The organism is Streptomyces sp. NPDC001617 (assembly GCF_053596855.1).
Genome location: NZ_JBSFHA010000037.1, coordinates 1 through 92,988, shown reverse-complemented (window position 1 = coordinate 92,988; position 92,988 = coordinate 1). Strand labels below are relative to the sequence as shown.

Genomic DNA, 92,988 nt, shown 5'->3' with positions numbered 1-92,988 from the left:
CCTCGTCGGCGGCCACACTCACGGCCAGGGCGGCGAGGTACTTCTCGAACACGGCGACGTCCAGGGTGCCGCCCTCGGCCGGGTCCGGGACGTCGAGGGCCGGGTGCGGGGCGCCGGTGACGGGCTGGGCGGGGTGGTCGTGGCGCTCGCCGTCCGCGAGGCGGCCGACGATCTGCACGTTGACGGGTACACCGGTGCGGGTGGTGGCGATGATGCCGTACGGGGACCGGTCGAACCCGGCCTCCCGGTAGGTCTGGGCGGTGAGCCGGCCATCTTGGTTGATGACGTCGGCGAGGAGGCGTTCGAGGCGTGCGGGGCGCATGGGTTCCTTCGGGGCTGGTCGGGGCGGGTAGGTTGGGGTTGGCGGCTTCCCACCCACTAGCTCTGGGTGGGAAGCCTGTCCACTAGATACGGACCGTGCCCTGGCCGCTACCGGGGCACTTCTCCCGGTGGGCGACCGCCTGGTGTGGCGGGCACTTCTTGCCCACCGCTACGCCCACCAGGGTTCCGCAGACACGGCATGCGCTTCGTGGAGCCATACCAACCCCCTCTTGTGTTGTCCCGGCGGGCTGGGTGCCTGCCGTTGAGACAACTATACCAAGACGCTTTGGTAATGCCAAGTTGATTGGTCATGCGGGGGTCGGGGGCCCGGAACGGTCCGCACGCAGGATCGCCCCTGACGAAGAATCTGACAGCACGTCATACGCGATAAGCTCACATGCGCTTCATGAGCGGAACGGGCCAGCACGCGTCTGCCATGCTGAACGCATGGATGACCGCTCCGACCTCGACGCAGCTCTTGCGCGCCTCCCGCAGCCGGACCTGCTGCGCGCCCAGCGCGAGGCCGAACAGGCGCCCCCCATGGTGACGGCAGTCCCACAACCGTCCTTCCTGTCAGGAGGGGTGGCCCGCTTCCACTGCCCGCTCGAATGCGGCTGGCGCCACGACGAGAACACGGACCCCGGCCCGGTGGGCACGCTCCTGCTCCCCGCCGACTTCACCGGCGAGAACCTGTCGGACGTCATCACGTCGGCGGCCGAGGTGCGCAGCAACAACTTCAGGCTCCGAGTGGAGCAGGCGATCTCGGACCACTTCCAAGCAGCCCACCCCGACCGCTGACGCACTCCTGCGGGGGCAACGCCGCGCCTGGCTCCGGATAATGGGCGGTACCCAGAGCTGTCGGCGCAGGATCGCCCTGGGGAACGCGCATAACGTGTGTTCTTCGCCTGGCGGGCCGGGGGGAACGTAGAGTCGCGCCATGGCAGTTCACGTGACGATGCTCGTCTCATCGCTCCCCGAGGGCGCCCCGCACGACGACCGCACCATCAGGTACGAGGACACGGCCGACAGCCGGTACACGTACAAGACGAGCGAGGGCGGCGTCCTGGTCGTCCTCAAGGGCCCTCCTTCCGGCTTGGACAACCGGATCGAAGTCATGTATGGCCCTTCGGCGTGGGAGAGCGTGCAAGGCGACACCATCGGATCTACGCCCCGTCCTTAGGATCGCTCCTGACGAAGAATCGAACGTGTCGAACAGGCCGCTGAGCTGGTGTCGGGGGAACCTCCGTGATCCAGGTACTAGATAATTACTGTTATCTGGTATCGACCTAGAAGGAGGCGACAGATGCTCGGCAAGTACCGTCACGTGCCGTCTGGAACCCAGGTCATCGCAGTGGAGTGGACTGGCTCAAACACAGAAGAGGTGGCTCAGGTCCTTGGGAACTCCATGGACACCGTGGAGGCGGGCATGCTTCTGCTGTCCCAGGACGAACGGAAGTACCGCTACACCGCCGAACCGGGAGAGATGGTGGTCGTCGGCTTCGACGAGCCCTTCGTCTGTGATGCCGAAATCTTCCAGCGCAACTACGAACCCCTGAGCGCCCCGTGACTGAGCTCGTTCCCAGAGCGCGCGGCGGCCAGCTCGCCGGGCGCGCCCGCAGTGCCGCCGACGACTGGCCCGCCGAAGCACTCGACTTCGCCACCGAACTCGCCACCCACTACCCGGCCGGCGACCCCTATCCGGGCCTGGTCGGCGCGTGGATCGCACGGCAGAAGACCGTCAACACCCGCCGTACGTACGTCCGCCAGTACCGGGTGTGGGACACCTACGCCCGCGACACCGGCACGCACCCGCTCGACGCCCGTTTCCCCCTCGCCGAAGCGTTCTCCCGCCACCTCGAAACCGCGCCCACCCTGCAACCGGTCAAGGGCGGACGCCGCGGAGAGAAAGCACCCACCGGCCCGCCACGCTCCGACGCCGCCCGCGCCAACCTGCTCTCCGCCTGCTCCTCCTTCTACAAATACGCCGTCCGCGCCCGCGGCGAAGGAGCCGACCCCTTCGACCTCGTCGCCCGCCCCGAACTCGACCAGGACAGCTCTGACACCCAAGGCAGTACCGAAGAAGAGTCCGCACTCCTCCTCGCCGCCGCCTACGAGGACGGGCCCCGCTCCTACGCCCTCCTCCTCGCCATCTACACCGTCGCCCTGCGCCTCGACTCCGCCCTCGGCGCCCAAGTCGAGGACCTCGGCCACGACAAGGGCCACCGCATCCTCAACGTCCGCCTCAAGGGCGGCCGCCGCAAACCAAAGGTCGTCCCCCCAGCCACCGGACACGCCATCGACACCTACCTGGCAGGACGCACCACCGGCCCGCTCTTCCAGACCCGCACCGGCAACCCGCTCGACCCCACCTACGCATGGCGCCTCGTACGCCGCCTCGCCGCGAAGGCCGGCATCCCCAACGCCGCCACCTTCCACCCCCACGTCCTCAAGCACGACGCCGTCACCCACGCCCTGGACGCCCCCGACGCCAAACTCCACCACGTCCAGGACTTCGCCGACCACAAAGACCCGCGCACCACCCGCCGCTACGACCGCAGGAAAGGCCGCCTCGACAACAGCCCCGGCTACCGGATCGCCGCCCGCATCGCCGAACGCCTCCCCGCAGACGACTAGCCCTCGGCGGCCGTGCGCAGGCTGGTGTGGGCGAGGGCGTCCGCGGTCACCGGCGGCTCACGCCCGTCGAGGACGGACCCGGCAACGATCGACTGCACGATCTTGTTGGGGTAGTCCGACGTCAAGCCCTGCCCGCCCTCCCCGATGATCAGGCAGTGGACGCCGTCGGCGGGCTTGCGCCGCTTGGGCAGATACGCCCGCACCGCCGCCGACGCCAGCATGCCCAGGCTGTACGGCTTGCCCACGTTCTCGTGGTCGTCGGGGCCGCGCACCTCGTAGTAGGGGCGGCCGGCGCTCGAGGTCATCGGGTAGAGGTGGCGGATGTCGAGGCGGACGATGCGGCCCGGGCGGATGCCCTCCAGGAGCAGGTAGGCGATGAGCCGGTCGCGGTGGTGGTTGCGGGAGTTGTCCGGGCCCCAGGAGCCGACCGCGGCCACGAACGCGTCCCGTTCCTCAAGGTTGAGGCGCTTGGGGGCGTCGGCGTCCCGGTCCAGTCCGGAGCGCAGCTCGGTCAGGTCGGGGGCGATGCGAATCGCGCCGCGGTCGCGGCAGGCGTCCAGGAATCCGGTCAGGGCGCTGATGCGGCGGTCGTGGGACTTGGCTACGGCGGGGTGGTGTTCGGCGAGCCAGGCCAGGTCGGACGGGTCGTCGAAGGGCCGGTTGCCGAGGGCGTCTTTCAGGTAGCGGTCGTAGGACCAGCGGGCGACGTGTTCGATGCCGAAGGCGTACGGATCCACGTGGGGGCCGGTATGCGGCCAGGTGTGGTCGCACCAGTCGAGCCAGGAGGTGACGTCGCGGCGGTAGGCGATCTGGGTGGCGGGGCGCAGGGTGCCCGACACGATCCAGTCCTCGAGGAGCAGGCGGGGGTCCATGGGGTCTCAGTATGCCCACCCCACGTTATGGATCAAGTTTCCGTATAACCTCAGGGACCCCCACCCACTGGGGGAGGTCGCGCGCGCCGTGCCGTGCACCGTCCCACGTCGGGAACCCTGGCGGCCTGGTGGTGGGGGCTTCCTGAGGTTTCACGGACAGATCATGGTGGTGTCTGAGAGGGGCTCGGCCGGGCCCCTCCGTCAGACTGTGAGATCACGCTATGCCGAGAATGGCGTCTTGTCTGAGCGGCCTTCCCCCGCTTCCCCCTGCCGGGTCATGCGGTCAGCCACTGACCCCACTTGCAGGCGGTGCACAGCCAGGCCGCGCCCTCGCGGTAGTCGTCGCCGTAGCGCGGGTCGTAGACGATGCTCCCGCCGCAGTCGGGACACTTCTCGGGCCGGCCGTGCGGCTCCGGGTCGTCGTCCTCAACGGGCTCGTCGTGCGGCGCGGGGTCGTTCACCTCGTAGGTGGTGTCGACGCGGTAGCCGGCTGCCTCGTACTTCGGCAGCAGCGTGCCGGTGATGTATCCGCGGCCGATGTCGCAGGCCTCGAAGTCGCCTCCCTCGACACGGACGTTCTCGCCGTCGGTCCACAGGTCGATGGTGACCTCGTCGCCGTCGGCGTCACGGATCAGGTTCCACGTCTCCTGGACGTGATCGTCGTCGTGGCTCATGTGCCAGATTCTCCCTGGTAGTTGAAGGGTCTTGATCGGTGAGGAGGTCGGCGCTTAGACTGGCGTCCATCTAATCGGGCATGAGCCCGTGAGGTTGCAGTTGAGGCCACCAACCCCGGTCCGGGGCGGTGGCCTTCGGCGTTCCCGGGGTCAACGCCTCGGCAGCGCGAGGCAGTCGGGGCACCAGCGCTCGCCCGGCTTGTCCAGGCTGAGCGGGACGTTCTGCTTGGCGGGCGGCAGGGTGATGCCGGCCTCGGTGCTGCATGCGATGGCCTGGAACTCCTCCACGACGCGTCCGACCGGCTTGTGCCAGATGAGGGTGTCGTCGCGGCTGTCCTGTCCCGGTACGCGTTCGGCGATGGCCAGCATGGTGTTCTCCTCGGGTCAGTCGTCGAGGCGGTCGCTGCGGATCATCCGCAGGGCGTCCTCGCGTGCGTGGCGGCGTACATGGTCGGGGACGGGCTTGCCGTTCCGGAGGGCGCGCATGGTGTCCACGGTGTCCGCGTGCAGGCGCTCGATGCGTGCGCGGGCGTCCTTCCAGTCGTGGATGGCTCGTTCGGCACCGAGGAGGGTGAAGCCGCCGTTGCTGGCTTCGGCGAGTAGGCGGGTGGCGTCGGGGCGGGTCATCTCGTCGGCGTCGACGGCGCGGCCGTAGAACTCGATGTCGTCGATGAGGGCCATGGGGTGAGTCTCCTACGCGGCGAGGTCGGTGTCGGTCTGGATGAGTTTGCGGGGACGGTAGTCGGCGTCGTCCTTGTCGCGGGCGAGCTCGTAGTAGTACAGGGCCTGCGCGTCGTCGGCCGGCGCGGGCTCGGGGGCCTCGTAGGTGGTGTTCTCCGGCATGGTGAGGACGTAGCCCATGCGGTGCACGGTGTACGAGATCACCCCGGGGAGGGCGAATTCGCGGCGCTCGCCGCGGAGTCGGCACATGGCGATGATGACGATGCCGCCGCCGGTGATGCCCTTCTTGGTGACTTTGAGGCTGGCGGTGCGCAGTTCGTGGATTTCGATGGTTCGGACGGTGGGCTCGGTCTCGCCGGGCTTGAGGTAGGTGATGGTGACGGCGTGCTGGTGGTCGGTGGCGCGGTAGAGGTCGGCGAGGGTCCGGGTCTGCGTCTGGTTCTTGGTGATGCGCATCTGGTGTCCCCTCGCTGCTGTGGTGATGTCTCCACAGTAGAGCATCACCCATTGCTATGCAATGGGATGTGGCGTACTGTTGTGGTCACCGAGGCACCCCGGCCCGGCCCCCCAGCCATGACATAGCAATGGCAGATAGGAGATGATGGCGTGGCCAACGCCCCCACGCGCCCGCCGAACCGAACCACGGCGAGGCGGCGCCCTTCGAGAGGACCCCGCCTCGTGCCGCTCAGCCGAGCCGACCAGCAGCGCCTGACCCTGCTTCAGGAGGCCGCCACGCATCTGCGTGAGCAGGCCGGTATGCCGGAGCATGCCGCCGTCATCGACTTCGTGATGACGCCGGAGGGCGGGAACTTCGTGAAGCGCCTGAACTGGCAGGAGCGCGATGAGGGCGTCCCGAACTTTGCGTTCCAGGTGCCGAAGGCGCTGCGGGACGACATCAAGGCGGAGGCCGCGGTGGCGGGCGCGAACCTGGAGGCGGAGGCCGAGCATGCGCTGAAGCAGTTCCTGGCGGGCGCGTTCACGCCGGCGCAGCCGCAGAAGTACGCGAAGGGCCAGACTCCGGCGAAGGTGAACCTGAACATCCGTGTGTCGCGGGAGCTGCGGCAGGCGGCGGATGCTCTGGGCAGGCAGTTGCTGGAGGACGGGGAGTTGGACTGGGCTCCGCTGGCTTCGCATGTGCTGGCGTCGTATCTGGCGGACCGGGTGGCGGAGGACTTCGTGAACCCGATTCGGAAGCAGCAGTAGTTGGGGGCGGCCGGCTGGTCTGGACGCCGACAACCGGGCCAGCCCGCCCCTGCATGACGTAACAACCTCACAGGAGAAGAGACCTCACGTGGCTGTATCCACGGAGGCCCCCGCCGGCACGATGGCGGAGGGCCCGACCTCGCACACCCCAAACCAGGTCAGCCGACTGACCGCACCGCAACTCCGACTACTGCACCGCGGCCTGGACCCCAAGCGGGTCGGCAAGGACGACAAGGGCCACGCCCACATGGAGGCGTGGGACATCAAGCGGTACCTGCTGCGGGTCTTCGGGTTCGCCGGGTACGACACGGAGAACCGCGAGCTGTCCATGGTCAAGGAGATCGAGATCCCCGGCCAGGGACAGAACGCCAAGTCGCGGTGGACAGTCATCTACCGGGCGCAGGTACGTCTGATCGTGAAGGACGTCCAGGGCCGGGAGATCGGGCACTGGGACGGCGAAGCGGTGGGCGACTCGTACAACCAGCCGAAGATCGGTGATGCTCACGACATGGCGATGAAGACGGCTGCGTCGCAGGCGTTGAAGCGGGCGGCGACGAACCTGGGCGACCAGTTCGGGCTGTCGCTGTACAACGGCGCGTCCACGGATCCGGTGGTGGGCTTCTGCATGGCGCACCCGCCGGCCGAGTGGGAGAAGGCGGCCGAGACGGTGCCGCAGCCGGAGGACCCGCCGGTCCGTCCGGAGCCCGCGGGCAGTCGGGATGCCGGTGAGGAGGAGTCGGTCCCGGCCGCCGGGGACGGCCAGCAGTACGCGGAGGACGTGCACCGGCAGCAGCAGGCGGGTGACCCGAAGCTGGAGATCCTGGACAAGCTGTACTTGCAGGCGATCGAGGGCCGTTTCAACCGGCTGGTCCTGATCCAGGTGCGTGGGAACGCGGACAAGGACGGGGTGTTGGAGTACGAGGTGGATGGTCCGCCGCCGGAGCGCCGCCGGATGCCGTTCCGTGAGTTCTTGGGCGTGCTGGAGGCTGTGGCGCAGCAGCAGAAGGGCGCGGCCTGATGGACACCACCGACTCTGTACGCGGTCTGACCATCAAGCAGCCGTGGGCCTTCGCCATCGTCGAGGGCTTCAAGACCGTTGAGAACCGCTCCCGCCGCACCAACTACCGCGGCACTCTGCTCATCCATGCCGGCCGTGTAGTCGATGACGCCGTCAACATCGTCAAGTACAGCCGAGACTCCGCTATCCGCTTCGATGAGCTTGGTGGCCGTTCGAACTACTGGGACGCCCGCGAGCACATCCCGAGCCGGATCGTGCCGGCTCCGCCCACCTCGCTGGCGCTTTCCGCGGTCATCGCCACCGCGCAGCTGGTCGGCTGCCACGAGGCTGTCGATGGATGCTGCGCTCCCTGGGGCTTCCCTGACCAGTGGCACTGGGAGCTGGCCGACGTGCAGCCCCTCACGCGGGCTGTGGCGCGCGCCGGCGCCCTCGGGCTTTGGAAGCCGGATGCTGAGCTGCTCGCGGCCGTAGCCGCGGCCTGATCTACCCGGCCCGCTCATAGCGCGGGCCGGTTCTCTCTCCGCCCGCCTCTCGCGTGGGCCGTGCACCACCCATCCATCCCCATCCCGGCTGTCGCCGATCGGAGTTCCGTCATGTCTGCTGCTCGATTCCTGGGGGCCCTGCTCCCCGTCCTCCTGCTGTTGTTCCTGGCCGGCGCCGGTGTGTGGTGGGCGATCCGCCGGGAGCCGTCGTCGTCCGGGCCGGAGCCGTCCGGTGATCTGGCGTGGTGGGCGTTGCTGCCTGCGGAGGAGCAGGAGGCGTACGACACGGCGGTCCTGGACCTCGCGGAGCAGGCCGACCTGGACGCCGAGGACAACGCCCGTGAGGCGGCCCGGGTGGCCGTGGAGCAGGCCCTCCAGATCAACACCGTGTTCCACCCGTAGCCCGATCGTCTGGCACACCACCGAGGGAGGTGAGCGTCGTGCCAGTTCTCTTGATAGCCGTGGCCGTGCTCGCCTTCTTGGTGGCGGGTGCGGCCTTGTACCGGCTGCATCGTCTGAGGCGCGCTCTGATCGCGGAGCGCGCCTCTGCGCGTCTGGCGGGTGGCATGCAGGCCCGTGACCTTGAGGCGTTCCGTCGCCGTATCGACGCCCTGCTCGAGGAGCGGGCCGTCATCGCTGAGGCCGAGCAGGTTCTCGACTCGGCTCTTGCTACTCATCACCGCCCGGAAGGGGGACCTTCGTGACCCAGTCGAAGCGTTTGGGCTCGTACACCGCCCGACAGAACCTGATGACGCACCCCCGGTATCGGTATCGGGGGTGTGCTCCGGATGTGGATGACCCGAAGGCGGCGGCGGGGAATCTCGAGGTGCCGGTGACGGCGTGGGAGGCGCCGGATGTGGACGGCGGGGAAGCGCAGCCGGACCGGGTACGCCGGGAGGCTGCCGCGGTCGAGGTGTGTGTGGACTGCCCGGTGATGGTCCAGTGCCTGGCGTACGGGGCGTCGTTGAATCCTGCGGGCCGGCTGGCGGTGCCGCATGGGGTGCTGGGTGGGATGACGGCGTTGGAGCGGCACAAGGCGTTCGTGCGCGAGCGGCAGGTGGAGCCCGCGGTGGTGGAGCCGGCGCCGGATGAGCAGCTGAAGACGGAGCAGAAGCTCGCCGTTCTGCGGGCCCTGGCCGTGCACGAGGCGCCGGAGGAGGTCGCGGCGGCGGCTGGGGTGGATGTGCGGACGGCGCAGTGGCAGCGGTCGCGGCTGCTGACCCAGCTGGGCCTGGCGAAGACCGCCACGCGCGCGCAGCTGCTCGAGGCGGCGGTGGCGCGCGGTCTGCTGTCGCCGGGTGAGGTGGTGGCGGATCCGGGTGGGCCGGTGCGGCCGGTGCAGCTGTCGTTCGACGATGTCCTGGCGCACGCGCCCGTGACGGCCCTGTTCCCGTCGGCGCCCGTGCTGGGGGTGGCGGCATGACGGATCTGGTCGCCGCGACTGCGGCCATCACCAACCTGTACCGCACGATCGGTTCCCACATTGCCGCCGCTCGTCAGGAGCGGGGCATCCGCCAATCCGACCTCGCCACCGCAGTCGGTCTCACCCGCGCGTCCGTCGCCAACATCGAGAACGGCGCCCAGCGAATCCAGACCCACACCCTCATTGCTGCCACTCAAGCACTCGGTATCGATCCGGCCGATCTCATCTCGAAGGCGCTGGAAGGCGGCGATGTCCTGGTGCAGCCCCTTCCCGGCGGTCAGCGCGAGGCAGCCCTGCTCACTCGTCGGCTGGTGGCGGCCCGTGACCACATCGACGCCCTGCTGGCCCATCTGAAGGACGAACAGCCGTGATGGATAACGAGACCGTCCAGGAGGACGGCGTGGCGTACGCGGACGGTGTGCTGTCGGGCCAGCTGATGTCGGCGGCGGTGTTCCTGGCGGGCCTGCTCGCCAACGGGCTGCTGGAGACGGTGGGGCGCCCGGACAAGTTGCCGCAGGACTTGTTCCCCGGGTCGGATCCGGAGGTGACGCAGGCGAGCTTTCAGCTGGGTGTGGCGGTGGGACTGCATGCGGGCCAGAGGTCGGCGTCGCCGCGCCTGTACCGGGATGAGATGGCGCGTGTGCAGGGGGAGTTGGAGGCGATCGGGTTCGAGGCGATGGCCCGGTTGGTGGGGCGGTCGCGTCGTCTGGTGGCTCCGCATCCGGCGGACGGCGAGAGCGCACGCGGGCGTGAAGTGCGGTGTGACAAACCGACCAACGACACGGGGGAAGGGGACCAGGACAGATGAGCAGTGGAAACGGTAGGCTGAGCCTTGCGTTTGAAGTGCAGTCAGTTGCGAGGCTGGACGTCGATCGCACTCCGACAAAGTCGGAAGCCCCCGCTGCCACCGTGGTGGCGGTCCCGGTTTGCGAAGCCGGAACGCGAGGGCTGACGACACCACACCGGTTCGAAGCGAATGAAGGTGCCGACATGGCTCAGAGTACCCGGGGCTACCCCGGATCAGACAGTGGGACCCGAGACACCGGCGTGAAGATCACACCGCCGACGCACTCGGCCCCTGTCACTCCTATCCCCGCCGCCGCGTGACTGCCGAGGTTCTGCGTACGTACCGCTTCCGGTGCGACGCAGGCCAGTGCGCAGTGTCCGAACTTTCCGAGACCGACACAGCACCTGTCGGCTGGACGACGATCGACAGCATCGCCCACCAGTCGCACGCTCCGCTTCCGTCGGCCAAGGCAGGCAGGGCCCGACTGTCCGCGTTGGATGTCAGGTCTCTTCGATCGTATGGACGCTTCTGGCTCCACCTGTGCCCCACCCATGTGGGGGTCCTGGAGGAGCACACGCCGCAGACCGACAATGAGGGCGGCCAGGGCGCGTCCGTCGCCTGTTCCTGCGGGGCACGCCTGGCGTGGTCTACGCCGGACACCAAAGCGCTCTGGGTCCAGCACTACGAGGCTGTCTCCGTCCAGCAGGAGGGCGAGCAGCCGCGCTGCGGCTACACGAAGCAGCATCCCTCGCACACGTTCATGCGCCTGGAAGTCCTCTTCCAGTGCCCCGGCGTTGAGGGCACGGAGTGCCTGTGCGCTTCGGGTTCCCCGGAGATGTACGAGGGGCCGTTGCGGGACTGCCCGATCCACGGCGAGCACGGGGCGGAGGGTGAGCGATGAGCGCTCGCATGCGCGTAGCGCCGAGCCTGAACCCCTTGCAAGCCATCCTCACCAGTGGGCGTCACCGCCGCGAGGCTAAGAAGTGGCCGTGGGCCTGGTGGTGCACGGAGTGCGATGACGCGTACGGCGCGGCCAAGACCGAGCCCGAGGCGCAGCGTGCAGCCGACGAGCATGAACTGAAGGCCCACAGCGGCACTGCCCAGACTTCCCTCGCCAGCAGCGCGCAGGGACAAACCTCACCCAGTAAGGGAGATCAGGTGACCTAGCCAGTTTCGGCGGGAGATTCCTCGACCGCCTGGCCGCTTTCCCGGTTCGGTGCGCCAACACCTTCCGGGCCTCTGCGGCCCTCGTACCACGGATCGGACGCCAATCCGATCTAAGGCCCGCCGGGCGCCAACCCGAGCGAGCGACTTGCTTCGCCAGAAGCCACCACCGCCGAAGCGGGGCCTTTTCACGCCCTCGTGCAGCACACCCGAGAACGGAGTCCATAGTGCCTGACGCGTACCCGGTTTGTCAGCTTGACGCATCCGATTCGCCGCAGTCTCGGGGCAAATCACCCCTCCGCAATGTCGACGAGTCGACACCCAGCACCCTCGTGTACGGGGCCGCGCAGGAGGTCGCACACACCGCCTCCCGCTGGACCGCACCCCGGAAATGGCTCAAGGCCATCACGTGGCTCATCGGGGCCGGCCTCCACCCGCGCGCGAACGCCACCACGCAGCGCGTCGCCGACGACCTCGCCGCCCGCATGGACTACAGCACCGGACACGTCCGCTACGGCCTGACCGCCATGGCCGAACGGCTCGGCCTGTCCCGCTCCCAGACCTGCGAGCACATCAAGTACCTGCGCGAGCTCGGCGCCCTCGCCTGGGCCGAACGCGGCTCCCAGGCCAACGTCCGCCGCACCCAGGGCCAGCCCGGGTATGCGCGCACCGCAACCGTGTACGCCGCTGTCATCCCGGCCTCCTACGACCAGGCGATGGGCCACCGCATCATCGGCACGGGTTACACGGCGCGCATCATCATCGACCAGCGCCGGACCCCCCTGACAGGGCCTGTGGATACTGCCGGTAACTCGCCTGTGGATAACTCCAGTTCTTCGGCCCATCGGACCCCTTCCCTTACCTGGGTAGAGGAAGACGGAAAGCTGAAGATGGTGGGGGGTAGTAACTACACCTCGCAGCAGACTGCGAGCCGAGACCACGCATCCATCCCGCAGCAGAGGTCCAACAGCAACAACGGCAGCAGCAAGAGCGGCAGGCACGCCCTCCAGGTCGCTCAGGACATTCGCATCGCCGCCCAAGTCCGCCCCCTCGTCACCTGGACGCAGCGCGTACCCCTCCGGCCGCTCGCCTACTGCCTGCGCCCCCTCATCGACCGCGGACTCGACGCGTACGGCATCGCCGCCTACCTCAACGGCCTCTGCACCGGCCTGCGCTGGCGGCCCAAGCGGCCGGCCGCATACATCCGGGCCGTCCTCGCCGACCGCCAGCAGGCCGACCACAAGCGCGCCGCAGCCGTCGAACGCTACGAGCTGGAGAACCCGGCAGAGGGCGCCTTCCGCGCCACCACCGCGCAGCAGCAGTCCATCCAGGCCGCCCTCGACGCAGGCCGCGCCCTCCTCCACCAGAAGGCGGTCGCCCACGGATGGGCCGACCTCATCCAGCCCGCCCCGCCTGAGCACACCGACGCCGACGCGGCCGCCGACTTCGCCGCCTTCCTCGGCACCAACACCGCCCTCACCCCGACCCTCTGAAGGAGACCGACATGCCCCAGCCGACACGAGACGAAGTTGCAGCCCGCCTCTGGCAGGTCGCCGAACACAACATCATCGCCGAGTGGATCTGCTGCGACCCGATCGACCCGACGCACCAACTGTGCGTGAAGGGCGACGCGACGCTGAAGATGACGAAGGCGCTACTCGTCGACAGCCCGCAGGCCTGGAAGCCCGCGCCGCTGCTGGACGCGGTGATGGAAGAGTTGCGCCGTCTGGCCGCCGAGGTGCAGCAGCCCGAGACCGAAGAGGAAGGCGAACTCGTCTGCGTGGACGAGTGCGGCAACTGCGACGCCTGCGGCATGGAACCGTTCGGAACTCCTGCTGAAGGCTGGCGGGAAGCCGCCCGCTTCCTACGCCGGACGCCCCGCGACTCGGCAGACTTCCCCGGCGCGATCCGTGGCGCCCGCCTGATCGAGGACGAACTGCGGCGCAGGGCCGAAGACGCGCAGCAGAACGAGACAGCCGACACCAACGAGACCGAGGCGCCCCCGGTGTGCGAGGGCTTCCGGTGGATCGGCCAGTCCTTCGCCTGCTGCGACCGCTGCGGCCAACCCGCATGGGACCACGTCGGCGAGGAGATCCCCGTCGAGGGAGCTGGCCCGTTCGACAACCGGCGGACGGTACGCCCGTGGGAACCCGGCCAGGCCGACCGGATCCGCGCCAAGTGGGGCACGCCCGCTGACGGGGAGGTCAGCCGTGGCTGAGCCTGAACTGTCCGGCGTCGACCTCGCCCGCTCCGCCCTCCTCGCCGCCCGCGCCGCCGCCAAGAACCAGCCCACCCCGCAGCAGAAGAAACGCACCACCAGCCGGCGCACCACCCGGAACGGCGGCCGCGACCCCATCGGGTTGGCCGCCGCCATCACCAGCATGATGGGCGACCGCGGCTGGGAACCCCCCGAAACCGGCGGCAGCATCCTCGACCAATGGCCCACCATCGCCCCCGAACTCGTCGGGAAGGTGACCGCGGAACGCTTCGAGCACGACACCGGTGTCCTCCACCTCCGCCCGGCGTCCCCCGCCTACGCGACTCAGCTGCGGCTGCACCAGGCGCAGACGCTGCGTACCATCCACGAGAAGACCGGCCACCGCACGGTGCGCGCCCTGCGCATCCTCACCCCCGGCACCCCTGCCACCGCGGTCGATGCCGGGCCCGAACCGGCGACCGCGCCCGCCCCGGAGGCCCCCGTACGCACCCGCGACGACGGATGCCCCGGGTATCAGGACGCCCGCGCGGTCGTCCTCGAGCACCGGCCCGAACCCCCGCCCATCAACCCCTACGTCGCCGAAGCCATGGCCCGGCAGGAGGCCGCCCTCCGCGCCAACCGGCAGCCCGAGGACGAGCACCGCGACGCCGCCTGGGCACAGGAGCCCACCAGCCCGGCCGCGGGCAGCGTGGAGGAATCCCTCGCCCGCGCACGCGCCTACGCCCGCCAACACCGCGGCAGCGGGGAACCACGCCGCGCATTCGATGTCGCATGAGAACGGAGAACACCATGCCCAAGCCGTACCGGATTTTGATCACTGGCAGTAGGGATTGGGAAGACCAGGACGCCGTCTACAAGGCCCTCGCCGAAGTCGTCCGCGTCCTCCCCGTCAACCAGGAAGTCATCGTCGTACACGGCGCCTGCCCCACCGGCGCCGACCACATGGCCCACGAATGGGCACGCGGCTTCGGTGCCCTCATCGAGGCGCACCCCGCGAACTGGGTCAAGCACGGGCGCCAGGCGGGACCGCTCCGCAACGCGGCGATGGTGACCGCTGGCGCGGACATCTGCCTTGCCTTCATCCGCAACGGCTCCCGGGGCGCCAGCCACACGGCCAGACTCGCCGAAGCCGCCAACATCCCCACCCGTCACTGGACAGCCTGAGCGGGGGCAACACCGCGCGGAATCTGGCGCACCCTGTACCTGATCACCACGTGCACGATCGGAGCCGCGCATGCCCCAAACCGCCACGGCCACCCAGCCCACCATGTGCCTCAAGCACGCCGACTTCCACACCATGGACAGCGACTGCTGGGCCGTCACCCTCGACTGGTTCTTCAACCACAGCCACCTCCCCGAGCCGGAGGCCCGGGCTGTGTACCAGGGTGAGGTGGAGCGGGCGATGCTCGATGCGTACGTCCTCGAGCACCAGGGAGTTACCCGATGAAGACCACCACGCTGCCGCCGAACCGCCTGCCCGGCGCGCCCGTACCCGCCCGGCCGATCGTCCCCCGGCCACTGTGGGAGGCCGACCTGCTGTTCCGGGAACCGCAATACCCCGACGGGCTGCGGCTGCTCGAGGACGACGAAGACGACGACAGCGCCTCCTGACCGGAGGGCCGCGGAAGTGTGCCACATGTGGCACAAAAACCGAGGGCCCGGCCACCCACGAAGGGGTGCCGGGCCGTGAGCCTCAAAGTGTGCCACATGTGGCACACAATCCAGGGCCGCTCAGTCCACCGGTTCACCGGCCTCGGTCAGTGCCGCGTTCAGGACCCGCACCAGGCCCCGGATCCGATCCGGGTCCTTCCGCGCCGCCTCCCGCACCGTCTCCGGTACCAGGATCTTCGCCGCACGCTCCACCGCCGCCCCCGGATCCACCACCCCAGCCGTCAGCTCGGCTGCTTCCTCATCGGCTTCCGGGGACGTCGTCAGACCGAGCAGCTGCTTCGCCTTCTCCAGCTCCTCCGGCGTCGGCAGCGGATTCTTCTTCGTCGCCCACGCCGTCTCCCACACCTTCAGCACCGCATCGGCGCCGTGCTGGGTACGCACCGGGTGCAGGGCATCGACGTGACGCGACGACAGGTCCGGCAGCAGGTGCCCGCCCGCCTTCAGGATGTCCAGCAGCGGAATCGTCTGCGTGATCCGGTACCCGGTCCGGCGGCTCAGGTCGTGCTGCTCCTTCAGGTACTTCGCGAACGACCGGTACGGCTTGCCTGCCCCGTCCAGCATCAGCTTGTACAGCTTGTTCTCGTGGACCCACGCCAGGTACGGGCCTGCCTCCGCGATGAACGCCTCGTTGGCGCCCTCCACCTTCGCCGTCCACCGGGCCTTCGCGCCGTGGATGCCGCGCTCGCACACCGCCAGCTGGTCGGCCGGCTCGGCGTCCGGGTCGGGCAGCACCGCCACCGGGGCGGCCACGGCAGCGGCAGCGGGGACGGCGGGGGACGGCACCACCGGTACCGGTGCGGCGGGCTGCGCTGCCGCGGCAGCCTGCTGCTCGCGGCGGGCCCGCTCGTCCTCCTCCCACTTCCGCAGCTGCTCCTCACGGGAGGTGTCACCGCCCTGCCCGACCACCGGAATCACCGGCGGGACCTTCCTGCTCACGCCGCCAACTCCTTCGCCAGGGACCGCATCACCTGCGCCTGACCCGAGTCAGGAGCATGCTCGAGAAGAGGGATCTGGTAGTCGGACGACTCCCGGCCCTCCACCGCATCCTTCAACGTGGCGAGCACGCCCGGCGTGGTGAGATCGTTCCACCCGTCGTAGAAGGAACGGGTACCGACTCCCTTGCGGGCGTCGTAGGCGTTGACGACGAACCCCAGCTGGTCCACCACCGCACCCGTCAGCCGGGAGTGGGTGCCGATCTGCTCGTTGAGCATCTCGTACGCGTCGAACGAGGAGCGGTCCGACCAGACGGGAATGAGGATCCCGGAGTGGTCGATCAGCTCCCCGGGGCGGCGCTGCACGTAGTTGATGGCGAGGTCTATGGCCAGCCCCAGGTTCGGCGGCCCGTCCAGCACGATGACGTCGTAGCCGTCCTCGAGCGGGGCGAGCGCGCGGGCCAGGCAGGTGTCACGGCCGACCTGGAGCAGCGCCAGTTTCGCGTCCATCAGGAAGGCGTCCTTGGACGCGGGCAGGATGTGCAGACGGCCGCCGAACCGCTCCTGCGGCAGCGCGACCAGGGAGCGGGCCAGGTGCTTGTCCGTCTCACCCAGCATGTGCTCCAGCAGGCTGTTGGCGCCCGCAGGAAGGCCTGGGATCTGGAGGCGGCTGGTGAGGTGGCCTTGGGGGTCGTAGTCGACCAGGAGGACGCGCAGGCCAGCCTCGGCCATGGCCTGGGCGAGGCCGGCCGCGACGAACGTCTTGCCGACGCCGCCCTTCTGATTGCCCACCAGGATCCGCTTCACCGGCTGGGAGACGAGACGTTGCGCGGGCGAGGGGTGCCGGTCCAGCCACATGGTGATGGCCTGCGCCATGCCCTGCACCTTCGTCAGCCCGCGCGCCTCACACTCCGCGGCGAACCGCTCCGGGCCGCCGGCGGGCAGGAACACGCCCCACGACTTGGCGCCCCTGGTGGGGACTTCCTCGAGGGTGGGGGTGTCGTACCAGAGGTTCAGGGCGTTGGTGGCGGCGTCCTGCATGTTCAGTCCGTGCTCGGCGGCCCGGATACGGAGGTCTCTGCGCAGCTCAGGCGTCAGATTCACGAGCAGCTTTTCGCGTGCGCCGTCGGCGCCAGGGTGTGTCATGGCGAGCAAATTACCAGTCGATCATTGCGGGGGCCGGGAAGCGGCCCGAAGTTTCACCAGACTGCCCCGTGCGAACCGCTCACACCGGGTGCGACCTGGCATGCAGGACCGTGCCACCGGCAACTGCTGACCAAAAGTCAAATGCCCCGGGATGCCGGGGTTTGCGATCCCCCAGACGGGTGATCTCCCCGCCGCCCCCCTTCCCGCCAGCACAAATCCGGGCGTTGGGTGGAAACCGCTGCCAGATCCTGGGGACTGGCAGTCGCACGGCCGGGATCCGCCCGCGTGGAATCGCAGCTACACCCGCACGGTCCCGGCCCACGCGCCAACTGCCACCCCCCACACCTCCTTCCCCCCGGTAACCCCCAGCCGGGGGGAAGGAACACCCCAGGCAAGCCCGCGGCGGACGGCTGGGGCGAACCCTCCCCACGTGAAGAGATCCGCCAGTACAATCGCCGCTATCTGGCGGGTATGCCCGTGAGGTCTCAAGGCCCTTCCCGAACTGGGCGGTGTGTTGTCGGCAATACTCCACACCCCCCATCCGGCGAGGGGCCTTCCTCATGCCCGGTAACAGATGTCCAGACCATGCTCGCGCCTTCACGCCCTACACACACCGCCATGACACTGTGCAGACGTCATGTCCACGGCGCGTAAGGCCAAGGCCCAAACTTGTCTCGAATACATGTCAGTACACCGTGAAAACTTGGCCTTGCCTTACCCACGGACACACGGAGGTGCCACAGTGAGGGTTCCGCACACCGGACTGGCAGCCGGACACTGCGGGCGGGACCCGGGGGAACGCCGACGTCTTCCGGGCCGTACGAGGACCCTTCCCAATCTGCCGGAGGAGCGGGGACGCCCCATGTCCGCAGAGCCTTCCCACCCCGGGCCCGACCACCACGACAACGGGCCGGCCACGGTCCTGTTCCTGAGCAGCGCACGCCCCCGCCGCCACCGAAGCAGCGAGAGGACGAGCGTGCCACCCCAGCCCGCCCCGAACATAAGCGACGAACAGCGCCTGGCCGCCGCCCTCGAGGCAGTGTTCGCCCGCCGGCACAGGTCGCTGGCCGACGAGGGCACCGCGCTCGACTTCCTCATCACCCTGGGCGAATTCCGCAAGCTCCTGCGGGGCGCCCTGGAGCAGGGACTCCTGAAGGACCATCAGTACCGGACCCTGGACGCCATGCTGGAGGGAATGCAGTCCGCACCCGGTCTCCTGGCAGGCCCGGACGCCTGATCACCCGTATATGCCGGGGAATGTTCTTTCTTCACATATATAGCGGAAACGTAACAGTCTGCACGCTCAGCTGATCGTTTACCACAGTGCGTTCAACTCCCGTGACCTGCGTGGCACGATGGGGCGTCCGGACACCCGGAATATCCATTTCCGGCCAACCCGGCGCGCGCCCCACCACGCCCCCGTGGCCACGTGCGCCCCTGGGCGGGCCACCTAGGGGACGGGGACACCTCTATGGGCCACAACGCAGCAGACACCGCAGCACGCACCCTGCGCCTGCTCAACAGCCCCGAACTGCGCCAGCACCCCGCCCGCGGCCCCCAACCCTGCCGCCCGGCCTCCCCCACGCCGGCCGCCCCCATGGACCTCGGCCTCCTCGACTACGTCACCGCACACACGGACGAGATCGTCACCCAGACGAGGGCCGCCGCACCCGACGCCGAACCCCGCCCCCTGCACGACGAAGACCTCTACGCCTGGTACCTGCGCGCCACCATCGGCGCAGATGAGGCCACCCGCCGCATCCGCGACACCCTCCTCGAACGGCACGCCCTCGAGAACGCCCTGCGCCTCGGAGACCACGACGCCGTCCGTACCCACCCCTGCCCCACCTGCGGCGGATGGGGACTGTTCTGGCGCAAAGAGGACAACCGGGCATGGTGCTCCGACGAAGACTGCCGTACCCCAGACGGCATGGCCTCCTCCTTCACCCCCGCACGCCTGGCCTCGCAGAAGGTGCAGGGCTCAGAAATCTGGCGTCGCACCGCAACCTGACCCGCCCCCCACAGGTCTACCTGACAACACCCACCGCTCACACATCCTTCACACCCGGACCCTCGAGGTCCACCCGCTACGGCCGCCGGAGCTGCGAACGATGGCCGCCGTCATGGGAGGCCGCCATGGCCGCAGTCCACTACAGCCCGCCGACCACCGAGATTGAGGACTCGGCACAGACGACGGTCACCTACCGCGAAGCCGCCCTGCTCTTCAAGCGCACCCCGTACGCGCCGTCGCCGGGCACCATCGCCCGCTGGGTCGCCGAGGCCAACCGTGTCGAGGTCACCATCCCGGTGCAGCGGGACGGCCGGCGCGACCGTGTCTCCTGGACGCTGCTGCTGCGTGAGCACAAGCGCCGTACCGCGGAGCGGCTGAGAGCTGCCGCCGCCCGGTAACCGCCCGCAGAACCGTCCCTTCACCCAGAGACCCCCGTTGCTGCCCAGACCGGCGGCCCGGGGGTTTTCTCATGCCTTCACGCTGAACTTATGGCTAAGCAATGGAATATGGGTTAGAGTGGTCATGCCGACAAGGACAGGACCCCCAACCAGGGCCTGACCGAGTATCTGACGTACCCCGGAGCCCGCCATGGTCGTGATGACGCACGCCCACATCCCCTCCATCACCCTCCCCATCGCCGGGGACTATACGGCCCTCCCGCAGTACATCCGCGACACCTTCGACGACTGGATGGAACAGGCAGACGCCGCGACCAACGACGACGCCTACACCAAGGCCATGGTCAAGGCCTGCCTGACCATCGGCATCGCCGTCCCGGACTCCATCGGCATCGCGGTGTGCAACTGCCTGTACGACGGCTGCGGATGCGGCGCCATCTTCGACACCCACCTTCCCGGCGTCGTCATCACCGCCAACGCCGACCCCGGCTGCAACCTCTCCGCCCTCCAGTGCCCCGACTGCGGCCACGACCACCCCAGGCCCGTCCAGGACTGACCCACCCGAACTTCCCGCCCGGCCGCGGATGACCACAGGGCCCCGGCCGGGCGGGAGAACAACCACCAGGGGAGACCCCGATGCCCATCACCGACCCCATCGCTGCAGCCCAGGTCACCGCCGACACCCACGGTCTCCCCACCGGCCGCCTGACCAGCCGTGACAACACGGCCCACATCTTCCTGGAATCCCTCAACGGACTCCTCAAGTGGATGGCCGCCACCGGCGGGTACACCACCCGCCGCCCGGCCGGCCCCGGCGTCGTCATGTGGACGCTCGTCACCCACACCGACACCCGCGCCGACGGCACCGCCACCCCCGTCTTCGTCCACTCCCTCGCCCTGGACACCGAGGACGTGGACATCGACATCACCAACGCCGCCGCCTGACACCCCCCAAGGACCCCGCCATGACCACCATGACCATCGCCCCCGCCGCCGAAGGCTTCTCCGACGACGAGCTGGCCCGATTCGCCGGCCGCGCCGACGCCTACGACGACGAAACCACCATCACCCTCGACGAACTCGTCATCCGCGCCCGCTGGATCGCCGAGCTCCACCCGTCCCTCCCGTACGCGGAGGGCTACAACGCGTACGTCCAGGGCGTCCAGCAGCACATGAACGCCATCACCGGCCGCACCCCGGAGGCCCGCCGATGAGCACCCTGCGCTCCATCAGCTACGGGGGGGGCGTCCAGTCCACTGCCCTCCTGGTGCTCGCCGCGACGGGCCGCATCGACTTCCCGCTGTTCGTCTTCGCCAACGTCGGCAAGGACTCCGAGCGCTCGGCGACGCTGCGGTACGTCGAGGAGTACGCCAAGCCCTATGCGGCCGATCACGGCATCGAGCTGGCGGAGGTGCAGCGCGTGAAGCGTGACGGCACCCCCGAGACCCTGCACGGTCGCCTCGTGAAGCCCGGATCGCGCTCGCTGCCCATCCCAGTACGCATGTCCAATGGGGCACCCGGCACCCGCTCCTGCACCGCCGACTTCAAGATCAAGGTGGTCGGGAAGGAAATGAAACGGCGCGGCGCCACCGCAGGCCGTGTGTGCGCGGCACACCGTGACGACCCGGCGAGCACGGCGTGCAAGGGCCGTAAGTGCATTCAGCCGCAGATCGCCACCATCGGCATCGGTATCTCCGTCGACGAGATAACCCGCGCGAACAACCGGATCACCGAACCGCACGAGCGGATTGTGTACCCGCTCCTCGACCTCGGCCTGCGCCGCATCGACTGCCAGCGCATCATCCGCGAAGCAGGGCTGCCCGTACCGCCCAAGAGCAGTTGCTACTTCTGCCCGTTCCACCGGCCGGAGACCTGGCACGACATGCGGCGCGAGGAGCCTGAGGAGTTCGAGAAGGCGTGCCAGCTCGAAGACCTGTTGAACCAGCGGCGCGACGAGCTGGGCAAGGACCACGTCTACCTGACCCGCTTCAACAAGCCGCTGCGCGAGGCGATCCCGGACGGGGTCGACTTGCTCCCGATGTTCGACGAGGCCGACGGCCTCTGCGACTCCGGCTGGTGCATGACGTGAGCACCACCCCGAATCCATGACCTGGCCCGACGGCATAGCCGCCGTCATCGGCCTCACCGCAGCACTCCTCATCACCCTCCACCAGCACCACGAACACCGGAGCACCACCGCAGCAGCAGATCCGCAGGACGGAGAAAGACCATGACAGCTCGGACCCGCACCGCGAAGAAGACCGCCGACACCGCGCCCGCGCCAGCCGTTGCCAGGAAGACCGCGGCCAAAAAGACCACCGCCGCCGCCTCCCGCCCCCCGCGCAAGCGCACCCCCCGCAAGCAGACCCCCGGCGCCCCCAAGCTGTCCCTGGTCAAACCCCGCCGCGAACTCCCCACCCGCGAGAAGCCGTTCATGACCGACCCCCAAGGCTTCGCGACCTGCGCAGCCCTCATGGCCGGCATCACCACCGAAAACATCCGCGACTGGCGCGACCACCGCGACAACACCTGCACCCGGCCCCTCCGTGACGGCAGCACCCTCCACTACGACCTCAACACCCGCACCCTGACCTGGCAGGCCGTGTGCCGCATGGGCGCCGTCCACCAGTACGTACTGGCCTCCCACTCGATGGCGTGCGCGGCCCGCCTCCACGCCGCCGGCTGCAACCAGCTCCACGCCGACCTCAGCACCATCCCCAAGCTCACCGCCGACGAGCTCGAAGCGCTCGGCCTCCTCCAGACCCCCACCTGGGCCCGCCCCGACCTCATCGGCGACGACTTCACCGACACCAAAGTCGTCCCCCTCCCGGACCGCGACCCCCGCGCCCTCGCCGACACCCTCGCCCACTCCAGCAATGCCACCGACGAAACCCAGCCCATGTCCAAGGACGCCATCGCCGAAGGCCTCGCCGCCCGCGCCGAGCAGCCCGCCGACACCGACCAGACCAGGGAGCACCCGCAGCCGTGACCAGCATCGAATGGACCGAACAGACCTGGAACCCCACCACGGGATGCGACCGCATCAGCCCCGGGTGCGACAACTGCTACGCCCTCACCATGGCCAAGCGCCTCAAGGGCATGGGGCAGATCAAGTACCAGAACGACGGCGACCCCCGCACCAGCGGCCCCGGCTTCGCCCTGACCGGGCACCCCGACGTCCTGGACGAACCGCTGCGCTGGAAGAAGCCCCGCCGCGTCTTCGTCAACTCCATGAGCGACCTCTTCCACGCCCGCGTCACCACCGAGTTCATCACCAAGGTGTGGCGGACCATGCAGGCCACCCCGCAGCACACCTACCAGATCCTCACCAAGCGGGCCTCACGCCTCGGCCCCGTCCTCTCCAAGGTCCACGCCGAGCTCGGCCTCACCGAACCCCTCCTGAACGTATGGATCGGGACCAGCGTGGAGAACCAGAAGTACGCCAACCTCCGCATCCCCGGCCTCCTCCAGGCCCCGGCCGCCGTCCGCTTCCTGTCCTGCGAACCCCTGCTCGGGCCCGTCGACCTGACCCGCCTCCCGCTCCCGTCCCGGCAGCGCGCCGACATCGTCTACGACGCCCTCACCCAGCAGTACGGCGTGCCCGGCCTCTGGCACTCGCCCACAGCCAGCCGCATCAACTGGGTCATCGTCGGCGGTGAATCCGGCCCGGGCGCCCGCCTCATGAACCCGGACTGGGCAAGCGACCTTGTCGGCCAGTGCCAGAGCGCGGGCGCGGCCGTGTTCGTCAAGCAACTCGGCTCCGTCTGGGCCCGCGACACCGCATACGCCGGCAAGACCGTGGCCGCGCACGGCGACACCAAGGGCGGCGACCCCGACTACTGGCCCGCTCACCTCCGCGTCCGCGAATACCCCCAGCGGGAGGCCGCCGATGCCTGAGCACACGCCCGGCTACGTCGCCGCCCTCGCCGCAGCCGAACACCACGCCACCATCCAGGAGAAGCGCATGCCCACCCTCGCCTTCATCGACTGCGAGACCACCCGCCTCGATGCCGAGATCGGCGAGGCGTGGGAGGTCGCCGTCATCCTCCGCGAGTTCGAGGACGGCGAGCACACGGACACCGAGTACGTGTGGGAGTTCTCCATCACCCCGGAGACGGCTGACCCCGAGTCGCTCCGCATCGGACGCTGGCACGAGCGCAGGCAACTGGCCACCGGCACCGACGAGGCCGCCTTCACCGGCAGCATCCCGGCCGTCGTGATGAGCCGCACGGAGGCCATCAAGGCCATCCTCAACGTCCTCAGCGGCGCGATCCTCGTCGGCTCCAACCCGGCGTTCGATGACCGATTCCTCCGCAAGCTCCTCGGACCCGGCTCCGCACAGTGGCACTACCGGCCGTACGACATCGTCCAACTCGCCGCCGCCAAGGTCGGAATCGAAGCAGCCGGCCCGCTGCCGTGGTCGTCGTACGGCCTATCCCGAGCCGTCGGAGTGGAACCGCCCACCAAGGACGTAGCCCACACCGCCCTCGGCGACGCCCGCTGGAGTAGGGATGTGTTCGATGCGGTCACGGGTGGCGGCTCGCGATGAAGATCTGCAAAGTCTCAGAGTGCCAGCGCCCAGTTCGCGCGCGTGGGTGGTGCCAGAAGCATCACCAGCGCTGGCGTCTCACTGGCGCACCCGACACGCCGTACCGCTACAAGGAGGGAGCTCAGGCCCGGGTGGCAGCCATGCCAACCGTTGAGGAGCGCTTCTGGGCCAAGGTCGACAAGAACGGCCCGCCACCTGCCCAGCGTCCCGAGTTGGGGCCCTGCTGGGTATGGACTGGGTCCACGGATCAGAAGGGCTACGGGCGCTTCTACGACGGCAGCCGAAGCCGGAAGGCACACGACTATGCCTTTGGTCCGATCGCCGATGGTCTGGAGCCCGACCACCTATGTCGTAATCGAGCGTGCGTCCGGCGAAGCCACCTGGAAGCCGTCACACATCGGGAGAACTCCCAGCGTGCGGCATACAGCAAACCCACATGCGCGCGTGACCATGCACTGCCTGAGCCTGGCCCCAACGGCCGGCGTGTTTGCCGGCCGTGCGCCAACGAACGCAACCGACGCCACCGGGCGCGCAAGTCCCGCGACGTCTACGACGCCGTCACCAAGGGAGCAGCAGCGTGACCATGACCGCCCCCGAGACCCAGCACGGCAGCATCCTCCGCCCCCCATCCTGGTCCGTCGAACTCCCCACCGGGACATTCCTCCTCAACGACAACCAGCGACTCCACCACAGGCGCAAGGCCGAGTACATCGAACTCATCCGACGGGCATCCGGATTCGCCGCCCGAGCCGCCAAAATCCCCACCTTCCAACGCATCCACGTCTTCTACGTCGTCCACCCCAAACCCGGCATCCGGCGCCGCGACCCCGGGAACTGGTCGCCGACCGCCAAGGCCGCCATCGACGGCCTCGTGGACGCCGGCGTCGTCCCGGACGACAACTCCGACCGCGTCCTCGGCGGAGACCCCCGCCTCGGACCCGCCGTCAAGGGATCCCAGTTCGTCCTATGGATCACCGACCTGGACCAGATGCACCCCGACCACATCGCCCTCCTCAACCCGCCCGGAGTCCTCTCATGACCACCGCCCCCGCCCCGACCGGCCGCCGTAGGACATCGGCCGCCCTCACCGACGACTGGATGGCCCACGGCCTGTGCCGCCAGACAGACCCCGCGATCTTCTTCCCCGAAGGGCGTGGCGCCTCCATCACGGTCCAGACCGAGCAGGCCAAGCAGGTCTGCAACCAGTGCCCGGTCCGGGCCCTGTGCTTGGAGTGGGCGCTGGACACCGGGCAGCACTCCGGGACTTGGGGCGGCATGTCCGAGGACGAACGCCGCGGCCTGCGCGAGGCACCCGACGGCTCGCAGTTCCTGCTGTGCCTGGGCGAGCAGGAGTTCATCGAGGCGCGTATCGCTGCGGGTGGCACGCATCGTGAGGTGGCCGAGGAGTTGGGGGTTGGTCATCACGCGGTGGGTCGGGCGTGGCGGTATTTCGAGTCGGAGCGGAAGACGGCCGAGGCCGAGCAGGCGGTGAAGGCGTGAGCCGGCCGATCCCCGAACACGGGACCTCGAACCGGTACGCATACGGATGCCGGTGTACCCCCTGCACCCGTGCGGCCACCCGAGCGGACACCGAACGCAAGCTGGACCGCCTGGCTGGACGCCCGCGGCAGATCCCGGCCGGCCCGGCATCAGAGCACGCCAGGGCACTGAAGGCGCGCGGACTGTCGCTGACACAGATCGGACGCGAGGCGGGCCTGCGGACGTCCACCATCAGCCGCCTGATCAACGGTCAGCGGGACATCCTGGCCGTGAACGCGGCGAAGGTGCTGGCGGTTCCGTTGAACGTCCGAGCGTCTACGGGCGATGTCCCTGCGCTGGGGGCGACGCGGAGGATCCGCGCCCTGTACGCGCTCGGGCACTTCAACCGCACGATCGCTGTTGAGGCGGGCATCTCCAAAGACGCGGTGTGCGCGCTCGCGGCCGGGGCGTGGCCGAGGGTCAAGGCAGCCATCGACGACGAGGTGCGTGCCGCGTACGACCGGCTGTCGATGTCCACGGGGACGTCGTGGAAGACCCGCCAGTGGGCGGAGAAGCATGGCTGGGCAACGCCGCTTGCGTGGGACGACGACACGATCGACGACCCCAGCGCTGTGCCGATGACAGATGCTGTGCGGCCGGCCGCGACGCAGGGGGAGAACGTCGCGGACCGGTGGCTGCACGGGGAGTCGGTGGTCCTCGACCGGGACAGCCGGCGGGAAGTCCTCCGGCACCTCTACGAGTGGACCAACGACACCACCGCCGAGATCGCCGCCCAGCTGGAGATGAGCCCGGCGGCGGCGGAGCGGCAGTGGGAGCGGATGAAGGAGCGAGCGGCAGCGGAGGGCCGCCGGCTGTGGCGGCGCGTGTATGTGCCGCGTGAGCGGGACCTGACCCAGAACGAGATGGAGGAAGCGGCCTGATGGCTGGCGAAACGGTGATCACGATATGCGGGAACATGGTCGATGACCCGGAACTCAGATTCACGCCGGGCGGTGCCGCGGTGGCGAAGTTCCGGGTGGCGTCGACGCCGCGGACGTTCGACAAGCAGACGAACGAGTGGAAGGACGGCGAGAGCCTGTTCCTGTCCTGCTCGGTGTGGCGCCAACAGGCCGAGCACGTCGCGGAGTCCCTGACGAAGGGCATGCGGGTGATTGTGGTGGGCCGGCTGAAGCAGCGGTCGTACGAGGACCGTGAGGGCGTGAAGCGCACGGTGTTCGAGCTGGACGTCGAGGAGGTCGCTCCGTCGCTGCGCAACGCCACTGCCAAGGTGACGAAGGCGGGCGGGTCGGGTCAGGGTCGGCAGGCTCTCCAGGAGGCCCGTCAGGCGTCGTCGCGTGAGGGGATGCAGGATCCGTGGGCGACATCAGGTGCGGCCGCGCAGGGTGCTGGTTCGTGGTCGGATGATCCGCCTTTCTGACGGGTGCACGCGCGCGTGGAGGGGTCTGGCTTCGGTCGGGCCCCTCTTTTCGTGCCGGGAATCACGTTGAACCTATGGCTAAGCAATGGGATATGGGTTAGAGTGGCTATACCGCACAGGACGACACACGGGGGACCCCATGGCCTACAACATCAACACCGGCGAGACCGTCCTCAACGGCCGCACCTACACCCCCCACCCCAGCGGCATCCGCCTCTACGGCCCCGGCATCACCCGCCTCGCCAACAACGACACCCCCATCAACGGCAGCGAACGCCACTTCCTCATCGCCGCCGTCCGCTCCATCTACCGCATCACCGACGACCGCACCGCCTTCACCGTCGGCCGCTCCATGATCCGCGCCCTGCGCGCCGAGCAGGCCTGACGTGACCGGCTGCGACTGCGGCGCCACCCCCGAAGAGCAGGCCGCCGGGCGCCACTACGACGGCTGCGCCACCCGTGAAGGCCCCGCCGACGACCCGTCCGACCACTACGGCCTCTGACGCCGCCCCTCTCAGGAGAACCGCCATGCCCGACACGGAGACCATCACCAAACTCGAACTCTCCAACGCCGTCCTGCGCGTGGCCGACATCGTGGAGACCCAGACGAACAGGTTCGGGATCTACGCGGACGGAGCGCCCATCTCCCACCATGTGCTCGTCTACGCCATGGTGCCCGTCGACTCGTCCAGGTTGTTCGACTGGAAGAAGTGGCAGGAGGCGTTCCGGCAGACCCGGCGTGATGGAACGCGCTCGCACGTGAAGGCAGTGAACGACGAACTCCGCGACGTGTTGATCAAGGAGTTGGGTGACGAGATCGGCGCAATGGGTGGAGGTACTCACTACACGCCGGCGGCTATCCGGGCTGTCGCCCAGCGGATTACCGCAACGCGTCCCTGACCCACCCCGACCCGGCCTCCCACGCCCCCCTCGGGGAGGCCACCCCAGGGCCGCGCACCCAGCGCCCCCAGCCGGGTGCGCGGTCCACCCCCTTATCGCCGCCAATTGGAAGGCACCACCCGTGACCGACACCACCACCGAATCACCCGCCTCCGCCGCCCTCATCGCCGCGAAAGTCCACGCCCAGAACTCCTGGTACACGTTCACCGGACAGAAGGGCTACAAGGCCCTCGTGCCGTCCTGGCGGGTCGGGGACACGGACGACGGGTCGCCGCTGCTGTCGTCGGAGGTTGTCGGGCCGGGCGCCGCGTACGCGCTGGCCCGCTTCGCCCGCGACTACTACCTGAACCTGCCTCACCCGGGGGATGTGCGCCCACAGTTCGACATCGATGCTCCGGCCGGCCGGACGGTGTTGGCGTGGCGGTATGACGGGGTGTGGGTGGAGCTGTGGCACTCGGACGGTGTCACGGACGTCCCGGAGGCCCCGCAGCCCGTCCACACCGCTCCTGTGCCCGTCCAGGCCGCCCCGAAGGCCCCCACGCCTGTGGCGCCCGCTGGGAAGCCGCGCCGTCCTCTTCTCGGACCGGGCGGACGCCTGGTCTTCACCCGCAACCGTCGCAACCTCGACAAGGAGACCAGCACGTCATGACCGAGACCTACCGTCCCGCCGCCCGGCTGAAAGAAGGCGACTTCATCGCCCGCGCGGACGGCACCTTCCAGGAGATCACCAGCCTGGTACAGATCCTCTCCCCGGTCGGGATGGCCATGGTCACCCTGGCCGACGGGTTCGAGGTGACCATCCCCCACACCCACGAGGTCAACTGGCGCAGCCCCGCCCAGCAGAAGAAGGCGGCCAGCACGTCATGACCCGGGCCACTCTGCGCGTCTACGCCCTGGTGATCGCGTTCACCCTGCCGGGATTCCTCCCGGCCTACCTCCACGCCTAGGAGGCGTTCCCGCATGACCAGCACACCCGAGACCGAAGAGACCGAGACCGTTCAGACGCCGGAGGAGCTTCTCGCCGACCTCGGCGAGCTCCACATGCGCACCTGCGTGTCGCCGCTCCCCAAGCAGCCCGCCGCGATGGGCTGGCAGGCCGTCGCCGGAACCATGGCCGCAGGCTTCACCCGCGCCCTGCACGCCCTGAACCAGGTCGCCCCTGCGAAGGCAGCAGAGATCACAGCCTGGTACCAGGGGCCGTTCGAAGAAGGTCCGGACTCCGAGGAACACACGGACTGGCTGGAGCGGACGGTCGCGAAGGGTGACCTGGACCTGATGGAGAAGTGGGTTCAGGACGGCCGGCGCCTGGCGAAGTCGTCCAAGGAGGCCGTGGATGCCCACGAGGCGGCCGAGCAGGAGCCGATGCGCCTGGTCCTGTCCAAGGCCCTCGGTCTGGGCACTGGCGCTTCGTGGGACGCCATCCAGGACCGCGCCAACGAACTCGCTGCCCTCGCCGATAAGGACGGTGGCGAGTGAGCGTCATGGCCCTGATGCCGACGGATACCGAGCTGTCCGTGCACGTGGAGCAGCAGAAGGACCTCGCGGGCGGGATCGCAGCCGCGGTGTTCGACTCGAAGGCGCGCACCTACCGCTACCTGCTGACCCGCATCTGGGATCCGAAGGTGCCGCTGGCCGTGTTCCTGATGCTCAACCCGTCCACGGCGGACGCCCTCGAGGACGACAACACGATTCGGCGCCTGGCCCACCCGAAGACCGGGTTCGCGCGCCGGATGGGTGCGGGCGGTCTGATCGTGGTCAACCTGTTCGCCCTGCGGTCGACGGACCCGCGCGCTCTGCGCCACCACCCGGATCCGGTGGGCCCGTTGAATGATGCGTTCATCCGGCAGGCCACGGACCGGGCGAGCACGGTGGTGGCGGCGTGGGGTGCGGCCGGTGTCGAGCACGGGCGCGGTAACCGTGTGGCAGAGGCGCTGCGGGCCCGCAGGGTCGCCTTGCAGTGTCTGGGGCAGACGTCGACGGGTGAGCCGCGGCATCCGCTGTACCTGCCGTCCGGGGCCGTCCTCGAGCCGTACGGCGCTTCCATCACCAGCAAGGAGAACCAGCCGTCATGACCATCAACAACGCGTCTGCGGACGTGCCCATCGTCGTCATCTGCGGATCCACCCGCTTCATGGCGGAGATGGCCGAGGCCAACCTGAACGAGACCGCCGACGGGAAGATCGTGCTGGCTCCCGGCTGCAACATGAAGGAGCCGCACCCGCGTTGGGCGGACCCGGACGAGGCGGAACGCCTGAAGGGGCGCTTGGACCAGCTACACCGGGCGAAGATCCGTCTCGCGGATGAGGTCCTGGTCGTCGGGGACTACATCGGCTCGTCGACAACCGAAGAGATCCGGTACGCGCGGTCCCTCGGGAAGCCTGTTCGGTTTACGCATCCTGAGATCGACCACCGGTGCGCCAATTGCGACGGGGTGAACCCAGGGAAGTGCCTGTACAACCCAGGTCGTGTCTCGTGACCGCGCCCGTCATGCTGGGCCCGTCGCCGCAGAGTGGCGGGCCCACCCCGTTCCCCGACTGGGAAGACGTCCTCGCCGACATCGGCGACCGGGTACGCGCCGAACGCCAAGCCCGCGGCTGGTCCGAAACCGAGCTGGCCCGACGCGCAGGCATCGGACGGAACACCGTGCGGCGCATGGAGAAGAGCGGCGACGCGTCCCTGCGCTGCTTCGTACAGGCCTGCACGGGCCTGGGTGTGACGGTGGACGGGCTGCTGTCGCCGGCGTGGCAGAAACCCGACCCGAAGCCGATGCCGGGCGTGCAAGCACCACGCAGGCCGGTGTCGTTGTCGCCGCGGCAGGTTGATGTCCTGCGGGAAGCATCGTCGGGGGATTCCCTGTCCCAGGTCGGCGCCCGGCTCGGCATGGACGTCGGCACGGTCGGGTCGACGCTCTCGAGGGTCTACCGGCGTCTTGATGTGGCGTCCCTTCCGCAGGATGAGCGTCGCGCGGCTGCGGTCCGGGTGGCGATGCAGCACGGCTTGTTCGACGCAGCGTAACGAAAGTCTCCCTCGCCCACCGGCGGGCGCCTACTCACCGTCACATTGCCCTGGAGTGTCTCCGTGAACGTCATACGCCGCTACTACCGGCACGTGATCCTCGGCGGCGTCGTCGGCGCCGCCTCCTTCAAGCTCTGGCAGTACGCCCTCGCGGGCGCCGTGCCGATGTGGCTGCTCTGCATCGTCGCCGTCGCGTTCGTCCTGGTCGTGGAGTTCTTGGTGGCCGAGGCCCGCTACAGACGCGGCCGGCCAACCCGCCGCCGCGCGCACGCCCGACCCGCCCCCGCCAATCCAAGGAAGGACACCACCCCAGCATGAGCAACCGGACAGCACAGTTCGCCGCCGTGTACGCGGCCCTGACGGCCTCTCACGAGGTCGCCGACCACTGGGTTCAACGAGACGCCGAAGCGGTCGCGAAGGGGAAGCAGGGCCCCGATGGGGTCCGGGCCTGCGCGAAGCATGTCGCGACCTATACGGCCACGCAGGCCGCCGCCCTGTACGCCGTGCAGAAGGCGACCGGGATGCGCCTGCCCTGGAAGCGGGCCGCCCTCGGCCTGGCCGTGTCTGCGGCCACGCACTACGTCGCTGACCGGCAGGGCGGGCATTGGCGGGATGAGAACCCGTCCGGTGTCGTGCGTCTGGCTGCATCGACGGGACATGCGGGCTGGCTGGCCCGGGACCCGAACGCCGGCTATCTGCTGGATCAGTCGTGGCACAAGGGCTGGATCGCGGTCGCGGCCGCCATTGCGGCGGGAGGTGGCCGGTGAACGAGACGACCAACGTTCCCCAGCTGACGGGTGACCAGCTGCTGGAGTTGATGGTGGCGGGGGAGCGTCGTAACCGGCAGCGTCGCCGCGGCGAGACCGACGAACTCGCCCCGTACGCGCCGTGCCCGGTGTGCCGGCAGCCGGTGGCCGAGCAGTCCGTCACCCTCGGCACCGCCGACGAGGATGACCGGGTGCTGACCGTCCAGCCGTGCGGGCATCGCACGGTCTACAACCTGAAGGTCGCCCAGCAGATGGTGCTGAAGGCGCAGCAGATCGTCGACGCTGAGGAGAAGTCCGCGATGGACGGGACGGCCGGGCTGGACAAGACGCGCCGCTACCTGCGCCCCGTACGCGCCATGCCCATCTCCGACGACCCAGACGGCGTGCACCTGGCCGTGTACCAGTGGATTCCGATGTTCGAGGAGTGGGCGACCGGGCCTGGCCTGTGCGGGGAGTCCATGCGGCAGGGTGCGCTCCCCGAAGGGACCGTGGTGACGTGCGCGCGGTGCGAGGAGTGGCGTCCGAAGTACGAGCGGTACCTGGCGCCCGGCTACCGGCTCGAGGACGACGATGCGGAGGCGCTTCGGGCCAGGCTGGATCGTATTCGGGCCGAGGTGCGGATGCTGTGCGGCTGCTGCGGCGACAACCGGGACCGCATGGACCGGATCAGGCGTGAGCTGGGCCTCAAGGCGGAGGGAGACCTGTGACCGGGCTGGGGAACAGTGCGTCGCGTGAGGCTGCGGCGATCCGTGCGCGGGCCCGTGGCGGCCTGTGGCGGCGTTTCCTGACCGCCCTGGGGTTACGGGCCACGGATACGCGCATGGAGGCTGTGGCGGCCCGCTGGGACATCGGGGCCGCCGGCGAGCGGGAGACTGCCCGCATGCTGCACGAGCTCCACACTCGTGGCTGGCGCATCCTCAACGATCGGGCCCTGCCCGGCTCGAGGGCCAACCTGGATCACGTGCTGGTGTCGCCGTGCGGGACCGCGGTGGTGGTGCTGGACACGAAGCGCTGGCATGCGCAGAAGCCGACGTGGCTGGTTCGCGGCCGGGTGCACTGCGGGACCGAGGATCGGCACGGGCAGATCGAGGCGGTGGCCGGGTACGCGGTGCGGGTGGCCAAGGTGGTCGGGCTGGATCCGAGGTCGGTGTGGCCGCTGCTGGTGGTGCACGGTTCCCCGGTCGCGGACGGGGTGTTGACGGTGCGGGTGCCGGTGTGGCCGGGGCTGGTGTATGTGCTGTCGCCGTCGTATCTGGTGCCTACCCTGGCGCGGGCTCCGCAGGCCTACGATCCGCGGCGTGCGGCTGCGGTGGCGGCTCGGGTGGATGCGGTGCTTCGCCCGTATGGGGAGGGTGGGTAGTCGTAGTGTGGGTGGGCCGGTTGAGTTGCTGGCGCCCGTCGTCCCGTCTGGGGCGGCGGGCGCTTTTCGTGCGTTCAGCGGCGTCCGTCGCGGATCTGGTAGATCCGGGCACGCGACAGACCAGCCTGCCCGGCGATCGCAATGACCGAGTGCCCGGCGGCGAGCGCGGCGCGGATCGCCCTGTCCCTGCCTTCTTCCGCCTGCCCGATCCGGCTTGCGGCGACGGCGACGTCGACCAGTTCGGTCATGTTGCTGGGGTCGGGAGCGCCGAGGACGTCGGCGAGGATCTGCCACTGGTCGTCGAGGGGGCAGCCGTTGTCGTCGGTGTCGATGTCGCAGGCGCCGATGTACTGGACGAGTTCGTCGCGGGTGAGGGTGTCGCCGTTGGGGAGTTCGAGCTGGCCGCCGTGCGTGTAGAGGTCTTCGATGTTCTCTGCGGTGATGGTGCTGGCCATGGCGGGTTCCCCTCTCCGACGCCACCGTGTGTAGCGCGCTATACAAAGCGTGCCGCATCCCGCCCTTGAATGTCAAGCGCGCTACACATGCTGAGGGTGGCCAGTCCCGCGCCGCCTACCTAGACCGGCCAGCCCTGCGCAGTTGCCACTCCGCGAGCAACACGTCGATGTGCTGCGGCGCGTAGACGAAGAAGACGCCGATAGCTGCGCCGCCGATCACGGACAGAACGACGTTCAGGTAGAAGTGCATGCGGCCACGCTAGATGGGCGGTCCGTCGCCCGGACCTGGTGACCGCTATTGATCGGCGATGCCCACGGGCCTGGATGTGCGAGCGCCCCCGGCCAGGTGAGGCGGGGGCGCTCGTTTCCCGGGCGTTGATGCGGATCGCGGCCGGGGAGAGTCGGCGGATGCCGCCACGGGGGAGGCGGCACCAGCACACCCGCAGTCTGGCAGACGCCACTGACAACGGGGGCGGGATCAGACCACGTCCGCCAACTCGGCCAGCGCCTGCTCCCAGCTGGTGAAGCGGATGCCGCGGTCGTCGATGTACGCGATGGCGGGAAGTTTCCGGTCGGTGACCAGCAGTGCGCCCTGCTCGTTCCAGAACTCCCGCTTGGGGTGGGAGGGTCCGTCGACGTCGAGGACGGTGTCGAAGCCGCGGGCGGCGAGCCATCCGGCTACGGCGCCCGGGTCGCGGCTGGTGTGGATGAAGACGGCGTACGTCTCCATCAGTGCGGTGAGGGCCTCGAGGGCTCCGGGGAGGGGCGGGTCGTAGATGGTGCCGTCCTGCCAGCCCTTGGAGTAGCTGTGGACGACGCCATCGAAGTCTACGGCGATGGTCTTCATGGGCCTACGGTCCCGCAGGTCGGCCGTCGGTGTTCCCCCTGCCGCAGAGACGTGAGCCCTGGCGGGTGCCGCTTCCCCTCGAGCGCCCGCCAGGCCCCACGTCTCTAGTGTCAGCCCCAGCCGGTGTCGTACGGCTGAACCGTCGTACCGGTGCTGCCTGTTCCGGTGTCGCCGGTGACGACGGTGGTGGTGTCGGGGGCACCCCAGCCGGTGTCGGATGGTGTCGCGGAGGCGAGCGTGTCGGCGGCGAGGCCGATGCCGGCGGCTGCGGCGGCGACCGTCAGGGTGGCGGCGAGGCGGCGCAGGCCTCGCCGGGGCGGCCCGGCGGGTTTGGGGGCGCGGTGTCGTCCGTGACTCACGTCAGGGTCCCTTCGCTCTTCGGTTGTCGTAACAAACGATAATGGGGCGCCTGGCCCGGTTCTCGTATTCCACAATCCGCTGCGAATTCCCTTGGCCTGGTGTCCCGGTCCCTGGCAGTGGACGGGGTGGTGTGGGGGAGGATGTGGTGTACGAGCGTCGGGGGACGCCCCAAGAGGATGTTGTCGTAGGCTCGTTGCGTTCTCAATCGGTTGTGTGTGCGGGTGACCGCAGTGCGGGTATCCGCAGTTGATCTAGGGTGTCAGTCCGTCGGGGGTGGATCGTTGGCCATGGTTTTCGCTGAGGGTGACAGAGTCGGGGAATTCTCCCCGCAAGCCAACGATCTGTATAAGGCAATCGCCCGCCAGGAATGGGAACGCGTCGACGATTTGCAGACCGCGCATCCGAATGCCCGGCACGAATTGCTGGCCTGGGGACTCATCAGCGATCAAGAGCAGCCGGTGGTCCGTGACCCGCAGCCTGCCCTGCGGTCGATGGTGACCCGTGAGCTCCAGGAGGCGCTGCGCCACATCAGCCTGGTGGCCAGCATGCCGGACCTGTCGATCGGTCTCATCCGCGAGTACCGGCAGGTGCAGTTGCGGGCCGGCGGGTCCAGCATCTATCTGGCGGATCCGGAGACGGTGAACACGCGTCTTCAGGACGTGGTGGCGGGGGCGCGGCGGGAGATCCTGGCGGCGCAGCCCGGTGGGCCGCGTAAGCGGGAGGTCCTCGAGGGTGCGGTGTCCCGTGATTCCCAGGCCCTGGATCGGGGGGTGGAGTTGCGGACGATCTACCGGGACACGGTGCGGGATCATGCGGTGACGGCGGAGTATGCGCGGACGATGGCGGCTCGTACGAGTGGCCGGCCTGCGCAGTATCGGACGTTGCCGGGCGACTTCGAACGCATGATCATTGTGGATCGGGAGCAGGCGTTCGTCTCCGACCACATTGTGGAGGGTGCGCCGGAGCATGCGGCGTGGCTGGTGACGGACCCGGCGGTGGTCGCCGTGCTGGCCAGCATGTTTGATGCGTTGTGGCGGCGGGCGCAGCCGTGGTGTGGGGAACTCCGCCCGCGGGTCGGGGCCGGGGCGGTGGATACGGTGTCCGGGACGGACGGGGTGCGCACCGACGGCTATCAGCGGACGGTGATGCGCTGCCTGTGCGCGGGGGAGTCGCAGACGGCGGTCGCACGGAAGATGGGCGTTTCTAAACGGAAGTTGGAGGACGACATCGCCGTCCTGAAGACGTTGTGGGGGGTGCGCACCCTCAATGAGCTGATCTTCCAGTTCGCTCTGTCACCGGATCAGCTCGTCGACGACACCACCGGTGCCGCGGACGGTTCGGGCCTGGATACGGCGGTCGCGTAGCTCAGCCGGCCTCGTCCAGTGGTAGCTGGGCCTGCGGGTCGGCGTTCCCCGCGGCCTGCCACTGCTGCCGGTAGCGGTAGACGTCGTGCTCGCACTCCTTGCGGGCGTGGAACACGGCGGAGTCGTCGCCGAGGTCGGGGCGCCACAGGTTCGGGCCGGGGAACCGTACGCCGTTCATGCGGGCCGTGATGGCCTCGCCGCAGGACAGGCAGTGCCCGGCCGGGATCGACATCAGTTCCTCGGTGAGGACCATCTGGGCGCGGACCTTGTCTTCGGTCAGTTCGTGGGAGCAGGGCGGGAGTTCCCCGCAGGCCCGGCAGACGGCGTAGTGCTCGGCCAGGACGTCCCACTTGTGGGAGGCGCGACCGACCAGGTGGATGGGCTTGGCCTCGGGCGAGTTGTCGGGGCGCACGACGACGCTGACGGGACGGTCTCGCCACGTTTCCGGGGTGGGCCGTTCGTCGCGGCGGCTCGGGTCCAACGGGTGAGCGTCCAGATGACGTCCCTCCCAGCGGGCCACCTCGTCCGCGAAGGCCTGGTGCCACTTCTCGCCCCACAGGTCCGGCGGGATCTCCCGGACCTCAACCACACGGTGGGCGGCGCGCTCGTACACGACCAGCGTGCCGGGCTCGAGGGTGACGATCCGGTCGTCGTACATGCGGTCGTGGATGCGGTCCTCGCGGCGGCGCTGCGCCGAGGACGCTTCTCCGTAGCGGCGTGGGCCGGTGCGGGGGAAGTGGACGGCGAATCCGGACTTGGTGGGGTTGCGGGTGCTCCAGTACTCCCGCCCGTTGATCATCACCATGGTCAGCCTTCCTCCTTGGCTGCGGGGATGACAGTGAACTGACCGGGCCCGTCTTCGCGGATCGTGTCCCCGAACAGGGCCGGTACCCGCTTGTCGCCCATGACCAGCGTCAGGCCGATGGTCTCGAGGCGCCCGTTGACGCTGCCGGTGCGCATCTTGGACGGCGCGCACCACTCGTAGACGCTGGTCAGGTTCTCGGGGGTGAGGACGCGTTCCAGCGGCGCGTAGTCGATGTGCGGCATGCCGGCCATGACCATGGCTCCGCAGTACGTGCAGTGGAATTGACCGATCGGGGCGCCGACCAGCTGTTGTGGCTCCCACGGCCAGGGGCAGCGTTCGCCCTGTTCGTTGAGTGGGGCGCTGATGTGGAGGTCGCGGGTGAGGTCGAGGTCTTTGGCGTCCTTGGGGTCGATGTCGGTCCAGGCCTGGACGAGTTGGGCGGTCACGTGGTGGGCTCCTTGTTCTCGAGGGCGGGTGTCTGTCGGGGAAGGCGGCTTTCGTCCAAAGCCTGGATGGTGGTGCAGGGCCAGACCATGCCGCAGTCGTTGCAGCAGCCGGTCGTCTTGCCTCGGCTGTGCAGCGTGCGCACCCGGTCGACGTCGGCCGCCCAGGCGGCGTTCGCGTCGTGGCTGCGCTGTGCCGCCTCGACGAGCTGCTTCCAGTTCAAGTGCAGGCCCGCATCCAGCGCGCCGGCCAGCTCCTTGCGGGTGACCTCGTGCGCCACCTGGGCGTCGGAGGCGGTCAGCGGGCGTCCGAGACCGGAGTACTTGCCCTCGGTGACCGCGGCCCTGATGCGTTCGAGCTCGGCGGCCTGCTCCTGCGCTTCCTTCAGTTGCGTGGTGAGTTCCTCGTACCGTCGGCGGCCGAGGGGCTGACGCCCGCTGTCGTGCCAGGCCTGCATCAACCGCTGGGCGGTCTCGAGTTGTTCGGGGGTGATGGCGGCGAGCATGGTGTCGGCGAGGGGTTCGCGGAAGACGTCGCCCATGCCACTGCCCCAGAACGTCCAGTCGAGAAGCGACCACAGTTCGCCACGCTCGCGGGGTTCGGGGTCGGCGGTCGATTCGGCGGCATCTGCTGGTCCGACGACGATCGTGGTGACGCGCTGCGCAATCCGGTACTCGAAGCCGGGCACCAGGTTCTGGCGCTTCGCGAGGCGTTCGGCGGCCCAGGCGTAGTCGTCGCTGAAGGCGCTGCTGTCCTCCCAGGTGCCGCCTTCTTCGCGGGACTGGAGGAAGTACTCGACGGTCTGGCGGGTGGTCTGGTCGGTCATCAGAGGCTGTCCAGGGTCGGTTGCAGGTAGACGAGCTCGAGCTCGGTCTGCCCGGGGATGGCGTCGTGCGCGGGTGGCACGGTGGCGGGCTTGGGCCGGCGTACGGCCCGGGGTGTGGTGAGGCCGCGTTTGCGGGCGCAGGTCGGGCCGTAGCCGGTCGGGGACGGGTTCTTCAGCCGCCGGTGGCAGTCCCGGCACTCCAACCCCGTCACGGCGCCGCCTTGGCCATGCGGTCGGCCAGGTCGATGAGGAACCGGGCGTGGCAGGTGTCTTCCTCCCCGTCGGCAGGCAGATCGCACGGGCAGGCGAGGTCCTTGCCAGCCAGCTCGTGGACGTGGGCCAGGATCCAATCCCTGCGGGCGTTCATGGCGTCCAGGTAGTCGGCTCCGGCGTACGGGTTGTAGACGGTGGGGGAGTTGGTCTCCAGCCATTCCCGGTAGAGCGCTGTTGCGTGCGCTGCGTCGTCAGCGTCAACGCCGATCTTGAAGGGGTTGCCGTATCGGCTGGTCCGGTCGACGATCTGGGCGCCGTTCGGGTTGGTGGTGGCGCCGGCCAGGGTCCAGCCGGGAAGGCGCTTGCGCTGGATGCGTGCGGGCATCTCAGGCCTCCTGGGCGGTCGGGCCGGGGCAGATGAACGGGTACGGCGGGTTGGTGCCCTTGCAGGCGGGGCAGTCCTCCGCGTTCCCGCCGACATGCTTGGGCTGCTGGGCGTTGCCGTGCCATTTGGCGGGCGCGATGTCTACGGCCTGCTGTTCAGCGACGCGGAGCGCGGTGGTGAGGTCGAAGCGGTGGGCGTCCAGCCACGCCTGCCCGCGTTCGGACGAGACGCGCTCACGGTCCCAGTGGCCGTCCGTGCCGAGGCACAGGCTGTTCTGGAGTACGGCCCAGCGGTCGTCGCCTCGGTATTCGACGGTGATGGCGAAACTGCCGCCCGGGTCGGCGTGTTCGGGTACGAGGTTCACCTCGTAGCGGGTCGGCCGGGAGACGGCTGAGCCGGGCGTGTACCGCTTGGGCCGGTTCGGGTTCATCAGGCAGGTGTCGGGGTCGATGCCTTCGCAGTTGCGGCAGGAGTGCGCCTCCGGCTGCTGCGCCTCGGCGGCCAGACGGCTCCCGTCCGGCTCGTCCTGCGCCCACTGGCGGATCTGGGCTGCGGCGCGGTTCGTGACGCCGTACTTGGCCGTCAGTCGGTCGGCGACCTCGCGGTAGACGGCGGCCCGGTCGGCGGTCTTGCGTGCCTGCTCTGCCTCGGTACGGGCCTGATGCTCGGCTTCGGCGCGCGCCATCAACTCGTCGTGCTCGATGTCGAGCGGGCGGACTGCGCGCGGGACGAGGCCTGTTGCCGCGCCGGTGGGTGGTTCCGGACGTGATGGCGGCGTGTTCGGACGGGCCAACTGCTCCAGCTCCCGCAGCGTGAGCGGCCGGTCCGGGTCGTGTGTGCGGGTGAGGTCGGCGATCCAGTCCGGCCAGTCGCTCATGTCGCCGTCGTGGGCGTCGTAGTAGCGGTCGACGGGCTGGTCGGTGGCGTGGCCGTCGTCGCGGACCCACAGGCCGGTGACGAAAACCTGGCGGGCGTCCGGGCTCACGCTGCTGCCGTAGTCGAGGCGGATGCCGGTGATGCGGATGTGGCCGGAGCCCCACCGGTTGGGGACGTCGGGGTAGCCGGTGACGTGCAGGGCGATGGACTGCCCGGCAACGGTCGCGGTGGGCTGGGTGTCAGCCACGGTTGGCCTCCGAAGCAGTGATGGGGCGAATCCCTTCGCGATTGCAGGCGCGGCACCGGCGGACAATGCCACCGTCGTCGGTCTCCTCAACGACCTGCCCGTAGCCCTTGCAGGCGGTGCACAGGCGTCCGTTGATGAGCCGGTGGACGGTGTCGACGGCCTCGGGGCCGCAGTGTCGGGCGGTGAGGGCGGCCTCGACCTCGTCGAGGATTGCGGCGCGGTAGGCGGCCAGCGCGTCGCGTACCTCGGCCGGGGACCAGACGGTCATGCTGCCCCGGTCGGTCCGGATCATCGTCTTCAGGACGTCGTGGGCGGACATCTTGCTCATGGTCTTCGGGCCTCCGGGGGCTGTTGGGGGCGTGGTTCAGGCTCCCGCGGATGCGGGCATGCCGTTGCGGGTCAGGCGACGGGCAGGGTGAGAGCGGACAGGCGCAGCGCTGCGGCCTCGCAGTGGTCTTCGCGGCCCTCGATCGCAACGCCTCGAAGACCGAGCTGCCGGGCGGTAAGAAGGGTGCTGCACGAGCCGCCGAAGGGATCCAGCACCAGCCCGCTCGGCGGGCAGCCGTAGCGGATGAGCGGCTCCAACAGCGGTACCGGCTTCTCGGTCTTGTGGATGCCGCGCTTGTGCATCGACCGGACCTGCAGCACCGAGGTGAGCAGCCGGGTTCCGTCATCGGTCCAGCTCGTGTGTTCCTTGTACGAGCCGAGATGCGGGGAGCGGACGTCGGGGCTGGAGCCGACGCGGCTGCGCGGGTCGCGGCCGGTGACGACTCGCTGGGCTTCGTGGTGCACGCCGCTCCAGGGTCCGCAGTACCAGTGCAGGACGTGTTCGTGGATGCGGCGGAACCGGTCGGCTGCGCGGGAGCTTCCGTTGTGCTTTTCCCAGATGACGTGCACGTCGCCGTGGATCGGCTTGTCGTCCTCGTCGCGGCCGATGATGTCCTGGGAGAGCTTCCATCCGGCGGTAGTGAACTCGGACTGTCGACGGAGGAACATGCGCATGGAGCCGAAGCACCACATGGCGTTGGAGTGGGCGGCGGCAATGTCCAGCCAGCCGTCGGGCCAGCGGTCCCAGCCGTGTTGGGTGTCTTCGTAGGGCGGGTCGGCGATCACCAGGTCGGCCTGTATGCCGAGGTTGGGGAGGATGTCGCGCATGTCTCCGTGGTACAGCTGGAGGCCGGCCTCTCGGTCTTCCCAGTAGGGGGTGGGCATCCTGCCTCCGTTCGCAGGTGGTTGGGGCGGTTTCAGGCTCTCGCGGAATGGGGTGGGGGGTTCCCCCGCCGGGTAGGCGCGGGCGGGTCACGCCGTCAGCAGGTCGTCTTCGCGGAAGGGTCGGGTGAAGTCGTCGTCGGGGTGGCTGCCGACATGCCATTCGGGTCCGCCCCACTCGTTGCCGTTGTGGGTGCCGCGCTGGTTGAGGCGGCGGGTGCAGGTGTAGCCGTCCCGGCTCATCAGCCCGCACCGGTCGGCGGGGGTGAGCGGGTTGCGGAACGGGACCTGCGGGCGCTCGAAGGTGATGCCGGCGTCTTCGAGGTCCTGGACGTATTCGCCGACCGCCTCGCGGAACAGTTCGCTGGCGCGGGCCTGCTCGATCTCGGTGAGGACGGTGGTGCCGGGGCCGGTGCAGGTGTCGTTGCGGGCGTCGCGGATGCTGGTGGTGCTGGAGGAGTAGCGGTCGATGGAGACGGTGGCGCCGCAGTCGGTGCAGGTGCCTTCGAAGATGAGGGCGTGGTCGCGGCTTTCGCGGGGGAGGCGCTTCCAGGTGAGGGTGTGGCCGTTGCGTCCGGCGACCTCGTCCATGTACTGCTTGCCGTCGGTCCACCACTGCTGCGCCATGGCCGGTCTCCCCTGGGTTGGCCTGTCGGTACTGCCAGTCTAACTCATATCCCATTGCTTAGCCATAGCTTCAACGTGAGCCGTCCCCACCACCCCGCAACCACGGCGCCACCCGCTCGTTAACCCGTACGTGACGGCGGGTCCGTCCCGGGGGAGGTCCTCAGACCGGACCCGCAGCTACACCCCGCCCCCTACCGCCCGCACGCAGGCCGCGCCACCCTGGAAAGCCGACAACCCCCAGGGAGGCCACGGTGAACTGCCCCAACTGCGGAGGCGCAGCCCAGCAGGGTCCCGACGGCTCCTGGTCGTGCCCCAACTGCGGACCCATCTCAGGTTCGACGGCGGCCGCGCGGGTAGGGTCGGCGTCGTGACCCGGCCGAAGAACACCCCGCACGCCCGGCCTTCCGTGCCGACGCCGGCCGCGGCCGCTGCTGCCGCGGCGTTTCTGGAGTCGCAGGAGATCACGACGACGGACTGCCGTCAGTGCGGGACTCAGATTTCCGGAGTTAATGGCCGGTACGCGTGTGCGTGCGGGTGGGTGAACCACTGGTCGGAGGGGCACACGGAGTTGCCGGGTACGGAGGTTACGAGCCGGGGCGGTACGGCGTAGATGCGAAGGCGCCCCCGGTCGCGTTGTCCGGGGGCGCTCCCAGCTCTTCCGCTACCGCATTTCCGGGCGGGTCGTGGCGGCGCTTGACAGGGGTCTCCGTGCCCGGAGACACCACCAGCATGACGCACAACGGCCGCCGTGTTCCCCCAGCCCACCGGGCGGATTCCCTGCCGGTAGGGGTTTGTTGCACGACCCCGGCGGCGGATGGTCTGCTGGAACTGCTGGACACGCGGTTTGGGAACCGGGGGGAGGCCGGGCGTCTGGAGGGTGGCTCCCTCCGTGCAGACGCCCGGCCTTCTGCGTTCCTGCGGCCCGCTCACGCCCCCGCAGCAGGCGGGCGGAGCGTGTAGTGGGGGCAGCGGGCCGGATCCCCCCACGACTCCGTGTGCGGCTCACGGCTGCCACACCACGGGCAGGGCAGCACGGGGTGGAAGGCGGCGCCGTCGATGCCGCAGTGCCCGACGTCGCCGTGCTGGGTGGTGGTGTATACGGTGATGGCGTTGCGGCCGCAGGTGCACAACTCGCCGGGCACCGCGGGACGCTGGCTGCTGCTCATGACTGCCCGTCCAGGGATGGAAGCGGCGGGGTGTCCCAGTAGCCGTCGTCACCCTGGCCCTTGACGTACTTCAGGGCGTGTTCGATACCCCCGCCGGGCGGGATCGCCAGGTGCATGAGGCGCGAGTACTCGGTGTAGGCGGCCTGGTCGGCTTCGGTCATGACGCGCTTGTGCTTGCGGTCCCAGTACTCGCCCTCGCGTTCGAAGCGGTCCAGTAGCTGGGCTCTCGTCAGTGTCCGTAGGTCGCTCTCGGTCAGGCGCTTGAAGACGGCCACGTGCACTCCCCGGGCGTTGTCGGCAGGGCCAGTCTTCCAGGCGCGGCTTTCCTGCGGGCGCACTCCCGGGCACGATGACGAGGGAAGCCCGTCACAGTCCGATCACACCGCCCGCACGTCCCCCGTACCCGGCGCATCATGCCCCTGGACGACCGAACACCCGGGGGGACCTCATGCGCCGCACCACCATTGCCCTGCTCGCCGCCGGCATCCTCGCCGGTGGCGCTGTCGGCTGCTCCAAGTCGTACGACGACAAGGTCAGTGACTGCGCGAAGGCCCTGAAGGAGCAGGCTGGTGGCAACACGTCGAAGCCGGCCGCGTGCAAGGGTGTCAAGGATGACGATTACACGGCGTTGGTGTTCTCGAAGACGTTGGACGATAACGGGTGGCGGGACGCGAACGGTGACCCTGATGTGGGGAAGATCCTCGAGGACGCTACCCCTACCCCCTGAACCCCTGCTGGACGCGACGGCGCCCCGGTTGGCGGGGAAGCGGTGCCCGGACACGCGGAGGGGCCCCGGTCGCCGGGAGGGGAGCGGCGGCTAGCCCGGAGGTGAATCCTCGTCGGCCATGGCGTGAAGCAAGTCGGCGAGGCGCCGTGCATCCGCCGAGGTGATGTGGATGACGCCATACTGCCCGGCCCGGTCCGTGTACGACAGAGCGATGCAGCCGAGTCGAATGTGATCGGAGGGCCGTCCGTCGCCGCACGCGTCCCGTCCGCCGATGACGACGGGCGTGGTCTCGCCGAACTCGCCGAAGCGTCGGACGCCGAGCAATTCGAGGGTGCGTGGTTCCGTACGGCGGGCCTTGATACGACGCAACGCCGCAAGGTACTGGTCGCGTTGGGCACGGACCCTTTCGGGTGTCTCTTCTTCCTGGGTGGTCACGACAGTTGTTCCTCTGGGGCGATTGCGGCCACCAGGTCTGCCGTGTCATACCAGGTCGGCTTCCAACCGTCAGGGAGCGGCGGCGCAGGGTCCCACCCCTCGATTGCCTCCACCTCGACGGGTACCAGCAGTGCGTCTCCGGTGTCGTGCCAGTCGGTCATGACATCTCCTCGATCGCTTGTATTCATGGTCTTCCATTAACGGGCTGTCGTTCCCCACGTCCGGCGGCCGAGCCTCGGGGTCAGCCGCAGGCACTGACAACGCGTGTTGGATCAGGCGGTTCGGGCGGCGCGGCGGGCGAGCATGCGCGCCTTAATCTGCTGCTGGGCGGGCGGCTGCCAGGTGTGCCAGCCCACCGGTGGCTTGTACTGGCGGGCGTGGCCGCGCTGCTCGATGCCGCAGAGCCGGCAGCCGTTCGGGGCGATCATGCGTGTGCCTTTCAGATTACGGGCCAGGACCAGCCGTGCCGGGTCCGGTGCTTGCCGTCGTGGCCGGGAGGCCGGTTGCACTTGCGGGGCTTGTACTGCGAGGGAACCAGATGGGATGGGCCGCCAACGTCGGTGCATTCGGGGCCGCCGGGGTCGGCGAAAGCCTTGAACCAGTCGAGGTGCAGCAGGGTGGAGGCGTCGTCGCGGTAGCACATGTGGGCGACGCAGCTGCCGCAGAACTCGCACTCCGAGCACTCGTCCAGCAGCCACGGATCGACGAGGAGGCCGAAGTAGGCGGTGTAGCGGCGGTTCGCGCAGGGCGTCTCCCACGGGCGGCCGGCCATCAGGAGGCCTCGCGGCTCGCACCGCCGGTCGGGTAGTTGACGGCGCACAGCAGGTTCTGGCGGGCGTGGGTGCATTCCCCGGACAGGCAGCGGCGGGAGCGGTAGCGCAGGCAACGGCCGGTCTCGTGGTCGCAGCGGCCGTTGCGGCAGTCGGCGGGCAGGTACGGGTAGTCGTTCATTGTGTGCTCCGGTGGTCCGACGGGCTTTCAGCGTGCCTTGGTGTTAGGGCGGGTGTTGCCCTGGGGAAGTGCGGGGCCCGGCCTCCGGAAGGGGAGCAGAGACCGGGCCGACGGGGGACGGTGGTGTGGTGCGGGCTAGCTCCAGCCGCCGAACAGACCACCACTGAGCTGCGCATCTCAGATGTTGAAATCGCCCGACGCGTGCCCCTTCTTCGTGTGCCCGTCCACGGTCACCGAACACTGGATGTCCCCGGAGCCCTGCAACTGGGCGGTGACGTCGTAGTACATGGCGTCGTCGTTGAGGGGCAGGGTGGCGGTGAATGTGCCGTTGCGGAAGGTGCCCTTGCGGTTGTCGGTGTCGGAGCCGTAGGTGATGTCGAGGGGGCCGAGTGCGCCGGCGGGGGCGGTGCCCCACACCTTGAAGACGACGGTCTTCTTCGCGGGCTTGGAGGCCGGCTTGGTCTTCTTCGGTGTGGCGGCCGTCTTGGGCTTGCTGCTGACGGCCGGTCTGCCGGTCGTGCTCGCCGAGGACGAGGCGGGGGCGGGTGTGACGGCGCCCGAACCGGCCGACTTGCTGCTTCCTCCGCCGCCCGCGAGCGCGGCAATGACGGCGATCGCGACGAACAGGCCGAAGACACCGAGACAGCCCAGGCCGAGGATCTTGCCGACGCCGGTCTTCTTCGGCGGCTGCGGGGGCTGGCCCCAGGGGGGCGGCTGCTGACCGTAGGGCTGCTGGGGCGGGTACTGCTGGTTCAACTGGTCCCCCTTGGGGCTGGATGGGTGCTTGTAAAGGACTCGTGAGGGCGGCTGGTGGTTGCACAGCCGGGCCGTGCGGGTGATGCGGAGGCCCGGCCACCGTGGGGGGATGCGGCGGCCGGGCCAGGTGGGTGGGGGTGCCGGTCCCGGCCGCCATGGGGGTGCGGCCGGGAACCGGTGGTGCGGGGATCACCTCCTTTCGCTGATGAATCGGAAGAGCAACGAGGCGAACTCGGCGATACCTCCTGTCGCGGTCAGGGCTTGCGCCTGCTCGTTGTTGAGCGTGCTGGCGTACGCGATGCAGGCGAGTGAGAGGAACAGGACGATGATCTGGGCGGGCGGGATTTGGCCGTTGTACCGTATGGATGTAGTCACGTATGCCCTTGGGCTGGGTCGCGTGTCGGTCCGGCGGACAAACTTGCGACAGCCTCGGGCCAGTTGGTGGGGTTCCGAAGGCAAGCCGCACCCCTCGCTCTTGTCGGGGTTGGGGGGTGCGGCGCCCTCAGGAACCACAGTAACCCATACGCCATTGCTTAGCCATAGGTGGCACGTGATTCACGTCCGGGCCATGTCGACGAACCGGCTGTAGTGGAGCTGCGCAGCGACGGTGATGCGGGCCGTGGGACCGAACCTGTTCTTCTCGATCACCAGGTCGACCTCCCCGGCCCGCGGCGATGCCTCCTCGTCCATGTCCGGCCGCTCCACCTTGATCACCACGGACGCGTCGTTCTTGATGGCACGCGATTCACGCATCAGGCCGTCATCGTTCAGCTGGGACAAGGCGATCACGTGGCAGCCCAGTTGGACGGACAGGTTCTTCAGGCCGCGGGACACGGACGCTACGGCCTGCTCGCGGGTGATGCTGCGGGACTGCTCGACTTCGACCAGCTGCAGATAGTCGACGATCATCAGGTCCAGGCCGTCGTTACGGGCGCACGCGCGTGCCGCGGAGGCGATGTCGCCCAGGGATGCGCCGTCGGGCCGGTAGACCCGCAGCGGCAGCGTCTGGAAAAGCTCCGGGCCCAGGCGTCTGACGGTGTCCCAGCCGGCCTGGGTGAGGCCGCCCTGGTGCGTCAGGTGGTGCAGGGCGATCTTCCCTTCGGCGGCGGCGATCTTCCCCATGAGTTCGGTGCTGCTCATCTCCAGTGACGAGAACATCGTGCGGGCGCCCGTCTTGGCGGCCGCCACGGCCGCGTTGAGGGCGAGGGTGGACTTGCCGACGCCGGACTGGGCCGCCACGACGGTCACGTTGCCCGGCTGCATCCCGGAGGTGACCATGTCGAGGTCGTCGAATCCGTACGTCAGGCCCATCCGCTTGCCCTCCTGGATGTCCTCGAGCTCGGAGACGAAGTCCAGGTAGAGGTCGCCGACCGTGGGCGGCGCCTCGGCCAGGCCCGGAGTGCCCGCGACGATCGCGGTGAGCTGCCGTTCGACCAGGTCGCGGACTTCGTTCTCGTCGCCTTCCTCGCTGTACGCGTACTGCAGGATCTGCTGCGCCGACTCGATGACCGCCCGCCGGTAGGCCTTGGCCCGGACGATCTCGGCGTAGTACGCGCCGTTGGCCTGGCTGGGTACGGCCTGGACGCAGGTGTGCAGGTAGGTGGCTCCGCCCACCTTGGCGATCTCGCCGCGCTTGGTGAGCTCGGCGGCGACCGTGACCGGGTCCACGGGCTCGCCGGCCGCGTGCAGGGCGCAGATCGCGCGGTGGATCGTCTGGTGGGCGGGACGGTAGTACTCCTCGGCACGGATGCCCGTCTCGAGGACCTCGCCGAAGTACCGGTAGGAAGCGCTGGTCCGGCTTCCGGAGCTCAGCAGGGCCCCGAGCGTCGACTGCTCGGCGTGGATGTCCTGGGGCGGGACGCGAGCGAACTCGGCGGGCTGGTCGTCCCACGGAGCGTTGTCACCGTCGGCCGCATTGGGCTGGTCGTCCGGTGCCTGGTGGTGTTGTGCGGGGATCGTGGTGGACACTGGTGGTCTCCTGTTCGGTCAAGCGCGTTCAGGGGAATTCGCGGGCCGCTCCCCGGCATGGGAGCGGCCCGCATCGTGTCGTCAGGACGGCACGGCCATGGCGCAGTCGGCGCAGCCAGCCCGGTAGCGGGCCGGGTGATCCGGGCACCGCTCCCGCCCGTCAGCGCCCTGCGCGACAGCGGAGCGGGCCCGGACGCGGTCATACAGGCGCAGGTCTTCGACCCATCCGGGCAGGCACCTGATCCAGGACTTTGCGCCGGCCGTGTTCTTCAGGATCTCCGTCTCCAGCAGCGCGGCCTGTTCGTCGTCCAACTCGGCCAGCGCCGGCCACCCCTGCTTGCGCATCGTGCGCAGCAGCCGGGGAGCGCACTTGCGTGCCGTCGCCCCGCCTGCCTGCCAGCGCTTCATCTGCTGCAGGAAGGCCGCCGCGGCAGCGAGTTCCTCGGCCGTGAACTGATCGTCCTGTTGCTGTACCGCACTCGAGGTGCGCGTGAGGGGGTAGGGGGAGGAGGAATCCTCCTCCTCCGGGGGGTGTGGGGGGGATCCGGCATTGCCGGAAGTGGGCGTGACCTGCGGAGACGGCGAGCTTCCGGCATCACCGGATCCGGCATTGCCGGAAGTGGCTCCCACCTGGGCTGATTCATTTTTTGTCCGTTTCCCGGGCCTGGATCCGGCATCACCGGATCCGGCAATGCCGGAAGTGGGCGTGACCTGCAACGATTCACCGATCGCCGGGGCATCCGGATTCCAGGCCGGCCAGTCGTAGAACTCGTACGCGACCCCCGTGCGCTGCCCGGTCGCGGCGTCGCTCTCCACGATCCGGCGGATGTATCCCTTGGCGCGCAGCCTGGCGAACGACTCATACACCGCGTCACGGCCGACCAGACGCGAGCCGTTCCCGCTGCGTACTCCGGCCGCCTGCAACCGCTCCAGGACGATCTGAGGGGTCACCTTCAGCGGCGCTTCGTCCGGGCTTCGGCGGGCCTGCTCGGCGAACAGGAACATCAGCTCCACGGCCAGGGTCAGGTCCAGCGGGTGCTCGGTCAGCGCGTGCGGACCGCTGCGCATGTGGGCGTGCACCGTGACTCCGGCGATGGGGCCGCGTGCCGTGATGCTGCCGGTGTCGAACGTCTCGTACGCGGACGTTTCGGTCACAGCGCACCGCCCCGCGTGTGAGTGATCACATCACGGCTGATACTCGCGTCGGAGGGAAGTACCGCTACTCTGGTCACTGAACGAGACCTACTCTCAGGTGCTGATGTTCGATTGAGCCAGCGGATTGCAGTCCACTGGTGGTGCGAACGGCTGGTTGGTGAGCTGCTGCGGCTCTCCTGCCGGCCGTTCTGCGTTTCCGGGCCGTGGCTGCGAACACGGTGATCCCAGTTGCGCGTCGTACACACTGACCGTAGTCAGGATTCGGCGGAACGTTGCCCCGGCTTGCTCTTGGGCTGTGGCTTGTTGCCGAGGCCGCCCCGCTTCGGGCCGCCCTTGAACATCTCCAGGAAGACGCCGGTCTCCATGGTTCTGACCGGGCCGACCATGACGTACGGGATCTGGTCGGAGCGGTCGCCGAACCTCCACCATGGCGGCGGCGGCTTTTTGCGGGCGTGGTAGCGGAGGCCTTCGGCCGTGATGCTGTCCACGAGGCCGAGTTCCACCAGGAGCTCAGCGCCGGTTGTGAACGTGACGAACGGGGGCAGGTCATCGCTCATCGGCCCATACCCACAGGGCTAATCTCGGGTTGGACGCAAGAATGTGGCAGGCTTCGCATGTGCAGTTCCTTTCCTCAAAGGGCGGCTGTGCAGGCCGGTACGCATTCGCAGTGCGCCGGCGTGGAAACGGTCGACGGTCTTACCCACCGGTCGGCCGTTTCTGCTGTTCAGGGCGGTGAACGCATCCTGTCCTCGCCTCCTCTCATGCCGCCAAGGCGTTGATCGCCTCGACGGTCTCCGCAGCGGTCTGATTGCCCGAGTACCTGGGGGCGCTCAGCATCCCCGCGACCCGGTCAGCCCGCTTCACGATCCATGAAATCTGCTCTTCCAGAGGCAACGACAGGACCGGTGCCAGAGCATCGGCCGCCCCCTCGACGTCATCGAGCTGCACCCGCGCCGTAGCCAGGTAGATGTGGGCCAGCCGCTCATCGTCCAGCGACCGTTCCTCCACCGGGCCGGAACGCCACAGATCGATCGCCTCGAGCGCCTCACGCTGTGCGCGCTCCGCGTCGTGCCCGCCTTCCAGCCAGATCAGCGACGATCCCGCGTAGTACGACTGCTTCGCCCTCGAGAAGCCGAACAGGCCCCCCAGAGTGTCCGGCCGTCGGATACGCTCCCGCGCCTTCTCCGCGCCGTCCAACGCACTGTTGGCAGCCCTCGAGTCGCCGAGGTTGGCCAGGCACTGGGCCTCACCGCAGCGCAGCCGGGCCTCCCCGGTGCCCTGCCCGTGACCCACCCACTGGTAGCCGTCCCGGACGTACTCCAGCGCGCGCCCGTAGTCGCCCTGGAACCGAGCGATCAGCGACTTCGTCCCGGCCACCCACGCCGCCAGCTCGGCGTCCCCGGCGAACTCTGCACACCGGCCCGCGGCCGTCGCGTGCTCGAGGGCTTCGTCCGAGTCGCCCATGTCGAGCAACGCGTACGACAGCACCCCCGACAGGCGACCGGCGGCAACGTACAGGTCCGAACGATCCTGCGGCCGGTGATGCCCGGACCGGATCCGCTCGAACGCCTCTCCGCGCAGCGTGTGTGCCCGGTCCACCATCGGCCCGGGCGGGGAAGCCAGGTAGTCGACCGCCGTGACGGCGACACCCTCCTGAAGCTCGGCGATGTCCAGGTCGGCGAGCGCGGTCAGGTCCCGCGACATGGCCAGTGCGGCCGCGCGCGTACGGTGCTCGGCCGCCGCCTGGCGCCGTGCCAGGTCCTCGCGCTGCCACTGGGCAACCAGCTGGCCGTCCGCGTTCAGTGCCTCATCGGCGGCCTCGGCGACCTCGAGGGGGGCCGGTCGGCGGCCGGTCTCGAAGTGGTGCAGCGACGTGCGGTCGTAATGGACGTGCTGCGCCAACCGGGCCAGCGACATGCCGGCCTCCATACGCAGCGTACGAAGCAGCTCCGGGAAGGTCATGCGGCGAGTGTTCCTCCTCTCCGTTCTCTCGGGCAGTACGTCCTGCGGCTTATGCGCCGGATGCCCGTTCCTGTCCTGTTGGCAGATTCCTTTGGCCATGGTTGCCAACAGCGCGATCAACTCCGGTTGCGGTGACCGGTGCTGGCATGGAGTCAGCACTGATCCACGTCCTCTGGAGACACCGCTGTGGCATCACGACTCGTCGCCACCCTCCGCCTTGCGCCGCTCCTCGCGCTTGGCGAAGTGGACGCCGTGTTCCGGCTTCCGGGCGTCGAAGTAAGCCTTCACCGGCTCCCACGGGAGGAGGTAGTAGCGGCCAAGCTTCTTCCACTCCTCCTTGGGCACCGGGAAGTCCGGGTCGTGATGAGCGAGTTGCTGGACCCGCTGCTTGCTGAGATCGACGCGTCGCGCGATCTCGGCGAGCGTCACCATTTCTGGCGGCCTCCCTTCCTCGGTCTTCTTCGGCACGTCTTCATTCTGCCCCATGATGTTGACCCAAGTCTACGTCAGTGGTCTACTGGAGATACAGCACGACCCCGGGCCAGCTTTCGCCGGACCCGGGGTCGTGTGTCCGGAGCGGTGTTGGAAGCACCGCAAAGGACGTGGAACCGCCCTACCTGCGCTATCAGGAGGCTGATCCCGTGAAGCAGGATCGCACAACAACCCTTCCCAGGGCACCGCACCCCGGCGACTTCGTCCACCAGGTGCCGGCCCGCACGTCGAACTTCCACTTCGCCGAGATGCGGTGCGCCGAGGCGACCGCCGCCCGGCTGCACGACGACCGCGCCGGGCACCTCGCCCTGGCCCGCATGACGGGTGTCCCGTGGGACCAGGCCGACCAGGCCGCCGCCGCCCGCGACTCCTACTACCTGCTGGCCGCCGCGTACCGGAACGCGGGCCGTCGTCGTGAGCGCCGGGAGAACCGTGCCGCCGCGTGGGCGGACTTCCGGGACCGCCCGGTGTACATCGCCGGCGTGTACGCGTCCAGCTACGCCCGGGACGTCCGCCGTCTCGCCCGCAGCATCCGTCGGGCGGTGAGCGTGTGATGGCCGCCGTCGCGATGTCGCACCCCGACCGCACCGTCCTGGAGCGCTTCCCCGCCGGTGGCCCGCGCGGCTCCTGGCCCGCCGAGGACTTCGCCGCCGCCCGCCGTGCCGCCGGTGAGCCCGCCGAGGTCGTCATGGACCTCCGCTCGGACAGCTTCCTCGTCATCATCCGGGGAGGTGCCGCGTGATGGCCGCGAAGCACTCGCACGGTCCGAACTTCGGCCGCCACGTCGAGGGTTGCCCGCGCTGCGCCGAGCTCGCCAACGGCGCGGCCCCGGTCCAGTCCGGATGGGCTACGCGGCAGGACGACACCCCGAAGACCACGCAGCACACGCACCAGGTCGTCTTCGGCCGGAAGGTCGACGGCTGCCCGCGCTGCGAGGAGCTGAAGGCGGGCGCCGAGCCGGTCCGCTGGGCCCCGTCCCGGCGTGAGCAGGACGAGCGGCATGCGCAGGAGATCCGCGACCACAACTGCGCCGCGTCCGGCTGCTCCATCGTCTGCACGTTCGGACAGTGGTGATCGACATGGCTGACGAGACGCCCCGCATCCCGACCTCCGAGGAGTTGGCCGCGATCGAGCTGCGGCACGCCCTCGCCGGGATGGGCCCCGACACCGACCGGGCGCTGATGGTCACCCTCCGCCTGCCCGACGGCACGTACGTCGCCGACATCTGGCTGTCCACCGCAGACGTCACCGCGCTCACCGACGGCGCCCTGTCGATGAGCCTCATCTCTCACACCGAGCGCCAACTGACGTACAGCGACATCGCCGCCGCTCCGCTCCCGATGGATGAGGACGACTGCGACCCCTGGCCGCGTCTTTCGCAGGACGACATCACCGACGAGCTCGTCGAGGACATGGCGGCCGAGTTCGTGGAGTTCCTGAAGTCCGAGGGCGGCCAGCAGTCATGAACCAGCACCACGGGGTCCACACCGCCGACAACGCCATCCCGCCCCTCGACACGGACCTTGAGGGCCTGTTCGAGGACCTCGCCGCCGTCCAGGACCCGGGCGTCGACCAGATCCTCGCCGGCCTCCGCCACATCGCCCTCAGTCGGCACAGCATCGACCGCACCCAGACCCTGGTCGCCGTCCTCGCCGGAGGATCCGACGGCCTGAACCTCGTCAACGTCATCGGCCGGGTCATCGCCCGGTTGGCCGACGCCGACACGAACCCCGCACTCCGCTCGCTCGACCTCGAACGCCAGAAGACCGCGCGCCGCGAAGGGGCCAACGCCGCCTACTGGCTCGCCGACCCCGACCTGCACCAGACCGCATCCGACACCAGCGCCGCCATCGACGGCATCTGACACCGACCCGAGGAGACCGATATGACCGTCCAGACCGCCGAGCTCACCACGATCACCGGCGCCGAGGCCTACGCCAAGGCCGTCGAGCACGCCGAGGAGGGCGAGCAGTACATCGGCACCGACTCTCGGCGTGCCGAGCAGCACTTCGCCGCCGCCACCGCGTATGCAGCGATCGCGCAGGCCGAGCGGGCCGCCAGTAACGGCGCCAAGCCCGGCTGCTACCCGGACGGCGGCTGGAGGCAGCACACCCACCCGACCGACTGACGACCCCGCCCCCGGGGGCCCGTGCCGAGCCGACACGGCCGGGCCCCCACCCCGCCAGGGCTCGCCGGAGTCCGCATCGGCCGACCACTCCCCCCGACCGGTGCGGACCCCCGCAAGCCCAGCACCCACCACCCAGCCGCCCGACAACCCGCAGGAAGGACCCGCAGATGACCGGCCCCGAGTTCGCCCACGACCACGGCAACGACTCCAGCACCTGGAGCGCCGCCGACATCGAGACCGAGTTGAACCTCGCCGAGATCGACGCCTACCTCGGCACCCCGCAGCCCGCCCCGCAGCCCGCCACCGCCTGACCCGCCCCCTCACACCAGAAAGGGACCCGCCCATGCTCTCCACAGTGCAGAACGCGGCCGAGCAGCTGCCCGTAGCGGCATGGGCCGGCCTCCTCGCCCTCACCACCCTCGTCTTCGGCTACCGCATCGCCCTCAAGACCCGCCCCCGCACCACGACCCGCCGCCCCCGCGACAGCAAGAAGCGCCGCACCCTCATCGGGTTCACCGGCATGGGCCTCGTCGCCCTCCTCGGCTTCGGCCTCTCCGCCAACACCTCCATCGCCTTCGCCCAGGCGCGACTCCACATGGTCGCCCCCTGGACCCTCACGGTCGGCCTCGCGCTCGAGGGCATCGTCCTCGGTCTCACCGTCTACTCGTGGGCCTTCGACGACAAGAGCACCGCCCGCGCGGCCTACCTCCTCGTCTTCGCCCAGGCGATCGGCGCCTTCGAGGTCGTCCGGTTCCAGCACGAGGACATCGGCACCGCGTTCGTCCGCATCGTCGGCCCCGTCATGCTCGCCTACGGCCTCCACAAGCTCCTCGGCCTCGAGGCCAAGCTCGGCAAGATTGAGATCAAGTCGGACGGGATGCTCGCCCGGCTGTGGCGCGACCGCCTCAAGCGGCTGGAGAGCCGCCTCGGCATCGGATCCCGCGGCCAGGACGCTCAGGCGATCAGCCGCCGCAACGCCCAGGACCGCCTCGTCTCCCTCGCCACCCTCGGCAAGCCCTGGTGGGCCGTCGGCACGTTCGGCACCCGCCGCTACGAGAAGGCGTTGATGCGCGCCGGCGACGCCTCCTTCCACGGCCTGGACGACACCCTCGACGAACTCGGCACCGAAATGCGGATCACCACCCGCATCGACCGCATGGGCGCCTTCAAGAACCTCCCGAACCGCACCGAGAACTACACCCTCCGCTCCCTGCGCCCCGTTTCGGAAGATCAGGGCGCACTGCCCCCCGGAATCGACCCCATCACCCGTGTGACCAGCGAGGGCGCACCAGGGCGAGCCGGAGGCGAGGCGCAGGCGAACCCGGGCGAGGCGCAGGCGAGCAAGAGGCCCGACATGGGCGAAGCCGATCGTCGCAGGCTCGCCTTCGACCTCTACTTCGACCTCCGCGGTACCGGCCCCGCCCCTTCCCAGAACGCCTTCGAGAAGGCCTGGCGCGACGCCGGGTACGGACTGAAGACCGACGACATCCGCGCCCTCTACAAGGACGTCCACACCAAGGTCACCGGGAGCAACCCGTGACAGCTGTCCAGCCCCAGCAGGCCCACATCGAGAGGAGGAGCGCCCGGTGAGTGCAGACACGATTCCCCCCTTCACGCTGGACCCTTCCGCAACCTCCCCGGACGCTACGCACAGTGACATCGGTGGCGGCGGGGCGGGGCGGGGCGGGGGCCAGAACGGCTCAGGAAGCCCCCTCGTGGTGGTTCAGCAGGGTCGTGGCGCCGCCCCGCCCCGCCCCGCCCCGAGGACGTCTCAGAACAACACAGACAACTCCCTACGAAACGGATACGCGGCGATCTCACACAGCGTGAGCGGCGAGACTGCGGCGATCGGCCTCGGATTCCTCCTCGGAGGACCGGTCGGCGCCATCGTCGGCGGCACCGTCGCCCCGGCCGCGCTCGCCGCCCTGATGTGGCGCAGCCGCCGCGCCGAGGACGACGCCAACAGCAACGGAGACGGCACCAACAACTCGGACCGGGGCAGCGGAGCGGGCGGAAACGGCAGCCAGGGCCGCGGCAACGGACGCGGCAACAACGGCGGCGGCAACGGGTCGGGGGGCGGCCGGCACAAGACCCCCAACGGCAGCGGCCACGACGGCGCCCACCGCAAGCCGAAGACGAAGGACCCGATCGCCGACAAGCTCAACAGGCTCGGCAAGGACCTCGGCAACAAGCTCAAGAACCGGGGCAAGCACGACGGCGACCACAAGAACCCCAAGCACGGCAAGGACGACAAGCACGGCAAGGGCCCCAAGGGCGACGACACCACCAAGGACCTCAACGGCAAGAAGAACGGCGGCGCCAAGGGACTCAAGGACGGCCTGCGGGACGGCCTCAAGGTCACCGACCGGGGCAAGCAGCCCGACAGCGACCGGCCCTGGCGCGGCCGCGGCCACAAGGACAAGCCCGGCAAGCCGAAGAAGGACCGCAAGGACCGCACGGGCAAGACCGGAGCCGGCACCTCGGCGGCCACCGCCCGCGACGGCCTCGAACCCAAGCACCCCAAAGGCGGCAGCGGCAGCAGCTTCGGAGACGACATCGTCGACGGGGAGATCGTCGACGACGGCCTGCCCCCCAAGCCCACCCGGAAGCCCGGCGACGTCATCGACGGCGAGGTCATCGACGAGGACCGCATCGCCCTCGTCCGCGCCAAACGCGAACGGGACAAGCGCCGCGCCGCCATCACCGCCGGGAAGAAGGCCGCCGAAGAAGCAGCGCGCGACCAGACGATGGGCGACCCGCGCCAGGTGAAGCTCGAAGTGATCCGCCACCACAACCAGCGCATCGACCTCGAAATCCACCACGAGAACCAGCGGCTCGCCCTCACCGCGGCAGCCGAGACACCAAGGAGCACCCCCGTGAACTATCCCGCCATCGCGGCCGCCCCGGCCGGCACCCGCACCGCCGGCACCGCCATCGCCCGCCAGGTCGACTTCCGCACGTCGACCGCCTTCGCGATCCTGCGCGCGATGGCCGACCAGCTCGCCCACGGCCTGTACAACGACGGCGACGCCGACATGGCCGACCACATCGTCGAACTCACCGGCATCCCGAACATGTGCAAGAACCTGTCCATCGCCGTCCAGGAAGCCGCCCGCGCGCTCGCCCGCACCGCGCCCCTGCACCCCTCGGTCGTCAAGCACCTGAACAACGCCGCCGTCGCCGCCCGCTCCGCTGGCGTCATGGCCGACACGATCATGGTCGTGTTCGTGCAGGCGCACCGCGAGGACATCATCCGTGTCCTCGACCCCCGCATCGGCGAGGAACGGTGGAACCTGCGCAACGGGCCCGGCACTCTCGACGCCGCGAAGCTGCGCGCCGCGATCGCCTCCGCGCACTCCGCGCGTCTCGCCCTCCCGGCCGGCACCGCACCCGCAGGCGGCGGCGGTGGTGGTGGCAGCAAGCTCGTCCCCGCCTCCGACGGCAGCACCAAGAAACTCATCACCCTCATGAAGGGCTTCACCCGAGGTCACATGGTCAACGTGCTGTCCGAGGTCGCCGGGGCGGCCGCCGGCGTCGAAGTCGTCGCCGACTCCGTCACCAAGCTGTACCGGCGCATGGTCAACACGTGGCCCACTGAGGGCGTCGTCGACGACACCGTCCGCGCCACCGCCTCCAAGGTCCGCAGCGTCTCCGACGAACTGAAGAAGGCCATCAAGGCCGCCCAGCGAGCCCACGCACGCGAACTGAAGCTGAACGCGAGGCCCCGCAAGGGACCGCGGTCGGAGTCCAAGTGGGACGTCGCCGGCCGCCGCAGCTCATCCAACTGACCCGATCCGACCGCACCGAAAGGAGAACCCAAGACCGTGTCCACCACAGAGTTGTCGGTGACCCCGGCCGAAAAGCGTTGGGACTTCAGCCGCGACGCCGTCACCCACGGCCGGCTCGTCGCATGGGGCAGCGAACTCGGCGTCGCCACCGCCCTGATCGCCCCCCTCGCCAACATCCCCTGGGAAGCCGGCGCCGGCGCGGGCCTCCTGTGCACCGGCGCGGCCGTCGCCTACGAGAAAGCCCGCGGCTCCTGGCGGCGCGTCACCGTCGCCCGCGCCGCAGCCTGGCTGTCCACCACCGGCTGGCTGTCCTACACCCTCGCCGAAGGCCCCACCCTGCTCACGATGGTCTTCGGAGGCGCGATCTGGGCGACCGGCGCCGCCGTCAACATCGGCATGGACCGGTGGGGTGAGCACACCCGCGCCGCCGAAAAGGAGTTGGACCGCCGCCTCGAGACGGGCGCCACCATCAAGCAGGCCCAGGACGGGTGGGCGAAGCTCCTGGAGGACATCTGCGGCATCGAAGGCGCCGTAGCGGACCCGGTCATCGACCGCTGGCGCTCCGGCGCCGGATACACCGTGAAGGTCACGCTGCCCGCGCACATGAACGTCGACGCCCTCCGCGGCTACGAGGCCGCCCTCGCCGGCGCCCTCCACCTCCCCAAGGGCGGCGGCATCTCCTTCAACGCCGGCGGCCCCACCACCCCCCGCAACGTCGTCTTCATCGCCGTCACCGAGAAGAACATGATGTCCGGGGCCATCCCCTACCCGCGCCTCACCCCCACCACCATCAACAAGCCCGTCGGGTTCGGCGTCATCGGCACCGGCGAAGAAGCCGGCCTCAACCTCAAAGACGAAGGCTTCATCGCCATCGGCGCGCAGGGCTCCGGCAAGACCGCCCTCATGAAGACCCTCGGGCTCGGCCTGGTCCGCTGCGTCGACGCCATCGTCATCGACCTCGACACCTCCGCGAAAATGTCCGCGGTGTTCGTCAACCCGTGGCTGCGGCACGGCATCGGCGTCCCCCTCATCGACTGGCCGTGCACCACCGACGACGAATGCCTCCTCGCCGTCCGGGCCGCCCGCGAGGCGATCGCCGCCCGCAAGACCGAGTACGCCGACCTCCTCGAAGACGAAGACCTCGACAACCTGCCCGCCCGTCCCGACATCCCCGCCATCCACATCCGCGTCGACGAGACGAAGTCCATGTCCGACGCAGTCCTCGACGGCATCGACTGGATCATCGCGGAGGGCCGCTCCGTCAACGTCCGCGTCTCCAACACCGGCCTGCGCGCCACCCGCGACTACATCACCGCCGCCATGGACGAACTCACCCCCGGCCGGATCGGCCTGCGCACCAACAACGCGTCCGAGCTCGACATGCTCTACCCCGGACACGGCGCCCCCGACATGGCGCTCTTCACCGACCCGGGAACCGTCGTCTACATGTCCGCCACCAAGGGCCCCTACCAGCCCATGCCCGCGAAGGCGTACGCCACCATGGCCGAAGCCTTCACCGAGGGCACCGACGACTTCAACCGCATGTCCACCCTGTTCATGGACGCGGCCCGGCAACTCTCCGACATCCGCCCCCAGATGGACCCCATCACCGCCAAAGCGATGGGCCTGGCCTGGTCGCAGCGCTGGGCCCGCATCATCCCCAACCTGCGCGGCGACTCCCACGGCAACGTCACCCCGGACCGCATGCACGAATCGGTGTGGGAGCTCTACCAGTCGTGGGAGACCCCCGCCTCCTACGACCTGCTCCTGGGCCGCCTCAAGGACGACGATGGCGACCCGATCACACCCCCGTCGTCCGGGTCGGCGGCCGACATCCCCCGCCTGAGCGAGGACATCCTCGACGACGACGAACTCGACCGGCTCGCCGCGCAGGAGGCGGCGATCGAACTCGCGAAGACGTCCGCCAGGCCGAAGTCGAACGACGCCCTCGCCGTCGAACTGTTCGCCTCGATGGGGCGGCCCGTGAAGCCGTCCGAGGTGTACCCGCTGATGGTCAAGGCCGGCTACGACCTGTCCGAGCGGACCTTCCGTGACCTGTGCGCGAAACTCGGCCTACAGGACAAGCTGACCAGGGGTCATGATGGAACCTACGCGGCAGTCGAGAGCGGTGAGGTTCCCCATGCCGGACGAATTCCCGGACCTGAAGATGACCCCGATGGAAGAGGCGATGCTCCACATCACTGAGCTGATCGCCGCCCTGAAGAAGGCCGGCCTGAGCGAAAGCTCCGCCGTGCGCTTCGCCGCCATCTACTTCAACGAGCAGTCGGGATCCGTCGACGACGAGGACACCGACTAGGCACCACCACGCGACCAGGAAAGCCCCCGGGTCGTACCCGGGGGCTTTCTGTATCCCGAACCACCACCTCACCGCCCGCCAGCCGCCGAAAAGGACCCCTCCCGTGAACCAGCCCGGCCACTACCCGCAGCCCACCGCCACCCCGGCCGGGCAGCCCGAAGCCGCAGCAGCCGCCCAAGCCTTCCTCGCCGACATCGAAAGCATCATGGCCACCCGCCCCGGTGCCACGTCCTTCCGCGACCCCACCCCCACCCCCACCATCGGCACCACACCGCCCGTGGCCCAGCCCGGAATCCCACCCCAGAGCAGAGCCGCCGTCGACTACGCCGTCCGCGTCCTGTCCACCAGCGTCGCCACCGCCCTGACCAGCGGAAGCGTCGCCCTCATCATGCTCGCCTCCCGATGGGCCGACCCCGTCGTCTGCGGCATCGTCTTCGGCGCCCCCATCGGGTTCGCCGTCCCCATCGCCGCGTTGATCAGCCTTGCCAAGCGCACCAAGGAAGTCGTCGAAGCCGCCCCGCCGCAGATCAACCAGTACTACAGCGGTCCCATCCAGCAGGACAACCGGCAACAGCACCTCCACAACCGCACCACCGGAGTCATCGCCTACACCGGCAACCAGCCCGAACTCCCGCCCGCCCACTAGCCCTCCGGAGACCTCCCTTGAGCGCGCCCGCCACCACCCGACGCACCCGCAAGACCCCCACCCGCCCCGCACGCCGACAGCGTTTACCCCGCCCCGGCTGGAGCTGGCTCATCGCCGGCATCGTCATCCTCGGCGCCGCCAAGACCTGGCCCCTCTACACCGCCCTCGTCACCGCACTGATAGTCACAGCAGTCATCCTCGCCGTCGTACGGCCCCGACGCCTCCACCCGCTCATCGGCCGCGCCGCCGCCCTCGCCAACGCCATCTCCGCCCGCCGAACCCACCTCCCCACCCGCGGACACCGCACCCTCACCGCCTTCCAGAACATGCAGCCCTACCAATTCGAGAAAGCCATCGCCGCCCTCGCCCGCGAAGACCACCGCGTCACCCACGCCGAACAGGTAGGACAAGCCAACGACCGCGGCGCCGACGTCCTCGTCCAACTCCGAGACGGCCGCCGCATCCTCGTCCAGTGCAAGAAGTACCGCCACGGCAACAACGTCGGCTCCGAGACCATCCAGACCATCAACGGCGTCTACCGCGACATCCACCACTGCCACGCCGCAGTCATCGTCACCACCGCCACCTTCACCGCATCCGCCGTGCAGACCAACGCCCTCCTGCCCGCCCCCATCCGCCTCATCGACGGCCACGCCCTCGAACAGTGGGCCAACGGCGGTCACGCCCCCTGGTAGCCCCCGGAGCGGGGGAGGGGGGAAGGCGGGTCAGACAAACCGTCGAACCTGCGGCAGCATCAACGTGTGGAGCTTCGGCCGTCCCCCCGCCCCAAGCCCACACCCCACGGCCCCCGCCATCCGCCCCCGGACGGCGGGGGCCGACCCACACCCCACGAACCAGCAGGACGTCAGCAGCCACGGGGGAAGGCGGCTCGGACAAACCCCGCCTAACGCGGCAGCATCAAGGTGGAACCACACCCTCACGCGCCCCGGGAGGCCCACCGTGCCCGACGACCACGACTCCCCGATCACCGAACTCGCCGCCATGGCCGCCCAGAACCACGAGCTGTACACCGCCTACGTCGACGCCGGATTCACCGACCAGCAGGCCATGCAACTCCTCATCGCCATCGTCACCGCCGGCATGGGCGGTGGGAAGTGAGCCCCACCCCGTGCCCCGGAGGCTGCAACAACGCCTGGCGCCACGCCGAAGCCGCCAGCGCCATCGACGGCACCCCCCACGACATACCCGTCACCTGGGGCCAGCCCGTCCACTGCCCCCGCTGCACCCACCGCACCCACGCGCAACTCGCCGAACTCCCCGAACTGATCGTGGCGATCGGCCTCGAGGCCGTCTACGGCACCGCCCCGAAAGCTACGGGCACCATCGGCCGCATCCACATCCCCGCCTGGCCCGGCCAAGCCTCCCGCCTCCTCACCGACCACATCGTCGGCGCGCTCCTGGAACTCGAGGACGACATCCGCGAGCTGCGCCGCTTCCGCCACCGGCCCGCCCGCGGAAGCGAAGCCCGCAACGCGGCCGCCGCCGTCCAGTTCCTCACCGCCCACCTCAACTGGGCGCTCGCCGAACACCCCGCCGCGCACGAAATCCACGACCGGCTGTCCGCCAACCCCGCCGCCCAGATCGGCGGCTGGCACCGCGCCGCGACCCGGTTCACCCGCCGCGACGCACGCCTCGAACACCACCGCATCCCCTGCCCGCGCTGCGAGCTCCTCACCCTGTACCGGGCCGACGGCGACGACTACATCGAATGCCGCAACATCAACTGCCAGCTCCTCCTCACCCCCACCGAGTACCACGACCACACCCACCGCCTCGCCGACCAATCCCGCATGGCCAACGCCGCGTGAGCAGGAACGAGTTGACAGAGATCAAGCGTTACGCGTAACTTCTCCGGCGTACAGGTATGCCCAAAAGCTGCTGAGGCTCCGGAGTCCCCGACTTCGGGGCCTTTCTCGTTTCCCCAGAGGAGGCAGCTTCATGGACTTCGACGGCGACCTCCAGACCACGCTCTGGACCACAGCTGAAGCCGCACAGGCTGCGGGAGTGGACCCCGGCGTCATTCGGATCTGGGCCCACCGGGGCCACCTCAAGCGGGCCAACTCCGAGAAGTGCCGCACCCCGAAGTACCGCGCCATCGACGTGGTGAAGGCGGAGAAGGCCACCCGGGAACGAGCCCGCCGCACCTACACGGCTGTCTGACCGTCCTCAGTAGTCCGCCGCCGCCTTGCGTTGAGGGTCGCGGCCGGCGGCGGACTACTCCACCCCTGTGCTCCCTGATCTCCTGCGGAGGGCGCCGCAGGACGGGCCTTGAGCGCATCGCGCCGGCCCACCGTCCGCCCGGCCCTTGGGAAGGGTGACCGGGCGGACGGCCCACCCCCAGACCGGAGCCAGCCGCTCAGGCCCCGAACGTCCCGCCGCCCGACCGGTCCCCACCCCGGGCGGCGGGACTTCACCCCACGGGAGTGTTCATGCTCCAGGTGTTCTGCTACAACATCGCCTTCGCCCTGCTGCTCCTCGCCACCGTCCTCCCCGGGAACATCCCCCACCGCGACCGCCTCGCCTACGCCGGACTCGCCCTCTGGCTCCTCCCCACCACCGTCCACACCCTGCAAACCCACTGAGGAGGTCCCGATGGCCCGCTGCCCCGCGACCGACACGCTCACCGTCGCCGGCGAGCCGCTGAACCTCCAGTGCGTCCACTGGGGTTCACCGGATGACCCCGAGGACCGGCACCGGGGCGATCACCTCGTGCACACGCCGCCCGCCATGGGCGACGACCACACCTGGCCCAACACCAACCCGCTCCCCGAGGAGTAGTCGTGGGCACCAACTACTACGTCGACGCCTCCTCCTGCCCGAACGCCTGCGAGCACTGCACCGCCGTGGAGCGGCATCACCTCGGGAAGAGCAGCATCGGCTGGCGATTCCTCTTCCACGCAGACCCCGCCTGGCCTCACCCGGAAGCATTCGCCCACTGGGTCAGCCGCGCCGCCTCCGGCAGGATCATCGACGAGGGCGGCGACGAGCACTCCCTCATCGACCTCCTCCGTCTGATTGAGCGGAACAGAGACAGCGGCTCCCACCTGGGGTTTCATCCAGGCTGCAGGGCCAAAACGGCTGAGATCTTCCAGTCCTGCGGCCATGAATTCGTCGCCCACGAATTCTCGTAGACCCAGGGGAGGCGGCAACCCATGACCACCCTCCCCATCCAGGCCAACCTCACCGCCCCCGCCGGCGGCCAATGGGCACAAACCTTCCAATTCCCCGACACCGACATCACCGGCCTCACCTGGGAATTCGTCATCCGCCCCACCGCCGTCGACACCACCCAGCCCGCCCTCATCGAAGTCACCACCACGATCACCGCCCAGGGCTGGATCACCGTCGACACCGCCGCGCGGACCGTGCAGGTCGTCCTCACCGACGCCGCCACCAGACCCCTCGGCAAGGCCTCCCGCGCCTACGCCCTGTGGTCCAACCCCGGCACCGGCCAGGACATCCCCTGGGCCGCCGGCCGTTTCAACACGCAGCCCGTCGCCGCCCCGTGAGAGGAGATGCCCCGTGCCCGACGTGATCGTCTCCCCGACCGGAGTCCAAGGCCCCCGCGGCAACACCGTCCTCTCCGGCACCGGCACGCCAGGCCCCACCGTCGGCATCAACGGCGACTACTACATCGACACCACCGGATACCCGACCACCGCCATCCTCTACGGGCCCAAGACGTCCGGGGCATGGCCGGGCAGCGGAGTCTCCGTCGGCGGCGGCGCCGTCGGCGCGCTCCTCGCCGCGAACAACCTGAGTGACGTACAAAACGCGGCAACGGCGCGCGGCAACCTCGGCCTCGGATCGGCAGCCACCCACGCGACTGGCGACTTCGACGCAGCCGGCGCAGCATCCGCAGCAGCGACCACCGCGCTCAGCAGCGCGAACACCTACACCGACGGAAAGATCACCGCCGAGGTCACCCGCGCCAACACCGCCTACGACGCCACAGGCGCCGCCTCAGCCGCCCTCAGCGCAGCGATCTCGGACGCGGCCAGCAAATACCAGCCGCTCCAGCCCTGGGTCTTCGACGTCACCAAGTACGGCGCCACAGCCGACGCCAAGGCCGTCTCCGACGGCGCCATGAGCACCGGGTCCACCGTCCTCACCAGCGCCTCCGGCCAGTTCGAATCCAACATCGCCGGCAAGACCATCATCGTCAACCTGGCGGGCGCCCTCGGCGTCACCAGCCTGGTCGCAGTCGTGCAGTCCCGGCAGAGCGCCAACCAGGTCACCCTGTCCCTGCCGAACGCCTCAGGCGGCAACATCACCGCCGCGAAAGTCGTCTGGGGCACCGACCTCGGCACCGGAATGCAGGCCGCGACAGACGCCGCCACGGCCTACCTGTCAGCAGGGAACCCACTCGCCGTCGTGTGGATCCCGCCCGGCGCGTACATGAACGCCGGAGCCCTCAACACGTCGAAGAGCGGCAACGGACAGATCGTCTTCGGACCCGTCGCAACCAGCGGCCAGAAGAAGACGCTGATGTTCCTCGGCCCCACCGACGGCGCCGCAGCCGTCCGCCACTGGCTCCAAGGGGTCCCGCAGTTCACCGGCGCCTGCATCATCTCCGCCGGCGTCTACGCCTCCACCGCAGCGCAGATCTCCGACATCAACGCGCACGGAAACCCGGCAGTGATCTGCGGTCCCAACGAGGCATCCGGGTACGGCGTCGCCGCGAACTTCAGCAACATGCAGGTCGTCGTGAAGAACCTGGCGATCCTGACGACGCACAGCGCCTACGGCCTCACCTACGGCGCCCTCAACCTGTGGGGCGTCGCCAACGCCTACGTCGAGAACGTGGGCTACGGCACCCTCGGCACCGTCGCGTCACCCTCAACGGACTACACGTCGCCAGGCGTCTTCGGCACCGGCCTCTCCGTCGGGCTACTGCTGCCCGCGCCCGGCAACAACGACCACGTCGTGGCCCGCAACATCTCCTGCGGCGGCGGCTACACCTACAGCTTCTTCCTCACCGAACACACAGTGTGCGAACGGCTGATGATCCTGTACTGCTGGGCGGCGATCTGCGCGATCGGCACCTACGCCGGATCAGTCGGATCCGTCCACGCCATGGACGTCGCCTCGGCCAGCATCGAGGCGTGCATCAACGAGCTGTACGTCATCGGCGCAGGCAGCGGCGGGGTCGGGCCGACAGTCCGAGCGAACATCAGCACCGAATCCAGCACCCCCACCTTCGCGGGCAGCTCAACGGCAGCCATGAACGCGGCCCTGGGCCCGATCAACCTGACCGGCCTGTTCACCGAGTCGGGTGTCAGCGTCTCGGCGCCGACCGGGCTGGCGATCTCCAACGGCCAGGTGCCCAGGCCGATCAAGCGAAAGACCGGCGCGTTCACCTGCTCGCCCATCGACCGCACCCTCATCTGCGACACCACCGCCGGCGCCTTCACCGGCACCCTCCCCGCCGCCGACTTCAACCCGGTCGAATACGTCTTCAAGAACATCGGCAGCAGCAACCTCACCGTGGCGACCACGTCCAGCCAGCTCATCTACACCACCAGCGGCACCGGCACCACCACCGCAACCGTCACCACCGGGCAGACACTCCGCGTCCAGGCCCTCTTCAACGGCACCAGCTGGGGCTGGTACGCCGTCTGACCCGGAAGGAGCCCGCCGTGGACGCCCCCACCCCGCAACCCAGCCCCCACCCCCCGGCCGTCCCTGCCATGGCCGAACCCTCCCCGACCCCCACCCCGGCACCCACCACCCCCCTGTGCACCGGGTGCGGCCTCGAGGCCGTCGTCCACTGGCGCCGCCGCCCCACCGACAGCGAGCTCACCGAGCTTGTCGCGGCCGAACAATCACGCCGCGACGAGATGCTCCTCCTCGCCGACCCGCAACTCCCACCCCCCGCCTTCCCACCCCTCCCCGCCACCGACAACACGACAATCACCGTGTACGCGTGCGCCGCCCACGCCATCACCCTCGACGCCGCCACCCACACCCACCAAGGCACCTGCACCGCCCCCAACGAGGCTCACCTCCCCGGCTGCGACTGCACCCCCGAACCCCACCCCCACGCCCCCCGCGAAGCGCCCAGCCGGCTCCCCGCACACTGGACCACCTGACCCCGCCTCCCCTCCCCCCGGCCTTCCACCAGGGGACCACCGAGAGGAGGACGACCAATGGTCATGGACGCGACTGGCCCCGCCGACGGTCATGGAGCCCACCTCTGCGGAGCCCGCAAACGGCAAGGCGAAGGCACCTGCAACAAGACCGCCGGATGGGGCACCGACCACCCCGGGACCGGCCGCTGCCGACTCCACGGCGGCAGCACCCCCACCCAGAAACAAGCCGCACACACCGCGCAGGCCGAAGCCAACGCCCGTAAAGCCCTGGCCACCCTCAACGTCGAATCCGTCGACAACCCGCTCGCAGCGCTCTCCCGCCTCGCCGGGCAGGCCGTCGCCTGGCAGGAAGCCCTCGCCGACTGCGTGAACCGTCTGGGTGACCGCATCCGCTACGAGGGCGTTGGCGGTGCCGAGCAGCTCCGTTCGGAGATCGCCCTGTATGAGCGGGCCATGGACCGGTGCGGGCAGATCCTCGGCCTGATCGCCCGCCTCAACATCGACGAACGCCTCGCCGCGATCACCGAGGCGCAAGCCGAGAAGATCATGGGCGCGATCGATGCGGCGCTCATCGCCGCCGACGTCCAGGGCGACGCGAAGACCGCAGCGAAGCAGGTCGCCGCCCGGCACCTGCGCTCGGCCGGCTGACCCAGACTCGGGGGTGAGCCGTGGATGCTCTCCTCCTCGCAGCCCAGCGGCTGGAAGCCCCGCCACACGACGTGTTCGCCGACCTGGGGTACGTCCCGACCCCGAAACAGCGCGAGTTCCACGCCGCGACAGAGTTCGACGTGCTATACGGCGGCGCCGCGGGCGGGGGAAAGACCAAAGCCCTGGTCATGGACGCCATCCGGGACTGTGTGCACTATCCCGGCCTGCGGGTGGGGGCGTTTCGGCGCACCTACGGCGAACTCAAAGAGAGCATGATCGCCGAGTTGGCGCAGGTCGAGTATGCGCGGGCCGTCGGCGCCCGCTGGAACGGAACCGAATTCGAACTGCGCTTCCCGAACGGCAGCCTGATCATGTTCCGGTACGCGGAGAGCATCCAGGACGCCACCCGCCGCCAGGGCGGCCAGTACCAGAAGCTCCTGTTCGACGAGCGCACCCTCACCCCGCCCGACGTGGTCAGCTTCCTGGAATCCCGGCTCCGCTCCGGCCGCCGGGACATCCCCGTTCTTGGCATCCGCTCCGGCACGAACCCGGGCGGCCCCGGGCACGGCGCGGTGAAGCTCAGGTACATCCAGCCGACGAACTACGGCGAGAACGTCGTCACCGACGTCCGCGGCCGCACCGTCCGCTTCATCCCGTCGAAACTCTCGGACAACCCGCACGTCAACCCGGAATACGCCCAAGACCTCCAAGCCCTCGACGGGAAACTCCGCTCCGCCTTCCTGGACGGTGACTGGGACGTGTTCGCCGGCATGATGTTCCCCGAGCTCAAGCGCGACCGGCACATCATCGAACCCATCACGCTCCCCGCCACGTGGAAGCGGTACAACGGCCTCGACTGGGGCTTCAGCGCCCCCTGGGCAGTCCTGTGGGCCGCCGTCGACGAGGACGGCCGCGTCTGGGTGTACCGGGAGATCTACCGGCGCCAGGTCGGCGAGGTCGAGCAGGCCCAGCAGATCCTCGCCGCCGAAGCAGACGGCGAGCATGTCGCCGTCAGATACGCGGACGACGCCATGTGGGCCACCCGCGGCGACGCCAAGCCGATCGCCGCCATCTACGCCGACAACGGCGTCCACCTGTCCCCGGCCGGCAAGGGCGCCGGGTCCCGCGTCAACGGCTGGCAGCGGGTCCGCACCTACCTCGGCGAGGCGCCCGCCTGCCCGCACCACAGGGCCCAGGGCTGGGAAACCTGCCCGAAGCTGCACATCTTCTCGACGGTGACCGAGCTGTACCGGGAACTGTCGGACCTGCCGCACGCCACCAAGGGCGACCCGGAAGACGCCGACACCACAGCCGACGACCACGCGAGTGACGGTCTTCGCTATCTCCTGACCAACCTCGGCACCGGCCCGGAGTTCGTCATCCTCGACGACACCCCCACCACACCCGCCGGCGAAGTCCTGAAGCCCCTAGGCCCGACCATGGCCGTCCGCCCGACCGAAACCGCCCTGACCGATGACGCCTGGTGGTTCGACGACGACGAGGCGCCACGCGCCGGGGGGACGGTGGAAGCCCCATGAGCCTGCGCACCTGGTGGAACAACCTGCGATCCGAGCAGGAAGTCCTCGAGACCGCCCCCGCGAAACTCCCCGAACGATCCGGCTACGAATACGGCATCGGGCCCGGGGGTCTCACCGAGTCCAACCAGGGCCTCGGCGCCGCCACCCAGACCGACCGCCGCTCCACCCTCAACCAGCTCTACGAGGCCTACCTGGCCTGTCCCTGGTCATGGGCCTCCGTCAACGCCATCGCCCGCACCATCACCGCCGGCGGCCTCGTCACCGACTGGGAACGCGACGACGGCGAAGGCGACGAGGACGAGCCCGACAAGCCGCAAGAGGTCCTCCTCCTGGAGCGGATGATCGGCTACTGCAACCCGCGGGAGAACATCCGGCAGATCCTCCGCGGCGTCATCACCGATCTCCTCGTCTTCGGCGACGCCTACATCGAGGTCGTGTGGGTCGGCCGGCAGCCGGTCGCCCTGTACTCGCTGGACTGCCCGAGCATGCTGCCGATCGCCGACGACCACGGCACCATCACCTCCTACGTCCAGATCACCGATCTGGGTCAGCGGGCCACGTTCGAGCCGCGCGAGGTCATCCACATCTCGCTCGACTCCCCACGCTCCGGCGTGTTCGGGGTCAGCCCCACCCAGGCCGCGATGCTGCCGATCGTGTCCTGGCTGTTCTCCGCCGCCACCAGCAAGGAAATCTTCCGCAAGGGCGCACCCCCGGCCATCCACGTCGACTTCCCCGGCGGGACGTCCCCGTCGGACATCAACCGGTGGAACGCGCAGTACCAGCAGCGGAACATCGGCCCGCGGAACATCGGCACGCCCATCTCCACCAAGGGCGGCGCCCAGATCCAGGAACTCGCCCAGTCCCGCACCATGGACTACCTGCAGTTCCTGAACCAGAAACGCGACGAGATCGTCGCCACCTACGGGGTCCCCCCGGCCAAGGTCGGCATCATCGAGTCCGGCAACCTGGGCGGCGGCACGGGGGAGACACAGGACCGCACGTTCATGGTCAACACCTGCCAGCCGCTCGCCGAACTCGTCCTGGAAGCCCTCAACTTCCACCTGGCGAAGAACGGATTCGGCGTCGAAGGCTGGAAGCTGAAGTTCCGCGACATCGACATGCGGGACTCCAAAACCGTCGAGGAGATCCGCGACACGCGCCTGCGCAACGGATCCTGGACCCTCGACCGCTACCGCGCCGACATCGGCGAACCGCCCGTCGACGGCGGCGACCAGCCGGTCCTCGTCGACCGCGAGAACCTCGTCAAGTGGGCAGACATGGACGCCGCATCGAAGGCGCTCATCGCCTACAAGCTCAAGGGCACCGCCCTGGAGCCGGCCGACCCGGCACACGGCGAACCGGTAACGGTCCAGAAGCCACAGAAGCCGGAGCCGAGCCCGGTGCCGCCCCAGCTGCAGGCCGCCGCCGGCAGCCCACCGCCGGGCTCTTCAGACCCAGCGGCCGATGAGGCGCCCGAGGAGCCGGAGGAGTCCGCCCACGCCCTCTACCGGCGGCGCCTCCGCGAGGCCCTCGCCGCACTCCCAGGAGGTATCGATGAGCGAACAGCCGCCTGACCCGCCGCCACAACCCATCCAGCCACCCGATCCGCCCGGACACCCGATGCGCGCGAAAGACGTCACGCCGCTCATCAAGAAGCGGGTCGGATGAGCGGCGGATCCTACGACTACCTCTACTTCCAGGTATCCGAGTTCGGCGGCCACCGTGAGCAATTGGAGCGGATGGCCGAGCGCCTGGAAGGGCTGTCCTACGCCACCGAGGCAGCCGCCGCAACGCGCCGGATCCTGGAACTGACTGGTGACGAGCGACTCACCGGGGTGTGGCGGGCCGTCGAATGGTGGGACTCAGGCGACTACAGCGAGGACCAAGTCCGCAAGGCGGTCGCCGCGTACCAGGAGCGCCTGAAGCGGGGGTGAACGTGCCTCCCCCGGACCTTCGTATCGAGCCTTACGCCCGTGAAGCGTTCGCCGCCGGATGGGCCACCTCCGGGGGACCGCTCACCGAACGCGTGAAGGCTGCGAGCGTGGCCGCCGTCCGGATGGCCATCGAACGCGCCGACGACCCGCACATCCTCGAAGTCGCCGTCGACCTCGGCAAACTCGAAGGCATGTGGGCGCTGCTGTTCCAACGTCGTGAACAGCAGCAGAAACGGCACTCCCGACTCGTCGCCGACGCCTGGCACCAGCTCATCGACCGCGACACCGTCACCGCCGCCGTCACCGCGTTCCGGGACCGCCTGGGCCTGGCCGAGGCCGACAACGATCAGGATCACCGCAGAGAAGCAGCCCTCGCGGCCGCGGCCATGCTGAGCGCACTACCCCACTCACAACACTGGCACGCACTCCGCACGGCACTCCGTGACGCCATCGCCGCCGGCCGCGCCGAAGGAATGGTCAACGCCGTCGCAGTCGCCACCGAACAGGCCGGCCGCACAGGCCTCGACTGGAACACCGCCTTCGACGACGCCTACCAGGCCGTGCAGCGCCTCGACGAGCCCGGCGAGCACGTCGACATGTGGCTGGCCCGCCTCATCCACCGCGCCGAAACAGCGCTCACCCGCGTCCTCCAACGCAGCGCCGACAACGGCGACGACGCCGAGGCCATGGCTGACGCCGTCGAAGACGCCCTCACCGCCAGCGAGGACGACCCGACCAGCAGCGACACCGGCTTCATCACCGACTGGGCCATGACCAGCGCCGCCGCCCTCGGCGCGCTCGCCCTCTACCAGTCCGAAGGCGTCCTCACCGGCGACTGGATCAGCGTCGGCGACGGCCGCGTCTGTCAGGCGTGCGAGGCCAACGAAGCCGGAAGCCCCTGGACGCTCGGGGACCTGCCGGAATGGCCCGCGCACCCGCGCTGCCGCTGCTTCGTCTCCGCCTCCGTCGACCTCGACCACTTCGCCGCTTGGTTCACCTGACCTGGAGACCCGATGAGCATCTACCGACCGGCCCGGGTCCTGTGGAACCTGACCCCGTCCGGAACACCCCTCACCCTGTCCGGTGCGGCCACGACGAACGGTCCGGTCGTCAGCCTGGCCGACATCAGCGACGTGTGGCTCGCCGTCACTGTCACCGGGACGCCGACCGGTACGACGCCGACACTCGACGTCGGTCTCGACGTACAGGACCCGGACGGCAACTGGTACCCGACCGTCGCGAAGATCACCCAGCTGACGACGAGTGCCGGACGCGGATCCGCCTACGCGGGCCTCCACATGCCGAACGTCTCCTCGACCAGCGCAGCCCTCGTCCTGCCCGCGACCGGACGCGTCACCTGGACTCTCGGCGGCACCAACCCGGTCTATCCGCAGACATCGATCGCCCTGATGGGGAGGTGAGCCGACGTGGCGAAAAGGATCGGCACGGTCAGCGGCGTCGCTCTGCGGCCCGGCGTATCCCGCAACGGGCGTCTCTACACGAAGGAACTGATCGCCGACGCCGTCCAGCGGGCCCAAGAGCGCCTCGAAGAAGGCGACGCCATCGACGTCGTCGACCGGCGCCCCCTCGACCAGCGAACCCACCACGCGGCCGAAGATGACAGCACCCGAATCGTCGGGCGCGTACGGTCACTCACCCTCGAACCGGACGGCTCGGCTCGTTTCGAGGCGGATCTCGCCGACACCTCAAACGCCCGAACCATCGCCTCCCTCGTCGCACCGAAAGACCCGCGCGGGGGCCCGGACGAAGTAGACCCGTTCCTGAAGGGCGTCAGCATCCGCGGCGCGTGGGTCGGAAGAGTACGCCGCGAGAACTACGACGGTCGCGCGGTCGAGACCGCTGACGGCCTTGAGCTACACGGCCTTGATTACACCGGGAACCCGGGTGTTCCCGGGGCGGAAATCGACGCCTACACCCCAGCAGGGACCAGCACCCCGGCGGAAACGGCATCCGATGGTCGGGTGCTCATCACCGAGTCAGTGCAGGAGGCGCTGGTGACAGCGACCATCGAAGAAGCCGACGGCGGCCCCAGCGTCGACCGCCCGGGCGGGCCATTCGCGGATCCCGGCTACCAGCCGGACAAGAAGAAGCGCTACGACCTCAGCACCAAGGCCAGGGCCAAGGCCGCATGGTCATACGTGAACCAGGCCGACAACGCCCGCCTGTACACGTCCGCACAGCTGAAGCGGATCAAGCAGCGCATCACCAAGGCCCTGAAGGGCTTCGGTGTGACCGTCGCCGCGCAGGAGGGCTGGCTCATCGAACCCGCCGCGCAGGTCACCGAGGCACTCGCTGAGTGCTGGGACATGGACGCGAAGGACGCCGGGAACCTGTACGTCTCGCTGACGAACGGGCCGACCACGGTCACCGTCTCCTCGTACAGCCTCGACCCCCACGACCTCGACGCTGTCGGCCGCGCGGCGATGGCGGGAGCGCTGCAGGCGATCCTCAACATCGACCCGGACCTGGACGCCGACGTCGACGTGCCCGGTTCGACGGACGACGACGAGCCTGCCACGGCTGCGGGCGCGGTGTGCCCGTGCGGCTGCGGCTGCGCGATTCCCGAGACGCCCGGCTCCTGCCCCTGCGCATGCTCCGAGGGGCAGTGCGTGCACTGCATGGGCGAGGACGACGACGCGATGGAAACCGCCGTCGAATCCCCGGCCGCCCCGGTCGCCGAGAGCGACACGACCGCCCCCGCCGACGCCACCGAAGCAGTCGACGGGACACCTCAGACTTCGGCACCGGAAACGCCGGCTGCCGAAAACCCCACCCCGGAAGGAGGCCCCGCCATGGCGGAGCCCACCACCGCAGCGGAGACCGCTGCCGCCCCCGCCGTCGGTGGGGTCACCCTGACCGACGACCAGTTCACCCAGCTCCTCGCCCGCCTGGCGCCCGTCCCGGCGGTGCCCGCAGCGGCCGCCGAGTCCGCGCCGGCCGAGCCGGTCGCCGAAGCCCAGCCCGCCACCCCGGCCGCCGAGGTGGCGGAGAGCGATGAGGAGCGCATCGCCCGCCTCGTCGCCGAGGGCGTCAAGGCCGCCCTCCCCGGCGCGATCCAGGAGCACGTCGAGGCCACCGGCGGCCCCTCCCGCAAGGGCCTCGTCGCCCCCGTCACCGAGCACACCGCGCCCGTCGGTATCCCCGGCCTGCCCGAGGGTGCCCCGGCGAAGCCGCTGCACGAGTACACCGACGAGGAATGGCGCCAGCACATGGCGCCCATCACCGTCGGCGCCATCCTCAAGAACCGCACCACCCCTGGCGAGTAACAGCCCCACGCCCCACCTGACCGCCAGCCGCCCGCTGGTGCCGCCCGGCAGAGATGGTCACGCCGCCCCGCCCACACCCCGTGCGCGGGGCTTCGCCATACCCAGAACTTGCCGAGAAAGGCACCCCTCATGAGCACCAGTGCGGAACTCCGCGAGGCGCTGACCGCCGCAGGCGCAGCCGCCCTCACCCCGACCATCGTCGACCCGATGCTGCTGGAGTACCAGCGGCGCTACGCGCCCGCCGTGCGCGCCATCCCGTCCCGCAAGTGGGACAGCTCGGTGTACTACTTCAACCAGCGCACCGCCCGCGCGGCCGGCGGCTTCGTGTCCGACGGCGGCGCCCGCCCGGTCACCAACTCGACCTACGCGCAGACCCCGTTCACCATCCGCAACCTGCAGTCCGTCGGCGCCGTCACCGGCTACGCGCAGGCCGTCACCCGCGGCCTGGCCGGGGACCTGCGGGCACAGGAGATCGAGGGCTCCATCCAGGGCCTGTACTGGGACATCGAGAACGCCATCATGTGGGGCAACTCCGGCTCCACGGCGCTGGGCGGCTACCCGCAGTTCGACGGCCTCGACAGCCTCGTCTCCAACTTCTCCGGCGGCACCCAGAACGCGCAGGACGCCGCGAACGCGTCGCTGTCGCTGGGCTGGCTCGACAAGCTGATCGACATGGTGGAGCAGCAGGCCGCCATGAAGATCAACGGCCCGCAGTGGATGTTCCTCATGTCGTCCACCGCCGAGTCCCGCGTCTCCCAGCTCGCCATCGCCAACCAGCGCTACCTCACCTCCACCGAGGTCGCCGCCGGCCTCAACGTGCAGGCCTACCGCGGTATCCCGCTGGTGACGTCGTCGTTCCTGTCGGCGCGCTCCTACCAGATGGGCACGGTCACCACGGCGACCGCCACCACCGGCGGCACCCTCGCCGCGGCCACGTACTACTACCAGATCGCGCCGGTCATCGCCCGCCAGGGCGAGATCCTGCCGTCCGTGGAGGTCTCCCAGACCACCACCGGCTCCACGTCGACGGTCACCCTGTCGTTCTCCACCCCGGGCGGCCTGGACGGCTCCCAGCCCAACCTCTACAAGGTGTTCCGGTCCACGGCGACGGGCACCGAGACGTTCCTCGGCTACGTCGACGCCACCGTCGGGATCGGCGCGGACGGTGTCACGCCGATCCTCACCACGTCGATCGTCGACGACGGCGCGAAGCTCACCCCGAAGAACGGTTCCACCGTCCCGGCCAGCGTGCCTGCGGCCTACGTGGGCACCAACGCGGCGATGAAGCCGCAGTCGGCGGGCTCGGAGAACATCTACCTCATCGCCCGGGACCCGCAGTTCCTGCTGCGGCCCTACGTTCGGGAGCTGGAGCCGCTGGACGTGTATCCGACGACGTCCGCGCCGGACCAGATGCCGTACGCGATCGTCTCGGACTGCGCGCTCGCGGTGCGGGCCCCGAAGTACACGGGCCGCCTCAGCCGCGTCTCCTCGTCCCTGACGAGCTGACCCCTCCCCCCGTGGTGGCGCACGGTCTGCGGCTGTGCGCCACCGTCCTCTACGCCGAAAGGAGCGCGCTCATGCCGCTCATCCGCAAGGACCAGGCGGGCAGCGACTCGTTCGGTCACACCTGGGACGACGACGGGGCGGTCGTCGAGATGCCGCACGAGGAGGCCGAGGAGCTCCTCGCCATTCCCGACGGCGGCTTCACCCTCGTCGTGCCGGACGCCGCCGGCGACGACGAGCCGGAGAGCAAACCGGAGGGCGAGCCGGGCGGGAACCCGGAGTTCTCCGAGATCGACCCCCAGGCGCCGGCCGACGAGCCGGAGACCAAGCCGGCGGCGAAGAAGACCGCCGCCAAGCGCACCCCGCGCAAGCCCGCCGACGAGGCGTAGCCCATGGCCGCGGACTTGCCTACGCCGCTCGCATCCGCAGCGGACATGATGGCGGGGCAGTTCGCGGACCTGGTGCGCGACTACTCCGCCGACGCCCTCGACCAGCTGATGATCGAAGCCACGCGGGAAGCCGAAGGCATCTGCGGCCGCCGCCTCGCCCCGTTCACCGCGCTCCCGGAAACCCACCGCGCCACCGGCATCGACCCCGACGAGTACACCGACGCCGCCAACCTCCCCATGGACCTGCAGGGGACCCTGGGCCGCTCGTACTCGAACGCACTCGGGGCCGGGGACCAGGTCCGGCATGTGTGGCTCAACGAGTTCGCCACCCGCTACCCCGACCTGTGGACCTACAGCAATCTGCAGATCACCATCCTGCGCTCCTACGGCGGCTCGCAGACCATGGCCGCGACCTCGCTGATCGGCGCCGAACCGGACTCCGGGCATGTGTGGTTCACGCTCGGCACGTTCCTGCCCCTCGGCTCCCTGATCCGCGTGCAGTACGACGGCGGCTACACCACGATCCCCGCGGACCTGGGGCGGGCGGGCAAGCTGCTCGCCGCGTCGAACGTCCTCGGTGAGATCGACCCCGCCGGAACCCAGTTCTCCCACGACCAGGGCGCGCTGCGGAAGCAGGCCGAGGACATCCTCTGCAACTACCAGCGCACATGAGCGGGGGTGCCTGGTGAGTTCAGCGGACGCGGTGGACCGAGAGGCGGCATGGCTGGCCGCCTACAACGCCGCGGACGGGCTGCCCGCGCTGAATGCGAAGCAGGGCGGCCCGTTCGATGTGATCCAGCCGTACTGGGCGCGCACCCCGGCGAAGCGGCGGCGGCAGCTGTACGTGTTGCGGCGCTCCATCGTCGTGGAACGGTTCGGCTTCAACCGCAAGATCAACCACTATGGGTTCGAACTGCGGATCATCTGGCCGCAGTCGTCCCAGACCGGGCAGGCCGAGTCCGTGCAGCAGGCCCTGGACGCCGCCGTCGACCTGGTCATCCAGCGCATCAACGGGCCGCTGGCGATGCCGCTCGACAAGACGCACGGGGCGCGGTTCCTGTCCGTCGCCGAGGACCCGACGACGATCAACGTCGTGTTCGGGGATCCGGAGCAGACGCTCCAGGCGAACGCGGATCTGACGTGCTCGATCACCTACCAGGCGGACGACCAGGACTACACGTCCTGACGGCGCCCCCACTTCTCCGGCTCTCGCCTCGCGGGGGCCATTTCTTATGCCCGCATCCCCGCGAGGAGCCCCAGTGTCCGAACCCGAAGAGACCCCACCCCCGGTCCGGCAGCGCAACACCACCCCGTACCAGTACAACGTCGCCGAGACCAAGAACCAGCCGGCCTACACCGTCCTGCCCGGCGAGGAAGCCGTCTTCCCGGCCCTCCTCGACGGCTGGACCCCCGTCGACGACGAACCCGCCGCGAAAGCCGACGAGGCCGCTCCGAAAACCGCCGGCCGGAAGCGTGCCGCCGCAGCGGACACCGACAAGAACGACGGAGGTGAGCCGCAGTGACGCTGCTCTCCCGGCTCGGATACGTGGGCCTCGCCAAGGAGACCGTGCAGGGCACCTGGGTGACGCCCACCTACTACCTGGCCTGCACGAAAATCGACTTCGAGATCAACTACGACCAGCTCCGCGACGAGTCGTACCGCAACAACGACTCCAACCTCCAGGGCCTCTACCAGGGCGCCGGGGACTCGGCCGTCGACCTCGAGTGGAACGCCTACCCCGACAGCCTCGGCTACGCGCTCCGGATCATCGGCCCGGACACCGTCACGGCCGGCGTGTCCACCACGCTCTCGGCGTCGACGACCGCCGGGGCCACGTCGATCAGCGTGGCCGCGACGATCCCGGTCGGCTCCACCATCATGATCGACACCGGGACGAAGGTGGAGTACGCCACCACCGGCACCCCGTCCGGCTCCGGCCCGTACACGATCCCCATCGCCACCCCGACCACCGGCCTCACCTACGCCCACAACTCCGCCGTCGCCGTCGTCAGCCAGACGACCCACACGTTCAAGCAGTCCGCGACGCAGGCCAAGCCCACCTACAGCCTCACCGAGTCGAACGTCCTCGAAGCGTGGGGCTACCCCGGCTGCATGCTCTCCGACGTCACCCTGAAGGTCGACCCGAAGGGCATCGTCACCTGCGGCGCCAAGTACACCGGGTGGATCCCCACCATCCAGGCCGGCCCGTTCACGCCCGCCTTCAGCCAGCCCGCGCCGCTGCTGGGCTGGCAGTTCGCGATGACCAACGCGGGCGGCGCCTCGACCCGCGGCCTGTCCTACGACCTCACGCTGAAGCGGCCGATCGAGGCCATCCACGCCTCCAACGGCTCCCAGCAGCCTCGCGAGGTGTTCTCCGGGGTTCTGGACGCGGACATCGCGTACAAGGCGGTGTACGAGAACGACACCGACTACAACCTGTACCTGAACGCCATGCAGAACAACCCGACGACGATGTCCCTTGTGCAGCCCGTCGGTGCGGGCGTGGACGCGGCCGGCTCGTCGCTGACCCTGACGACGACGCAGGGCGGCTGGTCGAAGGGCAAGCCGGACCTCGGCGGCACGTATGTGACCGCGGAATTCGACGTCTCCGGCATCTACAACGCCACCGACTCCGGCTCCATCCAGGCCGTGCTGAAAAACTTCGTCAGCGCGGCGTATTGAGCCTCTGACCTGCACGTTTACTCCCCGGCCGTGTCCGCGCGTGAGGGCGTCGCGACACGGCCGGGGTCTACGCCCTCAACGCCCTCACCCCGCAAGGAGAAACCCCCCGTGAGCTACACCAACCCCTACGTCCTGCTGGAGTTCCCCGACCTCGGCGACGACGTCAGCGTCCTCATCAAAAACCCGCAACTGATGCCGCCCGACGCGCTCTCCCCGGAGGACGTCCCCCTCGACGACAAGGGCATGCCCGTCAACCCGCAGGACGGCCTCAACGCCTCCTACAAGGTCATGGCCGGACTCATCGTCGCCTGGAAGGTCTACGAGGTCTTCAACCCCGACGACGGCAGCCTCGACATCCACCCCGACGACGACCCCGCCGACGTCCTCGCCCGCCTCGGCGCGGGCACCCAGCAGCGCTTCGGGAAGGTCACCCCCGACGCCGTCGGCCGCCTCCCCATGGCCATCATCACCCGCATCATGGAAGAGGTGCAGCGCGTCACAAACCCTCAGTAGGGCCTGGCAGCCCCTACTACGAGGACGTCCTGGTCCCCGTCGAGTCCATCATCGAGGACACCTGGGGCGACGACACCGTGCCGGACGAGTGGGCCGACTTCCTGCTGATGCGGCGCATGCACTGGTCATGGGAACAACTGCAAGCCACCCCCGGGTATGTGCGCCGGTACACGCTCGACTTCCTCGGCATGATCGCCGCTCACGAGGAACGCGAGTCGGAGCGCGAACGGCGCAGGGCGGAGCGCCAGTCGAAAGCGGGGTGAGCGTCGTGACCGAACTGCGTCCCGGCGTCTTCACCGCGGGCTTCGCGAAACTCGCCACCGAAGGGGACGCCCGCACCCGCCTCGCCCTGGAACCGCTCGCCCTCGCCGTGGAGCGGCAGGCCCGCATCAACGCCTCCAACGGCCGCCACACCTACGGCACCAAAACCCCGGCCCGGGCGGGCGAGGGCCCGGCGGTCATCTCGGGAACGCTGAAGAGGTCGGTCGGCCACACGCCGATCGAGAAGGGCCTCGACGGCTGGTCCACGAAAGTCGGACCCCGGCTCGGCTTCACCCCGCCCTACGGGCGCAGCCCGACCCCGGCCGACCGGTACGGCTACTACCTCGAGACGGGCCTGCGCAACGGGGCCACCTATCCGTGGCTGAAGCCGGCCGCCGAGTTCGCCTGCAAAATCTCGGCCGTGACGATCTACAACAAGCTGTACGGGAGCGCCTGGGGCCGCGTCTTCTGACACCCCGCCGTACACCGTCACCACCCGTTTCCACGAAACCAGTCGAAGCGGGAGGTGCGCCTTGGCCAGCGAAGTCGGCGACCTGTACGTGGTCCTCCGCGCGGTGACGGAACCCTTCAAGGCCGGCATGAAGGGGGCCGCCGCCGAGGGCGAGGCCACCACCACCCGCATGGGCGGCGCGTTCCGCAAGCTCGCCGGGTTCGGCATGGTCGCCGGCGCGGCGACCATCGCGATCGGCGCCGCCTCGGTGAAGGCCGCGGCGAACTTCCAGGAGCACATGACCCGCCTGTACACGGCGGCCGGCCTGACGAACGAGCAGCTCCACAAGGTCGGCATGACCTCCGCGCAGCTCAACGAGCAGGTCCTGAAGCTGGGCACGCAGGTCGGGTTCACCGGCACCCAGATGGCGGAGGCCCTCTACCACCCGATCTCGGCCGGCCTCGATCTGAAGTCGGCGCTGGCGGTGGTGACGGAGTCCGCAAAGGAGGCGAAGATCTCCGGGGCGTCCCTGGAGGACACCACCTATTCGCTGTCGTCGGTGATGAAGGCATTCAACTTCCCTGCCACCTCGGCGAAGCAGACCATGGCGTCCCTGAACGCCATCGTCGGCCAGGGCGACATGCGCTTCCAGGACTTCAACGAGTCCATCAAGAACTGGGCCCCGACCGCGGCGCAGATGGGGATCTCCGTCAACTCGATGGGCTCCGGGCTCGCCTACCTCACCGACCGCGGCAACAGTGCGGAGGTCGCGGCGACGCGGCTGACGATGGGCATCTCGATGATGACCACGCCGTCGCAGAAGGCCACGAAGATGCTGACGGCGCTCGGTGTGGCGTCGACGGACGTGCATGCGTCGAGCTCGGCGATGCAGTCGGCGATGGAGAAGGCCGGCATCACGCAGAACCGGCTTGCCGCAGATCTGAAGAAGCCGGATGGCCTCTACGTCGCCCTCAACGACCTCAAGACGAGCCTGGAGAAGGCCGGGGTGTCGGGCACGGAGGCCGACAGCGTCCTGGCGAAGATCTTCGGTGGTGGCCGGTCCGACAAGGCGATCATGTCGCTGATGCAGAACCTCGACGGCCTGAAGACCAAGTTCGGGGACATCGAGAAGGCGTCGAAGGCGTCATCGTTCGACTCGGCCTGGGCCAAGACCCAGACGACGTTCCGCACCCAGCTGCAGCAGACCGAATCCGCCCTCGTCAACATGGGTATCCGGCTCGGCACGATGCTGCTGCCGTATGTGCAGACGTTCCTCGGCTGGATCCGTACCGGGGTGACGTGGCTGTCGCAGCACAAGGGCGCCGTGATCGCGCTGGCGGGCGCCCTGGGCACCACCCTGGTCGCGGCGATCATCGCGATCGGCACGGCCATGTACGCGGCCTTGGGACCGGAGATCGCGATCGCCGCGGCCATCATGGCCGTCGGCGCGGCCCTGGTGTACTGCTACAACCACTTCAAGACGTTCCGGACCATCGTCAACGACGTGGGCCACTTCCTCGGCACCGTCTTCAAACTCAACTGGATGATCATCGGGGCGGTCATCCACTGGTTCGTCAACAGCGTGCTCCCGCTGGTCAGGCAGGGCTTCCAGCTGCTGGTGTCCTGGTTCTCCGCACACAAGCAGGTCTTCGTCGCCGCCTGGAGCTCCATGGTCCACGGCGTCCAGGGCCTCGTGCAGTGGTTCAACGCCAACGTCGTGGTGTGGCTGAAGGCCCGGCTCGCGGACCTGTCGGCGTTCTGGAAGCAGCACGGCGCGCAGATCAAGCAGATCGCGAAGGGCGCCTTCGAGTTCATCGGCCTCGTCGCGAAGATCATGTGGAATGACACGCTGCACCCCCTGCTGGTGGCCATGGCGTCTGCGTGGAAGACCACGTGGGGGCTGTTCAAGGACACCGTGAAGCTCGCCTGGGCGGTCATCTCCGGCGTCATCAAATCGGCGATGCACCTGATCCTCAACGTCATCGCCGTCGCCCTCGACCTGGCAACCGGGAAATGGTCGAAGGCCTGGGCGGATCTGAAGCACCTGGCCGGCCAGTACCTGGCCGACACCGTCTCCCTGATCAAAAATGTGGGATCCCGGTTCGGGAGCCTTCTGTTGGACGCGGGCAGGAACCTGATCAGCGGCCTGATTAGCGGCATCAAGTCCCAGCTCGGCGGCCTGGGCTCCACGCTGTCCAGCATCGGCTCGTTCATCAAGGCCCACAAGGGGCCGCCGTCGTACGACAAGGTGATGCTGACCCCCGCCGGAAGCATGATCATGCAGGGGTTGATGGACGGCCTCAACAGCCGCCTCGACGACCTCGCGGTCACGAGTGCCGGCGTCGGCCAGACCCTGCAGGACTCGTTCGCGAAAAACCTCGGCATCGCCAGCCCGAGCAAGGTGTTCCGCTCCTTGGGCATCTACGTCAACGAGGGCCTCGTCGACGGCCTCACCGGGTCCATGGCGAAGGTCAAGGCGGCCACCCGCCGCATCGAATCCCTGCTCATGCAGACCTACAACAAGGTCGCCGACCTCAAGGGCCACAAGGGCGTCTCCAACAAGTGGGTGGCCTCCCACGAGAAGACCATCAAACACTTGGAGGCGTACGCCAAGAAGGAGGACAAGATCCTGCGCGGCCTGGCCGCGAAACGGGACGCCGTCGCCACCAAACTGAAGGCCGCCCAAAAGCACCTGAAAGACCTGCAGAAGGAATGGTCGGACGAGGTCAAGTCCGTCGCCGAGGGCGTCATGTCCGGCTTCTCCATCGTCACCGAAGCCCCCCAGGAGGGCTTCGCGCTGACCGCGCAGGACGTCGTCAACAAAATGCGCGACCAGATGCAGAAGGCCGTCCAGTTCGCGGCCCAGCTGCAGGCGCTGAAGAAGAAGGGCCTGAGCAGTGATCTGATCGCGCAGATCGCCGCATCCGGTGTCGACCAGGGCGGGGCGACCGCGGCCGCCCTCCAGGGCGCGACGAAGGACCAGATCAACCAGATCAACGCGGCGAACAAGGCGACGAAGGGCGCAGCCACCTCCGCGGGCAAAGCGGTCGCCGACAGCATGTACGGGGCAGGTCTCCACGCGGCGCAGGGCCTGGTGAAGGGCCTGAAGTCGCAGGAACACGCGATCGAACAGCAGATGCTGAAGATCGCCAAAGCGATGCAGAAGGCCATCAAGAAGGCCCTCGGCATCAAGTCCCCCTCCACCGTGTTCGCGGAGATCGGCACATGGATCCCCAAGGGCCTCGCCAAGGGCGTCGACGGCGGCGCACAGCACGCCACCGCGGCCATACACCGGCTGGCCGGATCGGTGGCCGGCGCGGGAAGCCGGGGCGGCGCCGGGATCGCCCTCGCCGGAGGCGGCCGGGGAGCGGTCGTGCACAACCACGTGCACCTCACGGTCGAGGGGCATGTCCTGACGGAGCGGAAACTCCGGGATCTGATCGAGCGGGAGATGCTCCGGCTCGGCGGCCGCAACTCGCAGACCTACGCCCCCTACAAGCGCTGACCCAGCCGAGTTCGAGGGCGCCACCGGGCGCCGGAAGGCAGGTGCCCGGTGGCGAAACTGTCCACGCTGATCGACGCGTTCACCGCGGCCACGATCAACACGGCCGTATGGAACGCGGCGTCCATCGGCCAGTACGCGCTGGACGCGGCGAACGATCTCGTCACCCTCAACGTCGGCACGACCAGCGGCACGTACTACAGTTTCGGCTCCGCCAGCGGCTACGACGCCACCGGCAGCAGCCTGTACGCGCAGGTGACGGTCGCGGCGAACGGCAACGGGCACGTCCAGACCAACCTGAAATTGGACGCGGGCGGCAACAACTCCGTCCTGGCGTCGGTGTCCTCGGGGGGCAGCTTCGCGTTCCAGGTGTTCACCGCGGGCACGCCGGCCACGACGACGCTGCCCGCCTATGATCCGCACGCCCACCGGTGGTGGCGGTTCCGCGAGATTGGCGGGTCGTTCGCGTTCGATACGGCCCCGGACGGCCTGAACTGGACGACGCTGGTCACGGCCGCCTACGGGTGGTCGGCGGCGTCGGTGGCCGTGTACTTCCAGACGGGCGCCAACGGCACCGAGGCGGCCGGGAATGTGGCCGCCATCCAGAACGTCAACACGCGTCTGGGTGGGGTCGCGAACCCGAACTGGCCGCTGGCCGAGGACGGCTGGGGTGCGGTCTGGAACGCCAACGGCGGCGACAGCCCGCTGGACCGGTATGTGGATGTCACGGACCGCACCCGCAGCAGCGTGACCGTGTCGCGGGGACGGCAGTACGAGCTGGACCAGGTCCGTGCCGGCGAGGCGAGCATGACGCTCGCCAACAAGGACGCCGTCCTGGACCCGACGAACACATCCGGCCCCTACGCGGGCCATATTCTGCCGTACCAGCCCTACCGGCGGCGTGCGCAGTGGCCCGCGACCCGTAACCGGCTCACGCAGGTGCAGGCCACCGGCGGGGATCTCGGCGGGGTTACGGCCGGCACGATCCCGCAGGGCGCCGGCGGTATCGATGTGTTCTCGTTCACCGACTCCACCGGCGGGAGTATCGTCGCCACCAGCGGCGCATGGCAGGGCGGCACGGTCTTCCAGTTTGCGGTACCGAACGCCACCGTCACGCACACGGCGATCTGTTTCACGGCGCAGCCCGCGGCGGAGCCCGGCATCACCTACACGGTGTCGATGTGGGTGCGGGACGTGACCGCATCAACGTCGCTGCAGGTGAATGCGTGGCTGGCGTTCACCAACGTCGGCGGGACGCAGACCACGACCCGGTCCTCGGCCGTCACCCTGACCGGGTCGACGACGGCGGGGTGGACGCAGGTCACGGTGTCGGCGACCGCCCCGGCGGACGCGGCACGCCTGTCGACGGGTGTGGAGACGGCCGCGACAGCGGGCGCCTTGTGCTCGGTGCAGGTGGACGGCTGGCAGTTCGAGACCGCCACCACGGCGTCCGCGTGGGCGTGCCCGGGCGTCTGGTTCCCGGTGTACGCGGGGTTCATGGAACGCTGGCCGTCCTCGTGGAGCATGTCGGGCACGTACGGGCTGGTCCAGCCGTCCGCCGTCGACGCGTTCTCCCTCCTCTCCCAGAAGCAGCTGTCCGACCCGCTCACGCAGGAGATCAACAGTCATTCGCCGCGGTTCGTGTACAAGCTCGACGACCCGTCCGGTTCCACGAGTGCCACGGACTGGACCGGTAACTATCCGGGCGCCCAGCTCGGGATCAGCAAGTACGGGGCCGGGTCGTGGGTGTGGGGCACGTCGATCACGTCGACGGATTCCGGTGGAACCTACACGGGCAGCTCCGGCACCGTCGCGACACTGAACAATGCCAGCCCTGGGCAGGCCGTCGTCGCGGCCGCAACGTTTCTGCGGCTGACGAGCGCAGGCATCGTCGGACCGGCCGACCCGGCGGTCTGGACGCGGGCGATCGCTTTCCGCTACACCGGGCCCGCCATCACGGCCGCCGCCTGCCTGTGGTCCTCCATGGACCAGCAGCGGGCGGGCGGCCAGCCCTCCGGCAGCCACATCTACCTGTACCTGGGCAGCGACGGGCACCCGGTGATGTCGATCCAGGGCCCCACCGGCGTCGGCGGCGCCTACGGGGCGGGCGGGGCAACGAACTGTGTGGACGGCGACTGGCATCTGCTGCTGGTCGGCTACAGCCAGACCACCCAGCAGGTCATGGTCTCCCAGGACGGTGCGGCCGCCGCGTTCTACACCTCCATCCCCACGACGTACACGCCGTCGGGGATCATCGCGGACAGTGTGGGCGCCTTCGTGGACGTGACGGTCGGCAACGGCACCACCTGGAACTTCAAGGGCGACATCAGTTTCGCTGCGGAGTTCCCGGTGCTGCTGACCTCGTCGGACATCACCAACCTGTATGCGGCGTGGAAGTCGTCGTGTGCGGGGGAGTCGACGAACGCCCGCTACGCACGCATCCTCAAATACGCCGGATACACGGGCCCGTCCACGCTGCAGACCGGCCTGACCACATCCATGGGGCCCGCGAACATCGACGGGCAGGACGCCGTCAGCGCGTTGCAGGCCGTCGTCGACACCGAGTCGGGCGAGCACTTCGTCGACCGCAGCGGATTCGTGCAGTTCAAGGCCCGCTCCGCCCGCTACAACGCCACCACCCCCACCTACATTTTCGGGGAGAACGCGGCGGCCGGCGAGTGGCCGTATGAAGACATCCAGCTCGACTTCGACTCCACGCACCTCTCCAACCAGGTCACCGTCACCCAGGAGTCCACAGGCCAGAACTTTTACGCCAACGACTCCACGTCGAACACGAACTACTTCCCCAGGACCATGACCAGGACGGTCAACAGCTCCTCGGCGGCCGAGTGCCAGGACGCCGCCGACTACCTGCTGTCCCGGTACAAGCAGCCCGCCCAGCGCGTCAGCTCCATCAAACTCCACCCGTCCGCGAACCCGGCGATGTGGCCCGTCTGCCTGTCCCTGGAACTCGGCACGCGGGTACGGGTGATGCGCCGCCCGCCCGGCGTGACGGCCAGCCAGATCGAATGCTTCGTCGAGAACATCGCCTGGGACTTCGGTGACGACGGTGAAGCGTTCGTGACGCTGCAGTGCAGCCCCGCCGACCTGACCCCGTACGGGATCTTCTCAGCGTGGCACACCACCCTGAACGCCTCGTACGCCTCCGGGGTGACGAGCATCGTCGTGAACGCCTCCGCCGACACCGTGAATCCGCTCGCCGCCCAGCTGGCGGCCGGGCAGTCGCTGGTTCTCGGGCAGAACACGGCGAACCAGGAGACCGTCACCGTCGCGGCGGTCGGCGCCACCAGCCCCGGCTGGACCACCGCCACCATCACCCTCGTCGCCGCGACCACGAAGGCGCACACGGCAGGCGACCTCGTGAACGAGCCCCTGCCGTCCGGGGTCACCGACCCCACCACCTACGACGCCGTCTCCAAGTTCGACTCGACCGCCTTCGCCTACTAGACCCCCCGGGCCCACGCGGGCCCCCTCACCCTCTGGAGGTGCCCGCGTGTCCCGCACCGTGCCATCGATCGCCACCGAATCACCCGGCAACTACGAGACCGCCGCCCTGTGGAACGCACAGGTCGGCGGCGTCATGCAGTGGATGCTCGGCTCCGGCGCCAACGGACTGCCCCGCTTCAGCGGCTACCAGGTCACCACACAGGCCCTCACCGACAACACATGGACAAGCCTCACCATCGACACCGAGGACTTCGACAGCGACGGCGGCCACTCCACCACCACCAACACCAGCCGCTACACCTGCCAGGTCGCCGGCACCTACCTGGTGACCGGAATCGCGGCATTCGCCGCCGGCACGGTCGGCAACCGGGCGGCCCGCCTGGCCCTGAACGGCACCTCCGTACGGGGCTCGTTCGTCAAGATGGGATCGGCGACAGCAACGCATTCCAGCGCCATCTCCACCACCCGGCACGTCGTGATGGCGGTGGGCGACTACGTCGAACTGCAGGGGCTGCAGACGTCAGGCGCGTCCCTCAACACCAACTCCGCCACCGATGTCGCATGTTCGCTGTCCCTTCAATGGGTCAGCGCCTGACCAGGAGGTCTGAATGAGCACGACCACGTCCACGGTCACCTACCGGTTCGGGTTCTACCTCCAGCGCGGCGATAACCTCGAAGACACCTTCTTCGACTTCACCAGCGCGTGCGGGATGGACGATGCGTCGGCGGGCGCCCTCGCCAACGCGATGAAGAACGTTTCGTGGCCTGCGGGAACCGTCGCGTCGGTCACGGTCGAGCGCACCGACGCCACCAACGTTCACTACGACGGGAATCTGAGCTCCACACCGCCCGCCTTCACCTGACGGCACCTCCGGCCGCCAAACCTCCCCTCAAGCCCTCCAGCCTGCTGGAGGGCTTTCGCACGCCCAGGAGCACCCTTGACCATCACCTTCCAGGGCGGCCGGCTTCCCGCCGAACCCGCCCGCCCGCACCTCACGTTCGGCGCCTACCTGAGACCCGAACTCCCGGCCCCGCCCGCCTCCGCGGACTGGCTCACGCCCGTCCCGGCCGACGACTGGGGAATGCTTGCGAACGACCGCTACGGCGACTGCACGTGCGCCGGCGTCGGCCACAAGCGGATCGGTGACGTGTACGTCAACCAGGGCACTGTCCTCAAGGTCACCGACAAGGACGTGCTGGCCCTCTACACGGCCGTCACGGGCTTCGACCCGAACGACCCGAACACCGACCAGGGCGCGGTGTGCCAGGACGTCCTGGACTACTGGCGCAAGCACGGCTTCCTCGGCGAGAAGATCGTCGCGTTCGCCAAGGTCGACATCTCCAGCCCGGCCCAGATCAAGCAGGCCATCACCCTGTTCGGGCAGATCTACTGCGGGTTCAACTTCCCCGACTCCGCGATGGACCAGTTCAATGCCGGGCAGTCGTGGGACGTCGTCAAGGGCGCCCGCATCGAGGGCGGCCACTGCGTCACCATCGGCGCCTACGACACGGTCGAACTGGAGTGCGTCACCTGGGGCCGCGTCCAGAAGCTGACCTGGGCGTTCTTCCGGAAGTACTTCGACGAGGCCTGGGTCATCGTCACCCCGGACATGATCGACCCGAAGACGGGCAAGGACATCGCCGGGTACGACCTGTATGCGCTCGGCCAGGGCTTCGCGTCGCTGACCGGCAAGACCAACCCGGTGCCGGCCCCGCAACCGAGCCCGGTGCCTTCCCCTCCTCCCGCGCCCACTCCTGCTCCGGATCCTCGCCTGGTTGAAGCGGCTGCTCTCGCCCGGCAGATCGACGGTCTGATGCAGGCGTGGGCGCTCGACAACCACGTAACGGGAGCCTGACCATGACCGACCTGTGGATGCCCGGCGCGGTCCGGCACTCGCTCGGCAACACCGGGGCGATGAACGGCGGCCCCGCGCGCGCCGTCTGGCACATCACCAGCAACGCCAAGGACTGGACGTTCAAGAACGAGCTGGGCTGGTTCACCGGCGGCGGCGCCGACGTCGCCCCCCACCTGCTGTGGGATCCGTTCACCGGCGAGATGGCCCAGATGTTCCCCGCCGACTCCCGCAGTCTGTCCCTGCAGAACGCGGGCACCGTCAAGACGAACCGCACCGGGAAGTACTGCATCCAGATCGAGGTCGTCTTCACCGAAGGCGAGACCGTCGGCGGGAAGAAGTACGCCACGGTGCGGGACACCCCCTGCAAGGGCCTCGACGCGATCGTGGCGTGGCTGCGCAGCCTCGGGATCGCCGACGCGTGGCCCGGCGGCGCGCCGACCGCGTTCGCCCGCGACACCGTCTCCCTCGACACCTGGACCAGGCTCGGCGGCCACTACGGCCACAACCAGATCCCCGGGAACTCCCACGTCGACCCGGGCCCGATGCCGGACCTGTTCGCGGCGCCCCCCGTCCCGGCCACGCCGTCGACGAAGCCGAAGGTATCCCTGGCGCACGTCGTCGCCGCGGCCCGCCAGGATCCGGCTGCGGCGCAGGGGCACGCCACGTACAAGGCGGACGTCCTCCTCGTTGAGAAGGCGCTGAAGGCTGAAGGCCTGCTCGCTGCCGGGTACGTGGACGGCTCCTTCGGTAGCCGCACCATCGCCGCATACAAGGCGTGGCAGAAGCGGCTGGGCTACAGCGGCACTGCGGCCGACGGCATCCCCGGGCGGGTCAGCCTCGCAAAGCTCGGCGACAAGCACGGCTTCCAGGTGGCTGCGTGATCCTCAACCTGACGCCGGACCCGATCCGGATCTACGCCGATGACCGGCCCGACGGCATCGACGACCTCGAGCCCGGGCTGCGGCTGGTCATCGAGCCGGAGGACACCCCGGCCCGCCTCAGCATGGTCCCGGCCGGACGCCCGCACGCCGAGCTCCGTGACGGTGTCCCCGTCGAGACGATCGAGTACGGGCACGCCTACGGCCTCCCCGACATGCATGACGGGATCTCCTACGTGGTCTCCCTGCCGGTCGCGCTCGCCTTGACCCCGCACCGCTGCGACCTCCTCGTCCCTTACCGCGAGGTGCGTAACGCCTCCGGCACTGTCATCGGCTGCCGTCAACTCGCGCAGCCCGTCTGAGAATCGAGAACCCTCATGAAGATCTTCGGTAGAGAGCCGATCTACATCCTGGCCTTCCTGTCGGTCGGCCTGAAGCTGGCCGCGGCCTACGGGCTCGACGTGTCGGCCAGCCAGCAGGGCGCCATCATGGCCGTCCTCTCCCTGATCGTCGCCGTCGTCACCGCCATCGTCCTGCACACCGGTGCGGCCGGCGCGGCCATCGTGAACCTCGCCCAGGGTGTCCTCGCCCTGTTCCTGGCCTTCGGCCTGCACATGAGCGCTCAGACGCAGTCGCTGTGGATGCTCGCCGTCGAGGGCGGCGTCGCCCTGGTGCTGCACCGCGAGGTGACCGCACCGGTTCCGCAACTGGCCATCGAGCAGTCCAGCCCCATCAAGGCCGGCCCGGTGGGCGTCTGAGCATGCCGCCCGCGGCGGCCGATTTACCGCGGCCGCCGCGTAGTGGTGACTGACGATGTCCCCGACTCCCCCCACCGGAGCACGTCATGGCCGATGAGCCGACCAATGGGGAGCTGTGGCGGCTCATCGAGACCATGCGCAGCGACGTCCGCGACGACATGGCGCAGATCCACGGCCACCTCGGCCGGCTCGTCTCGAGCGAGGTCTACACCGTTGAGAAAGCGGCCCTGGTCAAGGACATCTCTGATCTCGAGAAGACGGTGCAGCAGCTGTCCGACAAGCACGACCGCGATATGACGGCCGTGCAGACCCAGCGCGCTCAGGACGCCGAGAAGCTCACCAACACCCGGCGCTGGCTGGTCGGGGCGGTCATCTCCCTGCTCGGGATCCTCGTCCCCGTCATCCTCTTCATGGCAGGAGGGAAGAGTTGACTGCCCCCCCGAGGCCTGGCAGCCGGGTGGAAGCACGCAAGCGACGCCACCGCGGCAACCTGATTGCCGCCGCGGCGATGATCCTCGCCGCGGGCGCGCTGGCGGCCGTCGTCACCGGCTTCCTCGTCATGGCGCAGGAGTTGGACAACGCGCACCGTGATGTCGCCCTGCTTACCCAGCAGGTAGAGAACATGGGCGGCACCCCCATCGCCGGCCCCCGCGGGGAGGCAGGCGCGGCCGGCCTGATCGGCCCCTCCGGCTCCCCCGGCCCGTCGGGCGCGTCCGGCAAGCCGGGCAAGGATGCCCCGACCCTCACGCCCAGCCCGGGGCCCACAGGCCCGGTCGGCCCGTCGGGGGCACCCGGCGCCGACTCCACCGTGCCGGGACCGTCCGGTGCGGCCGGGCAGGACGGGGCGTCCGGGGCCCCCGGCAAGGACGGCAGCAACGGGGCGCCGCCGTCGTCGTGGACGTACACCGACCAGGACGGCAACACCTACGAATGCACGCCGGTCGACAACTTCGACCCGGACAACCCCCGCTACCGCTGCATGCAGACGTCCACCGTGTCCCCGGATCCGTCGCCGACGCCGTCTCCCAGCGACCAGCCGTCCCCGTCCACTACGCCGACGCCGCTGCTGCCGCTCGGCCTGAGCCGCCGCAACTGACCGGCCCCCACGATGCCCCTGCCGCCTTCGGGCGGTGGGGGCCTTTCGTCATGCCCGGACGGGGGAGGGGGAACACCGGTGCCGGTTCCGCGCCAGCATGGGGCATGGCCAACATGCCTGCACGCAGCATCGCCAGCCGTAAGGGAGCGGCCGTGAACTCTCCGAAGCCGGGTGCGAACCTGCCGAAGACCAGGCGGGGTCACCGCCGGTACGTCAACGCCACCAGCGAACTCCTCCTGCGGGACTGCTTCCCGGGGATGATCCCGGCTCTCGTCATCGCGGACGCGCTGCGCGAGAAGGCCATCCGTGAGGGGCGTCTCAAGGCCAGACCGAGGCAACGGACGGAACGGCGATGACGGACGCAGAACAGGAGAACATCCTGTGCCACCTCTACAAGGTCCTGCACAGCGACATGCCGTCATGCGGCTGCGGTGACCCGGAGGCCGCCGACCGGCTCGTCATCGGCCTGCTGGCCGTGTTCGCGGACGGGCAACCCGGCCGCGCCCAGCGGGTGCAGGAGCTGATCGGCGGCACGGACGGTGCACAGCAGATCGTCCTCGCCTCCCTCGACCACGCCGGACTCATCGATCACGGCAGCAGTGTGTGGGGCTCCTGGCTCACCGATCGCGGCAAGTGGGTCCGGTGGGCCGTCGACCAGGTCGGCGGCGTTGACGGGCTGGACGAGAAGCTCGACGAGGTCGGTTTCCCGCACGAGTGGGACCCGAAGACCAAGGACATGCAGCCGTGCACGGACGACTGCTGGCGCGTACCCCAGGAGAGTGCGACGTGACGGACTACTGGGCCGGGGCCCTGTTCGGGTTCTGTGTGGGCATGCTCGTCTGCGCGACGGCATTCGTGGCGGGGAGACAGCGGTGAGCGCTTTAACTGGTCGGTGGGAGCGGGTCGTGGACTGGCTGTTCCTCACCCGCTCAGGGGCGGTCTGCTGGTGGACCACTCAGGGCGCGGCCGTGTTCGGGCTCACGCTCTTCCTCCAGCATCTGGGGTGGCACGGGTAACGACGGTGCCCCGACCTAGGAGGTCGGGGCACCGTTCTACGTTCTGGTCAGCCCTCAGCTTCGGTCGACTCCCGGTCCATCTTGGCGGCCTCCTCCCAGGTGAGAGCGAACTGAAAGTACGCAGCGCGCGGGTCACCGGAAAGCACCTTGTCCAACTCCCGCTGTGTCCGTTCCCGGGCCTGCTGGGCGGCTTCCTCGGCCCGCCAGTCGAGGATCTCCTCCGGCGTGGCGTCCACGATGACGAAAGCGTCGACGACGCTGGAGAACACAGCGAGCCGACCGTCCGGCTGCTTGATGATCTGCTGCCCCACAGTCGCGCTCCTTACTGCTCAGCTGGTTCGCGGACGGTCACGGACTGGACGGGCCCGTACCGCTGACGCAACGCCTCCAACGTGACCTCGAGGGCCTCGGCCATCGCCGTACGCACCCCGCGCACACTGGACGTGGCGAGCTCGGCGGCCAGGGCCTCTTCCTCCCGCTGCTTCCGCATGCGGTCCTGATGCAGCTCCTTGAGCCGGGCCAGCTTCTCCTCGAGCGTCTCGTCCATCAGGCGTTCACCGTCGCGGGCGGAACGAAGTCCTCGTGCCGGGTGCCGCCCGCGCGCAGCACGTTGAGGAAGATGGCGGCGCCGGAGTGGTAGGTGAGGGTGGCGCCGTAGCGGACAGCGCCGGCGCGGTCCCGGTCCTGGAACAGGGTGACTTGCTGCACCTCGTCGGCGGCCACACTCACGGCCAGGGCGGCGAGGTACTTCTCGAACACGGCGACGTCCAGGGTGCCGCCCTCGGCCGGGTCCGGGACGTCG

General features: G+C 69.3%; 137 protein-coding genes and 1 pseudogene. 100 read left to right on the top strand and 38 right to left on the bottom strand.

Annotated features, from left to right (window positions below; translation table 11 throughout):
• Positions 1 to 322 (bottom strand): annotated as a pseudogene (locus ACWC09_RS26780) (hypothetical protein); the annotation flags it as partial.
• Positions 323 to 768: 446 nt separating this feature from the next.
• Between ACWC09_RS26780 and ACWC09_RS26775 the strand changes: the two are divergent.
• The 4 genes from ACWC09_RS26775 to ACWC09_RS26760 all read left to right on the top strand — a co-directional run bounded on the left by ACWC09_RS26775 (position 769) and on the right by ACWC09_RS26760 (position 2,955).
• On the top strand, positions 769 to 1,119 hold the full coding sequence (locus ACWC09_RS26775) for a hypothetical protein (RefSeq protein ID WP_450853180.1): 351 nt from the start codon (positions 769 to 771) through the stop codon (positions 1,117 to 1,119).
• Positions 1,120 to 1,258: 139 nt separating this feature from the next.
• The gene (locus tag ACWC09_RS26770) at positions 1,259 to 1,501 is read left to right on the top strand and encodes a hypothetical protein (protein ID WP_450853179.1); all 243 of its coding nucleotides are present in this window, start codon (positions 1,259 to 1,261) and stop codon (positions 1,499 to 1,501) included.
• Positions 1,502 to 1,624: 123 nt separating this feature from the next.
• Positions 1,625 to 1,888 (top strand): hypothetical protein, encoded by a 264-nt coding sequence (locus tag ACWC09_RS26765; RefSeq protein ID WP_450853178.1) that lies wholly within the window; start codon positions 1,625 to 1,627, stop codon positions 1,886 to 1,888.
• Positions 1,885 to 2,955, top strand: coding sequence for a tyrosine-type recombinase/integrase (locus tag ACWC09_RS26760; RefSeq protein WP_450853176.1), 1,071 nt, complete (start codon positions 1,885 to 1,887; stop codon positions 2,953 to 2,955). The genes ACWC09_RS26765 and ACWC09_RS26760 overlap by 4 nt, the downstream gene beginning before the upstream one ends.
• On the opposite strand, the gene ACWC09_RS26755 is transcribed toward ACWC09_RS26760, so the two are convergent.
• The 5 genes from ACWC09_RS26755 to ACWC09_RS26735 form a co-directional block, all read right to left on the bottom strand.
• Positions 2,952 to 3,827: a hypothetical protein gene (locus ACWC09_RS26755; protein ID WP_450853175.1), complete on the bottom strand. Its 876-nt coding sequence runs from the start codon at positions 3,825 to 3,827 to the stop codon at positions 2,952 to 2,954. The two genes, ACWC09_RS26760 and ACWC09_RS26755, sit on opposite strands and share 4 nt — an antisense overlap.
• 275 nt (positions 3,828 to 4,102) lie before the next feature.
• Positions 4,103 to 4,501, bottom strand: a complete 399-nt coding sequence (locus tag ACWC09_RS26750; RefSeq protein WP_450853174.1) for a hypothetical protein — start codon at positions 4,499 to 4,501, stop codon at positions 4,103 to 4,105.
• Between the two features lie 150 nt (positions 4,502 to 4,651).
• The gene (locus ACWC09_RS26745) at positions 4,652 to 4,870 is read right to left on the bottom strand and encodes a hypothetical protein (RefSeq protein ID WP_450853172.1); all 219 of its coding nucleotides are present in this window, start codon (positions 4,868 to 4,870) and stop codon (positions 4,652 to 4,654) included.
• 15 nt (positions 4,871 to 4,885) lie between these two features.
• Positions 4,886 to 5,182, bottom strand: a complete 297-nt coding sequence (locus tag ACWC09_RS26740) for a hypothetical protein (RefSeq protein WP_450853171.1) — start codon at positions 5,180 to 5,182, stop codon at positions 4,886 to 4,888.
• 12 nt (positions 5,183 to 5,194) lie between these two features.
• A complete protein-coding gene (locus ACWC09_RS26735) occupies positions 5,195 to 5,638 on the bottom strand; it encodes a WYL domain-containing protein (RefSeq protein WP_450853169.1) in 444 nt (147 codons plus the stop codon).
• A gap of 222 nt (positions 5,639 to 5,860) precedes the next feature.
• Between ACWC09_RS26735 and ACWC09_RS26730 the strand changes: the two genes are divergently transcribed.
• The 15 genes from ACWC09_RS26730 (at position 5,861) to ACWC09_RS26660 (ending at position 15,088) form a co-directional block, all read left to right on the top strand.
• Positions 5,861 to 6,385 carry a hypothetical protein gene (locus ACWC09_RS26730; RefSeq protein WP_450853168.1) on the top strand — a complete coding sequence of 175 codons (525 nt, stop codon included), beginning with the start codon at positions 5,861 to 5,863 and terminating at the stop codon, positions 6,383 to 6,385.
• Between the two features lie 88 nt (positions 6,386 to 6,473).
• Positions 6,474 to 7,403, top strand: coding sequence for a Rad52/Rad22 family DNA repair protein (locus tag ACWC09_RS26725; RefSeq protein WP_450853167.1), 930 nt, complete (start codon positions 6,474 to 6,476; stop codon positions 7,401 to 7,403).
• The gene (locus ACWC09_RS26720) at positions 7,403 to 7,885 is read left to right on the top strand and encodes a hypothetical protein (protein WP_450853165.1); all 483 of its coding nucleotides are present in this window, start codon (positions 7,403 to 7,405) and stop codon (positions 7,883 to 7,885) included. Before ACWC09_RS26725 ends, ACWC09_RS26720 begins: the two co-directional genes overlap by 1 nt.
• Positions 7,886 to 7,996: 111 nt before the next feature.
• Positions 7,997 to 8,287, top strand: a complete 291-nt coding sequence (locus tag ACWC09_RS26715; protein ID WP_450853164.1) for a hypothetical protein — start codon at positions 7,997 to 7,999, stop codon at positions 8,285 to 8,287.
• A 38-nt stretch (positions 8,288 to 8,325) separates the two neighbouring features.
• A complete protein-coding gene (locus ACWC09_RS26710) occupies positions 8,326 to 8,589 on the top strand; it encodes a hypothetical protein (protein WP_450853162.1) in 264 nt (87 codons plus the stop codon).
• A gap of 86 nt (positions 8,590 to 8,675) precedes the next feature.
• A complete protein-coding gene (locus tag ACWC09_RS26705) occupies positions 8,676 to 9,308 on the top strand; it encodes a WhiB family transcriptional regulator (protein WP_450853161.1) in 633 nt (210 codons plus the stop codon).
• Positions 9,305 to 9,679 (top strand): helix-turn-helix domain-containing protein, encoded by a 375-nt coding sequence (locus ACWC09_RS26700; RefSeq protein ID WP_450853160.1) that lies wholly within the window; start codon positions 9,305 to 9,307, stop codon positions 9,677 to 9,679. Before ACWC09_RS26705 ends, ACWC09_RS26700 begins: the two co-directional genes overlap by 4 nt.
• Positions 9,679 to 10,116, top strand: a complete 438-nt coding sequence (locus ACWC09_RS26695; protein ID WP_450853159.1) for a hypothetical protein — start codon at positions 9,679 to 9,681, stop codon at positions 10,114 to 10,116. The genes ACWC09_RS26700 and ACWC09_RS26695 overlap by 1 nt, the downstream gene beginning before the upstream one ends.
• Before the next feature lie 352 nt (positions 10,117 to 10,468).
• Entirely contained in the window at positions 10,469 to 10,996 is a 528-nt protein-coding gene (locus tag ACWC09_RS26690; RefSeq protein ID WP_450853158.1) for a hypothetical protein, read from the top strand.
• 595 nt (positions 10,997 to 11,591) lie between these two features.
• Positions 11,592 to 12,752, top strand: a complete 1,161-nt coding sequence (locus tag ACWC09_RS26685; RefSeq protein ID WP_450853157.1) for a hypothetical protein — start codon at positions 11,592 to 11,594, stop codon at positions 12,750 to 12,752.
• A gap of 11 nt (positions 12,753 to 12,763) precedes the next feature.
• The gene (locus tag ACWC09_RS26680; RefSeq protein ID WP_450853155.1) at positions 12,764 to 13,477 is read left to right on the top strand and encodes a hypothetical protein; all 714 of its coding nucleotides are present in this window, start codon (positions 12,764 to 12,766) and stop codon (positions 13,475 to 13,477) included.
• Positions 13,470 to 14,252, top strand: a complete 783-nt coding sequence (locus tag ACWC09_RS26675) for a DciA family protein (protein WP_450853153.1) — start codon at positions 13,470 to 13,472, stop codon at positions 14,250 to 14,252. Before ACWC09_RS26680 ends, ACWC09_RS26675 begins: the two co-directional genes overlap by 8 nt.
• Before the next feature lie 14 nt (positions 14,253 to 14,266).
• Positions 14,267 to 14,641, top strand: coding sequence for a DUF2493 domain-containing protein (locus tag ACWC09_RS26670; protein WP_450853151.1), 375 nt, complete (start codon positions 14,267 to 14,269; stop codon positions 14,639 to 14,641).
• A 70-nt stretch (positions 14,642 to 14,711) separates the two neighbouring features.
• Positions 14,712 to 14,924: a hypothetical protein gene (locus ACWC09_RS26665; protein ID WP_450853149.1), complete on the top strand. Its 213-nt coding sequence runs from the start codon at positions 14,712 to 14,714 to the stop codon at positions 14,922 to 14,924.
• Positions 14,921 to 15,088 (top strand): hypothetical protein, encoded by a 168-nt coding sequence (locus ACWC09_RS26660; protein WP_450853148.1) that lies wholly within the window; start codon positions 14,921 to 14,923, stop codon positions 15,086 to 15,088. The genes ACWC09_RS26665 and ACWC09_RS26660 overlap by 4 nt, the downstream gene beginning before the upstream one ends.
• A gap of 120 nt (positions 15,089 to 15,208) precedes the next feature.
• Here ACWC09_RS26660 and ACWC09_RS26655 read toward each other — a convergent pair whose 3' ends face one another.
• Both ACWC09_RS26655 and ACWC09_RS26650 read right to left on the bottom strand, forming a co-directional pair.
• Positions 15,209 to 16,084, bottom strand: coding sequence for a hypothetical protein (locus ACWC09_RS26655; RefSeq protein ID WP_450853147.1), 876 nt, complete (start codon positions 16,082 to 16,084; stop codon positions 15,209 to 15,211).
• A complete protein-coding gene (locus tag ACWC09_RS26650) occupies positions 16,081 to 17,226 on the bottom strand; it encodes a ParA family protein (protein ID WP_450853145.1) in 1,146 nt (381 codons plus the stop codon). Before ACWC09_RS26650 ends, ACWC09_RS26655 begins: the two co-directional genes overlap by 4 nt.
• A gap of 862 nt (positions 17,227 to 18,088) precedes the next feature.
• Here ACWC09_RS26650 and ACWC09_RS26645 point away from each other — a divergent pair.
• The 28 genes from ACWC09_RS26645 (at position 18,089) to ACWC09_RS26510 (ending at position 33,143) form a co-directional block, all read left to right on the top strand.
• Entirely contained in the window at positions 18,089 to 18,463 is a 375-nt protein-coding gene (locus tag ACWC09_RS26645) for a hypothetical protein (RefSeq protein ID WP_450853143.1), read from the top strand.
• A 234-nt stretch (positions 18,464 to 18,697) separates the two neighbouring features.
• The gene (locus tag ACWC09_RS26640) at positions 18,698 to 19,237 is read left to right on the top strand and encodes a hypothetical protein (RefSeq protein ID WP_450853141.1); all 540 of its coding nucleotides are present in this window, start codon (positions 18,698 to 18,700) and stop codon (positions 19,235 to 19,237) included.
• 125 nt (positions 19,238 to 19,362) lie between these two features.
• Entirely contained in the window at positions 19,363 to 19,635 is a 273-nt protein-coding gene (locus ACWC09_RS26635; protein ID WP_450853139.1) for a hypothetical protein, read from the top strand.
• Between the two features lie 190 nt (positions 19,636 to 19,825).
• Positions 19,826 to 20,191, top strand: a complete 366-nt coding sequence (locus ACWC09_RS26630) for a hypothetical protein (RefSeq protein WP_450853138.1) — start codon at positions 19,826 to 19,828, stop codon at positions 20,189 to 20,191.
• Positions 20,192 to 20,271: 80 nt separating this feature from the next.
• Entirely contained in the window at positions 20,272 to 20,580 is a 309-nt protein-coding gene (locus ACWC09_RS26625; protein ID WP_450853137.1) for a hypothetical protein, read from the top strand.
• A 20-nt stretch (positions 20,581 to 20,600) separates the two neighbouring features.
• Positions 20,601 to 20,849 (top strand): hypothetical protein, encoded by a 249-nt coding sequence (locus ACWC09_RS26620; RefSeq protein WP_450853136.1) that lies wholly within the window; start codon positions 20,601 to 20,603, stop codon positions 20,847 to 20,849.
• Positions 20,846 to 21,724, top strand: coding sequence for a phosphoadenosine phosphosulfate reductase (locus ACWC09_RS26615; protein WP_450853134.1), 879 nt, complete (start codon positions 20,846 to 20,848; stop codon positions 21,722 to 21,724). The genes ACWC09_RS26620 and ACWC09_RS26615 overlap by 4 nt, the downstream gene beginning before the upstream one ends.
• 16 nt (positions 21,725 to 21,740) lie before the next feature.
• The gene (locus tag ACWC09_RS26610) at positions 21,741 to 21,869 is read left to right on the top strand and encodes a hypothetical protein (protein WP_450853133.1); all 129 of its coding nucleotides are present in this window, start codon (positions 21,741 to 21,743) and stop codon (positions 21,867 to 21,869) included.
• Entirely contained in the window at positions 21,866 to 22,624 is a 759-nt protein-coding gene (locus ACWC09_RS26605; protein ID WP_450853131.1) for a hypothetical protein, read from the top strand. Before ACWC09_RS26610 ends, ACWC09_RS26605 begins: the two co-directional genes overlap by 4 nt.
• A complete protein-coding gene (locus ACWC09_RS26600; RefSeq protein ID WP_450853130.1) occupies positions 22,621 to 23,532 on the top strand; it encodes a DUF5131 family protein in 912 nt (303 codons plus the stop codon). Before ACWC09_RS26605 ends, ACWC09_RS26600 begins: the two co-directional genes overlap by 4 nt.
• Entirely contained in the window at positions 23,525 to 24,184 is a 660-nt protein-coding gene (locus ACWC09_RS26595; RefSeq protein WP_450853129.1) for a 3'-5' exonuclease, read from the top strand. The genes ACWC09_RS26600 and ACWC09_RS26595 overlap by 8 nt, the downstream gene beginning before the upstream one ends.
• A complete protein-coding gene (locus ACWC09_RS26590; protein WP_450853128.1) occupies positions 24,181 to 24,765 on the top strand; it encodes an HNH endonuclease signature motif containing protein in 585 nt (194 codons plus the stop codon). Before ACWC09_RS26595 ends, ACWC09_RS26590 begins: the two co-directional genes overlap by 4 nt.
• Entirely contained in the window at positions 24,762 to 25,223 is a 462-nt protein-coding gene (locus ACWC09_RS26585) for a hypothetical protein (RefSeq protein ID WP_450853127.1), read from the top strand. The genes ACWC09_RS26590 and ACWC09_RS26585 overlap by 4 nt, the downstream gene beginning before the upstream one ends.
• Positions 25,220 to 25,684, top strand: a complete 465-nt coding sequence (locus ACWC09_RS26580) for a WhiB family transcriptional regulator (protein WP_450853126.1) — start codon at positions 25,220 to 25,222, stop codon at positions 25,682 to 25,684. Before ACWC09_RS26585 ends, ACWC09_RS26580 begins: the two co-directional genes overlap by 4 nt.
• Positions 25,681 to 26,604 carry a helix-turn-helix domain-containing protein gene (locus ACWC09_RS26575; RefSeq protein ID WP_450853124.1) on the top strand — a complete coding sequence of 308 codons (924 nt, stop codon included), beginning with the start codon at positions 25,681 to 25,683 and terminating at the stop codon, positions 26,602 to 26,604. Before ACWC09_RS26580 ends, ACWC09_RS26575 begins: the two co-directional genes overlap by 4 nt.
• Entirely contained in the window at positions 26,604 to 27,101 is a 498-nt protein-coding gene (locus ACWC09_RS26570) for a single-stranded DNA-binding protein (protein ID WP_450853122.1), read from the top strand. The genes ACWC09_RS26575 and ACWC09_RS26570 overlap by 1 nt, the downstream gene beginning before the upstream one ends.
• Before the next feature lie 139 nt (positions 27,102 to 27,240).
• A complete protein-coding gene (locus ACWC09_RS26565) occupies positions 27,241 to 27,486 on the top strand; it encodes a hypothetical protein (RefSeq protein ID WP_450853121.1) in 246 nt (81 codons plus the stop codon).
• Positions 27,487 to 27,629: 143 nt separating this feature from the next.
• On the top strand, positions 27,630 to 28,001 hold the full coding sequence (locus tag ACWC09_RS26560; RefSeq protein ID WP_450853120.1) for a hypothetical protein: 372 nt from the start codon (positions 27,630 to 27,632) through the stop codon (positions 27,999 to 28,001).
• A 121-nt stretch (positions 28,002 to 28,122) separates the two neighbouring features.
• A complete protein-coding gene (locus ACWC09_RS26555) occupies positions 28,123 to 28,650 on the top strand; it encodes a hypothetical protein (protein ID WP_450853119.1) in 528 nt (175 codons plus the stop codon).
• Complete coding sequence (locus ACWC09_RS26550; RefSeq protein ID WP_450853118.1) at positions 28,647 to 28,868, top strand: hypothetical protein; 222 nt, start codon at positions 28,647 to 28,649, stop codon at positions 28,866 to 28,868. The genes ACWC09_RS26555 and ACWC09_RS26550 overlap by 4 nt, the downstream gene beginning before the upstream one ends.
• Before the next feature lie 93 nt (positions 28,869 to 28,961).
• Positions 28,962 to 29,477, top strand: coding sequence for a hypothetical protein (locus ACWC09_RS26545; RefSeq protein WP_450853116.1), 516 nt, complete (start codon positions 28,962 to 28,964; stop codon positions 29,475 to 29,477).
• A gap of 5 nt (positions 29,478 to 29,482) precedes the next feature.
• The gene (locus tag ACWC09_RS26540) at positions 29,483 to 30,073 is read left to right on the top strand and encodes a DUF1643 domain-containing protein (RefSeq protein WP_450853182.1); all 591 of its coding nucleotides are present in this window, start codon (positions 29,483 to 29,485) and stop codon (positions 30,071 to 30,073) included.
• Positions 30,070 to 30,477, top strand: a complete 408-nt coding sequence (locus ACWC09_RS26535; protein WP_450853115.1) for a hypothetical protein — start codon at positions 30,070 to 30,072, stop codon at positions 30,475 to 30,477. Before ACWC09_RS26540 ends, ACWC09_RS26535 begins: the two co-directional genes overlap by 4 nt.
• On the top strand, positions 30,474 to 31,016 hold the full coding sequence (locus tag ACWC09_RS26530) for a helix-turn-helix domain-containing protein (protein ID WP_450853114.1): 543 nt from the start codon (positions 30,474 to 30,476) through the stop codon (positions 31,014 to 31,016). The genes ACWC09_RS26535 and ACWC09_RS26530 overlap by 4 nt, the downstream gene beginning before the upstream one ends.
• A 63-nt stretch (positions 31,017 to 31,079) precedes the next feature.
• The gene (locus tag ACWC09_RS26525; RefSeq protein WP_450853113.1) at positions 31,080 to 31,334 is read left to right on the top strand and encodes a hypothetical protein; all 255 of its coding nucleotides are present in this window, start codon (positions 31,080 to 31,082) and stop codon (positions 31,332 to 31,334) included.
• The gene (locus ACWC09_RS26520; protein WP_450853112.1) at positions 31,331 to 31,783 is read left to right on the top strand and encodes a hypothetical protein; all 453 of its coding nucleotides are present in this window, start codon (positions 31,331 to 31,333) and stop codon (positions 31,781 to 31,783) included. Before ACWC09_RS26525 ends, ACWC09_RS26520 begins: the two co-directional genes overlap by 4 nt.
• A complete protein-coding gene (locus ACWC09_RS26515) occupies positions 31,780 to 32,490 on the top strand; it encodes a hypothetical protein (protein WP_450853111.1) in 711 nt (236 codons plus the stop codon). The genes ACWC09_RS26520 and ACWC09_RS26515 overlap by 4 nt, the downstream gene beginning before the upstream one ends.
• A gap of 113 nt (positions 32,491 to 32,603) precedes the next feature.
• Positions 32,604 to 33,143 (top strand): nuclease-related domain-containing protein, encoded by a 540-nt coding sequence (locus ACWC09_RS26510; protein WP_450853181.1) that lies wholly within the window; start codon positions 32,604 to 32,606, stop codon positions 33,141 to 33,143.
• Positions 33,144 to 33,217: 74 nt separating this feature from the next.
• Here ACWC09_RS26510 and ACWC09_RS26505 read toward each other — a convergent pair whose 3' ends face one another.
• From ACWC09_RS26505 to ACWC09_RS26490, 4 genes are all read right to left on the bottom strand, one after another.
• The gene (locus ACWC09_RS26505) at positions 33,218 to 33,598 is read right to left on the bottom strand and encodes a hypothetical protein (protein WP_450853110.1); all 381 of its coding nucleotides are present in this window, start codon (positions 33,596 to 33,598) and stop codon (positions 33,218 to 33,220) included.
• Between the two features lie 115 nt (positions 33,599 to 33,713).
• Entirely contained in the window at positions 33,714 to 33,848 is a 135-nt protein-coding gene (locus tag ACWC09_RS26500) for a hypothetical protein (protein WP_450853109.1), read from the bottom strand.
• Between the two features lie 228 nt (positions 33,849 to 34,076).
• Positions 34,077 to 34,445, bottom strand: coding sequence for a hypothetical protein (locus ACWC09_RS26495; RefSeq protein ID WP_450853108.1), 369 nt, complete (start codon positions 34,443 to 34,445; stop codon positions 34,077 to 34,079).
• A gap of 110 nt (positions 34,446 to 34,555) precedes the next feature.
• Entirely contained in the window at positions 34,556 to 34,804 is a 249-nt protein-coding gene (locus tag ACWC09_RS26490) for a hypothetical protein (RefSeq protein ID WP_450853107.1), read from the bottom strand.
• A gap of 288 nt (positions 34,805 to 35,092) precedes the next feature.
• Between ACWC09_RS26490 and ACWC09_RS26485 the strand changes: the two genes are divergently transcribed.
• Positions 35,093 to 36,169, top strand: a complete 1,077-nt coding sequence (locus ACWC09_RS26485) for a hypothetical protein (RefSeq protein WP_450853105.1) — start codon at positions 35,093 to 35,095, stop codon at positions 36,167 to 36,169.
• A 1-nt stretch (position 36,170) separates the two neighbouring features.
• Here ACWC09_RS26485 and ACWC09_RS26480 read toward each other — a convergent pair whose 3' ends face one another.
• From ACWC09_RS26480 to ACWC09_RS26430, 11 genes are all read right to left on the bottom strand, one after another.
• Positions 36,171 to 36,974: a hypothetical protein gene (locus tag ACWC09_RS26480; RefSeq protein ID WP_450853104.1), complete on the bottom strand. Its 804-nt coding sequence runs from the start codon at positions 36,972 to 36,974 to the stop codon at positions 36,171 to 36,173.
• Positions 36,975 to 36,976: 2 nt separating this feature from the next.
• Positions 36,977 to 37,420, bottom strand: a complete 444-nt coding sequence (locus ACWC09_RS26475) for a hypothetical protein (protein WP_450853103.1) — start codon at positions 37,418 to 37,420, stop codon at positions 36,977 to 36,979.
• Entirely contained in the window at positions 37,417 to 38,244 is an 828-nt protein-coding gene (locus ACWC09_RS26470) for a hypothetical protein (RefSeq protein WP_450853101.1), read from the bottom strand. Before ACWC09_RS26470 ends, ACWC09_RS26475 begins: the two co-directional genes overlap by 4 nt.
• Entirely contained in the window at positions 38,244 to 38,456 is a 213-nt protein-coding gene (locus ACWC09_RS26465) for a hypothetical protein (RefSeq protein ID WP_450853100.1), read from the bottom strand. Before ACWC09_RS26465 ends, ACWC09_RS26470 begins: the two co-directional genes overlap by 1 nt.
• Positions 38,453 to 38,842 carry a DUF4326 domain-containing protein gene (locus ACWC09_RS26460; RefSeq protein WP_450853098.1) on the bottom strand — a complete coding sequence of 130 codons (390 nt, stop codon included), beginning with the start codon at positions 38,840 to 38,842 and terminating at the stop codon, positions 38,453 to 38,455. Before ACWC09_RS26460 ends, ACWC09_RS26465 begins: the two co-directional genes overlap by 4 nt.
• 1 nt (position 38,843) lies before the next feature.
• Positions 38,844 to 39,965, bottom strand: coding sequence for a hypothetical protein (locus tag ACWC09_RS26455; protein WP_450853097.1), 1,122 nt, complete (start codon positions 39,963 to 39,965; stop codon positions 38,844 to 38,846).
• A complete protein-coding gene (locus ACWC09_RS26450; RefSeq protein ID WP_450853095.1) occupies positions 39,958 to 40,293 on the bottom strand; it encodes a hypothetical protein in 336 nt (111 codons plus the stop codon). The genes ACWC09_RS26455 and ACWC09_RS26450 overlap by 8 nt, the downstream gene beginning before the upstream one ends.
• A gap of 71 nt (positions 40,294 to 40,364) precedes the next feature.
• Positions 40,365 to 41,177: a DNA-methyltransferase gene (locus ACWC09_RS26445; protein WP_450853094.1), complete on the bottom strand. Its 813-nt coding sequence runs from the start codon at positions 41,175 to 41,177 to the stop codon at positions 40,365 to 40,367.
• Positions 41,178 to 41,264: 87 nt separating this feature from the next.
• On the bottom strand, positions 41,265 to 41,801 hold the full coding sequence (locus tag ACWC09_RS26440) for a hypothetical protein (protein WP_450853093.1): 537 nt from the start codon (positions 41,799 to 41,801) through the stop codon (positions 41,265 to 41,267).
• 926 nt (positions 41,802 to 42,727) lie between these two features.
• Positions 42,728 to 42,967 (bottom strand): hypothetical protein, encoded by a 240-nt coding sequence (locus ACWC09_RS26435; RefSeq protein ID WP_450853092.1) that lies wholly within the window; start codon positions 42,965 to 42,967, stop codon positions 42,728 to 42,730.
• The gene (locus tag ACWC09_RS26430) at positions 42,964 to 43,242 is read right to left on the bottom strand and encodes a hypothetical protein (protein WP_450853090.1); all 279 of its coding nucleotides are present in this window, start codon (positions 43,240 to 43,242) and stop codon (positions 42,964 to 42,966) included. The genes ACWC09_RS26435 and ACWC09_RS26430 overlap by 4 nt, the downstream gene beginning before the upstream one ends.
• Before the next feature lie 173 nt (positions 43,243 to 43,415).
• On the opposite strand from ACWC09_RS26430, the gene ACWC09_RS26425 reads away from it, so the two are divergent.
• Complete coding sequence (locus ACWC09_RS26425; RefSeq protein ID WP_450853088.1) at positions 43,416 to 43,694, top strand: hypothetical protein; 279 nt, start codon at positions 43,416 to 43,418, stop codon at positions 43,692 to 43,694.
• 90 nt (positions 43,695 to 43,784) lie between these two features.
• Here ACWC09_RS26425 and ACWC09_RS26420 read toward each other — a convergent pair whose 3' ends face one another.
• The 12 genes from ACWC09_RS26420 to ACWC09_RS26365 all read right to left on the bottom strand — a co-directional run bounded on the left by ACWC09_RS26420 (position 43,785) and on the right by ACWC09_RS26365 (position 51,389).
• Positions 43,785 to 44,129 (bottom strand): hypothetical protein, encoded by a 345-nt coding sequence (locus ACWC09_RS26420; RefSeq protein WP_450853087.1) that lies wholly within the window; start codon positions 44,127 to 44,129, stop codon positions 43,785 to 43,787.
• Complete coding sequence (locus ACWC09_RS26415; RefSeq protein WP_450853085.1) at positions 44,126 to 44,290, bottom strand: hypothetical protein; 165 nt, start codon at positions 44,288 to 44,290, stop codon at positions 44,126 to 44,128. Before ACWC09_RS26415 ends, ACWC09_RS26420 begins: the two co-directional genes overlap by 4 nt.
• A gap of 111 nt (positions 44,291 to 44,401) precedes the next feature.
• On the bottom strand, positions 44,402 to 44,557 hold the full coding sequence (locus ACWC09_RS26410) for a hypothetical protein (RefSeq protein ID WP_450853083.1): 156 nt from the start codon (positions 44,555 to 44,557) through the stop codon (positions 44,402 to 44,404).
• Positions 44,558 to 44,568: 11 nt separating this feature from the next.
• Complete coding sequence (locus tag ACWC09_RS26405) at positions 44,569 to 44,901, bottom strand: hypothetical protein (RefSeq protein WP_450853081.1); 333 nt, start codon at positions 44,899 to 44,901, stop codon at positions 44,569 to 44,571.
• The gene (locus tag ACWC09_RS26400) at positions 44,901 to 45,080 is read right to left on the bottom strand and encodes a hypothetical protein (RefSeq protein WP_450853079.1); all 180 of its coding nucleotides are present in this window, start codon (positions 45,078 to 45,080) and stop codon (positions 44,901 to 44,903) included. Before ACWC09_RS26400 ends, ACWC09_RS26405 begins: the two co-directional genes overlap by 1 nt.
• A gap of 177 nt (positions 45,081 to 45,257) precedes the next feature.
• Positions 45,258 to 45,836: a hypothetical protein gene (locus ACWC09_RS26395; RefSeq protein ID WP_450853077.1), complete on the bottom strand. Its 579-nt coding sequence runs from the start codon at positions 45,834 to 45,836 to the stop codon at positions 45,258 to 45,260.
• A gap of 189 nt (positions 45,837 to 46,025) precedes the next feature.
• A complete protein-coding gene (locus ACWC09_RS26390) occupies positions 46,026 to 46,211 on the bottom strand; it encodes a hypothetical protein (protein ID WP_450853075.1) in 186 nt (61 codons plus the stop codon).
• Between the two features lie 180 nt (positions 46,212 to 46,391).
• Positions 46,392 to 47,804: a replicative DNA helicase gene (locus ACWC09_RS26385; protein ID WP_450853073.1), complete on the bottom strand. Its 1,413-nt coding sequence runs from the start codon at positions 47,802 to 47,804 to the stop codon at positions 46,392 to 46,394.
• 81 nt (positions 47,805 to 47,885) lie between these two features.
• The gene (locus ACWC09_RS26380; RefSeq protein ID WP_450853071.1) at positions 47,886 to 48,872 is read right to left on the bottom strand and encodes a hypothetical protein; all 987 of its coding nucleotides are present in this window, start codon (positions 48,870 to 48,872) and stop codon (positions 47,886 to 47,888) included.
• A 341-nt stretch (positions 48,873 to 49,213) separates the two neighbouring features.
• The gene (locus ACWC09_RS26375) at positions 49,214 to 49,516 is read right to left on the bottom strand and encodes a hypothetical protein (protein WP_450853069.1); all 303 of its coding nucleotides are present in this window, start codon (positions 49,514 to 49,516) and stop codon (positions 49,214 to 49,216) included.
• Positions 49,517 to 49,718: 202 nt separating this feature from the next.
• Entirely contained in the window at positions 49,719 to 51,041 is a 1,323-nt protein-coding gene (locus ACWC09_RS26370) for a helix-turn-helix domain-containing protein (RefSeq protein ID WP_450853067.1), read from the bottom strand.
• 72 nt (positions 51,042 to 51,113) lie between these two features.
• Positions 51,114 to 51,389, bottom strand: a complete 276-nt coding sequence (locus ACWC09_RS26365) for a hypothetical protein (RefSeq protein ID WP_450853066.1) — start codon at positions 51,387 to 51,389, stop codon at positions 51,114 to 51,116.
• 173 nt (positions 51,390 to 51,562) lie between these two features.
• Here ACWC09_RS26365 and ACWC09_RS26360 point away from each other — a divergent pair, with 173 nt between their 5' ends.
• The 51 genes from ACWC09_RS26360 to ACWC09_RS26110 all read left to right on the top strand — a co-directional run bounded on the left by ACWC09_RS26360 (position 51,563) and on the right by ACWC09_RS26110 (position 92,186).
• Positions 51,563 to 51,967 carry a hypothetical protein gene (locus ACWC09_RS26360; RefSeq protein WP_450853065.1) on the top strand — a complete coding sequence of 135 codons (405 nt, stop codon included), beginning with the start codon at positions 51,563 to 51,565 and terminating at the stop codon, positions 51,965 to 51,967.
• Positions 51,967 to 52,155, top strand: coding sequence for a hypothetical protein (locus tag ACWC09_RS26355; RefSeq protein WP_450853064.1), 189 nt, complete (start codon positions 51,967 to 51,969; stop codon positions 52,153 to 52,155). Before ACWC09_RS26360 ends, ACWC09_RS26355 begins: the two co-directional genes overlap by 1 nt.
• On the top strand, positions 52,155 to 52,487 hold the full coding sequence (locus tag ACWC09_RS26350) for a hypothetical protein (RefSeq protein ID WP_450853063.1): 333 nt from the start codon (positions 52,155 to 52,157) through the stop codon (positions 52,485 to 52,487). Before ACWC09_RS26355 ends, ACWC09_RS26350 begins: the two co-directional genes overlap by 1 nt.
• A gap of 5 nt (positions 52,488 to 52,492) precedes the next feature.
• Positions 52,493 to 52,879, top strand: coding sequence for a hypothetical protein (locus ACWC09_RS26345; protein WP_450853062.1), 387 nt, complete (start codon positions 52,493 to 52,495; stop codon positions 52,877 to 52,879).
• Entirely contained in the window at positions 52,876 to 53,277 is a 402-nt protein-coding gene (locus ACWC09_RS26340) for a hypothetical protein (protein ID WP_450853061.1), read from the top strand. Before ACWC09_RS26345 ends, ACWC09_RS26340 begins: the two co-directional genes overlap by 4 nt.
• A gap of 21 nt (positions 53,278 to 53,298) precedes the next feature.
• Entirely contained in the window at positions 53,299 to 53,541 is a 243-nt protein-coding gene (locus ACWC09_RS26335; RefSeq protein ID WP_450853060.1) for a hypothetical protein, read from the top strand.
• Between the two features lie 167 nt (positions 53,542 to 53,708).
• Positions 53,709 to 53,852, top strand: coding sequence for a hypothetical protein (locus ACWC09_RS26330; RefSeq protein WP_450853059.1), 144 nt, complete (start codon positions 53,709 to 53,711; stop codon positions 53,850 to 53,852).
• Between the two features lie 32 nt (positions 53,853 to 53,884).
• Complete coding sequence (locus ACWC09_RS26325; RefSeq protein ID WP_450853058.1) at positions 53,885 to 55,081, top strand: hypothetical protein; 1,197 nt, start codon at positions 53,885 to 53,887, stop codon at positions 55,079 to 55,081.
• Between the two features lie 286 nt (positions 55,082 to 55,367).
• Positions 55,368 to 57,329, top strand: a complete 1,962-nt coding sequence (locus ACWC09_RS26320; protein WP_450853057.1) for a hypothetical protein — start codon at positions 55,368 to 55,370, stop codon at positions 57,327 to 57,329.
• 36 nt (positions 57,330 to 57,365) lie between these two features.
• The gene (locus ACWC09_RS26315) at positions 57,366 to 59,534 is read left to right on the top strand and encodes a hypothetical protein (protein WP_450853056.1); all 2,169 of its coding nucleotides are present in this window, start codon (positions 57,366 to 57,368) and stop codon (positions 59,532 to 59,534) included.
• A complete protein-coding gene (locus ACWC09_RS26310; RefSeq protein WP_450853055.1) occupies positions 59,518 to 59,646 on the top strand; it encodes a hypothetical protein in 129 nt (42 codons plus the stop codon). The genes ACWC09_RS26315 and ACWC09_RS26310 overlap by 17 nt, the downstream gene beginning before the upstream one ends.
• 103 nt (positions 59,647 to 59,749) lie before the next feature.
• A complete protein-coding gene (locus ACWC09_RS26305; protein ID WP_450853054.1) occupies positions 59,750 to 60,292 on the top strand; it encodes a hypothetical protein in 543 nt (180 codons plus the stop codon).
• Between the two features lie 17 nt (positions 60,293 to 60,309).
• Positions 60,310 to 60,987, top strand: a complete 678-nt coding sequence (locus tag ACWC09_RS26300; protein ID WP_450853053.1) for a restriction endonuclease — start codon at positions 60,310 to 60,312, stop codon at positions 60,985 to 60,987.
• A gap of 265 nt (positions 60,988 to 61,252) precedes the next feature.
• Positions 61,253 to 61,411 (top strand): hypothetical protein, encoded by a 159-nt coding sequence (locus ACWC09_RS26295; protein ID WP_450853052.1) that lies wholly within the window; start codon positions 61,253 to 61,255, stop codon positions 61,409 to 61,411.
• Entirely contained in the window at positions 61,408 to 62,121 is a 714-nt protein-coding gene (locus tag ACWC09_RS26290) for a hypothetical protein (RefSeq protein WP_450853051.1), read from the top strand. The genes ACWC09_RS26295 and ACWC09_RS26290 overlap by 4 nt, the downstream gene beginning before the upstream one ends.
• Positions 62,122 to 62,251: 130 nt before the next feature.
• Entirely contained in the window at positions 62,252 to 62,473 is a 222-nt protein-coding gene (locus tag ACWC09_RS26285; RefSeq protein ID WP_450853050.1) for a MerR family transcriptional regulator, read from the top strand.
• A gap of 269 nt (positions 62,474 to 62,742) precedes the next feature.
• Positions 62,743 to 62,895, top strand: a complete 153-nt coding sequence (locus ACWC09_RS26280) for a hypothetical protein (protein ID WP_450853049.1) — start codon at positions 62,743 to 62,745, stop codon at positions 62,893 to 62,895.
• A gap of 10 nt (positions 62,896 to 62,905) precedes the next feature.
• The gene (locus ACWC09_RS26275) at positions 62,906 to 63,091 is read left to right on the top strand and encodes a hypothetical protein (RefSeq protein WP_450853048.1); all 186 of its coding nucleotides are present in this window, start codon (positions 62,906 to 62,908) and stop codon (positions 63,089 to 63,091) included.
• Positions 63,092 to 63,093: 2 nt separating this feature from the next.
• Positions 63,094 to 63,444, top strand: a complete 351-nt coding sequence (locus ACWC09_RS26270; RefSeq protein ID WP_450853047.1) for a hypothetical protein — start codon at positions 63,094 to 63,096, stop codon at positions 63,442 to 63,444.
• Positions 63,445 to 63,465: 21 nt separating this feature from the next.
• Entirely contained in the window at positions 63,466 to 63,822 is a 357-nt protein-coding gene (locus ACWC09_RS26265; RefSeq protein WP_450853046.1) for a hypothetical protein, read from the top strand.
• Positions 63,823 to 63,835: 13 nt separating this feature from the next.
• Positions 63,836 to 65,935 carry a hypothetical protein gene (locus tag ACWC09_RS26260; protein WP_450853045.1) on the top strand — a complete coding sequence of 700 codons (2,100 nt, stop codon included), beginning with the start codon at positions 63,836 to 63,838 and terminating at the stop codon, positions 65,933 to 65,935.
• A 17-nt stretch (positions 65,936 to 65,952) separates the two neighbouring features.
• The gene (locus tag ACWC09_RS26255; RefSeq protein WP_450853044.1) at positions 65,953 to 66,405 is read left to right on the top strand and encodes a hypothetical protein; all 453 of its coding nucleotides are present in this window, start codon (positions 65,953 to 65,955) and stop codon (positions 66,403 to 66,405) included.
• A 63-nt stretch (positions 66,406 to 66,468) separates the two neighbouring features.
• Positions 66,469 to 67,053 carry a hypothetical protein gene (locus ACWC09_RS26250; RefSeq protein ID WP_450853043.1) on the top strand — a complete coding sequence of 195 codons (585 nt, stop codon included), beginning with the start codon at positions 66,469 to 66,471 and terminating at the stop codon, positions 67,051 to 67,053.
• 20 nt (positions 67,054 to 67,073) lie between these two features.
• Complete coding sequence (locus ACWC09_RS26245; protein ID WP_450853042.1) at positions 67,074 to 68,591, top strand: terminase large subunit domain-containing protein; 1,518 nt, start codon at positions 67,074 to 67,076, stop codon at positions 68,589 to 68,591.
• A complete protein-coding gene (locus ACWC09_RS26240; protein ID WP_450853041.1) occupies positions 68,588 to 70,165 on the top strand; it encodes a phage portal protein in 1,578 nt (525 codons plus the stop codon). Before ACWC09_RS26245 ends, ACWC09_RS26240 begins: the two co-directional genes overlap by 4 nt.
• 90 nt (positions 70,166 to 70,255) lie before the next feature.
• Positions 70,256 to 70,525, top strand: a complete 270-nt coding sequence (locus tag ACWC09_RS26235; protein ID WP_450853040.1) for a hypothetical protein — start codon at positions 70,256 to 70,258, stop codon at positions 70,523 to 70,525.
• On the top strand, positions 70,522 to 71,526 hold the full coding sequence (locus ACWC09_RS26230; protein WP_450853039.1) for a hypothetical protein: 1,005 nt from the start codon (positions 70,522 to 70,524) through the stop codon (positions 71,524 to 71,526). The genes ACWC09_RS26235 and ACWC09_RS26230 overlap by 4 nt, the downstream gene beginning before the upstream one ends.
• Positions 71,527 to 71,538: 12 nt before the next feature.
• Positions 71,539 to 71,946: a hypothetical protein gene (locus ACWC09_RS26225; protein WP_450853038.1), complete on the top strand. Its 408-nt coding sequence runs from the start codon at positions 71,539 to 71,541 to the stop codon at positions 71,944 to 71,946.
• Positions 71,947 to 71,952: 6 nt separating this feature from the next.
• Complete coding sequence (locus ACWC09_RS26220; protein ID WP_450853037.1) at positions 71,953 to 73,812, top strand: DUF6582 domain-containing protein; 1,860 nt, start codon at positions 71,953 to 71,955, stop codon at positions 73,810 to 73,812.
• A 129-nt stretch (positions 73,813 to 73,941) separates the two neighbouring features.
• Positions 73,942 to 75,318 carry an SU10 major capsid protein gene (locus tag ACWC09_RS26215; RefSeq protein WP_450853036.1) on the top strand — a complete coding sequence of 459 codons (1,377 nt, stop codon included), beginning with the start codon at positions 73,942 to 73,944 and terminating at the stop codon, positions 75,316 to 75,318.
• An 11-nt stretch (positions 75,319 to 75,329) separates the two neighbouring features.
• Entirely contained in the window at positions 75,330 to 75,704 is a 375-nt protein-coding gene (locus tag ACWC09_RS26210) for a hypothetical protein (RefSeq protein ID WP_450853035.1), read from the top strand.
• 3 nt (positions 75,705 to 75,707) lie between these two features.
• On the top strand, positions 75,708 to 76,376 hold the full coding sequence (locus ACWC09_RS26205) for a hypothetical protein (protein ID WP_450853034.1): 669 nt from the start codon (positions 75,708 to 75,710) through the stop codon (positions 76,374 to 76,376).
• A gap of 13 nt (positions 76,377 to 76,389) precedes the next feature.
• Positions 76,390 to 76,890, top strand: a complete 501-nt coding sequence (locus ACWC09_RS26200; protein ID WP_450853033.1) for a hypothetical protein — start codon at positions 76,390 to 76,392, stop codon at positions 76,888 to 76,890.
• Positions 76,891 to 76,963: 73 nt separating this feature from the next.
• Positions 76,964 to 77,227: a hypothetical protein gene (locus ACWC09_RS26195; protein ID WP_450853032.1), complete on the top strand. Its 264-nt coding sequence runs from the start codon at positions 76,964 to 76,966 to the stop codon at positions 77,225 to 77,227.
• On the top strand, positions 77,224 to 78,387 hold the full coding sequence (locus ACWC09_RS26190; RefSeq protein WP_450853031.1) for a phage tail tube protein: 1,164 nt from the start codon (positions 77,224 to 77,226) through the stop codon (positions 78,385 to 78,387). Before ACWC09_RS26195 ends, ACWC09_RS26190 begins: the two co-directional genes overlap by 4 nt.
• A 108-nt stretch (positions 78,388 to 78,495) precedes the next feature.
• Entirely contained in the window at positions 78,496 to 78,900 is a 405-nt protein-coding gene (locus tag ACWC09_RS26185; protein WP_450853030.1) for a hypothetical protein, read from the top strand.
• A 77-nt stretch (positions 78,901 to 78,977) separates the two neighbouring features.
• A complete protein-coding gene (locus ACWC09_RS26180) occupies positions 78,978 to 79,163 on the top strand; it encodes a hypothetical protein (protein WP_450853029.1) in 186 nt (61 codons plus the stop codon).
• 5 nt (positions 79,164 to 79,168) lie between these two features.
• A complete protein-coding gene (locus tag ACWC09_RS26175) occupies positions 79,169 to 79,633 on the top strand; it encodes a hypothetical protein (protein ID WP_450853028.1) in 465 nt (154 codons plus the stop codon).
• Positions 79,634 to 79,694: 61 nt separating this feature from the next.
• Positions 79,695 to 83,117, top strand: a complete 3,423-nt coding sequence (locus tag ACWC09_RS26170; protein WP_450853027.1) for a phage tail tape measure protein — start codon at positions 79,695 to 79,697, stop codon at positions 83,115 to 83,117.
• Positions 83,118 to 83,165: 48 nt separating this feature from the next.
• On the top strand, positions 83,166 to 86,582 hold the full coding sequence (locus tag ACWC09_RS26165) for a hypothetical protein (RefSeq protein WP_450853026.1): 3,417 nt from the start codon (positions 83,166 to 83,168) through the stop codon (positions 86,580 to 86,582).
• A gap of 46 nt (positions 86,583 to 86,628) precedes the next feature.
• Positions 86,629 to 87,177 (top strand): hypothetical protein, encoded by a 549-nt coding sequence (locus ACWC09_RS26160; RefSeq protein WP_450853025.1) that lies wholly within the window; start codon positions 86,629 to 86,631, stop codon positions 87,175 to 87,177.
• Between the two features lie 13 nt (positions 87,178 to 87,190).
• Positions 87,191 to 87,445 (top strand): hypothetical protein, encoded by a 255-nt coding sequence (locus ACWC09_RS26155; protein ID WP_450853024.1) that lies wholly within the window; start codon positions 87,191 to 87,193, stop codon positions 87,443 to 87,445.
• A gap of 75 nt (positions 87,446 to 87,520) precedes the next feature.
• Positions 87,521 to 88,438: a hypothetical protein gene (locus ACWC09_RS26150; protein ID WP_450853023.1), complete on the top strand. Its 918-nt coding sequence runs from the start codon at positions 87,521 to 87,523 to the stop codon at positions 88,436 to 88,438.
• Positions 88,439 to 88,440: 2 nt separating this feature from the next.
• On the top strand, positions 88,441 to 89,319 hold the full coding sequence (locus tag ACWC09_RS26145; RefSeq protein ID WP_450853022.1) for a peptidoglycan-binding domain-containing protein: 879 nt from the start codon (positions 88,441 to 88,443) through the stop codon (positions 89,317 to 89,319).
• The gene (locus tag ACWC09_RS26140; RefSeq protein WP_450853021.1) at positions 89,316 to 89,678 is read left to right on the top strand and encodes a hypothetical protein; all 363 of its coding nucleotides are present in this window, start codon (positions 89,316 to 89,318) and stop codon (positions 89,676 to 89,678) included. Before ACWC09_RS26145 ends, ACWC09_RS26140 begins: the two co-directional genes overlap by 4 nt.
• Positions 89,679 to 89,693: 15 nt before the next feature.
• Positions 89,694 to 90,074, top strand: a complete 381-nt coding sequence (locus ACWC09_RS26135) for a hypothetical protein (protein ID WP_450853020.1) — start codon at positions 89,694 to 89,696, stop codon at positions 90,072 to 90,074.
• Positions 90,075 to 90,160: 86 nt separating this feature from the next.
• Positions 90,161 to 90,505, top strand: a complete 345-nt coding sequence (locus ACWC09_RS26130; RefSeq protein ID WP_450853019.1) for a hypothetical protein — start codon at positions 90,161 to 90,163, stop codon at positions 90,503 to 90,505.
• Positions 90,502 to 91,170, top strand: coding sequence for a hypothetical protein (locus tag ACWC09_RS26125; protein ID WP_450853018.1), 669 nt, complete (start codon positions 90,502 to 90,504; stop codon positions 91,168 to 91,170). Before ACWC09_RS26130 ends, ACWC09_RS26125 begins: the two co-directional genes overlap by 4 nt.
• 152 nt (positions 91,171 to 91,322) lie before the next feature.
• Positions 91,323 to 91,526: a hypothetical protein gene (locus ACWC09_RS26120; protein ID WP_450853017.1), complete on the top strand. Its 204-nt coding sequence runs from the start codon at positions 91,323 to 91,325 to the stop codon at positions 91,524 to 91,526.
• Complete coding sequence (locus ACWC09_RS26115) at positions 91,523 to 91,960, top strand: hypothetical protein (protein WP_450853016.1); 438 nt, start codon at positions 91,523 to 91,525, stop codon at positions 91,958 to 91,960. The genes ACWC09_RS26120 and ACWC09_RS26115 overlap by 4 nt, the downstream gene beginning before the upstream one ends.
• Positions 91,961 to 92,042: 82 nt before the next feature.
• A complete protein-coding gene (locus ACWC09_RS26110; protein ID WP_450853015.1) occupies positions 92,043 to 92,186 on the top strand; it encodes a hypothetical protein in 144 nt (47 codons plus the stop codon).
• 47 nt (positions 92,187 to 92,233) lie between these two features.
• On the opposite strand, the gene ACWC09_RS26105 is transcribed toward ACWC09_RS26110, so the two are convergent.
• From ACWC09_RS26105 to ACWC09_RS26095, 3 genes are all read right to left on the bottom strand, one after another.
• The gene (locus tag ACWC09_RS26105; RefSeq protein ID WP_450853014.1) at positions 92,234 to 92,497 is read right to left on the bottom strand and encodes a hypothetical protein; all 264 of its coding nucleotides are present in this window, start codon (positions 92,495 to 92,497) and stop codon (positions 92,234 to 92,236) included.
• An 11-nt stretch (positions 92,498 to 92,508) separates the two neighbouring features.
• Positions 92,509 to 92,733 carry a hypothetical protein gene (locus ACWC09_RS26100; protein ID WP_450853013.1) on the bottom strand — a complete coding sequence of 75 codons (225 nt, stop codon included), beginning with the start codon at positions 92,731 to 92,733 and terminating at the stop codon, positions 92,509 to 92,511.
• Positions 92,733 to 92,988, bottom strand: a 256-nt coding sequence (locus ACWC09_RS26095) for a hypothetical protein (RefSeq protein ID WP_450853012.1), incomplete at its 5' end; no start/stop codon positions are given. The genes ACWC09_RS26095 and ACWC09_RS26100, both read right to left, overlap by 1 nt.

Excerpts from the sequence above, each read along its gene's own strand:
- ACWC09_RS26775 (WP_450853180.1), top strand. The coding sequence starts at position 769 with ATGGATGACCGCTCCGACCTCGACGCAGCTCTTGCGCGCCTCCCGCAG.
- ACWC09_RS26770 (WP_450853179.1), top strand. The coding sequence starts at position 1,259 with ATGGCAGTTCACGTGACGATGCTCGTCTCATCGCTCCCCGAGGGCGCC.
- ACWC09_RS26765 (WP_450853178.1), top strand. The coding sequence starts at position 1,625 with ATGCTCGGCAAGTACCGTCACGTGCCGTCTGGAACCCAGGTCATCGCA.
- ACWC09_RS26755 (WP_450853175.1), bottom strand. The coding sequence starts at position 3,827 with ATGGACCCCCGCCTGCTCCTCGAGGACTGGATCGTGTCGGGCACCCTG.
- ACWC09_RS26750 (WP_450853174.1), bottom strand. The coding sequence starts at position 4,501 with ATGAGCCACGACGACGATCACGTCCAGGAGACGTGGAACCTGATCCGT.
- ACWC09_RS26745 (WP_450853172.1), bottom strand. The coding sequence starts at position 4,870 with ATGCTGGCCATCGCCGAACGCGTACCGGGACAGGACAGCCGCGACGAC.
- ACWC09_RS26740 (WP_450853171.1), bottom strand. The coding sequence starts at position 5,182 with ATGGCCCTCATCGACGACATCGAGTTCTACGGCCGCGCCGTCGACGCC.
- ACWC09_RS26735 (WP_450853169.1), bottom strand. The coding sequence starts at position 5,638 with ATGCGCATCACCAAGAACCAGACGCAGACCCGGACCCTCGCCGACCTC.
- ACWC09_RS26720 (WP_450853165.1), top strand. The coding sequence starts at position 7,403 with ATGGACACCACCGACTCTGTACGCGGTCTGACCATCAAGCAGCCGTGG.
- ACWC09_RS26715 (WP_450853164.1), top strand. The coding sequence starts at position 7,997 with ATGTCTGCTGCTCGATTCCTGGGGGCCCTGCTCCCCGTCCTCCTGCTG.
- ACWC09_RS26700 (WP_450853160.1), top strand. The coding sequence starts at position 9,305 with ATGACGGATCTGGTCGCCGCGACTGCGGCCATCACCAACCTGTACCGC.
- ACWC09_RS26695 (WP_450853159.1), top strand. The coding sequence starts at position 9,679 with ATGGATAACGAGACCGTCCAGGAGGACGGCGTGGCGTACGCGGACGGT.
- ACWC09_RS26680 (WP_450853155.1), top strand. The coding sequence starts at position 12,764 with ATGCCCCAGCCGACACGAGACGAAGTTGCAGCCCGCCTCTGGCAGGTC.
- ACWC09_RS26670 (WP_450853151.1), top strand. The coding sequence starts at position 14,267 with ATGCCCAAGCCGTACCGGATTTTGATCACTGGCAGTAGGGATTGGGAA.
- ACWC09_RS26665 (WP_450853149.1), top strand. The coding sequence starts at position 14,712 with ATGCCCCAAACCGCCACGGCCACCCAGCCCACCATGTGCCTCAAGCAC.
- ACWC09_RS26660 (WP_450853148.1), top strand. The coding sequence starts at position 14,921 with ATGAAGACCACCACGCTGCCGCCGAACCGCCTGCCCGGCGCGCCCGTA.
- ACWC09_RS26650 (WP_450853145.1), bottom strand. The coding sequence starts at position 17,226 with ATGACACACCCTGGCGCCGACGGCGCACGCGAAAAGCTGCTCGTGAAT.
- ACWC09_RS26645 (WP_450853143.1), top strand. The coding sequence starts at position 18,089 with ATGTCCGCAGAGCCTTCCCACCCCGGGCCCGACCACCACGACAACGGG.
- ACWC09_RS26640 (WP_450853141.1), top strand. The coding sequence starts at position 18,698 with ATGGGCCACAACGCAGCAGACACCGCAGCACGCACCCTGCGCCTGCTC.
- ACWC09_RS26635 (WP_450853139.1), top strand. The coding sequence starts at position 19,363 with ATGGCCGCAGTCCACTACAGCCCGCCGACCACCGAGATTGAGGACTCG.
- ACWC09_RS26630 (WP_450853138.1), top strand. The coding sequence starts at position 19,826 with ATGGTCGTGATGACGCACGCCCACATCCCCTCCATCACCCTCCCCATC.
- ACWC09_RS26625 (WP_450853137.1), top strand. The coding sequence starts at position 20,272 with ATGCCCATCACCGACCCCATCGCTGCAGCCCAGGTCACCGCCGACACC.
- ACWC09_RS26620 (WP_450853136.1), top strand. The coding sequence starts at position 20,601 with ATGACCACCATGACCATCGCCCCCGCCGCCGAAGGCTTCTCCGACGAC.
- ACWC09_RS26615 (WP_450853134.1), top strand. The coding sequence starts at position 20,846 with ATGAGCACCCTGCGCTCCATCAGCTACGGGGGGGGCGTCCAGTCCACT.
- ACWC09_RS26610 (WP_450853133.1), top strand. The coding sequence starts at position 21,741 with ATGACCTGGCCCGACGGCATAGCCGCCGTCATCGGCCTCACCGCAGCA.
- ACWC09_RS26605 (WP_450853131.1), top strand. The coding sequence starts at position 21,866 with ATGACAGCTCGGACCCGCACCGCGAAGAAGACCGCCGACACCGCGCCC.
- ACWC09_RS26595 (WP_450853129.1), top strand. The coding sequence starts at position 23,525 with ATGCCTGAGCACACGCCCGGCTACGTCGCCGCCCTCGCCGCAGCCGAA.
- ACWC09_RS26590 (WP_450853128.1), top strand. The coding sequence starts at position 24,181 with ATGAAGATCTGCAAAGTCTCAGAGTGCCAGCGCCCAGTTCGCGCGCGT.
- ACWC09_RS26580 (WP_450853126.1), top strand. The coding sequence starts at position 25,220 with ATGACCACCGCCCCCGCCCCGACCGGCCGCCGTAGGACATCGGCCGCC.
- ACWC09_RS26570 (WP_450853122.1), top strand. The coding sequence starts at position 26,604 with ATGGCTGGCGAAACGGTGATCACGATATGCGGGAACATGGTCGATGAC.
- ACWC09_RS26565 (WP_450853121.1), top strand. The coding sequence starts at position 27,241 with ATGGCCTACAACATCAACACCGGCGAGACCGTCCTCAACGGCCGCACC.
- ACWC09_RS26560 (WP_450853120.1), top strand. The coding sequence starts at position 27,630 with ATGCCCGACACGGAGACCATCACCAAACTCGAACTCTCCAACGCCGTC.
- ACWC09_RS26550 (WP_450853118.1), top strand. The coding sequence starts at position 28,647 with ATGACCGAGACCTACCGTCCCGCCGCCCGGCTGAAAGAAGGCGACTTC.
- ACWC09_RS26545 (WP_450853116.1), top strand. The coding sequence starts at position 28,962 with ATGACCAGCACACCCGAGACCGAAGAGACCGAGACCGTTCAGACGCCG.
- ACWC09_RS26540 (WP_450853182.1), top strand. The coding sequence starts at position 29,483 with ATGGCCCTGATGCCGACGGATACCGAGCTGTCCGTGCACGTGGAGCAG.
- ACWC09_RS26535 (WP_450853115.1), top strand. The coding sequence starts at position 30,070 with ATGACCATCAACAACGCGTCTGCGGACGTGCCCATCGTCGTCATCTGC.
- ACWC09_RS26520 (WP_450853112.1), top strand. The coding sequence starts at position 31,331 with ATGAGCAACCGGACAGCACAGTTCGCCGCCGTGTACGCGGCCCTGACG.
- ACWC09_RS26510 (WP_450853181.1), top strand. The coding sequence starts at position 32,604 with ATGGAGGCTGTGGCGGCCCGCTGGGACATCGGGGCCGCCGGCGAGCGG.
- ACWC09_RS26505 (WP_450853110.1), bottom strand. The coding sequence starts at position 33,598 with ATGGCCAGCACCATCACCGCAGAGAACATCGAAGACCTCTACACGCAC.
- ACWC09_RS26500 (WP_450853109.1), bottom strand. The coding sequence starts at position 33,848 with ATGCACTTCTACCTGAACGTCGTTCTGTCCGTGATCGGCGGCGCAGCT.
- ACWC09_RS26495 (WP_450853108.1), bottom strand. The coding sequence starts at position 34,445 with ATGAAGACCATCGCCGTAGACTTCGATGGCGTCGTCCACAGCTACTCC.
- ACWC09_RS26485 (WP_450853105.1), top strand. The coding sequence starts at position 35,093 with ATGGTTTTCGCTGAGGGTGACAGAGTCGGGGAATTCTCCCCGCAAGCC.
- ACWC09_RS26480 (WP_450853104.1), bottom strand. The coding sequence starts at position 36,974 with ATGGTGATGATCAACGGGCGGGAGTACTGGAGCACCCGCAACCCCACC.
- ACWC09_RS26470 (WP_450853101.1), bottom strand. The coding sequence starts at position 38,244 with ATGACCGACCAGACCACCCGCCAGACCGTCGAGTACTTCCTCCAGTCC.
- ACWC09_RS26460 (WP_450853098.1), bottom strand. The coding sequence starts at position 38,842 with ATGCCCGCACGCATCCAGCGCAAGCGCCTTCCCGGCTGGACCCTGGCC.
- ACWC09_RS26450 (WP_450853095.1), bottom strand. The coding sequence starts at position 40,293 with ATGAGCAAGATGTCCGCCCACGACGTCCTGAAGACGATGATCCGGACC.
- ACWC09_RS26445 (WP_450853094.1), bottom strand. The coding sequence starts at position 41,177 with ATGCCCACCCCCTACTGGGAAGACCGAGAGGCCGGCCTCCAGCTGTAC.
- ACWC09_RS26440 (WP_450853093.1), bottom strand. The coding sequence starts at position 41,801 with ATGGCGCAGCAGTGGTGGACCGACGGCAAGCAGTACATGGACGAGGTC.
- ACWC09_RS26435 (WP_450853092.1), bottom strand. The coding sequence starts at position 42,967 with ATGAGCAGCAGCCAGCGTCCCGCGGTGCCCGGCGAGTTGTGCACCTGC.
- ACWC09_RS26425 (WP_450853088.1), top strand. The coding sequence starts at position 43,416 with ATGCGCCGCACCACCATTGCCCTGCTCGCCGCCGGCATCCTCGCCGGT.
- ACWC09_RS26415 (WP_450853085.1), bottom strand. The coding sequence starts at position 44,290 with ATGACCGACTGGCACGACACCGGAGACGCACTGCTGGTACCCGTCGAG.
- ACWC09_RS26410 (WP_450853083.1), bottom strand. The coding sequence starts at position 44,557 with ATGATCGCCCCGAACGGCTGCCGGCTCTGCGGCATCGAGCAGCGCGGC.
- ACWC09_RS26405 (WP_450853081.1), bottom strand. The coding sequence starts at position 44,901 with ATGGCCGGCCGCCCGTGGGAGACGCCCTGCGCGAACCGCCGCTACACC.
- ACWC09_RS26400 (WP_450853079.1), bottom strand. The coding sequence starts at position 45,080 with ATGAACGACTACCCGTACCTGCCCGCCGACTGCCGCAACGGCCGCTGC.
- ACWC09_RS26380 (WP_450853071.1), bottom strand. The coding sequence starts at position 48,872 with ATGCGCAGCGGTCCGCACGCGCTGACCGAGCACCCGCTGGACCTGACC.
- ACWC09_RS26375 (WP_450853069.1), bottom strand. The coding sequence starts at position 49,516 with ATGAGCGATGACCTGCCCCCGTTCGTCACGTTCACAACCGGCGCTGAG.
- ACWC09_RS26355 (WP_450853064.1), top strand. The coding sequence starts at position 51,967 with ATGGCCGCCGTCGCGATGTCGCACCCCGACCGCACCGTCCTGGAGCGC.
- ACWC09_RS26350 (WP_450853063.1), top strand. The coding sequence starts at position 52,155 with ATGGCCGCGAAGCACTCGCACGGTCCGAACTTCGGCCGCCACGTCGAG.
- ACWC09_RS26345 (WP_450853062.1), top strand. The coding sequence starts at position 52,493 with ATGGCTGACGAGACGCCCCGCATCCCGACCTCCGAGGAGTTGGCCGCG.
- ACWC09_RS26340 (WP_450853061.1), top strand. The coding sequence starts at position 52,876 with ATGAACCAGCACCACGGGGTCCACACCGCCGACAACGCCATCCCGCCC.
- ACWC09_RS26335 (WP_450853060.1), top strand. The coding sequence starts at position 53,299 with ATGACCGTCCAGACCGCCGAGCTCACCACGATCACCGGCGCCGAGGCC.
- ACWC09_RS26330 (WP_450853059.1), top strand. The coding sequence starts at position 53,709 with ATGACCGGCCCCGAGTTCGCCCACGACCACGGCAACGACTCCAGCACC.
- ACWC09_RS26325 (WP_450853058.1), top strand. The coding sequence starts at position 53,885 with ATGCTCTCCACAGTGCAGAACGCGGCCGAGCAGCTGCCCGTAGCGGCA.
- ACWC09_RS26310 (WP_450853055.1), top strand. The coding sequence starts at position 59,518 with ATGCTCCACATCACTGAGCTGATCGCCGCCCTGAAGAAGGCCGGCCTG.
- ACWC09_RS26285 (WP_450853050.1), top strand. The coding sequence starts at position 62,252 with ATGGACTTCGACGGCGACCTCCAGACCACGCTCTGGACCACAGCTGAA.
- ACWC09_RS26280 (WP_450853049.1), top strand. The coding sequence starts at position 62,743 with ATGCTCCAGGTGTTCTGCTACAACATCGCCTTCGCCCTGCTGCTCCTC.
- ACWC09_RS26275 (WP_450853048.1), top strand. The coding sequence starts at position 62,906 with ATGGCCCGCTGCCCCGCGACCGACACGCTCACCGTCGCCGGCGAGCCG.
- ACWC09_RS26265 (WP_450853046.1), top strand. The coding sequence starts at position 63,466 with ATGACCACCCTCCCCATCCAGGCCAACCTCACCGCCCCCGCCGGCGGC.
- ACWC09_RS26250 (WP_450853043.1), top strand. The coding sequence starts at position 66,469 with ATGGACGCGACTGGCCCCGCCGACGGTCATGGAGCCCACCTCTGCGGA.
- ACWC09_RS26240 (WP_450853041.1), top strand. The coding sequence starts at position 68,588 with ATGAGCCTGCGCACCTGGTGGAACAACCTGCGATCCGAGCAGGAAGTC.
- ACWC09_RS26235 (WP_450853040.1), top strand. The coding sequence starts at position 70,256 with ATGAGCGGCGGATCCTACGACTACCTCTACTTCCAGGTATCCGAGTTC.
- ACWC09_RS26225 (WP_450853038.1), top strand. The coding sequence starts at position 71,539 with ATGAGCATCTACCGACCGGCCCGGGTCCTGTGGAACCTGACCCCGTCC.
- ACWC09_RS26215 (WP_450853036.1), top strand. The coding sequence starts at position 73,942 with ATGAGCACCAGTGCGGAACTCCGCGAGGCGCTGACCGCCGCAGGCGCA.
- ACWC09_RS26205 (WP_450853034.1), top strand. The coding sequence starts at position 75,708 with ATGGCCGCGGACTTGCCTACGCCGCTCGCATCCGCAGCGGACATGATG.
- ACWC09_RS26155 (WP_450853024.1), top strand. The coding sequence starts at position 87,191 with ATGAGCACGACCACGTCCACGGTCACCTACCGGTTCGGGTTCTACCTC.
- ACWC09_RS26145 (WP_450853022.1), top strand. The coding sequence starts at position 88,441 with ATGACCGACCTGTGGATGCCCGGCGCGGTCCGGCACTCGCTCGGCAAC.
- ACWC09_RS26135 (WP_450853020.1), top strand. The coding sequence starts at position 89,694 with ATGAAGATCTTCGGTAGAGAGCCGATCTACATCCTGGCCTTCCTGTCG.
- ACWC09_RS26130 (WP_450853019.1), top strand. The coding sequence starts at position 90,161 with ATGGCCGATGAGCCGACCAATGGGGAGCTGTGGCGGCTCATCGAGACC.
- ACWC09_RS26115 (WP_450853016.1), top strand. The coding sequence starts at position 91,523 with ATGACGGACGCAGAACAGGAGAACATCCTGTGCCACCTCTACAAGGTC.
- ACWC09_RS26100 (WP_450853013.1), bottom strand. The coding sequence starts at position 92,733 with ATGGACGAGACGCTCGAGGAGAAGCTGGCCCGGCTCAAGGAGCTGCAT.